A 115,343-nucleotide genomic window follows, 5' to 3' on the forward strand; every position below is an offset into this window, starting at 1 on the left:
TAGGTAGATAAAGAGAGAGGATTATCATTGTTGACGGAATCTAAAGTTCCAACGTATAACATAACCTTAATTCTCTCTTTTGTTCTTTCTGATTATATAATAAATTTAGTGATTTGTAAACTTAAGACGTATAAGCCTACTACCAAAAACTAACCATTAAACTTCGCCTTCTTACTCCCTTCATACATCACATATTTAACCAAGCGGGATTCCAGTTTGGCATTAAACAAATGGATTTTTCGGGAGGGTCGTAAACCCACATGTTTTAGGGCATCTAGATTGGAGGTAATAAACCAGGCATCGGTACCTGGGTAGCCTTGCTTGAGGGTATCGCCAATGTTGGCATAGAACTGTTCCATATCAATATTCAAGCGTTCGCCATAGGGTGGGTTAAACAGCATGTGGAGCTTCCCCTCACCTGCTTTTTGGGTTTTAAAGAAGTCTTCGTGCTGTATGGTGATAAACTCGTCTATATGCGCGTTTTTAATATTGGCCTTGGCTTTGGCAACCGCAGATGGTGATTTGTCGTAGCCAATCATTTTATGATGGAAATCGCGAGTTTTCTTTAAGAGGGATTCTTCAATGGTTTCAAACAAATCGACATCCCAATCCTGCCAACGCTCAAAGGCAAACTCCTTACGCATGAGGTTTGGTGGAATGTTACAAGCTATCATAGCGGCTTCGGCCAAAATGGTACCACTACCACACATGGGGTCCATAAAATCGCACTGGCCGTCCCAACCGGACAGCATGACCATACCTGCTGCCAGGACTTCGTTAATGGGTGCGATATTGGTGGCGGTTTTATAGCCACGCTTGTGCAGGGACTCGCCAGAGGTATCCAAGGAAATGGTACACTGTTGGCGGTCTATATGCACATTGATTTTTAAATCGGGGAACCGCAGGTCGATATTAGGACGTTCCTTGGTGGTATCGCGAAACTTATCGACAATGGCATCCTTGGTTTTTAGGGCAATGTATTTGGAGTGGGTAAACAGTTTGGAATGTACGGTTGCATCAACCGCCAAAGACCCTGTGGGTTTCAGGTATTGGGACCAGTCTATGTTATAGACTTTTTTATAAAGGTCTTCCTCGTTTTTAATCCAAAAGGATTCAATGGGTTTCAAGATTTTAATGGCGGTACGCAGGCCTAAATTGGCCTTGTACATAAAGCCCTTATCGCCTACAAAACTGACGTTACGGACACCTTTTTGGATATCCATAGCACCCAGTTGCCGTAATTCCTTTTCCAGTAATTCTTCAAAACCATATAAGGTTTTGGCCACCATTTTAAAATTATTCTCCATCACTCCTATTAAATAGATTGCAAAAATACAGTATTTTTGTGGCATGATTGGGGAATCAGAACTTAAAAGATTCCTAGTTTCATGGGAATTATTATGACAAAAGACACGACAGCTTGGTTTGCCTCTTGGTTTGACACACCATTTTACCATATTCTTTATAAGGATCGGGATTATGATGAAGCCCAGTTGTTTATGGACAACCTGACTAATTACCTGAACCTGCCCGAGCATGGCACCATTTTGGATTTAGCCTGTGGGAAAGGGCGACATTCGGTGTATTTGAATTCTTTGGGTTATGATGTGACAGGAGCCGATCTGTCGGAAAACAGTATTGCTTATGCCAAGCAGTTTGAGAATGACAGCCTGCATTTTGAGGTGCATGATATGTGTAAACCCTTTGGGAAGCATTTTGATGCGGTGTTTAATCTGTTTACCAGTTTTGGGTATTTTGAGCATGAAGCCGATAATCTGAAAACCATACAAGCCATTCAAGCCGATTTAAACGCCACTGGATTTGGGGTGATTGATTTTATGAACTCGGAATATGTGATGAATCATTTAGTGCCTGTGGAGACCAAAACGGTGGAAGGTATCACCTTTGAACTGAAACGTTACGTTGAGGACGGTTATATTGTTAAAGATATTGCATTTACCTATGAGGATGAAACCTATCATTATCAGGAACGTGTGCGTGCCTTTACCCTAGCCGATTTTGAGGCGTTGTTTGAAAAAGCGGGTGTGTATTTACTGGATGTTTTTGGTGATTATAAATTGCGTAAGTTTGATGCCAAGACTTCGGAACGTCTGATCATGATTTTTAAATAACGATGCTGAATTATATACTTCCCATCCTATCGGTTTTAGTCGGTTTTTTAATTGTGCTTATTTTAAAGCCTTCGCAAATCAAGCATTTAAAATTGCTGCTGGCCTTTAGTGGGGCTTTTTTATTATCGATTACCGTTTTTAGTTTTTTACCAGAAGTGTATGAGCAGCAGGATGCCCATGTGGGTATCTTTATTATGGTGGGGATTCTCATTCAGATTATTCTGGAGTTCTTCTCCAAAGGTGCCGAACATGGGCATATGCATCTGGACAAGAGTAAAACATTATTCCCCTGGGTGTTGTTTATCAGTTTGAGTATTCATGCCATTCTGGAAGGGGTTCCTATTGAAGCGCATGAGAATCTGGTGTATGGCATTATTGTCCATAAACTGCCTGTGGCGATTATTCTGGCGACCTTCTTTATGCAATCGCAGTTATCTAAAGTCAAGATTGCCTTGTTTTTAATCCTCTTTGCCTTAATGACACCACTGGGTGTGTATCTCTCGGATTCCATTGGGTTTATTAAAAGCTATTACAATGAGATTTCGGCGATTGTGATTGGTATCTTTTTGCATATCTCTACCACCATTCTCTTTGAAAGCAATGAAGGGCATAAATTTAATCTCACCAAGATTTTAACCATTATAACCGCTATTGTTATTGCCTATTTTATCTAGTCTATGTTCAATAAGGAAGAAAGCCGACAATTACGTGAAACATTTTGGATAAGTTTTGGGAAATCCTTCCCCAGAAAGTGGCTGCTATACAATACCAAAATAAAGGGTTTTAGTTTTAAGTTTCATTTTGATACGAAACAGGCATTGGTGTCCTTGGATGTGGAAAGTGATTTGGAAAATCGTATTAATTACTGGGAGAAGTTAGTCGCGCTTAAAAGTATTCTTCTAGATGAGTATCTGCCTGAAGCGATTTATGAAGAAACCTTTTATTTGGATAATGGTAAGGAAATATCGCGTATTTATGTGCCGTTGGATGCTAAAGTGAGTATTCATAATAAGAATAGCTGGCAGGAGGTGATGGTGTTTTTTAATGAGAAAATGGGGTTGTTTGAGGCGTTTTTTGATGAGTATGAGGATGTGATAAAGGGTTAGATTTGTTTTTGATGCATACTAATGATTGTGTAGATTTTTAATGTTCTTTTTAAGCACACAAAAGAACCAAAAGGTGCTTTTGCTATCGTGGGTATTTTTTCGGTAAACCGAAAAACCAAGCATCCATACCTAAATTTTCTCCAAGGCTTCAAAAATTATTAACGGTATGTATGCTTATATACTGACGATAGCTGGTTCCTGCTGCGCAGGAAAGGGGTTTTAACTTATTTGTCATCCTGAATGGACGTTGAGGCTCTCGAAACGTGATTCAGGATCTAAAATGTAATAGCTTTATTGCATGTCACTTTCCTAATCTGGCTTGACATGACGAAGATTTGGTAGGTCACTTTTCTTCCTGCTTCGCAGGAATGGGGTTTGATGTATTCAAATTACTTTTTGATGAGCTTCCTGGTAAGGGTTTGGCCGTTATCTGCAGAAATTTTGACTAGATACATGCCTGATGGTAAGGTAGACACATCGAGTTGGTTGTTGCCCTGACCTGAAACATTTGTGGTCATCATGCGTTTTCCTAGAATGGTGTAAATCTCAACCCGAGCATCTTCATTGACGGCCACCACCAAGTTGTCATTAACCGGGTTTGGATACAGTTCGGTGTTTTGTAAGTCGTATTCGGCAACACTTAACTCGGGGAAGGTGCCTTCTACCAAATCGATTTTTTGATTGACAGGCACATCATATAGGATATCCACAATACCACTTAACCAGGTTACTTTTATATAATCTATAGTGGTGTGGGTTCCGGTTCCAATGATTTTTGTTGCGGAGTTTTGCGATAAATAGCCTTCGCCACAATGAGTGTAAGCATATTGTTTTTCGCCATTGACGGATACTTCAATTACGGATCCAATACCATCCCGATTACTAACCGTTCCTTCCAATTCCAGCTTGACCCAGTTATTGGTTTGCGGTGTGGTATTCTTCCAGAAAAAGATATCCTGATCAAAACTATTGGTGACAATCAAATCTGGATAGCCATCATTATCCACATCGCCCACTGCCGAGCTGTAGGCTGCCCGATTATCATCCGGGAAGCACTCGTTGCTCAAGTTGAAGGTTTCATCATCATTATTGGTATAAAAAGCCGCCAGTAAAAAATTGGTTTGGTTGGCATCAAACTCACCACAAACGTAGAGGTCTTGATCCATATCATTTTCGGCATCAAAAAAGGAAGCACCCCAACTGATACTATTGAATACGGTGCCTGAAGATACCGCAATATCCGTAAAGGTTTCGTTACCATTATTTTTAAGCAACACATTTCCGATAGGTCCGTTAGTGATGTAAATATCAAACCAACCATCGCTGTTAAAATCGGCTACCGTGACTGTCATGGCATCAATGGTCACGTCCGAACCTGATGAGGCACTGATATCGGTAAAGGTACCATCACCATTATTTTTGTATAGAATATTAGGATTTACAGGTCGGTCATTGGAGATGTAAATATCCTGAAAGCCATCATTATTAATATCGATGAAAGCACTGCAAAACGAACCACTACCAGAACCCGAAAGACCTGCTGCCAGCGTGACATCGGTAAAGGTGCCATCACCATTATTTCGATACAGAATGTTGTTGTGAAGGGCTGTTCTGTTGGACACGAAAATATCCAAATAGCCGTCATTGTTATAGTCGCCCCAGGAGGTACCATAGGAGAATTCATTGGTGGTGTCTATACCACTACTAACCGAAATATCCACAAAGGTCATACTGCCCGTGTTTTCAAAGAGTCGGTTGCCTTCGTAATCGCTGGTGACAAACAAATCCTTATCACCATCATTATCAAAATCCACCCAATTGACTTGTTTGGTTTGGTAGTCAAAATACGGTATGGTTGGAAAGATTTCAGCAAAGGTCCCGTTGGTGTTCTTAAAGAATCGGATTTCCTGACCAAACTCGGTGTTGAGGGTTAGATCGTCCCAGCCATCATTATCGAAATCATAGAACGACACGCCATTTCCTAAATAGGTGGTTCCGCAGGACAGCTGAACCCCTAAATCGGATGCCTGATCTTCAAAACTGATTTGTGCCTGAAGCAAGCCCGTAAAAAAAACAAACAAAAGGAGGCCAATTTGTCTCATATGTCTTTATTTTACTACAAATTATACTTTATTACTTCAAAGATAAGGTATATTCCATAAATTTCTTTTAAAGATATGAATTATGCGTTTTCAAATCAATGATACCGTTTTTGAAAACTTTCCAGAATTGGAAAGTAACAGACTCCTATATCGCAATTTTAATGCTGGTGATGCTGCTGATCTGTTTTACCTAAAAACCGATGCGCGTGTGATGGCGCATATGGATTCCAACAAGCATGAAAGCATCAACGATTCATTGGAAGCCATAAAACGCAATCAGGATTCGTTTAAAGATAAAACCGGGATTAACTGGGCTATTGTTGACAAAGCCACCAACGAGTTTATTGGCTATTTTGGTTACTGGCGCTTTTTTAGAGAGAACTGTCGTGGTGAGATTGGTTATAGTCTAAAACCCGAGTTTTGGGGCAAAGGCTTTATGACTGAGGCCATGACCCGATTGATTGCATTTGGTTTTGAAGATCTCAATCTGCATAGTATTGAAGCCAATATCAATCCGAATAATGCCAATTCCGAAAAGCTATTGGTGAATTTTGGATTTAAAAAAGAAGCCCATTTTCGGGAGAATTACCTATTTAACGGTCAGTTTTTAGATAGTATTATTTACTGTCTGTTAGAATCAGACCTTAAATAATATACCAGAACACCATAAAAAAGTGACAGATGGCACCACCCAATACAAACAAATGCCAGATGACGTGATTGTAGGGAATGCGTTCGATGGCGTAAAATACAATACCTAATGTATACGCCAAGCCACCCGCGAATAGCCATAGTACCCCATTAGGCCCTAGAGATTCTGACAAGTAAGTAAAATCAAAAACCACCAGCCAGCCCATAGCCAGATATAACAATACCGAGAAGATCTCAAATTTACCTGTAAAGAATATTTTTAAAATCAGCCCCAAAGCCGCGATGCCCCAGACCACCCAAAACATAGGCCAGCCGTAACTGTTTTCCAAAGCAATGAGGGTTACGGGTGTGTAGGTTCCTGCAATGAGCAAGTAAATACTGATGTGGTCCAGCACCCGAAAATAGTGTTTGTGCTTTTCCCGTTTGATAGCATGATACAAGGTGGAAGCCGTAAAGAGCACAATGATGGATATGCCATAAACGATCACACTGAAGAGTCCCCATTCAGTTTGCTGGGTATTGTAAACAATCAATAAGACCAAGGCTGCAATACCCAACAAGGCCCCTATTCCATGGCTGATGGCATTGAGTTGTTCTTCTAAATCAGATTGATGCCGCATTATGGGTTGTCCTTTTCATTCAGCCACTTTTGGGTGAGTTCCAAAAAGTCAAAGTCCAAAGCCGATTGTTGTTCTTCCAGGCGTCCACTTTGAAAATTACGCTGTAGTATATCTTCAATTAAATAGTCTTCTTTATTATTCCAAGGGTCGAACTCCTCCTTGAGTGAAATATCGAATAATCTAGCCGTATTATTAAACCAAAAAGCCCGCCAGCCACTGCGGAGATCCTTGACTAAATCAAAGGTGGTTTGACCCGTTTGCCTATGAATGAGTTTCACGAGTATCTGACCTTCGGTTCTCGTGAGTTTTTTAAGCTCTTCGGAGAACTCTTCTTCAATGTATTTCTGAATGATTTTGGTATATCGTTTTTTATCACTTTTCCGTTCTATCGAGTCGATGCGGTCATTCAGGGTTTGCAAACGCTCGGCAGCCAGTTTGGCATAAGGATACACCTTTATGGTCTTTCGTCTTAAAATTAAATAGCGTCTGCGGTCTTCGTTGCTATCAAATTTTAGCTTGTGCAGTAAAACGACCTCATTGAGGTTAATGGCCGTATGCGGTATGGAATCGCCTTCAATGATAATGTATTGCACATCGGTAGAATCCTGCTCAAATTCATGGACTTGAGCCAGTAAAAAACCAGGAATTAAAAAAAATAAATACAACAATCTGTTCATGGCAATCCTATCATCTAAAATCATTCCAATTTCGACTATCAAAATTAACAATTTACAGCCTCTATAACCTTAAAATCTTATTAATATTATTATTTTAGTCCAAAATAATGAAACATGGCAAAAAAGAGTGTACTCAATAAAAAGTCGATGGACTTTTTGGAGAAATATTTAAACAATGCTGCCCCAACCGGTTATGAATGGGATGGGCAAAAAATATGGATGGATTATTTAAGACCATACGTAGATGAATTCATTACCGATACCTATGGATCGGCTGTTGGTGTTATTAACCCAAAAGCTAAATACAAGGTGGTTATTGAAGGTCATGCTGATGAGATCTCCTGGTATGTGAATTATATCTCTGACAACGGCTTGATATATGTTATTAGAAATGGTGGTAGTGACCATCAAATTGCACCGAGTAAAATTGTGAACATTCATACCAAAAAAGGGATTGTTAAAGGGGTGTTTGGCTGGCCTGCTATTCACACCAGAAACAAAGCCAAAGAAGAACCTCCAAAACTGGATAATATTACCATTGATATTGGTGCTAAAGATAAAGCGGAAGTGGAGAAAATGGGTGTTCATGTGGGTTGCGTGATTACCTATCCGGATGAATTCCATATACTGAATAAAGACAAGTTTGTTTGTCGTGCGCTAGATAACCGTATGGGTGGTTTTATGATTGCCGAAGTGGCGCGATTGCTTCATGAGAATAAAAAGAAATTGCCATTTGGTCTGTATGTTACCAACTCGGTTCAGGAAGAAATAGGCCTGCGTGGTGCTGAAATGATTACGCAAACCATAAAGCCGAATGTGGCCATTGTGACTGATGTGACCCATGACACCACTACGCCCATGATTGAGAGTAAAAAAGAAGGTCATTTGGAAATCGGTCTGGGACCTGTCGTAGCCTATGCGCCTGCCGTACAACAAAAGCTACGTGATTTAATTACCGATACCGCTGAAGCCAAGAAGATTCCATTCCAACGCTCGGCTTTATCAAGAGCTACAGGAACTGACACCGATGCCTTTGCTTACAGTAATGGTGGCGTGGCATCAGCTTTGATATCTTTACCGCTACGCTATATGCATACCACAGTGGAAATGGTTCATAAGGATGATGTTGAAAACGTGATTCGTTTGATCTATGAAACCTTGTTGAAAATTAAGGACGGCGAAACGTTTTCTTATTTTGACTAGTTAAAAATATGATGTCTGTTCGAGCGCAGTCGAGAACTTAAAAAATTGTTACGTAAAAAACATCTCGACTCCGCTCGATGTGACAACTCTTATTTTAAATGGATGAATTCATAGACATTGTTGACTCTTTTGGTAAGCCTACAGGGCAGTCCGCTTTAAAATCAGACATTCACAAACAGGGTTTCTATCATAATACCGCACACATCTGGCTATATACCCGAAAAGGTGACATTTTATTAGCACAGCGTGCCGCCAGCAAAACGATTTGTCCGCTGCTATGGGATGTTTCGGTGGCTGGTCATGTAGATGCTGGTGAAACTATTGAGAGGGCCGCTATTCGTGAAACCCAGGAGGAAATTGGTTTGCAAATCACAGCAGATGATTTAGAAAAGATTGGTGTGTTCTCTTGTTTTCAATCGTATGACAACGGGATTACAGACAATGAATTTCACCATACCTTTATTGTAGAGCTCAAACAAGGCCTGAACAATCTGATACCACAACCCCATGAAGTTGACGACTTAAAGCTGGTTAGTACAGAAGAGTTTATTACCCTTTTGGAACATAGCAGCACCAATGGTCATTTTGTAGCCATTAATAAAGCCTATTACCTATTTGTTTTAGACACCATTAAAAAACGCATGGAACAAAACTAATTTTAGCTAATTTTCAAGTATGGAACTAATTCTCTTATCAGTTGCACCTGCAGCCATCATCATTCTATATATTTATGTCAAAGATAAATATGATAAAGAGCCTTTACCCCTACTCTTATTTTGTTTTTTGTTTGGTGCTTTTGTGAGCATTTTTATTACCACGCTCTTATATGTTATTTTCGATTTTATTATTGTTCCTGAAGACTATAGCATATTCGAGCAATTTATTAAAGCTTTCTTCATCGTCGGATTTACAGAAGAATTCAGTAAGTATATCATTGTGCGCTACTATGCGCAAACCCGCACCGCATTTGATGAACCTTATGACGGTATCATTTATGCGGTTATGGTATCTATGGGGTTTGCAGCCACCGAAAATATATTCTATGTATTAGAGGGTGGTTATCAAGTCGCCTTATTACGAGCGTTTACAGCCGTTCCTGCCCATGCCACTTTTGCCATATTAATGGGCTATTACATGGGCAAGGCCAAATTTTCGGAAAACCGCGTGAAACTAAATTTGATTGGACTCTCATTGGCTATTCTATTTCACGGCGCCTATGATTTCTTTTTGTTCATCGATTTCATTCCCGGTGTATGGGTTGGGGCCTTTGTATCCTTGGCTGTAGGCATTGTACTTTCCCGAAGTGCCATCAAGCGTCATCAGGAAAATTCACATTTTAAGCTATAGTTATTTAGCAAGAATTTATAAAATTCGATTCTTGTAAACTATTTAGATTATGTACCTTTACAACTCTAAAATAGTATTTCATGACAAAATTTAAAGCGTCTGTAAACAATGCAGATCATTTTGAAATTTCTTCAGAAAATATTCAATCGCTCGATGCCGTTTCAATCCATGAAAAGGCATTTCATGTTTTAAAAGGTAACCAATCCTACAAGGCAGAAATTGTAACAACCGACTTCCATAACAAAACCTATTCGGTAAACGTGAATAACACCCTTTATACGGTGGCTATTACCAACGACTTGGATCAGCTCATTAAAGATATGGGGTTTGAAGTAGGTGCTTCCAAACACGTGAATGATATCAAGGCACCAATGCCTGGTTTGATTTTAGATATTAACGTGTCGGAAGGTCAGGAAGTCAAGGAAGATGACAGCTTACTGATTCTAGAAGCCATGAAAATGGAAAACGTGTTGACATCACCACGTGATGGCGTTATTAAATCCATTAGTGTGCAGAAAGGTGATGCTGTAGATAAAAATCAACTATTAATTGAATTTGAATAATATGAAGAAGATACTGATAGCCAACAGAGGTGAAATCGCCATTCGTGTGATGCGAACCGCCAAAAAAATGGGCATTAAAACAGTTGCTGTTTATTCGACGATAGACCGTAGTGCGCCTCATGTTAAATATGCAGATGAAGCCGTATTGATTGGTGAAGCGCCTTCCAATCAATCTTACTTATTAGGTGATAAAATTATACAGGTGGCTAAAGACCTGAATGTGGATGCCATACATCCTGGATATGGCTTTCTTTCAGAAAACGCTGACTTTGCCGAATTATGTGAAGCCAACAATATCACATTTATAGGCCCCAAAAGTAAGGCCATCAAAATTATGGGTAGTAAACTCGCAGCCAAAGAAGCTGTTAAAGCTTATAACATCCCTATGGTTCCTGGAACCGATGAAGCCATTACGGACATTCCTGAAGCCAAGAAAATTGCCAAGGACATTGGTTTTCCAATCCTGATCAAGGCCTCTGCAGGTGGTGGTGGCAAAGGTATGCGTATTGTGGACAAAGAAGCCGATTTTGAGTCTCAAATGAATCGTGCCATCAGTGAAGCCGTTAACGCATTTGGAGATGGTTCCGTATTTATTGAGAAATACGTGGCATCACCACGACATATTGAAATTCAGGTCATGGCCGATACCCATGGTAATGTTATTCATCTATTTGAACGGGAATGTAGTGTGCAACGCCGTCATCAAAAAGTTGTTGAGGAAGCACCGTCGTCTGTTCTGACTCCAGAATTGCGCGCACAAATGGGTGAAGCCGCTGTAAAAGTGGCTAAAGCCTGTGATTATATTGGTGCTGGAACCGTAGAATTCCTATTGGATGAAAAGCACAACTTCTACTTCCTCGAGATGAATACCCGATTACAGGTTGAGCATCCGGTTACAGAATTGATTACACAAACCGATTTAGTTGAACTACAGATTCGCGTCGCACGAGGTGAAGCACTCCCGATTAAACAAGAAGACTTAAGTATTCATGGTCATGCCTTAGAATTGCGGGTTTATGCAGAAGACCCATTGAATGATTTCTTACCCAGTGTTGGGCATTTAGATGTGTACCAATTACCTGTAGGTGAGAATATTCGTGTGGATAATGGTTTTGAGCAAGGCATGGACATTCCTATTTATTACGACCCCATGCTGTCAAAATTAATTACCTATGGCAGTACTCGTGATGAGGCCATCCAATTGATGATAAAGGCTATTGAAAATTACCAAATTGAGGGTATTCAAACCACCCTCCCATTTGGCACATTTGTGTGCGAACACGAAGCGTTCCGTTCCGGTAACTTCGATACACATTTTGTGAAAAAGCATTATTCACCAGAAGCCATAAAAGCCAAACAAGAAGCCGAAGCCCAGATTGCGGCACTCATTGCCGTGAAGCAGTACTTGGAAGATCAAAAAATATTACGTGTACCAAACTAATCCGTGTTGAGTATTCAGTATCAAGTATTAAGTATCAAGAATTAAGTATTCAGAATGAGTACCTAGAACAATCAAGCATAATTGATTGCAAATACAAAAAACTATGCAAGACAAAATAAAAGACTTAAACGAAAAATTAGCCCAGGCCCAATTAGGTGGTGGCGAAAAACGTATAGAAAAACAACATGCCAGTAAAAAATTAACCGCGCGTGAGCGGGTTCAATATGTATTGGATGAAGGCTCCTTTGAAGAAATCGGTGCCCTGGTAACCCATCGTACCAAAGACTTTGGTATGGACAAACAACAGTTTTATGGTGATGGTGTTGTTACTGGTTATGGTACGATTGATGGCCGATTGGTGTATATTTTTGCACAGGATTTTACAGTCTTTGGTGGTTCGTTATCAGAAACCCACGCCGAAAAGATTTGTAAGATTATGGACCTGGCAGTGAAAGTGGGTGCGCCACTTATTGGATTAAATGATTCCGGTGGTGCCCGTATTCAGGAAGGTGTACGCTCTTTGGGTGGTTATGCCGATATTTTTTATCGAAACGTACAAGCCTCTGGGGTGATTCCCCAATTATCAGCTATTATGGGTCCTTGTGCTGGTGGAGCCGTGTACTCCCCTGCTATGACCGATTTCACCTTGATGGTTGAAAATACCAGTTATATGTTTGTTACCGGACCCAACGTGGTTAAAACAGTGACTAATGAAGCAGTGACCAGTGAAGAATTGGGCGGTGCATCTACCCATGCTTCAAAATCGGGTGTGGCTCATAAAACCTCTGCCAACGATGTGGAATGTCTGGAAGACATTAAAAAACTATTGAGTTATTTACCACAGAATAATCAGGAAAAACCACAGGCCTTACCTTATGAATTGGGTGATGAATTGAGAGACCAACTGGCTAGTATAGTTCCCGATAATGCCAATAAGCCCTACGATATGCACGAAGTCATTACGGGTATTATTGATGCTGATTCTTTTTATGAAATCCATAAAGACCACGCCGAAAATATCATAGTCGGTTTTGCCCGATTAGGTGGGAAATCGATTGGTATTGTTGCCAATCAACCGATGTTTTTAGCTGGTGTATTAGACGTCAACAGTTCAAAAAAAGCGGCGCGCTTTGTCCGTTTTTGTGATGCCTTTAATATTCCGTTATTAACGCTTGAAGACGTGCCTGGATTCCTGCCTGGAACCGATCAGGAATGGAATGGCATTATTGTACATGGTGCTAAATTATTGTATGCTTTTAGTGAAGCAACCGTACCAAGAATTACTGTAATTACAAGAAAAGCCTATGGCGGTGCTTATGATGTGATGAATTCCAAACACATTGGCTCGGATATGAACTTTGCCTGGCCAAGTGCTGAAATTGCCGTAATGGGTGCCAAAGGAGCTGCAGAAATCATATTTAGAAAAGAAATCAAGGATGCCAGTGATCCTGAAGCCAAATGGAAAGAAAAGGAAGCTGAATACGCCGAGAAGTTTGCCAATCCGTATAGCGCTACGGAACGCGGATTTATTGATGAAGTCATTTTACCAAAGGATACGCGCCGTAAACTCATTAAGGCTTTTGCCATGTTGGAGGATAAAAAAGTGGATGTACCCAAGCGGAAGCACGGCAATATTCCATTGTAATTTAGTATCTTTATAAGACTAATTAATCCGTAAAACAACATGAAAAAACTAATCCTTTTAAGCATGGGCTTATTATTGAGCTTCACTGCTTTTTCTCAAACCCCAGAAGAAATGAAAGCCTGGCAGGACAATATGACCCCAGGTGAAAACCACCAATGGCTGGCCTCTATGAATGGTGATTGGAACGCTAAAGTGAGTATGTGGATAGATCCCACACAACCACCGTCAGTTTCACAAGCTACTACGAAAAACGAAATGATTTTAGGTGGCCTATACCAACGCTCACAACATAACGGTAACATGATGGGTATGCCATTTATGGGTGAAAGCATTACTGGTTATGACAATGCCAAAAAGGAATTCATTGCTACCTGGATAGACAACTTTGGTAGCAGTATTATGCTTATGAAAGGGCAATTGGATGAAGCAACCAATACGCTGACCCTTCGTGGCAGTATGATGGATCCTGCCACAGGACAAGATATGCAGGTCAAAGAGGTACTCACAAAATTATCAGAAGACTCGCATAAATTTGAAATGTTTATGGTGATGGGTGATCAGGAAATTAAAAATATGGAAATAGTTTACACAAGAAAACCTTAATTTAATTGTGAAATTACTAATACTAGAACTCCTTAATTGTTAATTAAGGAGTTTTTCTTTTTTTAAGATAGCTTTAAGACTCTACGTTCAGGGCAATACAACAATTCCAGGTACTTTTGCATCATGCTCAAACAACAATCCGAAAACGGTTCCGTAAATATTGAATTTATTGCCTTAATGGCATCACTCATGGCTATCGTAGCCTTGTCTATTGATGCCCTGTTACCTGCCCTGCCTGACATTGGTCAGACTCTGGGCGTGGTAGATGTTTCTAAAAATCAGTTATTGGTGACTATGATCTTTTTAGGTCTGGGATTCGGACAGCTTATTTTTGGACCACTATCGGATAGTTATGGTCGCAAACCCATCATATATACCGGTTTTATACTCTTTGTAATTGCCAGTATCCTTTGCGTGACCACCAAACAGTTTGAACTGATGATACTGGGTCGTGTATTGCAAGGTGTCGGTCTTTCAGCACCGCGTACCATTAGTATCGCCATGGTTCGGGATACCTACAGTGGTGATTATATGGCCAAGGTGATGTCTTTTGTGGTTATGATTTTTATTTTGGTACCTCTGGTGGCGCCTACTTTTGGACAGTTCTTGATTACGTTTTATGACTGGCAGTCCATTTTCTATTTTAATTTATTATTTGGTGTGGCTGTTATGATCTGGTTTTACAAACGCCAACCCGAAACCCTGACCAAACCATCCAGAATTTCGTTATCCCGAAAGCAGTTGGTAAACGGCACTGTGACTTTTTTTTAAACACAAAGATGCGGTAGCTTATACCTTCATTTCCGGATTGATAACCGGCTCCTTTATGGTCTATTTGAGTACCTCGCAACAAATCTTTGAACATCAGTATCACCTTGCTGATTTATTCCCCTATATCTTTGCGAGTCTGGTCATATCCATTGGGTTTTCAACCTTTATCAATAGCACCTTGGTATTGCGTTTTGGTATGAGACGTATAGCCATTACAGCCGCCCTGGCTTATTGTGTGATATCCATTTTATATGTGGTTCTCTTTCATAATGGTAACAACCCTGATTTGTTGGTACTGGTCATGTTTTTTGGACTCCAATTTACAGCCATCGGTTTTTTGTTCGGTAATTTACGTTCCTTGGCCATGGAACCCATTGGTCATATAGCCGGTATTGGCGCCGCGCTTAACGGCTTTATTTCAACCATCATGGCGGTACCTATTGCCAACTATATTGGTAGTTTTGTAACCGACAGCGTGCTACCACTGTTTATTGGATTTTCGGTATGCGGTGTCTTGTCTGTCTTACTCTTCTGGGCAGTAAAAAATAAGTCTAGACTAAAGCCTGAGTCAAAATAGCTACGACCGAACCTTTGATGTATTCCACACCAATGGCAATGACAATAAACCCAATTATTCGGGATAAGGCATTGATACCTGACGCGCCCAAAAACTTGACAATGAAGTGTGCCGATTTGAGAATGAGATAAATAGCTATCGTTACCAAAACCATGGCTCCCAAAATGGTCCCGATTTGCGCAGTTGACTGGTATTCCTGATTGTAGGTAATCAGTAATGAAATAGTTCCTGGTCCTGCTAACATAGGAATGGCCAATGGCGTCAAGGAAATTGCAGCGCGGGTTTCAATGTCCTGCTGAATCTTATCACGCTTCATACCCTTGTGTTCTCGAAACTTACCCGTCAACAAGGCAAAACCGGATGAGGCAATAATTAAACCACCAGCAATTTTAAGGGCATTGAGACTGATACCGAAAAAGGATAAAATATACTTGCCAGCAAAAAATGATAATAACAAAATGGCCAATACATCAATGGCCGTCCAAAAGGCTGTAACGGCTCGCTCTTTTTTGGAGCTTTCCAGGGTTAAACCTACAAAAACAGGCACCGTTCCCAAAGGATTCATAATGGAGAATAAAGCACCAAAACTCACTAAAAATAAGTCCATAGTTTTTGCTGCAAATTCCGTGTTTTTTTTGATGACTGAAGTTACCGGAATATTAACGAATAATCAGGAAATGGTAATTAATTGGCCCAACCATGTTACCGAATAGTATCGTGTTTGAATGTTAGGCTTGCAGCAACCTTCTATGATAATTTATCTGTCCTAAATGATAGGCCAAATGCATGGTTAAGTGTACCAAAAAGTATTCGGTAGTCATATAATCTTCAAAGGGGTTGCGTCTATATTCTTCTTGTAACTGTGCTTCGGTTAGTGATTTTAATGATTCGGTAATCATGACTTTGGTATCATCCACCATCTCCAAAAGGGTTTCTCGAGGGACATCCTTGCTTGAGAATTCCAGATCGCGTTGTCTGATATATCCTGTATTACCTAACTCGGCTCCAATAAAGTGATTGAGGTTGCCAACCAGATGCAAACACAGATTGCCTGCGGAATTGGAAATACCTTCCGTGACTTTCCACAGATCCTTTTCGTTGGAATAAGCCTGTATTTCCTCCTGCAATTTCGTGAGATCTCGAACAAACAGTTTGGTAAGTGTGTGGCTTAAAATACTACTTTTTTCTTCTTCTGGTTTGACGTTGTTTCTTGCGCACATAAATGAGTTTAAAGCGTCCGTTACCGCCTTCGCGCTTATCAATTTCAAACTCTTTAATAGACTCAATAAGCGGTGTTAGTTTTTGGAATCCATAATTACGGGAGTCAAAATTCGGTTGCTTTTTTTGTAACAGACTACCGACATCACCCAAAAATGCCCAACCGTCATCATCGGCTAAATCCTGAATGGTATGGGAAATCAGCTGAATGACCTTGGGTGTGATTTTATCGTAATTAGGTTTAGTCGTTGTTGTTTTATCCTTATCTGTAGCATCGGAGTCTGTTGCCTGCTGCTTGAGAATTTCAATGTATATAAACTTATCGCAGGCTACAATAAAGGGTTCCGGTGTTTTCTTTTCGCCAATGCCATAGACCTGCATGCCTGCTTCGCGCAAGCGCGTGGCCAAGCGTGTGAAATCGGAATCGCTGGACACCAGGCAGAACCCATTGACTTTTTGACTATATAAGATATCCATAGCATCAATGATCATGGCGCTATCCGTAGCATTTTTGCCTTGGGTGTAGCCGTATTGTTGAATGGGTGTAATGGCATTTTCCAGAAGCATGTTTTTCCATTTGGACAGATGTGGTTTGGTCCAGTCGCCATAGATGCGTTTAATGGTTGGGTTGCCATACTTGGCTATTTCCTCCATCATTTCCTTGACATAGGCTGATGGAATGTTGTCGCCATCAATGAGTACGGCTAATTTGATATCCATAAGGAAGGGGTTTTAATTGTTGGTTTTCCGTAAAGTTAATGAACTCCATTGAAACCATTTGTTTTTGGTTGCATTCATTTTAAAAAATGGTTAATACATTCTATTTTGACGGTTTACAGATTATTTGTGCGCTTTAACAAATTTTTATGGTTATGTAATTAAAGAGGATTTATATTGGCAGTACCATAACATAAGTAGGTTAAGTTTATGGTAGATTTGGGGCAAAGAGGTAAGCATTCGTGCTTACCTTTTTTTTTATGCTTGTAATATGAACCCAAAAGCATAGCGTCGGTAATTTTAATTTCTGGCGTTTTTACCGTTTTCTACTGTTTTTGCCAATTTCTGCTATTTTTACCGTTTTCTGTTGTTTTTGTTAAGTTCTGCTGTTTTTGTTCGTTTCTGTTGAAATGCCCCTTGCATACACTAGCCATACCTTAGCCATACTTAAGCCATAGAGTAAACATGGTGAAGCCTTATCTAACTTGTAGTCCCTACCCTACATACTTGACACAATTTGACACAGATTGACACAGATTGACACAGATTGACACAATTTGACACAGATTGACACAAAATCATGATTTTTAGGGGGTTTTGTTCGAGTGTTGTTCGAGGATTGTTCGAGAACAGGCTTTAAAAGTGCCGTTTTTAGGGAGGATTCTCGAAGGAATGTGGGAGAAACTGTATTAATACTATTAAAAACCCAGATGCATTGTAAGAATTTTAACTATTTTTAGCGGTATAAACATCACGGGGCTAAACGCCATTGTGTTTAGCCAATTGTTGTGTTTAATGCTAAAAAAACTATGGGGATATTTGACTTTTTAAAATCTAGAGATAATTCAAAGCCCTCGAAAAAGCATTTATCGTTTTCAAAATCAGCTTTAGAAATAATTGGAACTTTTGTAGAAGGGTATGGATTTCAATTACATAATAACAAAGTCGAAACCTATTTTACAACGATAATTTGGACAAAAAACCAACAGTATATAAAATTAACGGCATCGGATTTTCCAACAGATTATCCATATACTTACGACATCAAACTCGGAGAAGGAAACTGCGATGATTTCTTTGAATCTGAATGGGATTCCATATCAATTTCTGCTATTCAAAGGTTAACCGAACCGAATAAAAAATACAATGGCTACGATTTTCCAAAAAAAAGTGAATTTAAAGGGAGTTTAGAGAAAGCTAAAAAGGAACTTTTAGAATTTGGAAACAATTTTTTAAATGGAAATTTGGAATTGTTTTACAAAGCTAGAATTTTGACCAACGGGGAAAACAAACCAAAGAAAATTATTAAGAAAGATAAAAATGGGAATGTCCTTTTTGAAGTCTTGCCGTATAACGTCAAAAAGAAAAAAGATTAAAAAACACTACACAACACCGGCTATAGTTCCTTTAGACGTGCATAATAAAAAAGATAGTACCTTTAAATCCGTTACTGACGCCTACTTTTAGCCAGCGTTAATTAACCTAGAAAAATTGAGTCAAACAAAATGCATTCAGACAGAAAAACCCATTGGGAAACCGTTTATAAAACCAAAGGCCCTGAACAGGTGAGCTGGACTCAAGCGTACCCCAAAACATCGCTTGAATTTATTGACTCCTTCGGACTCGAAAAATCTGCTAAAATCATTGATATTGGTGGTGGCGACAGCAAACTTGTTGACTATTTGCTTGACAACGGATTTGAACATATTACCGTTTTAGATATCTCGGCGAAATCACTGGAGAAAGCACAAAAACGTCTAGGTAAAAAAGCCGAAATGGTTAATTGGATCGTTAGTGACATTCTGGAATTTGAACCTACTGAAGTCTATGATGTATGGCACGACAGGGCTGCCTTTCATTTTTTGACTAACCAGCATGACATCAAAAGATATATAGAAATTGCAAGACAATCTGTTAGAGGATATGTCAGCATTGGGACCTTTTCAGAACATGGTCCAAAAAAATGCAGCGGACTTAATATTAAGCAATATAGCGAGACCGAACTAATCTCACAATGGCAGGATGGATTTAAAAAGATTTCCTGTATGACTGAAGACCACGTGACTCCTTTTGATACCACCCAGCAATTTTTATTTTGCAGTTTTAAAAGGCAATAACATCAAAATCCAGTGGCTAAAAAAGGTTAACATTCTTTAGTCAATAGCTTTGTTTAGCTCAAGGATTCTAACAACCTTTTGAGATGGTATTACATTTCATCAAAAATATTCAACAATTCAGAGATTAAAAATTTCAATTCTGAACATATACAAGGAATTTTGCCAGTGTAATTATCTTAACTACTAAAATAACTATTACAATGACCAAAAAGAAAACCACCATAATTAGAGTCATATTACTTGTTGGAACAATAACTTCCTTGTTTTTTGTACCATGGTTATTGGTAAAGGCATGGATTCTGCCGCTACCAGATTCAATACAGGAACAAACAGATGAAGCCATTGGTCATGGATTTGATGGTATGATTGTTTATGTAGACCAAGCAGGCAAACCACCACAATATTATGCTTCTGGCTGGCATAATCGAGAGTCCAAGATACCTGCCAATCCACACGCATTATTTAAGATTGCCAGTATTAGTAAGCTATACGATGCCGTAGCTGTTACCAAATTGGTAAATGACGGGCGACTTTCTCTAGATAAAACCGTTGCTGATTATTTACCAGAACTTAAGGGAAGAATCGAAAACGCCGATAGAATTACATTGAGGTTGCTGATAAAGCATAGAAGTGGCATTCCAAATTTTACGGATGCTCCGAATTTTTGGGCAGCACCAACCAAGTCCTATGAGGAAAGCCTGGCGTTGATTATAGACAAGCCAGCCAATTTTGAACCTGACAATGACTATGAATATTGCAATACCAATTATTTATTAATCAATAAGATCATGGATCAGGCATTGGGTTATGACAACTTTCAATTTATTCAGGAAGAAATTCTAACACCGCTTACTCTTAAGCATACATTTGGTTCTTTACACGACGTCAATTTGGATGATGTTATGAGTGGCTACCATGTAGGGCATCCTTTAGATTTAAAGCCAGACGACCATGGTATGATGGCCACAGCCGAAGACGTGGGTACGTTCTTGCGAGCCTTGAACGATGGATCATTATTCGAGCCGGAAGAACAGGACATATATGCTTCCATATATGAGTATGAGCATGGCGGTTGGGTTCCAGGGTACCAAAGTTTTGCCAAATACTATAAGGACTTAGATACGGTTGTTGTTGCGTTTTATAGTACAACTGATTCCAAACTGTACAATTGGAATTTGTCAGAAATCATAAATAATAGAATTGCCAAAATTCTGAAAAGACAACATAGCTGACAACATGTACAGTCATCGATTTAATGTTTATAATGCTAACTGATGTTCCTTATTATTTCGAAACTCCCATGAATAAAATTTATATCTTTAGAGAAACGAATCTCTAATGATAGCGTTCTTTAGAAAAATTAGACAAAACTTACTTACAGAAGGTAAAACCGTCAAGTATCTCAAATATGCTTTGGGCGAAATTATCCTGGTTGTTATCGGGATTTTAATTGCGCTACAGATTAATAACTGGAATGAAGGCAAAAAGAACCAAGCCAAAGAAACCCTTTTGATTAAGAATATCGTTGAAGACCTGAAATCAGATACGGTCCATATGAATAAAGCTCTCAATGAATTAGACGAACAATTACAGGTTGTAGATTCCTTAATTGCCAAGGCCACCGATTCCCTAAAAACCTTGAATTATAACACCATGGGACTGCTGCGCTACTCTTCGGACTTTCGCCCAAAATCACAGCGCAACCATACCGAAGCTGTGAGCAATATGGAACATGAAACCGTCCGTAAATTACTCCAAAACTATTTTATTGACGAAGACCAAGTAGTGGATATTTTTCTGGAATATGAAAAGATTGTACAAAATGAGATACGGCCTTATTTAAGGAATTCGGGTATGCATAACCTGAATTCACTTTATACCACAAGTAGTAACTTCAAGATTGATAGGATGTTGCAACCTGAAGTCCTTGATACCGAATTAAAAAAAGTGGCATTTCAACAATTGCTGTTTGAAAGACGGCTGAAAACAGGTTCTTTTAAAAGATTGTTGAACGATCTAAAAAATAAAAATCAAGAACTCATTAACACGCTTACTTCAGAGGATCACTAATATCAAGATAATATAATGACCAAAAGGTTTGGTTTATTTTAGCCATTGATAAATGACATACGGCGCAATGGTAATCCAAATCAGTACCAATATCCAAACCCGACCTTCTAAAAGGTTATAATCATGTAGTAGTTTGCTCCAGGAATGTCCAGCCACATAATGCCCGAATAGAAATTCAAATATAACGGTTAGTACCAACCAAAGAATTCCTATTTGGAAGGTTTGACTGACTGTAGCAGGCATCCAGATTTTAAATAATAGCCAAACATAGCCTCCAAACAACAGTATCATACTAGCCGTGGAAAGCTGATGGGCGCGAAGTTCACTAACGTGATTTGCTATAAACTGCTCCCTAAAAAGTCCATTTATAATTGCTACTAAAACCATGGGAAACCATGCCAACAAATACTTCCGCATTGCATTTTAATTGTTACCGTGATTCTTATAAAAATAATAAATATTGTGATTCCTTGTATGTTGTATTCAGTAAGTTATAAGATTTATATTTCGTTTTAATTATTCAAAAGAGTAATTTTATGAAAACAAAACCAACTACATATGAAACGCGTCATCGTATTTTTATGGATTGCCCTATCTATATCCCATACCTATGGTCAACAACGTAAAGCCCGAGATTTGGGTGTTCCCTTTTTGGGAGAAACTGGCACCTATAATGCCATTACCGATGTACCAGGTGTTGAAGTAGGTTACAGTACCATTATATCTGGTGACAATGACCATATTTTAGGAAAGGGCCCTGTTAGAACAGGCGTGACAGCCATTTTCCCCAGAGGTAAGCAGAAAAAATTCAGTCCCGTTTTTGCTGATTGGCATAGCTTAAATGGCAATGGTGAAATGACTGGAACTACCTGGATTACGGAGTCGGGTTTTTTGGAAACACCCATCATGATTACCAACACCAACAGTGTGGGCGTTGTGAGGGATGCAGTATTGAAATGGTATGTTGATACCGATTGGTACCGTGGTGAAAATTGGTGGTACACCTACCCGGTTGTTGCCGAAACCTATGATGGCTTTCTAAACGATATTTACGGATTTCATGTAAAAGAAGAACATGTATTGGAAGCCATAAATGATGCCAAAAGTGGTCCCATTGCAGAAGGTAATGTAGGTGGTGGCGTAGGAATGACATGTTTGGGCTTTAAAGGCGGTACGGGAACTTCATCGCGTGTCATCAAACTTAAAGATACTACGTATACGCTTGGTGTACTCGTTCAATCCAACTTTGGCGGTAAAAATAATTTCAGTGTATTGGGTGTTCCTGTGGGCAGAGCCTTGAAAGACACGCTTAATTATGAGTATCATGCGCCTCCAAAATCCAGAAGACAAGAAGGTGACGGTTCCATTATAGTCGTGGTTGCTACTGATGCACCCCTGTTACCACATCAACTAAAACGTATAGCCCAACGTGTAACCATAGGAATAGGCGTGGTTGGTGGCCGAGGCAGTAATGGCTCTGGAGATATTTTTATAGCCTTTTCCACAGCCAATGAAGATGCCTTTAGTCGCGAGAAGACTACCGATTTAAAAATGTTATCAAACGATTGGATGACACCCTTTTTTGATGCCACAGCACAAGCAGTAGAAGAAGCCGTTATTAATGCCATGATTGCTGCAGAGACTATGGAGGGCATTAACAAAAACAAAGCCTATAACCTCCCTCCTGACCTATTAATCAAAACATTGAAAGACTATAACCGCATGTGATGACTAAAGCTATCCAAACTTACAATCAAACCCAGGAGGATTCAGACCAAGAAATCTGCAACACATTGGCCAAGTTCATCGACGGTGAATTACCAGAAAGTACCAGTAAGATTTGGCATGGGCATCCTGTTTGGTTTTTAAGTGACAACCCCATAGTAGGTTACAGTAAACAAAAAGCGGGTTTGCGTTTGATGTTTTGGAGTGGTGCCAGCTTTGATGAAACTGGTCTATCCGTGCGAGGCAAAAAATTTAAAGATGCCTCCGTATATTATACATCACCTGAACAAATAAACCCAGCTGACTTGAAACGTTGGCTTCAAAAAGCCCAAGATATTCAATGGGACTATAAAAATATTGTCAAACGAAAAGGCCAATTGTTACGCCTTAAATAATAGTATACTATGAAAGTTACACCAGAACATAATGAGAGAATAGCCAATATGACCTTTGCTTCAGTATATCCTCATTACGTGACCAAAATTGAAAAGAAAGGTAGAACCCAAGATGAGCTTCATAAAGTGATTGAATGGCTAACTGGTTTTGATAAAAACCAATTGCAAAAACTCATTGACGACAAGGCAACCTTTAAAACTTTCTTTGAACATGCTAACCTCAACCCCAACGCCCACTTGATAACTGGGGTTATTTGTGGCTACCGTATTGAGGACATTGACAACGAACTGACCAAACAAACCCGATATTTGGATAAACTGATTGATGAGTTGGCCAAGGGGCGTAAAATGGAAAAAATATTACGCGAACCCAAAAATTGACACTTTTTTGACAATTCAAAAGTGTGTACAACAGTCCATTCAGCTACTTTTGAAAAAAGTATTTATGAGACGCACCCAATCTTTTCTATGGTTTGTTTTGGCAATGATAACCCTATCGTGTAATGGTCAAAAAGAACCCGTTGATTCCAAAAAAGATCAACCCACCAAAACGGAATCCCATTCCGACTACTTATTTGCGCCTAATGCCAAACCTGATAGCACTAACATTCCGAATGATACCTTCGTACCACTTTTTTACGAAGGCCAATTGGCACATTGGATTCGAACCATCCACGAAGATCCTAAAGGTAACCTTTGGTTTGGCACCAATCATTATGGTGTTATACGATATGATGGTGAGGGTTTGACCTATTTCACTAAAGACAAAGGGTTTGGTGATAGCCGTGTATCGGCAGCAGTTGTGGAAGTCGATGGCAGGATTTATTTTGGTACTTCTGAAGGCATCACACAATATCACCCTGAAGACGCGAGTTTTTCTTATTTAACTACCAATGATGGATTGGTTCATAATGAAATTTGGTGTATGACCAAGACCAAAGATGGTACGATTTGGATTGGCACAACAGAAGGTGTTAGTCAATTTGATGGTCAAACATTTTCAACCTTTGCCATACCTAAACCCAATGTATCAAATCCAAAAGCCCTCATTTCCTGTAATCGTATAACCAGCATCCTAGAAGACCGCCAAGGTAACCTATGGTTTGGGACAGATGGTTATGGTGTTTGTAAATATGATGGCAATAGTTTCATCCATTATACAAAAGCCGATGGCCTATGTGACAATACTATTTCAGGACTATTTGAAGATAGTTCTGGTTCTATATGGATTGGTACTATGTTTGGCGGTATCAGTTTGTATGACAGTCAGGCTTTCAAAAACCTTACTGACGAGGGTTTAATTACAGGTACAGAAGCTTCAGGTTTTTATGAAGATACGGATGGTTCTGTTTGGTTTGCCATGGAACATCAGGGTGTTTACAACTATGATGGCAATACCTATAGGCTGTATAACCAAGATTCTGGTCTGGGCTCTACTGGTATTATTAGCATATTACGCGACAGTAAAAACCGGTTTTGGTTCGGTGGCTGGAAAGGCCTGTTTCGTTTTAAAAACCAACAATTTGATACCATTACCAAAACAGGTCCTTGGGATTAGTGCATAAAAAAACCACCCTTTCAGGTGGCTTTTTGATTTGGTTGCATGCAATTTGCTATTAATTAAAACTGTAAGTCGGCTATGATGTCAAATTCATCATAGATTACTTTGTCTTGTAGGTTGTCAAAGAAACTACTAGAACCATAACGCACATCGTATTTACTTCGGTCCACTTTTAAATTAGCTGTAGCTTTACTACCATACACAGACATGGTAAATGTTACAGGATGCGTGGTGCTCTTAATAGTTAAATCGCCGGTAACCTCATACGAATTTTTACCCGTTGCTTTCACATCTGTAAAAACCAATTGCGACGTTGGGTATTTTTCAACACCAAAGAAGTCATCTGATTTTAAGTGACCATCTAGCTTCCCTTTGTATTCTCCAGATAAATCCGTTGAACCAATAGTGGTCATATCCATTACAAAACTGCCACCTGTTAAGGTTTCACCATCAAATACCAAATTCCCTGATTGGATAGCAATAGTTCCTTCATGTGATCCTGTTACTTTATAGCCTTTCCATTGTACTTGGCTATCATCTTTCTTAATGTCTTTTTTTTGAGCATTCATAGTTGTGACTGTTGCGAATGCAACCAAAATTACTGTTAATCGTTTCATTGTATTTAAATTATTAGTGTAATTAATTTTATAATGCAAAGTTGACACATAAGCACTGCTAAAAAAATGAACTAGATTATGAAATGATGTTAAACTAGTTTAATATGATTTTCTGAAGATCTATTGGGAAGCCAACTGACTCTTTATTTTGCTTAAGAATTCTTTGGTAATACCTAAATAAGATGCCAATAAATATTGGGGAATGCGTTGCTCAATATTGGGATAGGTACTTCTAAAATACAGGTAACGTTCTTTGGCCGTCATACTAAAGTTTCGGATGATGCGCTTTTGGGAAGCCGCCAAACCACGCTCCAATAATTTTCTAAAGAACCGTTCCAAAGATGGAATTTTTTGAAAGACCTCATCAATGGTATCCACATGGAATTGTGCCAACACCGTATCTTCCAAACACTGAATATTGAACTGGGCTGGTTTTTGTTCAATAAAACTACCAATATCGGAAACCCACCAATCCTCTACACCCAGCATAATGATGTGTTCCTGACCGGTATCATCAACAAAAAACATTTTGGTACAGCCTTTCAAAATAAAGCTACTGTGTTTACAAACATCACCTTGCTGAAGAATATATTGCCCTTTTAAATACTTCCTTTCGGAAACATAGTTGGACAATACATCCAATTCTTGAGGGGTTAGCTCAATATAATTACTGATATAATTGAAGAGTCGTTGGATCGTTTTTTGCTTTAGAAATTTGAAATCAAAAATAATAAATAAAGCTGTTGTTTCGTGCCTTTAAAGACTTATTATCATTAATGAATTTTGAATAGTTTACAACAAAAAGCAGCAAACACCGTTTACATACTACTAAACCAAAAGATTATGAAAACCCTACTAAACCTTTTAGGCGTAGCCTTATTAATTATTACTTTATCATTCACGCCTTCCAAAACCAAAACAGTTGTTATTGATGTGAGTCATGGCGGTCATGACCATGGGCAGCAGGAACACAGCATTACCGAAAAGGATATTGCCTTGCAGGTTGCCCAAAAACTTCAAGAACTCTCACAGAATAGTTCTGTGGAAATCATTCTAACCAGAGATTCAGATGCCTTTGTCAGTTTAAAAGATCGTTCAGCTTTTATAAACAAGCAGAAACCACATTATATGCTATCACTTCACACCAATGGTCATACAGATAACTCTGTTTCAGGCTATGAATTGTTTTATGGCGGTGAAGATTACTACGAAGCTTCTAAAAAATTAGCTTCCAACCTTTCAGAAAGTCTGGATATTGATTTACCATCACGAGGTATTAAGCAAGCTGGTTTTTACCTATTAAAAAATACAACCTGTCCTTCAGCGTTTTTGGAAATGGGCTTTTTATCCAACTCTCAAGATCGTGACTACCTCACCAGTGAATCTGGTCAGATGGCCATTGCAACAGCTATTTTTAAATCTCTGGAACAACTTTAATTTTGATGGCTTAAATAGGAATCCAAATAGTTGCTAGTTGTCATATACTCCTTTTGAAGCATTCTTAAATGTGTTAAAACTGCTTCCCTTTCTGGATATTCTGGCTTTAGGCAATCCTGTAAATCGTCGTCATAAACCGTTAAGATGAGATACCAATGCCCTGTTCTTGTAGTATGATATCCATCCATTAAAGTAGATTTTCCTTCAGATTGTAACTTGGCATAAACTGTCAAAGGCACTAAATTGAGAAAGGTGGTGTTTTTTTCACGTTCGTGAAACGACAAGTAATAGGTTTTATTTTTTATGGATATAGGCACATTGTATTCCACATCTATATGCTCGCGATTGTATTTGGTATTGATGAAATTATAGAATTCATTAGCTTCTTTCGGGTCTTCAAAAATAAACCCATAGCTCCGAGGCAAATCTTTTTTAAACTTTTTGGACAACTTAACAGTGTCTGTCTCAATGTTTGGAGCTACCTGCAAAGGAATACAGGCATAGACCACTGTGAGCAGGACAATAACCAGTAGTTTTTTCATGGTTTGGTTTTTCAAGGAATATCAAACATTGTACCACAAACCATTATTGGTAAAAAACTTAAAACCGCTATTCAATTTTATTAGCCGGCATATCCTGACCATTTTGGTGCAAAGTCAAACTATCTATTTTACCCTTTTCATTAGCATTAAAAGTTACTTGAGCATCAACCACTTTTAAATAAAATTTGTTATGCGCCGATGCGAATAACTCAAATTGTGGCTGACCTGTAGCTTGTGCGAATAACTGATTATCTTGGCGTGTTACTGTAATGATAAAACCGGGAGCCAATTCATATTGACCACAATAGGTATCCATCACATCAATGGGCACCTCAACATCCGTGACCAATTCTGTTTTGGCAACACCTAAACTCAATAGCACCGTTTTGGCATTGTCATTAGCGGGATTTAACTCTAACGACTTCTTATAGTTGGTAATAGCCTGCGTGGTATCACCCACCTTTAAATAGCCTTCACCTAAAGAATCGTAAGGATTGGAAGCATTGGGAAAGGAAGCTACATTTAATTTAAAAAGTTCCAACGCTATAGTAGGCTTATCTTCAGAAAGGTATTTGTATGCCAAAGTATTGAGTTGGTTTTCATCAAATTTATAGGTGTCTGGTTGTTCTGTCTTTAACTGATGATACAGCTTAATAGCCGATTCCATACCATTGGCATCAATCTCCTTATTGATAACGGTTGCTATGGAAGTGGTTGGCTTTTCCAAAGGTCTCGGGTCTCCCAATAATTTCATACCCAACCGACCAATATCAGTATCTGCATTACCCAAAACCACGACACCTTTTTGCGTTCCATCTACAAACCCAGTGAATGATTTATAACCACCTGTGGCACCATTATGCCAGATTATGGTATCATCGCCATTTTGTGCGTAGTGCCAACCCAGACCAATTTTAAATTGGTCATCCTGATTTTCATACGCTACCTGTTGACTGAATGTCATGGCTTCAAAAATGGCTGGTTTTGAAACACCCATATTAACTTGTAAAAACCTGACCATATCTTCGGTTGTTGAACGAATACCTCCTGCCCCAGCCAAGCCAGTTAAATCCCAATTGGAAACTTCAACACCTTGTGCATGCGGTTTTGCCAAATGGTTTTTCATACTATCGGTTAATGTCAGTTTGGTACTCATCATGTTGCAAGGATGCGCTATTTTTTCTATTAAGAGTGTTTCATAGCTTTTGCCTGTATGCAATTCCAAAATATGTCCCAATAATCCCATAGCATAATTGGAATATTCATATTGTGAACCAATATCCCGAGTTAATTCATAAGAAGACAAAAATTCATAGATCAGTTCTGGTGTATAATCCACATAGGGATTTCTAGGATCTTTAGGGTTGAAATTGTCTGGCATTCTAGGTAAGGCTGACGTATGCGTAGCTAGATCCAACAGGGTAATTTCTTTACCATTTCTATTAGGAACCTTGACCCCTTTAGGTAAGTACATTGTAATGGGATCTGATAACTTCATAGTACCTTTCAAAACTTCATCAGCCAACATGATACAGGTAAAAACTTTGGATATGGACCCTATTTCATAAACCGTATGTTCATTTACTGGAATGTTATGTTTTAAATCGGTTGTACCATAATTATAGAAATCAACCTGATCGCCTTCAATGTAGGCTATAGATATCCCCACATTCTCACCAGACTCTACTCTGGCTTGAATATTTTCTTTAACGGCATCTGGTATTAGTACTTGAGAAATGGCCTGAAAACTTAAAAAAAGAAAGAGGCAGCTTACTAGATATTTCATCATTATTGGATTTTAGGAATAGCAAGATACCAAAAAAAGGGGCAAAATTATCCATACAACAACCTGATTTACAAAGTATATCATTTTACCAATTTTATGACCATTATCATAGTTATACCTAACAATTATGACTAACTTTCTATCATGAATACCATCGCACTGCGTATATCGGATTTCTTAAAGCAATATCCGCCATTTAACATGCTTCAGCAGGATCAATTGCTGGCTATATCTGGGGCTGTTGAAGTGATTTATGTGGAGCCCGAGAACTTTGTTTTTAAAACTACCGAGCCTGTCAAGAGTGTATTTTATGTGGTTCGAGAGGGAGCGATTGGTTTGTATCGGGAAGATACACAAAACCTCGTTGATGAATGCGATGAAGGCGACATCTTTGGTTTACGCGCCTTAATCAGACAAGGCAACTACAAGCTCACAGCCAAAGCTTTAGAGGAAAGCATTGTTTATAGTATTTCATCTGATTTATTGGAGGAATACATTACTTCAAATATGGAGGCCAATATGTTTTTAATGAAATCCTTTGCCTCCAACACCTCGTTTCGCCAGGATGATACTTGGCAAAATCCTATTTCGGCCACATTCATTAGTGACTTTAACGACGCTGAAAGTATCACTTATAGTAAAAACCCCATTACCTGTCATTCGAATACACCAATACAAGAGGCCGCCCAAACCATGACCACCAATCGTGTGGGGAGTATTATAATCACCGATAATCAAAAACCCATTGGTATTATCACGGATAAAGATTTACGGGTTAAGATTGCAACAGGGAATATCCGTATTGAGGCGCCTGTTACTGAAATTATGTCCACTCCCGTTATTACCTATCCTGAAACCATTTCAGTTGCCGAGGCACAAATTGCCATGTTGGAGCACAAAATCACCCACTTATGTATCACCAAAGATGGTACTCCTAATTCTGCTTTAACCGGTATTTTATCGGAGCACGATATTTTGGTTATTAGGGAAAACAATGCCTCTATATTGGTAAAGGAAATCAAACGCTGCCAAAGCAGTGTTGAATTACAACAAATTCGCATGCGAAGTGAAGCCTTGTTAAAACGGTATTTGGAACAAGATTTACCCATCAACCATATTTCTAAAATTATTTCGGCCATCAACGACAATATCACCAAGCAGGTCATTAGCTTGGCACTTAAAGATATGCCGACAAAACCACCTGTTGACTTTGCTTGGATGTCAATGGGCAGTCAGGGCAGACATGAGCAATTGCTTTTAACGGATCAAGATAATTTTTTGGTTTTTGAGGATGTTGAGGACGCTAACTATGAAACAACGCAACACTATTTTTTAGAATTTGCTAAAAAAATCACAGAGGGTTTGAATACCGTCGGTTTTGAGTATTGTCCTGCCAATATGATGGGTAGTAATCCCAAATGGTGTCTATCATTATCTGAATGGCGATCCCAATTTAAACGTTGGATTACCCATCCTGACCAAGACCATTTGATGCTTTGCACCATATTTTTTGATTTTGCATTTGTTTATGGTGATAAATCTTTAGCTGATAAACTATCTGAAAACATATTTGATGCTATTGATTCCCATGATATCTTTTTAAATTATCTCGGTTTGAATGCCCTTAACAATCCGCCACCTTTAAGTTTCTTTAGAAACTTTTTGGTTGAATCTTCAGGTGAACATAAGGATCAATTTGACATTAAGGCACGAGCCATGATGCCTTTGGTTGATGCCGCACGTTTGCTGATTCTCTCCAAACACATAGCGTCTATCAATAATACCACAACACGCTATCAAAAACTGATGGATTTGGAGCCTCAAAACAAGGATATTTATGAAGCATGTCTCTTGAGTTATGAAGATTTGTTACATTTTAGAACCAAGCAAGGTCTCAAACATTCCGATTCCGGTCGTTTCATTGATTTACAGCAATTGAGCAAAGCAGATCGATTAGAGCTTAAAAGCAGTTTCAAAGCCATAAAGTCGGTTCAGGAACTTATTCAAACCCGATACAAATTATCACAACTCATGTAATATGGGATGGTTTAAAAAACATAGCTATCCGCCTTTCTGGAATGAGTATCTATCGTCGTTTGACAACCATTCTCATCAAGACCTTCATGATTTCAGGTTCGTTGTTTTTGACACAGAAACCACGGGATTAAACCCTAAAAGTGATCGGATCTTATCCATTGGGACAGTAGCCATAATGAATGAAAACATCATCGTTTCTGATCAGTTGGAAGTCTATTTAAAGCAAGACACGTTTAATGCAGACACCGTTAAAATTCATGGGCTTTTAAAAACAGGCAAGCTAGAGAAAGTCTCTGAAGAAACAGCTATCATGGAATTTTTAAAACATATTAAAAATGCGGTACTCGTAGCACACCATGCAGCCTTTGATATTGCTATGGTCAATGCTTGCTTGAAACGATTGGGCTTACCTAACCTCAAAAACAAGGTTGTTGATACCGGCTTTTTGTATAGAAATACCTTGAACTCGTCAAACCCGAACCTGCATTTCAGTTTAGATGACCTATCGAAACAATTTAATATTCCACAACATGATAGGCATACGGCTTCTGGTGATGCCTATATTACAGCCATTCTGTTTTTGAAATTGATAGCCCTATTAAAGCAGAAAAAAGTTAAATTAAAATTAGACGACCTAATTTTACCAAAAAAACGCATCGGTTTGTTATAAAAAAAAGCGCTTCAACCGAAGCGCCTTCTTTGCTATTAATTTCTACTCTTATAGAGCATTATCCATAATATCCTGAACCACTTCTGGGTTTAGTAATGTACTAATATCTCCCAGGTTACTAGTGTCCTTATGGGCTATCTTTCGTAAGATGCGTCTCATAATTTTACCCGATCGTGTTTTTGGTAAGCCTTGGGTAAATTGAATTTTATCTAATTTGGCAATCGGTCCAATATGTTCGGTGATAATCTGGTTGATTTCCTTGCGCAAATTATCATGATTCCGCGTTTCACCAGTATCTTTTAAGATCACATAACCATAAAGCGCATTACCTTTTACATCATGTGGGAAACCTACAATTGCAGATTCAGAAACGGCTGGATGCTCATTGATAGCATCTTCGATTGGTGCTGTTCCTAAATTATGACCAGATACAATGATGACATCATCCACACGACCCGTTATACGGTAATAACCAACCTCATCCCTTAAAGCGCCATCACCCGTAAAGTACTTGTTTTCAAACGCTGAAAAATAAGTATCCTTATATCGTTGATGATTACCCCAAATGGTTCTTGCCATACTAGGCCATGGGAATTTAATACATAGACGCCCTTCTACCTGATTGCCTTTTAATTCTTCAGCATTTTCATCCATCAATGCTGGTTGGATACCAATAAATGGTAAGGTAGCATAAGTAGGTTTTGTTGGGGTGACATAAGGGATTGGCGTTATCATAATACCGCCTGTTTCTGTTTGCCACCAGGTATCCACAATAGGACTATTTTTCTTTCCAACATTATCGTTATACCAGTGCCATGCTTCTTCATTGATTGGCTCTCCCACAGAACCCAAAACTTTTAATGAGGATAAGTCATATTTTTCAACTAATTCAGAACCTTGCTTGGCTAAAGCACGGATAGCTGTTGGTGCTGTGTAAAACTGATTAACCTGATGTTTTTGAACAATCTCCCAAAAACGACCAAAATCCGGATAACTTGGCACACCCTCAAACATCACAGTGGTGGCACCATTACATAACGGACCATAGACTATATAACTATGACCAGTAATCCATCCAATATCTGCCGTACACCAATAAACATCACCATCACGATATTGAAACACATTTTTAAAGGTATAAGCCGTATAGACCATATAACCAGCAGTGGTGTGTACCATACCTTTGGGTTGTCCAGTTGATCCCGATGTATATAAAATGAATAGCGGATCTTCAGCCTTCATGATTTCAGCTGGGCATTCATCTGAAGCTTGCTCTAATAATGGCTCCAACCATTCATCCCGACCGTCTTTCATAGTCACCTCATTGTTAATGCGTTTGGCTACGAGAACGGTTTCAACACCAGGACATGATTCCAAAGCATCATCAACGATACCTTTTAAATCAATCGTTTTGGCTCCACGATAAGAACCATCACTTGTGATGACCATTTTGCAATCGCAGTCATTTATCCGCGTTGCCAAAGCTGTAGAAGAAAATCCAGCAAAAACCACTGAATGCACTGCACCAATTCTGGCACAAGCCAATACAGCAATAGCCAATTCTGGAATCATGGGTACATAAATACAAACCCTATCACCTTTTTGAACACCTTTGGATTTTAAAACATTAGCCATTTTATTGACCCTATGATACAGTTGTTTGTAAGTGATATGTTCCGCCTTTTCACTAGGGTCATTAGGCTCAAACAAAATAGCTGTTTGATCTGCTCGTGTTGTTAAATGCCTATCTATACAGTTTTCAGTTATATTGAGTTGGGCACCTTCAAACCATTTAATTTCAGGTTTTGAAAAGTCCCAACTTAATACATTATTCCATTTTTTCCGCCAAAGAAAATGTTCACCAGCAACTTCTTCCCAGAAGTTTTCTGGTTCCCGAACCGATTTTCTATAAACTTGATAATACTCTTCTAAATGTTTTATATGATAATTACTCATGACTCGTTAAGTTTTTATGTATTCCTATTTGATTGATTTTATAAACTGCAGTTATTTCATTTATGATTTCAGGATCATCGATAGTCGATGGAATGTTATAACTCATCTCATCGGCTATATTGCGTAACAATTTACGAAGAATTTTCCCAGATCGTGTCTTTGGCAACCTATCGACCACCAAAACATCTCGAAATGAAGCAACCGCTCCAATTTCATGTCGTACATCCTGAATAATCTGCTTTTGGATATCCTCCTCGCTATCATTGTTTTCTGCTTTTAACACCACTAATCCCAATGGTTTTTGACCCTTTAAATCACAGTGAACACCAAAAACGGCACACTCCGCAACCGCTTTATGCGACGCCACAATTTCTTCCATTTCAGCTGTTGACAAGCGATGCCCAGCAACGTTGATAATATCATCTACACGACCAGTAATAAATACATAGCCATCTTCATCTTTATAGCCACCATCTCCCGAAAAATAATAGCCCGGAAATTTTTCCAAATAACCTGATTTAAAACGTTCCGGATTTCCCCAGAGATTCATGAGCGTTCCAGGTGGCAAAGGTAGTTTTACTGCCACATAGCCCTCACTACTGGATGCGACTTCTTGGCCTTCTTCATTTAATATTTGGATATCATAACCACACACTGGAAATCCTGCTGATCCGGGTTGTACATCCTGTAATTCCAAACCAGCCATATTGGCTAACATAGGCCAACCACTTTCTGTTTGCCACCAATGGTCAATGACAGGAACTTGAAGTTTTTCTTCTGTCCATTTTAAGGTAGCCACATCGCAGCGCTCACCCGCCAAAAATTGATATTTTAAACAAGACATATCAAACTTTTTTAAAAACTTGCCATTTGGATCTTCTTTTTTAATGGCACGGATGGCTGTAGGGGCTGTAAACATCACCTTCACCCGATGCTCACTAATGACCCGCCAAAAGGTTGATGCATCTGGTGTTTTGATAGGTTTTCCCTCAAAAAGAACCGTGGTATTGCGGTTGATTAACGGTGCGTAAACAATATAACTATGACCAACTACCCAACCGACATCGCTGGCAGCCCAGTAAACATCTCCCGGTTCTACCCCATAGATATATTTCATAGAGAATTTTAAAGCTGTGGCATAACCGCCTGTATCACGAATAATGCCTTTAGGTTTTCCTGTTGTACCAGATGTATATAAAATGTATGATGGATGCGTTGAAGGAATAGAAACAGCTTCTGATGGAACAGCATTCTCAACGAGCGTTTGATAATCCACATCATAATCCTGCTTTGGGATTTCAGCATTGAGATTTCTATTAAAAACTATCACATTTTGAGGCTTGTGGTTAGCCAATTTTATAGCCTCATCCACATAAGGTTTATACGGAATAATCCGCTGAATCTCAATACCGCTAGATGCGGTGATGACAGCTTTTGGTTGACAGTCGTCAATTCGGATGGCTAATTCATTGGGTGCAAATCCCCCAAATACCACGGAATGAATCACACCAATTCGCACGCAAGCCAACATGGCATAAATCGCCTGTGGTATCATAGGCATATAAATGATGGCCGTATCGCCTTTTTGCAGACCTAATGTCTGGAGACCTCCAGCCAATTTAGCGACTTCATCATGAAATTCATTAAAGGTTATATGTTGCTTGGTTTGAGTAACAGGCGAATCATAAATAATAGCTGTTTGACTTCCAAAGCCATCTTTGATGTGTTTGTCGATACATAGGTAGCTTAAATTTAATTCACCATCATGAAACCATTGATAATAATCGTGTTGGTCTTTGGATAATATGGTTTGTGGTTTCTTAAACCATTCTAATGCATCACTTTGTTCTTTCCAAAAACCTGCTGGATCTTGGATACTGTTGTTGTAAAAATCCTGGTAGTTCATGACTTTGTTTTTTTAGAATTAAACAAGCCAAACCAGTTGGGATTCAATACTTTCAATTTAATTAAAACCCAAATAATCACAATAAAACAAACACCAATAACCATAGAGTTAACCGTACTTATGGGTGTGTCATTTTCAAATTTAAAACGAAGATATAGGGTAATTAAAACGTAAATACTAATAATAATATCTGACGTCAAGGGGTTGATACGAAATTTCATAATCAATACTACTTTTCAAATAAGCACGTACAAAAGCCGTGACTTATTCTATTAAACATTGTTTGTTTGCACACAAAACCAATGGTTAATTGAGTAGTTCAAGAATTTCTGAAACTATTTTTTTTACTGAAAACGGCTTGAGTAAATATTTGTCTGCCCCAAGTTTTAAGCCTTTTTCAATATCTGAAGCTTTATTTTTAGCCGTTAAAAACACCACTTTGGTATTCTTTAAACTGGCTTGTTCTTTTATAAATTTCAAGGTTTGATAGCCATCTACATTCGGCATCATAATGTCCAGCAAAATTACATCTGGCACATCTTTTTTTAATATCTTAAGAGCCTCACTTCCATCTCTCGCTATATACACTTCAAAGTCTTGTTTTTTAAAAGCGTATTCCAACGTCATCACAATATTGGGCTCATCATCTACAATTAAAATCTTCTTCATATTTTACAGCAGTACAATTTAGTCAAAAGGTAGCTTAAAACCAAAGGTTACACCACTTTTTTGATTGTTTTTAACCCATATTTTTCCATGGTGTTTTTTAATGATTTGCCTACTAATGGCCAGCCCTAAACCACTACCCTGTGGTTTAATGGTATTTTGGTCACTGGTTTGATAAAATTTGTCAAAAATAAAGTCTATATCCTTATCTGAAATACCTCTACCATTATCACTTACCAACACCTCAATGGAAGCATTTCCAAGCTTATAATCCACCACAATCCTACCCGTATTTGGTTCGCAAAACTTAATGGCATTGGATAGTAAATTGGTCAATACCTGAATGATCCGATCTTCATCGTAATTCAGTTTACACTTATGTGGGTTTTTAGTAACTATCTTAATATGTTTCTTGGCTGCAATCTGACTCACACCATTAATTGCTTTTTCAATAGTCACCTTAATATCATGTTGCCTCATGTCCAGCTCTTGTCTACCCGTTTCCAGCTTTTCAAAATCTAAGATATTATGTATCAATCGTGATAAACGATCTGAATCCTGAAGAATATTGCTTAAAAATTGAGCCTTTACTTCAGCTGGCATATCGGCATCTTCCATAATTAACTCGGTTGCCGCACGAATACCCGTTATCGGTGTTTTTAATTCATGGGCTACAGTATCCAAAAACTCATCCTTTTGTTGGTCCTTCAGAATCAACTCATCATTGGCGTTTTTAAGTCTGTTGGTCAAATGCTGAAGCTCATCAGACTTCTCTTTTAGCAGCTTATTACTGGCAATGGTTTCTTTAGATTCCTCTAAAATTTTCAATACTTCAACCAAACTAATCTGCTCTTCCTTCACCACACTCGAAATCAAAATTTTAGCCGAAGAACTACCGATACTACCAGTCAAAAGTTTTTCGGAAAAATTAATGAGTCGTGCATCTGCGAGTTGCGTATCCTGTGGTAATTTATATTTTGTAAAAAAGATACTCAGAGCACGTTGCGCTCGTTGTTCTCCTAAAAATCGGTTGAGAACATTTTTGATATCAGACACATAGGCTTCCCCTTTCCAAACCAAAGCACTGTCCTGAAGCGACGCATAATTTTTGCTATCTACAAACATTTCAGCATAGTTACGCTCCCTGTAATTTCCTTTAAACATGAGAGACACCGTGAGGTATAATAAGGTATTGATACTCAAACTCCAGAAAAAAGCATGAGCTGGTGGACTTAAAAAGTCAATACCAAACAAGGCGCTTGGTCGCAATGCCTCAATATGAAACAAACCATAATCCGAAAATTCAGAAGTTCCAGTAAGCACCTGCATGACAAATGGTAAAACCAAGGTATAGAGGGTTGTTAAAAAACCGGCAATAATACCGACTTTAGTTGCTCGGGAGGATCCTCTATTCCAAAATATTCCAATAAAAAACGACGGTGCCAACTGGGCAATGATTACAAAAGAAATCAAGCCTATGGAATATAAGGACAAGGCCTTTGAAAAGGACACATAAAAGAAATAGGCTAGAATGATGATGCTAAAAATGGAAACCCGTCTGATAACCTTAATGTATTTGGCATTTTTTTCTGGCTGACTTTTACTAAACTTATCTAAAAATCCATACGGAATGATCAGGTTGTTACTTACCATAGTTGATAGTGCCAAAGTGGACACTACGACCATGGATATGACTGCTGAAAAACCTCCCAAAAAAACCAATAAGGCCAATACCGTATTGTCTTGTTGCAGCGGCAGCAACAGGGTATAATATTCGGCATTAACATCATTACTGAAGGATAGCTTTCCTGCCCAAGCAATAAATATCACAAACACATTAAACAGCAATAGATATAACGGGAATAACCAAATGGCTTGTTTTAAATATTTTTCTCGATTGTTTTCCAAAACCGATACTTGAAATTGTCTGGGCAATAGAAATATGGCCAAAAAGGATAACATAATCATAAAGAACCAATTGAATCCGTTTCCGATATCCCCAAAAGTGGACAAGCTTTTAAAAGACTCCACAGTTGAAATTCTATCATAAATATCTGTCGTACCATCAAAGAGGTAAAACGTGACATAGAAACCAATCACCAAGAAGAATGCTAACTTTAAAACCGACTCAAAAGCCACTGATGCCACGATACCACGATGTTTTTCAGAAGCATCGGTAGCTTGTGTTCCAAAAAAGGTGGCAAAAACAGCCAAAAGCACCGCAATGTAAAATGTGGAATCATCCCAAATACTCTTTGATATATAACTGGTTTCATCGACCATAATTTCAAAGGTTTCTGAAACCGCTTTTAATTGCAATGAAATATAAGGCACAATACCAACCAAACACACTACCGTGACCAAAGCACCAATAAACCGATTGTTCCCATAACGCAAAGAAATAAAATCGGCAATGGACGAAATTTTATGCTGTTTGGAAATTCGTATAATCTTTCGCAAAACGATAATCCATAAAGGCGCGGCAATAACTGGTCCTAAATAAATGGGCAAAAACTGCATTCCCGAGTTAGCCGCAATACCGATACTGCCATAATAGGTCCAAGCGGAACAATACACTGCCAATGACAAGGTGTAAATGTATGGGTTGTTTACCCATTTGCTTTTGGCATTCTTTTCAGCAATAAAAGCGATGTAGAATAATATTGCCAAGTAGATGATGATAATTATGAACAAACTATAATTACTCATAATGCCGTTTTAGAATCATATAGGAGATAATTATTGCCACACACCAAATGGCGAATATGGAAAAATAGATGACAGGAATTCCAAGAACCTGTCCTTCCATATTGAAGATGAATAGAAAAGGCACATTGAACAACAGCAAAAGTGCCAACGCCAAAACTACTAATTTTTGTTCGTGTCTTTTTTTCATAATTACAAATGCAGTTAAATGTAAGAAAAAAACAGTATGGTCTAAAAAGGCCATACTGTTTTTACTAACTAAACAAACTTTCAAATTTTATATAAATCTGAAATAATTAATGACTGGAAGCTTCACCTGCTCCCGAAGGTATTCTGATATTCTCAACAATCTCTTGAACATCAGCAGGAGGTGCTGCTGTCATTCTGGAAACTACTACAGAAACAATGACATTTACAATCATAGCCACCGTACCAAAACCTTCTGGTGAAGTTCCAAACCACCATTCACTGGCAGGTCTTGGATCCATCACACCAATTAATCCGGTTTTATAGCGTATCATGTAGAACAGCATTAAGGTAATACCCACAATCATACCCGCTATGGCGCCTTGCTTGTTCATACGTTTATCAAATATTCCTAAAATAATAGCTGGGAAAAATGAGGCTGCTGCCAAGCCAAAGGCCAACGCCACAACAGCCGCTACGAAACCAGGAGGATAAATACCGAATAGTCCCGCAATGATGATAGCCACTAAAATAGCGATACGAGCTGCCATTAATTCTCCTTTTTCTGAGATGTTAGGCTTTAATTGCTTTTTAATTAAATCGTGAGAAATTGATGTTGAAATTACTAATAATAAACCAGCGGCAGTTGAAAGTGCTGCGGCTAATCCACCGGCTGCTACCAAAGCAATCACCCAATTAGGTAATTTAGCTATTTCAGGATTTGCCAATACCATGATATCTCTATCAACATATAACTCGTTAACTTCGGCATTGGCATTGGAAATCAAACGCTCGCCATGCGCACCACGTTCACTAGTATACAATGGTTTTTTACCATCAATGGCACTACCCGCTACATATTGAATTTTACCATCATTATTCTTGTCTGACCAAGCAATTAATCCTGTGTTTTCCCAGTTCTTGAACCACTCTGGAATCTCACTATATTGTTGCTCACTTACTGTTTCAATTAAGTTGGTTCTCGCAAACACCGCAATAGCTGGAGCCGTAGTATACAGAATAGCAATAAACAACAGGGCTAAACCAGCTGATTTTCGAGCATCTTTTACTTTAGGCACCGTAAAGAAACGTACGATTACATGTGGTAATCCTGCAGTTCCAACCATCAATGCCAAGGTAATGGCAAACACATCCCAAGTAGATTTGGTGCCACTAGTATATTCATTAAAGCCCAATTCAGTATGCAAGGTATCCAGTTTATCCAATAGATAGGCACCACCTTCCAATTTGCCACCCATACCTATTTGAGGAATTGGGTTTCCAGTCATCTGCATGGAAATAAAGAATGCCGGTACCATAAAGGCAAAAATCAAAACACAATATTGTGCTACTTGGGTATAGGTAATTCCTTTCATACCACCCAAAAAAGCAAATACTAACACAACTGTCATACCGATAATAACTCCAAGATTAATATCAACTTGAAGGAATTGTGAAAATACAATACCCACACCACGCATCTGTCCAGCTACATAAGTAAATGAGACAATTAACGCACAGATGACCGCTACGGTTCTAGCTGTGTTGGAATAGTAACGATCCCCTATAAAATCAGGTACTGTAAACTTTCCAAACTTCCGCAGATAAGGCGCTAACAGTAAGGCCAATAACACATAACCACCGGTCCATCCCATCAGGAATACGGACCCATCATATCCCATGAAGGAAATCAATCCTGCCATGGAAATAAAGGAAGCGGCACTCATCCAATCGGCTGCAGTAGCCATTCCATTTGCCAAAGGTGAAACGCCACCGCCAGCAACATAAAAATCTTTTGTTGAGCCTGCTCGGGCCCAAATAGCGATTCCAAAATATAGAGCGAATGTTAGCCCTACTAAAATCCATGTCCATGTTTGTACACTCATAATAATTTGTTTTAATAGTTAAGGCTTACTCGTTGAAACCGTATTTTTTATCTAATTTATTCATCAATCTGACGTATACGAAAATGAGAATAACGAATACGTAAATGGAACCTTGCTGTGCGAACCAAAATCCTAATTTGAATCCGCCCAGACGAATTTCATTTAAAGCATCTTTAAATAAAATTCCACAACCGTAGGAAACTAAAAACCATATAGATAATAGAATCACCAAATACTTGAGGTTTTCCTTCCAATAGGCTGTTGCGTGTTTTTGTTTATCTGACATAATATTTCTTTTTTATAAATAAATCATTGCTTGAAGCGTTACTGTACCCACACTATCATTATTTCCATATTTTGTGTTTTGGTACTCTAATGTTAATTTGGAATGATGTCCGCTGAAATAAGCGTTTGCCCCAATTCCAAATTGATTGGCATTATCATTAATAGCATCTATTGATCTATTGGTATAATGTAAATACGGCTGGATCTTGGTGCTCTTTTGGGTTGGAATAACATATCCCACATGTGCATGAAACATATTACCAGTTTCATAAGTTTGACCTAGCGTGTAATTATCGCCATAGTCATTGGTTTGAAACAAACCATAAGCTGTAATAGCCGAACCGTTATCGCCAATTGGTGCATCATAAAAAGCATCAACAGCAAAAATGGCGACATCTTGACCTTCTAGGATACCGAAATTGTTCGCCGTAACCGCGCCTTTTGGATGTAAAAAGAAACCAGCTCCAACGTTGAATACGCGTTTACCACCCAGGTAGGTTCCTACTTTATAGGGTAAAAAGTTGGATTCCTGATCAAAAAAGTTGAAATCAAAATAACCAGCATAGGTTCTTCCAGCTTCTTTTGAGCCTAAAAGTCGTCTTCCAGAATATATGGCATCACCCCCATTAACTGGCACTGCAGAAGCTTGTAAGTTATTGGTTATGGCATCATTGATAGCTAATCTATATTGCAACTTTCCAAATTTACCTTTAAAGTAAACTCCCATGTGTCTTGCAAATTGGTCGGATAAACCAATGGTTGCCCAGGCTTGACGGGTATTATCTAAAGTCATCATGTTTAGGGTACTTTGGTTATTGGCTCTGGAAATACCATTCCAATAGTGTAAACCACCACCAATAGAAATATAATCTTTGTAAACCGTATACTCACCCCATACATCATGGAAAAATAATTGCGCGCTATCCCCTTTTCCTGTTGGTGACAAATTATCGCCATTTAAGCTATTTAAACCAAAATGTGTCAGAATTAAAAACTTTTTGTTTAATTGTGCGTACATCAGTACTCGTGCACGACGAATACTAAAGTCTAAATCACTTTGCTCGTTTCCATTGGCATCCAATGGTCGATCGGAATTATGTTGAGCCCAGAATTGCGCCCAGGAAATGATTCGGAAGTACTTTGTACCATCCTCATTGAGTTTTACTTTCATCCCTCCAGTATAATCAGGTGCTCCTTGAGAGAATACCATTCCAGTACTGGCAAAAGTAAACATGGCTAGTAACCATAGTGTTTTCTTCATAATTTTTAGAGTTAATTAGTTAATTAATTGGTTTTGTGTGCAGGACTAATCTCTAAAAATGTATGTGTTAAATAAAAATTGTTATAGGTAATTGCTAATTTACAATATCTAATCGCGGAATCGCTCCCATTTAATGAGCATAAACTTATCCCCCAACTCGGTGACTAGGACACCAGCTCCGGATAAATTTTCGGTGTTTTGAAAGTATTTGGACAGTTCATTGGCGTTCAATATTTTATAGGTAGGATGGTAATCGGTTTTGTAGGGCCGTTTGATGTTGTATTTCTTCACCCAATTCATGATACTCACATGAGAAATACCCAATATGCGTTCAATCTCTCGGTAGGTTAACCCCTCTAAATACAATTGTAGTGCTTTATTGACGTAGTAATCATCAATGCGTTTCCCTAACTTATTTACGGTAAAGAAATAGCCGCAAGACTTGCATTTATAGCGCTGCCGATCGTTCACAATGCCACTCTTGATGTATTGGTCTGAATTGCAATTTGGACAGAGATCAATTTTCATATATACTAATTTAGCATAAATATAGTAATTTAGCAATAATTGTGAATAATTATCTTTTACGACTTCAAACGCTGTTTATAAGCTTGTATTTCTTTCACCACACGTGGAGCCAAAATAAGAGTTGACAACATGGTTGGGAAGGCCATCAAGGCAAAAAAGCCATCGATAAGGTTAATCATCAAACTTAAGGACGTGGTGGCTCCCATAATGATACTGGCAATGTACAGATAGTTGTAGTAATGTTTGTTGTGCGCACCTATTAAAAAGGACAGACACTTACTACCATAATAGGAATAGGAAAACAAAGAAGATACACTAAATACTATGATACAGAGCAATAACAGATACTTCCCAATACCCGAAAAGGTTTGCCCAAATGCTGAAGCTGTCAACGTCACGCCATTAGCATCGGTGGTTTGCCAAACACCCGTTACTAAAATAGCTAAGGCTGTTAAGGTACAGACTAACAAAGTATCAATGGCAGGACCCATCATGGCTACCAGGCCTTCACGAACGGGTTCAGAGGTTTTGGCAGCGCCATGTGCCATAGGTGCGGTTCCGATTCCAGCTTCGTTGGAAAAAGCACCACGACGAATTCCCAAGAGAATCAATCCGCCTACCATACCACCCAAGAAGGCATCGCCAGTAAAGTTTTTAGCCGCAAAGGCATCGGTAAAAATGAGTGCCAGATAACGGGGCACCTCGTGGATGTTAACAATCAGAATGATGAGCACCAACACAAAGTACAACAACACCATACTCGGTACCAAACGTGCTGCCGTTTTACTAATGCGGTTGAGTCCACCAAGGATAACGATGCTGGTCAATAACACCAGAATAATCCCAATTAAAAGGTTTGAGGTAAAATCTACTTCTACGCCATTGGGCACTAACAAAATATCATTAATGGCCTGTGTCAATTGGTTAACATTAAACACGGGCAAAGCACCTACCAATCCGCAGAAACTAAAAAAGGCCGCCAAGGGTTTCCAGGATTTACCCAAGCCTTCCACAATAAAATACATAGGACCACCTTGAATGTCGCTATTGCTATCCTTACCACGATACATGATGGCCAAGGTTGCCGTAAAGAACTTGGTTGCCATACCAATAAGCGCACTAATCCACATCCAGAATACCGCTCCGGGACCACCAATGGCAATGGCTACCGCCACTCCAGCAATATTGCCCATACCAATGGTTGAGGATAGAGCTGTTGTTAGGGCCTGAAAGTGACTAATTTCACCAGGATCGTTGGGATTATCATATTTACCGCGAAGCACCTGTATGGCATGCCCGAAATACCGAAAGGGTAAAAAACGGGATAGGATGAGTAAGTAAAGTCCGCCACCGATGAGTAAGATGAGTAAGGGTAAGCCCCAAGCTGCGGATGCGAAGCGTTCAATAAAGTGGTTAATGGTTTCCATAGGGTGATTTCGTAGGACTAAAAATAGTAAAGTTATTTGGATTGTTGTTGATTGGTTGATGTGTTCTCAATACCCTTCACAGGACTTAACTAGGGCTTATCTATAACTTAAACACGGGTGAACCTAAACTCAACTAGGCCTATACACTCCATTTTGTATAGCTTTTGTAAGAATTTTCGATAGCTGACCCGAAGGACATCCGAAGGAGACCCGAAGGAAACCCGAAGGAGACCCGAAGGAAACCCGAAGGAGACCCGAAGGAGCACCCAGAAAAACCATCATTGTTTGTTTAAAAGAAAAATATTTAGGATTTTTACAATTCATCAATCAAATTAAACATTATGAAATCATCTTACACGCTTTCTGTACTGCTTTTAGCGCTTTTTTTAAATTTTAATTTAGGCTTTTCACAAGAAAACCCTTTAAGTCAAACCTATAAACAAGAAGTCATCACCAAGCTTTCGCAACTCATGAACGATCGCTACGTGTTTCCTGATGTTGCCAAAGCCACCGAAACCCATTTAAAAAACCAATTGGCGGCTGGACACTTTGACTCCTTTACTACGTATGAAGCCTTTGCCGCTGCCCTCACCGAAAGTGTGCAAAGCATCAATAAAGACAAACACATGCGTATTCGAACGAATCCGCCGTATGTAGCGCCCGACAATTCTCCGGAGCGTGCCATTGAAGAACAACTGGACCGCATGAACCGCACTCGTTGGTACAATGCGGGTTTTGTAGATGTAAAAGTGATACCCGGCAATGTGGGCTATCTGGATTTACGAGGCTTTTCTGGTTTGGAAAATGGCCAAGCCCATGCCGATGCCGCCATGCAGTTTATCTCGCGTGCTGATGCGATTATTATAGACCTGACCCAAAATGGTGGTGGTAGCCCCCGAATGGTGCAATATCTTTGCAGTTATTTCTTTGACGACCACAGACACCTGAACAGCCTTTACTGGCGTGAAGGTGATGTGACTGAAGAATTCTGGACCCTCGATAAGGTAAACGGTATCAAGTTACCCGATGTGCCTTTGTTTGTTATGACCAGCAACCGCACGTTTTCCGGTGCCGAAGAATTCTCCTATAATATGCAAACCCAAAAGCGTGCGACCTTGGTAGGTCAAACAACTGGTGGTGGCGCCAACCCTGGCGGAACCATGCCTATTAATGAAAACCTGAATGTGTTTATTCCCAGTGGGCGTGCTATCAACCCGATAACCCAAACCAACTGGGAAGGTGTTGGTGTGGTACCCGAAGTAAAAACCACTCCAGAAGATACCTATCAAACTACATTGGATCTCGCTGTAGAAGCTGCCAAAAACTATCGTGCCAAACGGGATGCGCACTTTACCCAATTATTGCAAGACCTGAACAGGCAGTTGGAACAATACACAGCCGGTAGCTCTGAGACGGCTATTTATAACCAGCTCAAAGTTTGCCAAGAAGCGACACTATTGGATGAAGGTGGAATTAATAATTTAGGCTATACCTATTTAATGGAACACCAAAAGCCTCAAATAGCCACGTGTATTTTTAAAGCCAATACCCTATTGTATCCTGACTCGCCTAATGTGTATGATAGCTATGCCGAAAGCTTGCTGGCTCAAGGTGACAAAAAGGCTGCTTTAAGCAATTACGAAAAAGCCGTGGCACTGGCTACCTCACAGGAACATCCGAATTTGGATTTGTTTCAAGAGAATTTACAAAACGCCAAACAACGATTGCAAGACTAGAACGAACCTCACAGGGATTGTTTTAATGGGTTAAGCTTTTTAAGTATTTGGTTTCTGAATTATTTTAGAGTACCGAAAGGCACTCTGCATATTTTAGTAAATTGTTATTTTTAAACCCTTTTACAAAAACCCACCGAAGAAACCTTTTGATATGCGTAGATATTTAGGATTGCTATTCATGAGTGTACTATTTTGGAATTGTACCCAACAAAAAAAGGAATTGGTCCTACTGGGTACTGTTCATCAACCCGTAGCAAATTTTACACCGGACAGCCTGTATAATATTCTGGTTAAAATCAAGCCCGACCTCATCCTATTTGAAGTAGATTCTTCTTTTTTTACAAAAAACTTTGAATTTAAAAAAACCTGGGATAGCAATGAAAATATTGCCACGGTAACATACATGAACACTTTTGATGTGGATGTGAGACCCTACGAATTTACGGGACGCAATGCATACCGCTTAAAAATAGGGTCCAGGCCAACCGATAGTAAGGCATCCCAATTGTTAGATAGTCTTTACAAAAACAAGCAACTGAACGCTTTGGATACTAAAATCTATGAGCGCTTTCTTAATATAAATGATTCGTTAAATGCATTTGCCTATTTAGGAGCTCGGGCATTTAATAGCGCGGAAACCGACAACACAGCTTCTATGAGGCAAGCTTATCAATACAAAGATTTGTTGGGCATTATGGATAAATACCCGATTTTTCATGAAACCTATTATGTGAAACCAGATGGTGATAGCATTAGTTATTTTGAGGGGTATAAAAGAGCCTCTGAATTTTGGGATTTAAGAAACCAGACCATGGCTAAAAACATTCTACATTTTATCCAGGATGCTGATTACCAAAGAATTGTGGTGTTGAACGGTTATTTTCACCGGTATTACTTGAATGCCTTAATAAAGCCTAAGCAGGATTCTTTAAATTTCATGGTCAAAGAATTTTATGATTATTAAAGCTTCATGCTTTGTTAGGACTTTTCACGGGTTAGACTGAAGGAAATTTTAAGAAGCCAAAAACTACGTACAAGTGCGTATGGGCAAAATAGATAAAATTAAGTAGATTTGAGTATCTGTATAACATAACGATGATGTTATCCACTCGATTTGGGTGTATATATAATAAATATAACATTACTAGTGATGTTATTCATACGTTGGCAGTAAGCTAAAATGAACGAAACACATAAAAAACAAATTAGGATTCATTCAATAATTATTTTAATTGGAATTTTAATTATCATAGTATTTGGAAATGAAACTTCTTGGTTGAGATACTTTAACATTTTAGCTATCTTCATAATATTGAGAAGTTTAATTTGGTTTATTTCTAACTCAGAAGAATTACTATTTTACATTTTTCCAACAAAAACAATCCGCGAAAAAAAACCAAAACTAAAAGATAAAATTTGGAGTCATATATCAATGGTTTTATTTTTTTCTGGATTAGTGTTTTTAATATTTCAAATGAGCAATATTGAGAATATAATTGAGGAATCGAGTTTTTGGAAAAATTTTGGCATTTTAGGATTTAGTTTCAGTTTAGTTTGCCTGTTTTTCCTAAATAAATTTCAACCTTCAGTATTTAGTGAAAGTGGAAGAAGATATTCTGTTATTTTCGGTTTTGTTTTTGGCTTAACAGGTTTGACTATTTCAACATCAAGTTTTCTGAATAAAAAAAATGCCAAAAAAGAAACTATACAATCTGAATTTACTATTAGCCGAAAAAGTACTGGCGGAAAAAAGAATAAATCACATTGGATTTTTATTACAATAAAGCAATCTGAAAGAAGATTTGAAATAAAACCAAACTTATGGAATAATTTAAAAGTTGGAGATAGAGTTTTAATAAAGCTACAAAAAGGATATTATGAATACGATTTTGTGACTGAAATAAAGCCTACTGCCAACACTGGCTATAATTCAGCGTGGCTTATGCCCTATTCTGGAAAATATGTAAATTTAATCAAGCTGATTTCTTACGCGGAATGTCCTTCGGACGATTCCACGCCGAAATCATAGCCCAACCGTTGTAAAATATTATGACCAAACCCATAAGAATAGTTGATGACAACATTGAATTAGAACTTTATACTGGAATTTTTGGTGTATATGTTCTAGGAGGTTGGGATGTTGTTGTGGATGACTTCACTTTTGACCTGACAAATACTGAAACAGGCAGAATAATTAAACCAAAAGGTACGCAATGGAGATTACAATCTTATGAATTTGGAAAAAGAGCAAAAAAAATAATGACTCTTGACATACCAGAAAAGGGGAATTATTTAGTTGAATTTAAAAATCAGAACAGTTTAAAAGTTTGGAAAGCGAGTTTACCAATAATTAATAGATTGATTAATCAGCCGATAGAAAAACAATGGATTCAGATTTTAATTAAATAATAACGTTTTACAACACCGTTTATAGCTCATTGCGGCTGAATTCCTAATCGGAATTCATTGCAAAATGCTATCATTCGGTTACGGCAAAAATTATAACTAATTTTCCGCAACCAACCATACACAAAATCATAATAAACAATTATTCAAGAAATGAATAAACTCTATAAATATTACTCAATTAACAATTTATCAGTCGCTTCACTTACCAATGGATATTGCTGGTACTCAAATCCAAATTCATTTAATGACCCATTTGATACAAAAATAATTCAGTGCGAACTACTTCAGGATTTAAGCTTTTCAAAAGAGAAAATATTATGTCTCTCTGCTATCAATGACAATTTATTAATGTGGGCACATTATACCCAGTCACATAAAGGTTTTTGTATTGAATTTAGCGATCATACTGATGAAGAACTTGTGAAATTAAAGTCAAAAGGAATCTTCCCAAATGAAAGTAATGACAAATTATCAATTGTTAGAAATGCCAGAGAAGTAGAATACAAATCTACAGAAGAAATCGAAGAATATATTGCTGATATCCCTTCTACAAATGATGAATTTTTAAAATTATACCATAATCTTGATGTAGAAAAACAAGCTGCTTTAATAAAGAAGATTCAAAAAACTTCATTTATAAAACATAAAGATTGGAGCTACGAAAAAGAATACAGAATAATAAATACAAGTAGAAACTTAATAAGATTCCCAGGTAACATTTCAGGTGTGTTTTTTGGGATGAATATGTCAAGTATTGAAAAAAGAATGATTGGTATGATTTTAAGTCCAGATTTAAAAAATAGAATCAAATTTTACCAAATGTATCGTCCTCATAACAAGTACTCCCTGAAGTATCGAGATTTTGATTTAAAAAAAGATTTACCTGATTTTGGAGAATCTCTGATAGCTTGAAAAAAACACTTAACATCGACTATAGGTAATTGCTTGTTTCGCCTAGTAGGTATCAACAGCATTATATTCCTAATTTCCTGTTAAAAACAGCCTAACCTATCCCCTTTTACACCCAGCCTTTGTATCTTTAAGAAACCGCTTTCTTAAAACCCCACACGATGGCAACCCATAACCCACTCGATAGACGTTCCAGCCTCAAGCTGGGAGCTTTGGCCGTATTGGGTTTGGCCATACCCAAAGTGGGATTTACAAACAACACCTCTAACTTATTTATCCCAAAAACCCAAGATACGGTTCCCGAGCATTTTCCTAATATACCACCAGAGGTTATCAGTGAGGTAGTTGGGAAATCGCATTTTGATTTGGATGCAGTTAAAGCATTGGTAGATAAACGTCCTGAACTGGCACGCTCGGTTTGGGAATGGCGTTTTGGGGATTTTGAGTCGGCTATTGGTGCGGCTTCACATGTAGGCCGGCGTGATATTGCCCTATACCTAATTAAAAAAGGCGCACGCCCTACCCTGTTTACCTTTGCCATGCTGGGGCATTATGAGGCGGTGAAAGCTACAGTAGAAGCTTCGCCAGGTATTCAGCAAACCATGGGTCCGCATGGTATTAGTCTGTTGGACCATGCACTAAATGGCAAGCGTATGCAAAATAGTATGACCGTAATTGAAAATGAGAACCTGGAACGCACCATAGACTACTTAAGTAACTTGGGAAATGCTAGCGGTCCTGACTATATAGACGTTTCGCCTGAAGACCAACAGCAATATCTCGGCGATTACAAATACGGAAACGATGACACGGATGGGTTTACCATAGCCATTAACATGCGAAAACTATTATCGTTAGGTCCTATTGGTGGGTTTGGTGGTGCACTCTATAAACTAGGTGACAACCTATTTACCTATAATGGGGCACCATCGGTACAGATAACATTTGACATTGAAAATGGTGTGGTGCAATCACTTACCTTAACCGATCCAGATGTGCAAGTGACCGCCAAAAAGGTGTCGTGATGACATCTCTCTAAATTAATATCACTCGAATTAGTTCCTTTTTTATGAAATAAGCTATATTTTTAGCTGGATTGTATTTGTTGACCAACCAACCATGAAACATTTACTCACCCTTATAGTGCTATTACAAGTTATTCTTGTTTTTGGACAAGAACCTGCTGTCCCTAACAAACTTTATTTGACACCGGAACTGTTGTTTGGCATCACGGGCGAAGCCAATACCGGTTTCCCAGAAACCAAACTACAAAAACAATTAAGCCTTAATGTGGCTTGGAACAACAGTCAAAACGCCCAAACCTGGGCCAGATTGCTCAATGCACCAAAAACAGGCTTGAGTTTGGGATTCACCGATTTTGGTAATCCTGATGCGGTTGGTTACGCTGTTTCCGTTTTGCCATTTATGGAATTTGGTCTTTTTAAAAAACAGACATTCCATATACACGTGGGTACGGGATTTTCATACTTTAATACCCAGTACGACCCAGTGCGTAATCCCAATAACAAAGCTATTTCAACCGACTTTACATGGTCGTTTAAACTCCTGACTTATTATTCGGTATTTCGTACCCAACATATCAACTGGCGACTGGCTGCTGGGTATTTTCATCATTCTAACGGTCATATTAAACTACCTAATCAAGGGCTCAATTCCTTTTTGGTGAGTATTTCGGCCGAAATAGGTGTTGTCAAGCAGTTGCATAATACTGTATTAGATGATGTGGCTGTTGATGCCGAATCAAAAGGCACCCAACAGTATTATGCCTGGCGGTTTGGTTATGGTAAAAACGCTCTTTCCAGAACCTTTAATGATGCCAATCCTGTATACACGTTTTCCGGTGAATATGGCAAGATATTCAATGGCATTTATAAAGTGGGTATTGGCTTTTACTATCGCTTTTACCAGAATTACTACAACTATATTGTGGACAACGAATCCTTGGTTCAGGATGGACAGGAATTTGATCATTTTAAAGAACGGCCGTTTTGGAGTGCCTCTAACCTTGGGTTGAGCATTAATGGTGAGTTGTTATTAAACCATGTGGGTATTGAGGTTCAGGTTGGATTTAATGTTTATAAACCGGCTTACGCTTTGGACTGGCGCATTAATCAGGGTTGGGAAATTGTACCTAGAGAGATTCCCGAAAACAGTAATATAGAATTGGGTGAATACAATACCTATTACCATATCAAGCATTTGATTTCCTCGCGCTTGGGTCTGAAATATTATTTGATTGGCACACAAAAACAGCCGAAACACAATTTATACGTAGGCGCGTTTATTAATGCTAATTTAGGTCAAGCGGATTTTACTGAAATTGCCATGGGTTATGTGCATACTTTTAAAAAGGCTTCCCTCTAGTTTAGACCTTTAAAATAAATATCCTTTTCCCGAAACAATATACCTGAATTCCCTATCTTTAGGAAGACTATTTTATTTAGAATGAACAGCTTAACATTACGCCAATCATGAAACAATTAGTATATAGCATCACCGTTGATGCATCCGCCAAGAAAGTTTATGATACCATGCTAGGCCTAGAAAATATTAACACCTATGAGCAGTGGACGGCTGCTTTTAATCCCACCTCAACCTATGAAGGCAGCTGGGACAAGGGTTCCAAAATTTACTTTGTGGGCACCGATGGCGATGGCAATCGCGGTGGTATGGTATCCGAAATAGCCGAAAATATCCCCAATGAATACGTGTCCATCAGGCACTATGGGATTTTAAAAGGTGAAACTGAAATTACCGAAGGTCCTGAAGTAGAACCATGGGCTGGTGGTTTGGAAAACTACCGCTTTACCGAAACAGATGGTAAAACCACGATTTCTGTAGAAACCGACAGTGACAGCGAATATGAAAGCTACTTTAATGAGACCTGGCCCAAGGCCTTACAAGTCCTCAAAGAGCTTGTTGAAGGATAATTTATTATGGCTTACGATGCGTTTTTAGCCGATAGAATCCGGCAACAGTTACATGAAAAACATATTGGCTTTACCGAGCTGAAAATGATGGGTGGTTTGTGTTTTAAAGTAGATGATAAAATGCTCTGTGGCATTCATATTGATAAAAAGTATGGTGATAGCCTCCTGATGGCCCGAATTGGTGAAGAAACCTATAAAAATGAAATAGACAAACGTTATTGCTTACCCATGGATTTTACAGGCAGACCTATGAAAGGTTATATTTTTGTCACACCCGACGGGTTTGATCAAGATAGTCAATTAGCCTATTATCTTGATTTGTGTTTAGCCTATAATCCGCTTGCTAAAGCTAGTAAGCGCCAAAACCGATAACCATATTTTACGGGATAGCCGAAACCCGATATCAGTAGGCACTAAACAACCAGAATTATGAAAACACGAACCAGCAAATCCATCTTTATCACAATTGTTACTTTGGTTTTTGGTCTTCAAAGCTGTGACCAAAAACAACAGGAAACCATTCAAGAAGTTGAAGAAGTCGTTGAAGAAGTAGCAGTCGTAGAACCTGAAAAACCAGATTATTTTATGTTACGCCCCGAAGTGGAAAAGGCCTATGGTTATACCCATGCCGTAAAAATTGGGCATGATATTAAAATATCGGGTGCTGTGAGTATGGATGATGAAGGGAACCCGACAGCCATTGGCGACCTTGAACAACAAATGAAAAACTGTTATGCCGATTTGGAAAAAATTCTAAACCACTATGGCTGTACTTTTGATGATGTGATTGTGGAAAATATTTTTACCACAAACATGGCATTAATGCTGGAAAAATCAGCTTACCGTGCCGAAATTTACAAAAACCATTTCCCAACGGGTTCTTGGCTGGGCGTAAAAGAATTGGCGCTTCCGGAATTTATGGTGGAAATCGAATTGGAAGTTTATAAGCCGGAATAATTTTTTTAGGCAACTGATTCCATTAATATCCAATTTTAAATAATCAACTTTTTACATACAAACCATGAGAATACCGCAATTACTCGTTATTCTTCTTTGTTTCGGATTAGCCTTTTCGTGCAAAGACACATCCAAACCAGAGGGAAAAATTGAAAATAATGCAACCCTATATTTTGGTGGTGACATACTGACTATGGTTGGTGATAGGCCGGATTATGCTGAAGCGCTCGTTGTTCAAGATGGAAAAATTGCCTTTGTTGGCGACTTGGTCGAGGCCGAGAGTCTTGCAGGTAATGGACACATCAAAATAAATCTGCAAGGACAAACACTATTGCCTGGTCTGATTGATGGGCATGCGCATTTTGGTAGTTTTTCGGCTCAAGCTATCGGTGCTCAAATTTTACCGCCACCAGATGCGGGAGCGAGTAATATCCCTAAACTAATCGATATTTTGAAAGCATGGAATACACCTGAAAACAGAGCACTTACTGGGTGGATTTTTGGGATGGGTTTTGATGATTCGGTTTTGGAAGAACAACGCTTTCCTACGAAGTTTGATCTAGATCAAGTATCCACCGAGCATCCCATTATGATCATTCATATTTCTGGTCATTTTGCAGTGGTCAATTCCAAAGGGCTTGAACTTCTCAATATCACTGCTGAAACCAAAGATCCTGAAGGCGGTATCATCAGACGAACAGAAAATCAAGAACCCAACGGTGTGTTGGAAGAATTAGCTGCCATTCCTCATTACGCCAAAGCCTTGACACCGATTTCGGAAGCAGCAGCCAATCAGTTTTTTGAAGCTGGTCAAGACATGGCATTGTCTTATGGCTATACGACCGCACAGGATGGCCGTGCGATGGACCAAACCTTGTTTGTGAATGCCGCTGAAAATAAAACTCTAAAACTGGATGTGGTTTCCTATATTGATTACACCTTTGTTGATAGTTTGATGGCAACGCCCTGGAACCGTAAAACCTATACCAATCATTATCGTATTGGTGGCATGAAAATTACTTTAGATGGGTCTCCGCAAGGACGCACTGCATGGCGAACGGAACCCTACTTGTTAAAGCCAGAAGGTGCTCAACCTGGTTACAAGGGTTACCCAGCTATTCCCGATGACCAAAAGGTTATCGAACTATTTAAAAAAGGTTATCAAAATAACTGGCAAGTATTGGCTCATGCCAATGGAGATGCTGCCATCGATCAGTTTATTAAAGCTACACGGGCAGCTGCTAATGCTTACGGCATGACTGATAGACGTACAACACTAATACATGGACAATATATTCGGGAAGACCAATTGGATTCTTTAAAAACCCTTGATGTGATTGCCTCATTGTTTCCGCTGCACACGTTTTATTGGGGCGATTGGCATAAACAAATCATTGGAGATGAGCTCGGTAACAAAATCAGTCCGGTGCGAACCGCTCTTAATAAAGGCGTCAAGGTGACCATTCATACCGATGCTCCTGTAGCCTTACCCAATTTGATGCGCATGGTTGGTATTTCCGTTGAACGAAAATCACGTTCGGGTGTTGTTATTGGTGCCAATGAAAAACTGACACCTTATGAAGCTTTGCAAGGCATAACCATCTGGTCTGCTTACCAGCATTTTGAGGAAGATACTAAAGGAACCTTGGAAGCTGGTAAACTTGCTGATCTGGTCATAATGGACAAAAATCCGCTCAAGGTTCCGGAATCAGAAATAAAGACGATTCAGGTGATGGAAACCATTAAAGAAGGTACTACCGTATTCAAAAGGTGAAAATTGCCATGATTTCAAAAAATATACTACTTTTAATTCATTATCAATCCATTTAAAAATCCATGGCACAAATTAATCCCTACATTCATTTTAATGGCAATGCCGAAGAAGCCTTTTTATTTTATCAGTCGGTTTTTGGAGGCGAATTTTTATCGGTTGTCCGTTTTAAGGACATGCCCAGTGACCACAACCATCCCATTGATGAAACTGAAGCTAACCGTATTATGCATATCGCCTTGCCCATTGGCAAAACGGATATCTTGATGGCCAGTGATACCCCAGAATTTATGGGTAAACATAGTGAGCAAGAAACCCGCAGTAAGATTTCCATTATCGCCGAATCAAAAGCCGAAGCCGATAAATTGTTTCATGGCCTTTCAGTAGGCGGCACGGTAGAAATGCCCATTGCCGATAGCCCTTGGGATTCTTATTTCGGGATGTTTCGGGATAAATATGGTATTGAATGGATGGTTGATTACGACCCGAATTTTAAAGCTCCACAATAAACCTAATGAACTATAAGCATTTGTTCTTGTTGGGACTGTTGTTCTTTTTAATTGGACAAATTTTACTGGCCCAAGGTCAGGACTTTGTTTACAATCAGCAACCTATAGATTTTGCCCATTGGTTTTTGCTACTTGGTGCGGTTTGCTTGATGCCACAAGTTGTCCAGTTTCCCAAAAAACTGTTTAGCTATGTCGGTATTCCTTTGACAATAATTGGGATAGCTTGTATTATTGGTATGTGCGTTTTGGATTTTATTTGGTGGAGTTACCCCAATGAAGAAGCACGTATAGAATTCACTAAACATATTTCCAATGTACCTTCTATTTGGAAGCCTTTTATATCTATTGGCTCGACATCTAAAGTATTTAATCTGGGCTTAACGCTTTTGGCTTTGAATTATTTTAAGCATCACAAATGGGGTGTTGGATTGATTGTGTTAGGCACTTTAGTTTTGATGCATATCATTCCTGTTCCTTATCGCTTGGTTGTTGGTTATACGTTGACATTCATCGGGTTTAGCTTTGTGTTTTTAAAACGGGATAGTGTGCCCTTTTCTATATAATAACCATCTGGTTTCGTAATATTATGAATGAATATCTCTCATGATTATTCACTATCTTTAAATGCTACTTATTCAATTAATCAAGAATACAATACATGGATTTATTAAAGTATAACCAAGCCGCTTGGAATGGCTATGTGGATAAAAAAGATCGGTGGACTATTCCAGTGACTGAACAGGAAATACAAGATGCTAAAGACGGTAACTGGAATATTGTGTTAACACCAAAAAAACCAGTTCCACATTCATGGTTCCCCAATTTGAAAGGCTTGAAAGTTTTGGGACTTGCCTGTGGTGGTGGTCAGCAAGGTCCTATTTTGGCTGCTTTGGGTGCCAATGTCACTATTTTTGATAATTCTGACAAGCAATTACAACAAGACCAAACCTTGAGCGATTTATTTGACCTCAACATTAAAACTGTGCCAGGCGATATGCGAGACTTGTCGGTTTTTGCCGATGCTCAATTTGATTTGATTTTTAATCCTTGTTCTATTCTTTTTGTTGATAATGTGTTACCTGTTTGGAAAGAATCCCATAGGGTGCTCAAACCCGGTGGTATTTTAATGACTGGCTTGATGAATCCTTTGGCATTGCAATTAGATGAAGATGAACTGAAACTAATTTACAAACAACCTTATTCGGATATCCACTCCTTATCAAAAGCTGAATTGGAAGCTTTAAAAAAGGATCAAGAGCCATTAATATTTGGTCATAGTTTAAGCGACCAAATTGGTGGTCAGTTGGAAGTTGGTTTTCAATTAACCCATATGTTTGAAGACTATTGGGACGTTAACAACAAGCTGAATGCCTATTTCCCTGCTTTTATAGCAACCCGAGCTGTAAAACCTAGTTTATAAATAAAACATCTCAATTAAAAATACAGACATTATGGGAAAACAAGGACCCATGCCCAGTTTTGAAACCATTGACGATTACATCGCGCATCAACCTAAACCTGTACAAGCTGTTTTACAGGAATTACGAACAATTATTAAAGAAGCAGCACCTGATACTGTAGAGGTTTTAAACTATAAGGTGCCTGCTTTTACTCTCGTACCAGGAGGCAAACGTGATCAGCAAATTATGATGGCTGGTTATGCCAAATTTGTTGGGTTTTACCCCTTCCCTACGGTTATGACTGCTTTTAAAGAAGAACTGACAGGTTATAAAACCGGTAAAGGCTCTGTTCAGTTTCCATTGGATAAACCTTTACCTAAAGATTTAATCAAACGGATGGTTATTTATAGACATCAAGAAATTTTGAAGAATTGGAAAAGTGGACTCAAAACGGAATGAAAGGTATTTTAATTATTACCGTCTTATTTTTAATCAGAATTTTATAGGAAACCCTGAAATATTTAGGTTCAACTAAATTATGAATTTAAGAGATTTAGATAAAATGACTTCCCACATGAACCCTGCAGCCAAAATGCCTGTCTTGTTTTTGGGTCACGGCAGTCCCATGAATGCTATTGAAGAAAACGAATTTGTACAAGGCTTTAGAAACATCGAGAAAGACATTCAAAAACCAAATGCCATAGTGTGTATATCGGCCCATTGGGAAACACGTGGCACTTTTGTAACGGCTATGCAGCAACCCAGAACGATTCATGATTTTGGTGGTTTTCCGCAAGCCTTGTTTGATGTACAATATCCAGCTCCTGGCAGTCCGGAACTGGCCAAAGAAACAAAAGACTTGATTACCAGCACCGAAGTTGGATTGGATGATAACTGGGGACTGGATCATGGCGCCTGGAGTGTTATTAAGCACCTCTATCCAGATGCTGATATTCCTGTTATTCAAATGAGTATTGATTATACCAAACCTGCACGTTACCATTTTGAATTGGCGCAACAAATCAACAGTCTGCGTCATAAAGGGGTTCTTATTATTGGTAGTGGCAACATGGTACATAATTTACGAATGGTCGCCTGGAATAGACTTAATGAGATTTATGCTTTTGATTGGGCTACTGAAGCCAACGAAACCATGAAAAAGCATATTTTGAATGGCGATTATCAACCCCTAATAGATTTTAAATCTCAAGGAACCGCATTTGATTTGGCGATACCCACACCCGAACATTACTTGCCGCTACTTTATACTTTAGCCTTAAAAGACCCAAAAGAAAGTATTTCACTTTTTAATGATAAACCCGTAGCTGGTTCCTTAACAATGACATCGGTGGGTATTGGCTTGAATTAGTTGATAATTGCACCTTTTTACGTCTTAATTTGTTGTAAATACGTATCTTACGTGATAATTAAAATTTCATAAATGATGAAACATCTAATTTTAGTAATCTTAACTGTAAGTCTGTTTTCCTGTAATCAAACTAAAAATAATGCATCCACTGAAGAAATCATTACTGTTGAAGCTGAACCGAAACTTGATTTAGATGCCGAGCTAGCATCTATTGAAAGAACACGAGCCGCTTTTCAACTAGCGATTAAGGAAAAACGATATGGCGATTTAAAGCAATATGGTACTCCAGATGTCAAATCCCTGACCCCAAATTGTGGTCCTTGGGAACCTTTCAAAACGCTTCGTGATAATCCGAAAGGAAGCTTTAGTTATGATAGTTTAGTTATGCGACCACGAGAAACTATCATTGTTAGTGATAGTATTGCTTATGATTTTGGTGCGAGTTCTACCTATTATACTAATGAAGCAGGCGAACCTGTAGAATTGATTGCTACGTTTTTGGCTTTGCTAAAAAAGGACAAAACTGATGGTGTTTGGAAACTTCATCGTGAAGTAGCCAACACTTTAAACCTTGAATAAAACTAGGATAGATAGTTCAAAACGTTTTCTTCAATACGCTTATGAATATCTGATAAGTCGGCTCTTTTGAAGGACTCTCCCGTAATGTTTTCGTAGAGTTCTATATATCGCTCACTAACCGTTTCGATATAATCGTCCGACATTTCAGGTACCTGTTGCCCTTCTAACCCCTGAAATCCATTAGATATCAACCATTGACGGACAAATTCCTTGGACAATTGTTTCTGGGCTTCGCCTCTATCCTGACGTTCCTGATAGCCATCCGCATAAAAATAGCGGGAGGAATCTGGTGTGTGAATTTCATCAATCAACACAATTTCACCTTCCTTGGTCTTTCCGAATTCGTATTTGGTATCCACTAAAATTAATCCGCGTGAAGCTGCAATTTCGGTACCACGCTGAAAGAGTTTTCGCGTATAATCTTCCAAAACCAAATAATCTGCTTCCGATACAATGCCGCGTTTTAAAATATCTTCTCGAGAAATATCTTCATCGTGGTCACCCATTTCAGCTTTTGTTGCTGGCGTGATGATAGGCTCTGGAAACTTGTCGTTTTCCTGCATCCCTTCCGGCATGGAAACACCACATAACAAACGTTTACCCGCTTTATACTCCCGTGCCGCATGACCCGATAAATAGCCCCTAATGACCATCTCTACTTTAAAAGGCTCACATAAATGACCAACCGCCACATTGGGGTCTGGTGTGGCAACCAACCAGTTAGGTACCAAATCCTCGGTAGCTTTCATCATTTTGGTCGCTATCTGATTGAGTATTTGTCCTTTGTAGGGAATCCCTTTTGGCATGACCACGTCAAACGCACTCAAGCGGTCTGTGGCGATCATCACCAATTGATCATCATTAATATTATAAACCTCACGAACCTTGCCTTTATATACACTTTTTTGGCCTGGAAAATTAAAATTGGTATCTATTATGGTATTACTCATTATTCTCTATTCTCAATACTTTTATAGGCTTCGATAACCTTTTTAACTAATTTGTGACGAATGACATCTTTATCATCTAAAAAGACCATACCAACACCTTCCACATTCTTCAAAATCAATAAGGCTTCTTTCAATCCTGAAATGGTACGTCTTGGTAAGTCAATCTGACCCGGATCACCTGTCAATAAAAACTTGGCATTTTTACCCATACGCGTTAAGAACATTTTCATTTGGGCGTGTGTGGTATTTTGTCCCTCATCCAAGATCACAAAGGCATTATCTAGTGTACGACCACGCATAAATGCCAAAGGTGCAATCTGTATAGTACCATTTTCTATATAATGTGCCAACTTCTCTGGTGCAATCATATCCCGTAAAGCGTCGTACAAAGGTTGCATATACGGATCTAGTTTTTCTTTTAAATCACCAGGTAGGAAACCCAAGTTCTCCCCTGCTTCTACAGCCGGACGTGTTAAGATAATTCGTTTAACCTCTTTGTTCTTTAGTGCCTGAACAGCCAAAGCGACACCTGTATACGTTTTCCCTGTACCTGCAGGACCTATGGCAAATACCATATCGTTTTTACGCATACTTTCCACCAGTTTACGCTGGTTGGTGGTTTGAGCCTTAATCAATCGACCACTAACACCATGCACAATCACTTCGCCACTGGCATCATTAGTGGTATAGTCTTCTTTACTGTTACTCGTTAGAACACGCTCAATGACATTTTCATCCAGTTTATTATACTTGATGTAATGCTCCATAAGCATCGTGAAACGCTTATCAAATTCTTCTAGTTGGTCTTCATCGCCGTAGGCTTTTATTTTGGTGCCTCTGGCTACAATTTTTAGTTTAGGAAAGTGCTTTTTTAATAGTGTAATGTTGGTGTTTTGGGCTCCAAAAAAATCTTTTGGCGACACCTCTTCAAGTTCGATAATGATTTCGTTCAAAAGCTGGGTGATTTAATTAAAAATATCTATTAAGTTTTATTAGATTTGTGTCTAAACAAAGCTACACATTTTTAAAACGTGTTAGGTTAAAAAAATATCAACAATTCCTATATGGCCATTATCACTTTGACGACCGACTTTGGAGAGAAAGATCACTTTGCTGGTGCGACAAAAGGAGCTATTTATAATGAATTACCAGATGTTAGAATTGTTGATATCTCACACTCTGTATCACCTTTCAGCATTCCAGAAGCCGCATATATTATTCAAAATGCCTATGAGAGTTTCCCCAAGGGGACCATCCATATTATTGGCATTGACTCTGAAATAAATGTTGAAAACAAACATATTGCCGTGTTGTTGGATGGACATTATTTTATTTGTGCCAACAATGGAATCATGAGTATGATTACCAATGAAATTGCTCCAGAAAAAATAGTTGAAATTAACATACATGATAAAATTCAGACCAGTTTTCCGGTATTGGATGTTTTTGTAAAAGTGGCCTGCCATATTGCCCGTGGTGGTACCTTGGAGGTGATTGGAAAAGTGATTGAACACATCAAACCTATTAAGAATATCATTCCGTTTGTAAATGATGACAAGACGCAGATTATTGGCAGTATTATCTACATTGACAACTATGGCAACGTAATTACCAACATCAAAAAAGGTTTTTTTGAAACCATTCAAAAAGGGCGATCCTTTGAGATATCGGCCAGAAACCATAAGTTTAAAAAGATTTACGAAAAGTATAGTGATATTGTTGATTTCACTATTCCGCAGGACAAGCGAAACGATGAAGGCCGTGGCTTGGTCGTATTTAACGCCTCCAACTATATGGAAATTGCGGTTTACAAAAGTAATTCGGCAACGGTTGGCAGTGCATCAAGTCTTATGGGGCTTGATTTAAGGGATACGGTAACGGTTAACTTTAGCAAAAAATAAATGGTATGTTTGTACGTATTGTGAAAATGAGTTTTGAACCTGAACATATTGATACCTTTCTCAATAACTTTCATCAGAAGAAAGACCTGATTCGCCAATTTGAAGGCTGTCAGTTTTTAGAATTATACCGTGACAAAGACCTAACAAATGTTTTTTTTACGTATAGCTACTGGAATTCCGAAAGTGATTTGGAAGCTTACAGACATTCCGATTTGTTTCAGGATGTATGGTCGAAAACCAAACCGTTATTCAATGCCAAGCCAGAGGCCTGGAGTGTTGACAAACTCGTGTCACTACATTAATTTTAAATATAGAATCAACCGATAAACCCAATATTCATGCTTGCCATATTACGAAAAGAAATAACCAGTTTTTTTGCTTCACCTATTGGCTATTTGGTCATGGCTATTTTTTTGATTTTAAACGGTCTGTTTTTATGGTTGTTTAATGGGGAGTTCAATATTCTAAACAACGGGTTTGCAGATCTGTCGAGTTTTTTCACTTTGGCACCTTGGATTTTACTGTTTTTAATACCCGCTGTAACCATGCGGAGTTTTTCGGATGAGAAAAAACAGGGAACCCTGGAATTATTGCTGACCAAACCTATTAGCACCTTTCAAATTGTATTAGGTAAATATTTAGGTGCCGTACTGCTGATTATTTTGGCTTTAATTCCAACGCTTCTGTATGTGTATTCGGTTTATCAATTAGGCAATCCTATTGGAAATTTAGATTTTGGAAGCACCTTGGGCTCCTATTTGGGGCTTTTGTTTTTAGTAGCCGCCTATACCGCCATAGGCATATTTGCTTCCAGTATTACCGATAATCAAATAGTCGCTTTTATAGTAGCTGTTTTTGGCTGTTTCTTTTTCTATATGGGTTTTGAGGGCCTTGCTGATTTTATAGCCAGTAACTTTTTAGAGCAGTTGGGTATGGATGCCCATTTTAAAAGTATGAGTCGTGGTGTTTTGGATACACGGGATATTCTGTACTTTTTAAGTGTGACCCTTTTTTTCATGATGCTCACAACTGCCAATATTGGTGTTAAAAAGTTTGATAAAAAGGGCTTTACAACTATCACCCTACTATTGCTGGGTTTATTGGTTTTAAACATTTTTACACATTCCATTTACAAACGCTTTGACCTGACCAGTGACAAACGCTACACCTTGAGTGAAGCCGCTATAAATACTATTCAAACCGCAGACTCGCCTATAGAAATCGATGTGTTTTTGGATGGCACCAACTTACCTTCTGAATTCCGAAGATTGCAAACCGAAACGAAGCAGTTGTTAGATGAATTTGCTGCACAAAATAGCCGTATTATCTATAAGTTCATAAATCCGCTAGAGGATGATAATTTACGTGAAAGCAACATTCAACAGTTAAATAATCGTGGCTTGACACCCATGCAAGTTAGTGTTCAGGAAGCAGGAACCAGTAGTCAGGAAGTTATTTTTCCCTGGGCATTAGCTAGCTATAATGGAGTAACCGTTAAAATTCCTTTGGTAAAGAATAAAATAGGCGCCACTGTGCAGGAAATAGCTTCGAGTTCGATCCAGCATCTGGAATATGCCTTTGCTGATGGCTTCAGTAAATTGATAAATCCTAAACGCCGGAAAATAGCCATTCTAAAAGGCAACAATCAGCTTAAAGATCAGTACCTATTTGACTTTGTGAAGACCATCAAAGATTACTACTACATTGCACCATTTACCCTAGATAGTGTTTCCAGTAACCCGCAAAAAACTTTGACAGAGCTTCAGGATTACGACCTTATCATCTCGGCTAAACCAACAGATGCTTTTAGTGAAAACGAAAAATATGCTCTGGATCAATTCACCATGCATGGTGGTAAAAGTTTATGGCTCATTGATGCGGTAGCCATGGAACAGGATAGTTTGTACAATGCTTCTGGAAAGGCTATTGCTACCAGTCGCGATTTAAATCTAACCGATTTCTTTTTCAAATATGGTGTGCGTATTAATCCCGTATTGGTAAATGATTTGTATTCGGCAAAAATTACCTTGGCCAGTGGCGAGGGCAGTCAGTCGCAATTTCAGCAATTACCTTGGTTTTATTCCCCATTGGTAAATCCAACCATCAACCATCCTATTGTCAATAATTTAAACCTGGTTAAGTTTGATTTTGCAAACCAGATGGACACCTTAAAAAATCCAACATCTGTTAGTAAAACAATCTTGCTTCAAAGTTCCATATTGTCAAAAACAGATGGTACACCACGTGAGATTAGTCTGGCCATGACCAGTCAAGAACCCGACCCACAGGCTTACACTAAAGGCTATCAGAATCTGGCTGTTTTATTGGAGGGCACATTCACTTCCGTTTATAACAATCGGGTAAAACCCTTTGATATTACAAGTGATAAATCGACCAGTCCATTCACTAAAATGTTAATCATTGCTGACGGTGATGTGGTAAAAAATGAAGTCGGTAGGAACGGCCCCCTGGAATTAGGGTTTGATCGCTGGACCGGACAATTATATGGAAATAAAGAGTTTTTATTGAATGCCGTTAATTATTTATTGGATGATGACGGACTTATAAACATTCGCTCTAAAGAAGTCGCTATAGCCTTCTTAGATACCAAAAAAGTGGCAGCAGAAAAAACAACATGGCAGGTAGTCAATCTTGTATTACCACTGGCCTTATTGGGAATTTTTGGATTGCTTTTTAATTATTTTAGAAAGAAAAAATAGGCCCACTAAATGTTAATAAGTTTGTTTCCTATATTAGTAGCTTTGGGATATATTTGTAATATTAAACTATTGATCGTAAAACGTATATTATTTAGATGAAATTTATAGTATCAAGTACCTATTTACTCAAACAATTACAAGTTCTAGGTGGTGTTATCAATAATTCAAACACACTGCCGATTTTAGATAATTTCTTATTTGAATTAAACAATACCGAACTCATCATATCAGCCAGTGATTTAGAGACAACCATGTCGGCTAAATTAGAGGTTGAAAGCGATAATTCTGGTAGTATTGCCGTTCCGGCACGACTTCTGTTGGATACGCTTAAAACCTTTCCTGAGCAACCGCTGACTTTTGTTGTTGAAGACAACAACACGATTGAAATAAGCTCTAACCATGGTAAATATGCTTTAGCTTATGCCGACGGTAATGAATTTCCGAAGGCTGTTGCTTTAGAAGATGCCAGTACAACCACAATTACTGGAGATATATTGGCAACCGCTATCAATAAGACCATTTTTGCTGCTGGTAATGATGATTTACGCCCTGTGATGAGTGGAGTTTTCTTTCAGTTTTCAACTGAAGGATTAACCTTTGTGGCTACTGATGCCCATAAATTGGTAAAATACTCTCGTGAAGATGTTAGCGCCAATGAAGTTGCTGAATTCATTATGCCAAAAAAACCATTGAATTTGTTGAAAGGTATTTTAGCCGCCAGTGATGATGATGTGACGATTGAGTACAACGATTCCAATGCAAAATTCTCATTTGAAAACGTGGAATTAATCTGCCGTTTGATTGATGGAAAATATCCAAATTATGAAGCGGTTATCCCGAAAGAGAATCCCAATAAATTAACCATAGATCGTACGCAATTTTTGAACTCTGTACGTCGTGTCAGCATCTTTTCAAATAAGACTACCCACCAAATTCGTTTAAAAATTGCTGGAGCAGAATTGAATATTTCTGCTGAAGATATTGACTACAGTAATAAAGCTGAAGAACGTTTAACCTGTGATTACCAAGGTGATGATATGCAAATTGGTTTTAATTCACGCTTTTTAACTGAAATGTTAAACAACCTGACTTCAGATGATGTGCAATTGGAAATGAGTTTACCAAATCGTGCTGGTATTTTAACTCCTGTTGATGGATTAGATGAAGGTGAGCAAGTGACCATGTTGGTTATGCCAGTGATGCTAAACAATTAAAAAAAAACTATCTATAAATAATTAAAACGCCCACATTTAGTGGGCGTTTTTGCATCACGAGTTTTTGACCCAAACGGGTCGAGCTACTAACTAATGAATCGGGAAAACTACGATGATGCATTGCAATTACTTTCTTCTCTCTTGACTCCTAATTTGACTAAAAAGGTTTCCATGAGACACCATTTTGTAATGGCCGATTGAAACAAATTGGCCCCTACAAATACCGTGAACCACAGCCAGTTTTCATTGACATACATCCCTAAAAGGACGCTTCCTACTACAAAAACACCCGCTATTGCTCGTATATACCTGTTTAACATATTAATAATTATTTAAAGTTTACAATGATCTTTCTATAGGAAGTACAATAGCCCTAATCGGGTTATTGGTTTCCAAATTTGAATTGAATGTTCTAATTAAATCAAATAGCGCATCAATATGTATCTCTTCTGTAAATGAGAAAAACATATTGGATTCATTACCACCTTTTTCACTCGCAAACCAACTATTGGTTGCCAACAAGGTTGGTGAATTTTTATAACCATCAATTTCAGACTCGCTGAAACTCTCAATACCTGCTTTTTTAAACAGTTTAATCACATCTTTGTGAAATTCTTCAACTGCTGTTACTATTACTAACTTCATAATTATTTATGGTTTTTACGTTCTATCATATAATATACTAATGGTACTACCAATAGGGTCAATACCGTACTCACAATAGTACCTCCCATTAAAGAGATTGCCAAGCCTTGGAAAATTGGATCAAATAAGATTACAAAAGCACCAATAACTACGGTTCCAGCTGTTAACAAAATGGGGGTCGTACGAACGGCTCCTGCTTCAATAGCTGCCTGTTTTAGAGGAATACCTTCATCCAATCGGAGATTGATAAAATCTATTAATAGTACCGAATTTCGCACCATAATACCCGCTAAAGCGATCATACCAATAAAAGACGTTGCTGTAAAGAAGGCACCCATAAGCCAGTGCCCTAATATGATACCTATTAATGATAATGGAATGGCCACCATCATAACCACTGGGGCCTTAAAGTTCTGGAACCAACCAACGATTAAGATGTAAATCAAGATGATGGCTCCTAAAAAGGCAATTCCTAAATCACGAAACACCTCTAAAGTAATCTGCCACTCACCATCCCATTTTACGGTATAATCATCTTCATATTCAGGCTGTCCTAAATACATTTCATTAATCTCATAACCTTGCGGCAATTCAATGGCTTTTAATTTCTCCTCCATTCCTAAAATGGCATAAGCTGGGCTTTCTAATTCTCCTGCCATATCAGCCATAACATATACCACGCGTTTTTGATTTTTTCTATAAATACTTTTGGCACTTGTTGTTTCCTTGATTTCAACCAAATCAGCTATCGGCATCATATTGCCCTGCTTGGATTTGATTTTTAATTGGGAAATATCCTGAATGGTTGATTTTTCCTTTTCATCAAGTGTTAATACCACACCTATTTGGTTAACGGCATCTTCATCATACAAATTAGTTGTAGGTCTATTGGATAAAGCCATATTCATGGTATAGGCTATTTGCTGTGGTGCTACGCCATATAGCATAGCTTTTTCTTTATCGATAACAAATGTATATTCCTTTTGATCGTCTTCAACCATCCAATCAATATCCACCACATCTTCCGTATTATTTAAAATAGCTTGAACACCGCTGGCAATCTCCATTTGTTTCTCGTAGTCAGGTCCATATACTTCAGCTACAATAGTTGACAATACTGGTGGTCCTGGTGGTACTTCAACCAGTTTCACATTGGCATTGTATTTTGAAGCTATTTTTTGAATATCTGGTCGTAATAATTTGGCTATATCATGACTCTGTTCACTACGTTCTTCCTTATCCAACAAATTGACTTGAATATCGGCCATATTACTACCGCCGCGTAAATCGTAATGACGGACTAAACCATTAAAGGTTATAGGTGCCGAAGTTCCTACATAATTTTGATAATTAACTACTTCTGGACGTGTCGCTAAATATTGAGAAATTTCTTTAGCCACCACACCTGTGCGTTCCAATGTTGTCCCTTCTGGCATATCAATGACGACCTGAAATTCATTCTTGTTATCAAACGGCAGCATTTTAACAGCTACTGATTTTGTAAAAAACATAGCCATGGTACCCAATAACAAGACAAACGTCAACCCTAAAAACAACCATCGCTTGGTGCGGTTTTCAATAAGCGGTCGCTCGAATTTATCATAGAAGCGATAAATTATTGTTTCCTCTATAGGTTTTTCTGCTTTCTCAACCTTTTGCTTTTTATCCTTTTCACGAAGGAAAATATACCCCAAATACGGCGTTATGGTTAAAGCCACAAACAAAGACAGAATCATCGCTATAGATGCACCTATTGGCATAGGAGCCATATACGGACCCATTAATCCAGATACAAAAGCCATAGGCAATACAGACGCAATAACCGTAAAAGTTGCCAGAATGGTTGGGTTACCGACTTCATTTATAGCGTATAATGCGGCTTGTTTAAAAGGTAAGCGTTTCATTTTAAAATGCCTGTGCATATTTTCGGCTATGATAATGGAGTCATCAACTACGATACCTGTTACAAATACCAAAGCAAATAAGGTAATTCTGTTCAAGGTGTAATCCAACATATAATAGCTTAATAAGGTTAAAGCAAAGGTTATTGGTACTGATAAAAATACTACCAATCCACCGCGCCAACCCATTGCCAACATCACCACAAAGGTTACAGCAATAATAGAACCGATAAGGTGCAATAACAGCTCTGATACTTTGTGCGAAGCTGTTTCACCATAGTTTCTGGTGATTTCCACATGAACATCATCAGGTATGAGGTTTTTACGTAAGTGCTCAACTTTGTCAATAATCACGTCCGCAATTTTCATGGCATCAGCACCTTTACGTTTGGCCACTGAAAGCGTTACAGCTGGATATTCTGATTGATATTGATTGGCTTTTTCACTACCTTTTCCAAATCCTAAACTTACGTAATTTTGAGGTACTTCGGGACCGTCCACAATCGTGGCAACCTGCTTTAAGTAAATAGGTTGATTTTGTTGGACGCCAACGACCAAATTTTCAACATCGGTTACCGTTTCTAAAAACTTTCCTGTATTCACTAAAAACTCGCTGTCATTTTTATCGAAACTTCCTGAATTCAATTGGGCATTGTTCGCCTTGATCATTTCAGAAACCGACAAAAAGTCTAATCCACTTGCCGCCAGTTTATCTTTATCCAATACCACTCGTAATTGTCTATCACGGCCACCAATTTTATGAGTAATGGCTACATCATTGACTTTTTTGATTTCTGCCTCCAGTTCTTGAGCCATTTGACTCAATTGATAATCATCATAATTTTCGCTCCATAAAGTCAACCCTAACATAGGCACATCATCAATAGCTCGTGTTTTAACCAACGGAAAGGTTACACCTTGCGGCATTTGATCCATGTGCTTATTGATTTCGTTGTAGAGCTTCACAAAGGAGCGCTCGATATCTTCACCCACATAAAACTGAACAATGACCATACCTTGTTCTTTCATGGATGTAGAATACACATACTCCACACCCTTGATGTTGGATATTAATTTTTCAAGCGGTTTGATAACCCGCGATTCTACTTCTGTTGGACTTGCTCCTGGATAACCCACAAAAATATCGGCCATGGGCACATCAATTTGTGGTTCTTCCTCACGCGGAATCAAGAACGAACTGTACACCCCAATAACCATAAAGACGATCATGAGAAGCACGGTCAGTTTTGACTGTATAAATATTTTGGCAATTTTGCCAGCGATACCTTCTTTCATCTGATTTATATTTTATTATTGGATGGTTACTTTTGCGCCATTGTACAGCTTACCTTCGGCTGAAACGATATAGGATTCATCTGCTGATAACCCTGATAGCACCTCAACCTTATTACCATACTCCCTGCCCAAACGCAACCATCTTAAAATGGCTGTATTAGTTTGGCTAACCGTATAAACACCTGTCAATTGACCGTTATAAACCAATGCCTCCTTTGGTACTAAAACTATGGCATTATCGGTTTGTTTTTCTACTGGGAATTGCACCGTAACAAACATACCTGACAATAAGTTAGTATCCGTTTTGTTTAAAGCAATCTTGACTAAATACTGACCTCCAGTATGCTTTGAAGATGTACTGACTTCGGAAACTTTACCTGAAAGCGTCTTATTTATGGATTTTACCAAAACCGTAACTTCAGTATTCACTATAATTTTAGAGATTTCCGTTTCAGGTACCATAGCCATCACTTCAAAGTTACCTGGAGCCTCAACGGTTATTAAAGGCTTTCCTGGATTGGCCATATCTCCAGTTTCAATCATTTTACTGGTTACAACACCATCAAAAGGTGCTGTAATATTGCTATAAGCAAATTGGGCATTGACCTCATTTCTCATTTGCTTGGCTGCTTCTAAACGGGCTTTAGCCATTTCAAAACGCGCTGTCATATCATCTAATTCCTTTTGTGATGCACTGTTTTCGGAAAACAAATTTTGAAATCGGTTGTAATCTTTTTCCGCATTGGTAAAGGCTGCTTGAGCCTCTGTAATGCTTGCCTCTACCTGTGCTTTTTTAGCTTGTAAATCGGCGTTATTAATAGCTACCAATAATTGTCCTTTTTTTACGGTATCTCCAACATTTACGGGAACTTGGGTTACATACCCCATCATTCGGGTACTTAAATCGGCACTGTTAACCGATTGAACCTTACCACTAACTGCCAAAAAGGGATTATTGTTATTTGCTGATACATCGCTCACTGTCACATTAATGGCTGGATTATTGTCTGCAACCGCAGTCTTTTTATCACCCGAACAACCTATGAAGGTTAGAGACAATGCTACTAAAGTAATGGTATATATATATTTCATGATTTATGTTTATTTGATTCTTACTTTGTTAAAAACTGCACATAAGCCAGTGCATAATTATATTCATATATGGTTTGATAATATTCTAATTGCTTTTGGGCATATTGCGTATCTGCCATGAGCAAATCAGAGGTTTTTTCCAATCCCTCTTCAAATCGGTTTTTTCGAATACGAAGTGATTCTTTGGACTGTTCAAGAGCTAATCTTGTTAATTCCAATTTGTTTTGAGCATCTGTCAACATGCGTTTCGCCTTATTAAGCTCCAATTGACTTTGCGACACGTATTGTTGGTATTCCAATTTGGATTGTTCAAACTCCGAGCGACTTTTTTGAGCCTTCCCGAAACGTTTGGTGCCTTGTAAAATATCCCAACTTAATTGGGCTCCTATAATATAGCCATTGGCATTGCCTTGAAAAACATGATCATCATACAATTCATAACTTCCAAAGGCATTGAGTCTTGGTAAAAAAGTCATTTTATCAGCTTTGTACATGGTTTCATAAGCATTGGTTGCCAATGACATCGCTTTAATATCTGACCGTTCTTCAGAAACCTGTAACTCCTGATTATTTTTTGGAATAACAACCTGCAAGCTATCTGTTGGTTGATAAATGGCTACCTGTTCTTCATTCATTAAAAAGGATAAATAATTGGATGCATTTTCCACATTACTTTTAGCCGTTTGCAACTGATTTTTAACTTCATTAACCCGAACAGAGACAGCTAATACATCTGACTTTTGTAGATACCCTTGATTAAAGCTATTCTTGGCCAATCGCTCATTGGCTTCAGCCGTTAGCAGCGCTTGTTCTAGAACCGCTACGCCTTTATAGGCCAATTGCAATTGCATATAGGCTTGTTCCACCTCCAATTCCAGATAATCTTTGGTGCGTTCGGTCTGTAAGGCAGTTGCCTCCATTTTGGTTTTGGCAGCTTTACGTTGGTAAAAACCATCCATGTTAATCAAGGGTTGTTGAATCTCAAACTTGGTAGCAAAGTTTTGCGTCTGTTCAGGATCGTTTAATAGTGCAGGATTAAAATCAGCTGCTGTTAGACTTTCCTGATTTAATTTAGACCCAAAAGCCATTAAGGGATTAGTAGTGGTAAAACCAGTGTGTGATGCCGTAATGTTAGGCAAGAACACTGCATTGGTCTGCTTAAAATCAGCTTTTGAAGCATTAAACTGTGCTTCAGAAATCTGTAAGCTGTAATTGGATTCTAGCACCTTATCCAAAGCTTCCGTTTTTCCTAACGGAATGCGTTCTTGAGCATGGAGTAAACTCATAAATCCCAGCATTCCCAAAATGATATATGTTTGTCGTTTCATAATGTATCTTAAATTTACTTGGCAAAAATACATTGGGAAACAAGGGTAGTCAGTAACAAAAGTTACTATGTATATTGTGTTAGATTATGAGACTTCTTTCGTATGATAAAATAAAAAACGCCCAAAAAAACGCCCACATGTGTGGGCGTTTTACTTACCTCGATTAATCTAACTAACTAATAAAATTAAGAGATAAAGGATATCGTGGTGTTTCGCCATGACTGGCTTTAATGGCGTTTATAATGGGAAAGGCTATAGATATCAAACCAATAACAATCAAGCCAATAATACCTAATCCAAGAAGCAATATCGCTGGAATACAAAGAATGGCATAAACAATTAAACTCAATTGAAAGTTTACAATACGCTTACCTTGTTCATCCATAGCATACACATTGTTCTTTTGAGTAGCCCAGATAATGAGTGGTACAATAAGCCCTCCAAATCCAGTAACATACGTCAGCAATTGGCTTAAATGTGTTAATACTAATAATTGATTGTCTTGTCTCATAATGGTAATTTTAAAATGATTGATGTGTTTATGTGACGCTAGTATTTGGATTTCGTTACAAATGGAATGGGATTTATTTCCCGATGCAATATTTAACTTTTCTTTAAAATAAAGGGTTCCTCGTGTTTGGGCAACAAATAGGATACAAAAAATGCATAAAAAGAGTAAACCAAGAGCAATCATTAATAAATTCACTTACGAATATAACATAAAAAAACCGCTCGATTTGAGCGGTTTTCAAATAAAAGCACCAAGCTATTAATTGGCTATCCCAGAGCCTAAATAAGTACTGTTTGATACTTGGCTACCATCGGCAGTTATAAATGCCATAAATAGCTCTACAGTATCTCCTGCGTAGGTTGTTGGTATTGCAACAATTTGAGTTCCTACTGTTCTGTCTGCTCCATCTGTTAAAGAAATAGATTCTTTCTTTGATGGATTGTAAACCAATAACATTGCTTTATCGGTAGCGTTGGCGTTACCTTCAGCAGAGTTATCATCCCAGTTAAAAGTTACCTCACCAGCTGTTGCAAGATCTGTAGAAGGGTTCAAAGCAGCTGATAAACCTCCCCTACTTACTAATGCGGTTGCATAATCCACCTCAAAGTCTGGTTCGACCCCTGTGATGGCATTATTCAACACATAAGACATCGCAGCATTAAATGCTGTTTTTTTCACTGCTAAAAACTTATACCCTTTTTGGATAAATGGTTTAACAGCTTGAATAAATTCTAAAGTCACAGTAAACTTGTTTCTTTGGTTTACCTGACCTACAGTTCTTGGATTGGCTACACTTGAAGGTTTAATTCTGATGTAGTCAATTCCTTTCCAGCTTCCACCGATAATGTTTCCAACCTTACCGGAAAGCCCTCCTAAAATTCCTTGAGCAATTTTACCCATAACATAAATAATTTAAATGAAACTTACTTTTCTTCGGACTTGGTACGGACTTGACACGAAGTTGTACCTTCCGTTGAAATATATGGCAACTTTTATGCTATTCGTTGAATATGGATTTTGTTGCTTTAGATTGCTTCCTTTTGCATCAGAAATAAAAAAATGAATATTTTTTTTACAAAGAAAAAGAGAAAAAAGAAAGCCGTTTCTTTGATGGCGTTGACATACTGTCAAGTTTTTTGGAAAAAATATTGCTGATGGAAAGGGTCTTGAAATTTGCGCCTAAACATAGGTGCAATATTTTTTTCAAAACCCGTAGGGCTTGAACTTTATAGTATGATAAGCGTGGGATGAGGAAAGCCAGCTATCTTTGCAATCTTTTTTATTCGACATTTAAACCATGTAAGAATGTTAGATCTTCTTGATTGAACCTTAAAAAGGATTGGTAAATTAATTTGAGTAATACACCTCCGTCTTGATTATTATTTTGTTGACGCCAATTAAGAATAACTGGATTAGAATTAACCCTTCCCCTAGCAGCTGGACTAAAAGGGGTGACAACATAAATCTCTTTTGTGATTTCTTGTTCATTATTAAAGAAATTATTTTTTGCAGGTATAATTATTTTAGCTTTAAATATAATTTTAGATGAGAATGTATTTGATAATTCAGCTCTATTATTGACATTAACCTGTACCCAATTATCATTTTCGATACTAAATTTAATTATGCAATTTCTATCCTGTAAGGCTCTAAAAAATAGATCAAATGAGTTGGCTGTATTATTTACATTTATTCTTCCTATAATACCATTTAAAACATTATTAGCATGAACCTTTAAACCATTGACACTAAATACGCTTGCTGTATTAAATAAAAGCCTATTAACATTATTATTTACAAAAATGTGCTTCAACAAATCATCGTTTATAACAATATCTCTTAAACATGAATCGCTTGGTGAATATTCTATTCGTTTGGTTGAATCAATAATGTCTGAATAGTTTATACGGCTATCCTGTAGATAGTTTATCAGAAAATCCTTTGCTGTTAATCTATCAAGTTCTTCAAAGACATGATTAAACAAGTTTTGATCCAGGATATATTGCCAAAGACTTATCTTTTTTGTATTGCCATGATAAAATGGAATACCTGGTGCTGACAATAGTCTTTCATTGGGATCGTGTAATGTGTTTAGGTCTTCATTATTTAATAAGATATTATCATTTAAGTAACTAATTGGCGGAAATGTTCCTATGATATAATTATCATAATTTTCTAAAGGAAGATCATTTTTATAGGGATGTATTTCAACTGGTGTTTCATTAGGTAAAACAAAATTATTTTCAATCAGAGCATGGATAAAATTGGTATTCGAATCTTGAATATTATTTAAATATTCATTTTCGTTCATGGCAGGATTAGTTTTTCTTAAAATCATAAAATATCATTTAAATAGATTAGTAATTTCTTCTTTGTTATCTAATATGATGTTGAAACTAAAGGTTTCATTTCTACCATCATTCTCGTTAATTTCATTGTATAAGAGTAATTTTCCTGAAACCATAAATACGTTTCTGTTGGTAAACGTTGTATATTCCATCAAACAAGACAAATCATCAATAGCGTAATTATTTGCTTGTTCATCAAATTTATAGACTGACATATTCTCAAATTCTACAATATATTTAGCTCCTAACACCTCTACTTTAAAACACTTATTGATATGCCCTCCTCTTCTATCAGTCAGGTAATCAAAAATGTTTACATTTTGAAAAAACTTGTCATTATTAGAGTTTAAAAGCACAATATTATTTCCTGTATACTCAACAAAAATATGGCCTAAAAAAGCCTTTGAAGGATTATTTACTTTCATTATTAGTGAATTGATTTTTAACGGATTGAATTAAATGTATAACAAACTTTTTTAAGAAAAAACTTGATTTATATCAAAACGTTTTTTTTAAATAATGTAAAGGATTTTAAAAATAAATTCCTTATGAGGTTTTTGATTTACAGGTTTTTATAAGCAGGTAATCGCGTAGCGTATGGCGATAGCCATAATAGCGAGCCGCCAGCGAGTTGAGCAAGGGTGGTGTGGGAAAATAGCCCGATAGGGCTACCACACCTACGTTGAAAACGCAAGGGTGTCGCAGGTTTTTGATGCCGTTGGCTTTAGCTTGGGTGTAGCGTGGGAAAGCAAGTGTAACAATTGAATGAAGCTATTGAAGGATGGTTACCGTTTTTAAATTTTAGCAATTGTGAGTGCTTAACGCTATTTAATTATAAGGATTTAAGTAGATTAAGGAAATTGAGGATTATAAAATTTACTAACGAGCAATTGCCAATTTAAAAATGGGTTGTGTCGTGGCTGAAATAGCTGACTGAATGCGTTACTCTTGCTGTGCGTTTGCAATATAGAATAATCCGCTTTTGGATTTAAAAGACTATTTAATCAGTTATTAAAGCGGTTTTAAAAGTATTTGGAAATTTGAAATTTCTTGAAGCGGTTATTGTATATGCAAAATGGATGCCATCAAAAACTGTGACACCCGTGAACCCACAGGTGGCATAAGCCCATCTATTCCGAAATGAAACCACTTCAAAATAAAACGCTACGCTTCATTTTGAAGTCATCACATACGGTCTTTTTATGCTCTAACTTCAATATGATTTATTTTTTTGTGTTTTACATTTCTCATCACGACGCTCTCATACCACCTGTGGGTTTTGCCCGCAGCGAACAGCAGGCGAGCCAAATTATGAAGCAGCGGTTGTACCCTTTTTATATTACGCCTGCTTTAGCAGGCTCCATATTGGGTACCTGCTTTCGCAGGTAAGGGTGCAAGAGTAGCTGCGGGTGAGGAAGTTGTGTAGTGTGTGAAGTAAAGCAAATACATAGTGCTAACGAGGATGTGCCACCGCAGTAGTGCTATGTATGTTAAGCACCAATGCTTCGCATTTGTGATTATGCTTTATGGAACAAAATGGAACAACTGACGAACACCTTATTACCTGCCTACCTCAATTTTTATTAGTAACTTAATTAAAAATTGGTGCTGGAACATACCAACATAATACAGCTATAACTGCTATAGCTATTATTATCATTATAACGTTAAATTTCCTGTTACTCATAAATGCTATACCTTTAACTTAAAGATGAATTCAAAATTTTGTAAAATTGTACATAGCTACTCATTGATGCATAGCTAGAACCGTATTTTTTCTTAAGGTTCCCATTGTGGCAATTGCACTTGTTTTATACAACCCCATTTTTCTTAATACATCTGGTTTTTTGTCTAAAATGCACATAATATTCTCTACATGTGACTGTGCATACTCTTCTAGACGATATGATGACTCGATGTATTCAATACCGATTTGTTTATTTAACAATTGTTCTAAATACACTGCTAGTGAGTTGATATTTTTCGCTGTATTTACCGTGACTTTCTTCTTTTTCTCTAAAACAAAAATGCTTATCTCAAAATTCGTTTTTTCCAATATTTTTATGAATTTGCTGATGTCGGATGTATTTATACTTTGCTTGAAATCTGATGCAATTGTCAAGGAAACTTTTTGACCAATAGATGCATTTGGTGGTACAATTAAAATAGGGCATGATTTTATTTTCTTTACTATTGCCCTTGTATTTTTTGAAACCTTTGTATCTACACTTCCGGTTATGATCACCAAATCAATGCTAATTTTTTCAATGTTTGTTTTGATACCGTTTATTAGCTCCCTATTTTCTGAAATGGCATAAAAGCTATGTTTGTCATTATCGGAATCTAATGTGCAATGTTCAACCAAAGCACCCAATTGTCTCAATGATTCCTCTTTGGGCTCATCAAAAATGGCATCATCAGCTTGAAGCAATTCAATAGCATTTAAGCCGGAAACGTCATAAGAATACGTATTTAAAAAATAAAATTCGCAGTATTCCTCTTTAAGAAGTTCTGTAACGTAATTAATGGCTACAGTACTATTACGAGAAAAATTAGTTGGGATTAATATCTTTTTCATTTTGTTCTTATTAAAAGTGAATATCCAGTTTACTGCTGTTGAAATTCTTAAGGGTAACTGTGAAAGTAGTTACTTTCACGGTTGCTTATACACAAAAAAAAAATGAGGCGTTTTGCTATTAATCAAATTTTAAACTATGTTCCCTTTTTAAATTTTTCAGTACTTATTTTATTATTTCATATCCATTATTTGCGCTGATATCTGCTTATTATGGTATAGAATTGATTTCTAAAACTGTTACAATCCGTTACAAGTTTCAAATAGTTGGCTCTTCTTTGCTCATGTATTTTTAGCCGATTTAAATCATATTTAACTTTTCCGTACTCATATTCAGTTTTAAGCTCTTGTTCATATTTACATAAATTTGCCATAATTAGGACGTTGTTCCTTCTAATTGCTAAAATTGTATTTGAAACAGACATATTTTTAATGAGTTTTTTTTCGATTAATGACATCTGTTCTAATTCACTATTGAAGGCTTCTATAGCCGCCATCCACATGTGTAATTCATTTAAATCTTTTTTTATACAAAGACGTCTATGTTCATCCATCTTGTGTGATATAATACTGCTCACATGCTTATGTTTATTTAGTCAACACCAACGAGTTTAATTTTCCCATGAATTTTATTGAAAAAATCATCCTTGAGACGTCTGTATTTATCCAAATGGTATAGATAACTTCTTCGGTAGCTTTCATGTTCTGTGATATAAACCATATCGCAAGCTGTATCTTCGCATTCTACAATATTGGTTCTTGAATTGGAGTATTTAATTAGCGCATTTAACAAGGTTTGATTTTCATTTTGTTTCTTTTCAAAACGTTTTACAACCGTACTATCATCCAATCTTGTATTGAGGTTATGATTACAGATTGTAATAAGATTGATAAGCTCTTTTTCTATATACTTAAGATGGCTAATCCAATTTTCTAATTCCATTGTGTTGATTTTATGTGTTAGATCGACATCGGAATCATGATCAAATAATCTATTCTTAAAACCTGCCATACTCTTGTTTTTTTAAATTGTTATGTTGATATTATTAAATGACTTTTCTTGTTGGACTTCAATAATTTTTATTTCATGTTGACCCATAGGAAACTCCCAGGTTACTATATCTCCCTTTGAGTAGCCAATAAGTGCTGTTCCCATAGGGGTGAGGATAGATATTTTATTGTTCTTAACATCCTTATCCATTGGTGCAACTATTTGAATTGTCTTCTCTATGCCATTATTAAAAATTATTGTCACTTTACTGTTGAATCTAATTACATCTAGTGGCATTTCGCCATTATCAACAATGTGGGCTGTTTTCAATTCATCCAATAATTTCTGATGAGATTTTAGAGTTTGAAAATCTTCAGCATAACCTGAAATGTTAAGTAGTCTTTTTAAATAGACGTACTCTTTTTTTTCCATTATTAAACTTCCATATTTCATGTCTTCATGTTTTAAATTTTTATTTATGGGAATATCCCTCTTTGTACATAAGCTTTTTCAATACGTTCAATAGCAATACAATATGCAGCAGTTCTCATGTCTATGCTTTCACATTTTGCATACTCATAAACTTTCTCAAAAGACTCTTTAAGTTTTTTGTGTAGTTTTGCCATGACCTCATCTAATTGCCATAATTCGCCATTACGATTTTGAAGCCATTCAAAATAGCTACCTACAACACCACCTGAATTGCACAAAATATCTGGTATAATAGTAATCCCTTTTTCTAATAGGATTTTTTCTCCTTCAACATTAGTAGGGCCATTTGCCCCTTCTGCAATGAGAGTAGCCTTTATTACAGGCGCGTTATCTTTTGTGATTTGATTACCAAGTGCCGCAGGAATGCATATGTCGCATTCTGTAGCAAAAAACTTTTCATTGTCAAGGTCGAATGCTTCTGGGTAACCAACGACACTATCTTTATTTGTTTTTGAATAGCTTAATAGATTTTCGACATTAATACCTTCTGCTTTTCGTATACTACCAAAAGCATCTTGAACTGCTACCATTTTTGCACCATCTTTTTCTAAAAAATGTGCAGCCCAATAGCCTACATTACCAAACCCTTGAACAATAAATCTTTTATCTATTAAACTTTCGTTGTTTTTTTCTGCCCAAAATTTAATTGATAAATAAACTCCATATCCAGTTGCTCTATCGCGACCTTCCAACCCGCCGCTTCCTGCTGGTTTTCCAGTAACTACATGTTGGTTTGCTGTACGTTCAGCTGGTGGCCTTGTACTCATGTAGGTATCTGCCATCCACGCCATGGTTTGGCTGTTTGTATTGACATCTGGTGCAGGAATATCATGTTCTGGGCCAATATTGTCTGCCAAAGCAAAGGTGAAGCGTCTGGTAATACGCTCTAATTCTCCTTGAGAATATTTTGAAGGATCTAATTTTATACCTCCTTTTCCACCACCATAAGGCAATCCTGCCAATGAGGTTTTCCAGGTCATCCACATAGCCAATGCTCTTGCAGCATCTATATCAACAGTTGGATGGTAACGTAAACCTCCTTTGTAAGGTCCTAATGCATTATTGTGCTGTACTCTATAGCCTGTAAAAATTTCCACTTCGCCATTATCCATCTTTACTGGGAAGTTTACAATAATCTCATTATTGGTAATGCTTAAGATTTTTTTAATGTTTGGATGTAGTTTGATATGGTTTGCAGCGCTTTCAAACTGCTCCATAACATTATCCATCATACCCCTTACCGGTATTTTTTTAGATTTCTTATTTCTTTCTTTTGTTAATGTTTCCATTTCTAATATTTAATTAGCGATTAAGCTATTTTTGTGAATCTTTTTTTATTTGAAAATTTAAAAGGACTGGTTCTTATCGTATCAAATCGTAACTTATTATCGGTTGTCCTTTTTAATAATATTGTACTTAAAAGACTTTTGAAATTCATGATATTTATATATTAATGTTGTTTTTATTAATTGTTGATTTTATTGACTTTTAAAATTTATTTAAAATACCTCTCGGAAATAGACCGCTCATGATATTTATCCATTATGTATTTATGCCTTGCATAATTACGATTGGGCTTTTTGTGAATTGCTTTCTGAACATTAATTGTTGTTATTATGGCATTAAAAATCATAACTTTTTGTATTATTAGTTAAACAAACAATGGCTTGCGCTCTTGGAATGTCTCTACTTCTGTGATAACTTCATCGGGCAGCGACTGATCATATTCACTACAAGACCAAACCTTGTCTTTTTGCGCTGTTAAAACACAAGTGTTTACATGTGAACAACTTGGACAAATACTAAAGTGATTCATATTGAAAAAAATTATTATTAATTACATATACCCATTGGCAATGCGTGTGCCAAAACAAGAACCTTAAATAAACAAACCCTGAAAAACCCTTTATTTAAAAGGGTTTTGAGCATATTTGGTTGTAATTTTAAAATTGGAGAAACTGGGGTATAATTACCCAGTTGGGTAAAAAAGTATCAAACCTAATCTTATTGGTCTGCAAGTTTTTGCCGAATGGTCTTTCGGTCTATTTGAAGAATTTCTGCTGCTTTTGATTTATTGTTATCAGTAGCTTTCAGTACTTTTTGAATGTATTTTTTTTCCATTACTCGTAGTGGAACGAGTTCATCGGAAGGTAAGTTTAAGTTATACTTTAAGTGTTCGGGTAAATGCTGGACTTCAATAACTTTATCGCACATAATAACTGCACGCTGAATAATATTTTCAAGTTCTCTAACATTACCAGGCCAATCGTAACGTTCTAAAATTTCCAGAGCTTCCGGAGTGATTTTTACAAATCTATCTTTATACTCTACTCCATATTTAAATAGGAATTTGTCCACTAATAATTGGATGTCCTCTTTGCGTTCACGTAGTGGAGCAATTTCGATTTCAACGACAGTTAAACGGTAAAACAAATCTTCCCTGAAGTTTTGTTTTTTTATCATCTCCTTTAAATCGCTGTTTGTAGCTGCAATGATACGCACGTCTATTTTTTCTGCTTTTGTGGAACCAACTCGCACTACTTCTTTTTCCTGCAGGACACGAAGCAATCTTGATTGAACAGGCAATGATGCATTACCTATCTCATCCAAAAAAATAGTGCCACCATCAGCTGCTTGGAAAAACCCTTCTCTATTGGTTTCGGCTCCTGTAAAAGCACCCTTTAAATAGCCGAACAGTTCCGCTTCCAACAAATTTTCTGGAATAGCACCACAATTAACTGCGACAAATGGGGCTCTTGAGAATTTGCCCTGATAGTGAATAGCTCGGGCTACCAATTCTTTACCTGTACCACTTTCGCCTTTGATAAAAATAGTTGCCTTATTATCTTTTATACGCTCAATAACTTGGATTACGTCATTTATTTTTTCTGAATTCCCGATGATATCTCCGTAGGCTTTGGTATTTGCTTCCTTGGGTCTATCTTCTTTCGTTGGTGTTTTTTGTGAAGTGACCATAGATTTATCAATTGCAGCCTTTAACTCATCCTTTGTAAATGGTTTGGTTAAATACTCTACCACTCCGGATTTAATAGCTGCCAAGGAATCTTGAATGGACGGATAGCCTGTGACGACGAGTTTTGGTAATTTTGGATAATGTTCAGACACAAATTTTATGAGTTCGAAACCATCCACTTCGGGCATTTTTAAATCTGTAATCAATAAATCGATTTGTGTATCCCTTAAAATGGAGACTGCTTCTTTAACCGATATGGCTTTAAAAACGTGATAATGCCAAGATTGCAAGTGACGGTGCAAGAGTTCTAGAATGTTAACATCGTCATCAACAATTAAGATATTTTCTTTGCGTAGTTGCATAGCTAGCATTAGTTTTTTGGAAGTGTCACTGTAAAGATAGCACCTTTTTTTATGTTATTTTCTGCCGTTATATGTCCTTTGTGTGAAGCCACAATACCATGTACGACACTTAACCCCAGCCCTGATCCTTCTCCCATTGGTTTAGTGGTGTAAAATGGTTGAAACACTTTGTCTACATCCATTTCCCCAAACCCTATGCCTTGATCCGAGATTTTAAGAATAATGTGTTTCTCATTCTGTTTGGCCTCTATGGTAACCAAGCCATTTTTTGGAGAAAAATAAATAGCATTCATCAGTAGATTGAACATAATTTGTGTTATTTGCACAGTATCTGCACGCAGCATCAAATTTTCATCTTCAATTTTAACAATATATTTTACTTTACTTTTGCGAAATGTTGGTTCCAGTAATTTTATTGATTCCTTAATAATACTTACTAGATTAATATGCTTCATTTCCTGTGGCATTGTGCAAGTAAAGAACATCAGTTTTTTAACAACCTCTCTTGAAAATATGGCATTTGTAATGATTTTATCGAGGTCATTTAGAGCTTGTTCATCTTTTTCCAATCTTGATTGTAAAAGCTCTGCAAAACCTAGAATATTGGCCAGAGGCGTGTTGAGTTCGTGAGCAATTCCAGCCGTGAGTTCACCCAAAATGGCAAGACGGTCGGTACGTTCCATTTGACGCTTCATTGACAACTCACTATTTTTGATGTCGATACGCTCCAAAAGATTGCCAATTTTTAAGGCGACATTGTCTAGCAATAATGTTTCTTCTTCTAGAAATTTGTCTGCTTTTAAAGCTGAAGCGTTAAAGGATGCGATGATACGCCCTTTGGTATCATTAAAAATTAAAATGGAACTGACGATTGTTGGATTGGTTTTATTTAATGGTTCGGTGTTTATATTTATAGATGGTGTTTCTATGGAAATCTCTGTCTTTTCGGGATATTGAAATGCTTTTTTTAAACTGTAAGCAATTGCCTTTAAGGTTTGTTCCAGCTGGTCAAAATCGGCATTTACAATAATAGATGTCACTTCATAGAGGCAGGTTAATTCTTTGATACGCTCTTTTAATTGTTGTTCTGAAGTACTCATGTGACGAAACATTTTTATTTCACTTTAAAATAAACTTAATTTTAACATCTACCCAATATTTTACAAAAACCACAATTTATTTTTTGCTTCCTCTTTAATATCATTTTTGAAACGAGGTACTAATTGTGCTACCATTTCTGGGTATCTAATGGTTATTGGTACGTTTTGAGGTTTTAAAGATTTCCAATACAGTCTGCTAAACTGGAATACTTGGGTAAGCAATTCTGTTATAATATTATCATCCTAAAAAGCATCTTCATTTGGGCTACTCATACTTACTTTTATTGGAAATGGAAAGCCATAAATACCATTTTGTATTTCTATTTGGCGTTGTGCGCAAATGGTTTCTGCTAATTGCTTGGTTTTCTTGTTAACCTCTCTTTCTGTTTTTGTTTTAGGATTAGGCGTAAGATATAACCGTAAATACTCGGTTTTGCGTTTTCCTTTATGATAGTAATCTAAATACAGACTTATTTTATCATTTTTTTTGCGTTGTCTTAATGTTACTTTCATAGGATGCTAATTAAAAAGGTTTTCTATTTGCCATCTGGCCACAATACGCTTTCTTCCAAAAGGGACCGCTTTTAAACGTCCTTGTTGAATCATTCTTTGAATGGTCCATCTACTTACACCAATCAATTGTGAAGCTTCAGTAACACTTAAAAAATCCTTATTGTTTACTGCGTTGGTATTGGAAACTTGAACAGCTACTCTTTGCTGCTGAATATCTTCAGAAAGGGTAGCTTGAATCTTTTCTTTACGCTTACGTGCCTTATAAGCTTTTTTAGCGCAAGTATCACCACAGTATTTAGTTACTGTTGTACGTGCTGTAAAAGCATTACCGCAATGTTTACAGGTTTTTGGGATGTATAAATTACTGCTCATAAATGGTGCTTTATGTAGCGTTATGGTGCAACGTGGGGCAATATGGTGCATCATTTCGCCAATCTTTTAGCCAACAGATTTTGGCAACAAATCCGTATTTAAGGCAACAGATATACAACAAATTTAGTTAAAAAAGAGCAAAAAAGCAACAAAAAAGAGAAGATAAAAATACGTAAAGTCAATAAAATCAACACATTAACAATAAAAAGAAAGTAAGTTACTTCCCGATACAAAAATTGGCAAAAATATTACCCAATAGGTCATCATTAGTAATCTCACCGGTAATTTCACCAAAATGGTATAAAGCCTGGCGAATATCAATGGCCATCAAATCACCAGACAATCCCGACTCCAGACCATGCTTCACTTTTTGTATTTCTTCAAAGGCTTTAAGAAGTGCATCATAATGCCGTGTGTTGGTTACAATGGTTTCATTATTTCGAAGCGCTCCTGTGTTAATTAAATTTAGAAGGGAGTTAGTTAATTGCTCCACACCAAACCCTGTTTTTGCTGATAGTAATTGCACACCATCAATCTGGTTTTGCAGTTCTGCCAACTGAACATCATCCAGTTTATCTATCTTATTAGCAATGATGAGTAGCGGTTTTTGAGGATACTTATTTTTTATTTTTTCAATCTCCAATTTGATAGCCTTTAAATTGGAAATACCCTTAAAACTATCAAACAAATAAATGGTGACTTGCGATTGCTCTATTTTTTCAAAGGTTTTTTTGATACCAATACTTTCCACAACATCTTGTGTTTCTCGAATACCCGCCGTGTCTATAAATCGAAATCCGATACCACCTATGGAAATCTCATCCTCTATAGTATCTCTTGTCGTTCCAGCAATTTCCGAAACAATAGCCCGTTCTTCGTTTAACAAGGCATTCAAAAGAGTTGATTTACCAACATTGGGTTCTCCGACAATAGCAACTGGAATGCCATTTTTTATCACATTACCAACTGCAAAGGAATCTATCAACCGTTTAAGTACAAAAGTAATTCGGTCAATTAAGACTTTGAATTGGGTTCTGTCTGCAAACTCCACATCTTCTTCTGCAAAATCCAATTCCAATTCAATCAAGGAGGCAAAATTCAAGAGTTCCTCACGAAGTTTGGCAATTTCAGAAGAAAAACCACCGCGCATTTGTTGCATAGCTATTTGATGAGAGGCTTCATTATCGCTGGCAATAAGATCGGCTACCGCTTCAGCCTGGCTTAAATCCAGCTTTCCATTTAAGAAAGCCCGTAAGGTAAACTCACCGGCATCAGCCATACGACAACCTTTTCGCAAGAACAATTGAATAATTTCCTGCTGGATGTACGGCGAACCATGACAACTGATTTCAACCACATCTTCACCTGTATATGAGTGTGGGTTTTTAAAAATGGATACCAAAACCTCATCTATGGTTTTCTGCCGATCCACAATATGTCCCAGATGAATGGTATGTGTTTTTTGTTGCGACAATTGCTTCTTACTGGTAACCGATTGAAAACAATCTGAAACCATACTGATGGCCTTATTTCCAGACAATCTAATAATAGCTATAGCTCCTGCCCCAGAAGGAGTCGCCAAAGCAACTATGGTATCATTTTGTATCATGGCACAAAAATAGTAAATAGTAGGCACATAAATTCATGCCAGATATTAGGTTAATCTTAACATCGCATTTTGGCTTTAACTCTTATATTTGCACAACTAAAAAAGCATATCATGTTCAAAAAACTTTTAATTCTAGCATTGGCAATTGGTTTTATATCTTGTGAAAAAGAAAGTAAACCCGATGGTTTTGTGATTAATGGCAAAATTGATTCGTATTACAGTGGCCGTAAAATCAAATTATCTAGAATTGCGCGTTCTGGTTCCTATACCGTTGATTCTACCATTATCAACAATGGGAAGCTACAATTAAAAGGTAAAGTTGAATCGCCTGATATGTATTACATTTTTATTGATACTTACCCAGGTGCATTGCCATTAATTGTAGAAAATGATGTCATAAATATTGATTTCAATAAAGACACTTTAGACGCTTCTATTGTAACTGGAGGCAAGGAAAATGCCATATTCAATATTTATCAGGATTTTGCTAAACCGCTTAAAAAGGAAAATGCAAAATTGACAGAAAAATTTAAAGTTGCTAGAAGTAAAGGTGACATGGAAACTATGCAGGCTATCCGAAAAACTTATGACAGTTTAGTTAAGTTAAATAATAATCAATGCATGAAGTACATTAGAGAGTACAATGATGCTGTTACCAGTGCCATTTTTCTAGAAGATTTTCTTAATGCAAAAGCTGTCACTGTCAGTCTAGCCAATGAGTTATATAATAATTTCACAGATAATGTTAAGGCTAGTCGTTCAGCAAAAGAAGTAAAACGTGTTGTTGATGCCACGCTGGCAACCGAAGTTGGTAGTGTTGCACCCAAATTTAGTGCACCAGACCCTGAAGGCAATATGATTGCATTAGAAGATATCATGGGAAAAGTAACCATTGTGGACTTTTGGGCATCATGGTGCGGTCCTTGTAGAAAGGAAAATCCTAATGTGGTCAAAGTTTATAATAAATATCACGATAAAGGGTTAGAAATAATTGGTGTCTCTTTAGATGGAAGCAATAGACAAAATAATCCAAAAAATGCTTGGCTGGATGCCATTGCAAAGGATAGTTTGAACTGGCATCATGTCTCTAATTTAGAATATTTTAATGACCCTGTGGCCAAGCAATACAATATCAATTCTATTCCTGCAACTTTTATCTTGGACAGTGGAGGCAAAATAATAGCAAAAAATCTTCGTGGTGACGCGCTAGAACAAAAGATTTCAGAATTATTGGATTAAGTTGAAATAGTTTATATTTTCCCCATCTTCTTTAATAGAAATAGCAGAACGATGGGCAATGCCAATAGACCTATCATTAACAAATGGGTTTCAAATAACCAAGAAGCCAATATCAACGTTATAATATAACCACCTAGAGCCCCTCCAAAATGAGCATCATGTCCTATGTTACCAATTCGGTTTTTCATGCCATAAATTGAATACAATAAATAGCCAACACCAAATATGTAGGCTGGAATTGGTATGGGAATAAAGAACATATATAAACTCATATCTGGCTGCAACAAAATAGCCGAATATATGATGCCTGTAACTGCACCACTGGCTCCAACGGCACTGTAATGGTATTCATCCTTGTGAAAATAGAGCGACAATAAATTTCCCAATAGCAAACTGCCTATATAAATAATTAAAAATTTAAAACTACCCAGGTAATCGATAACCACATCGGCAAAAAAATACAAGGTGAACATGTTGAAAAATAAGTGCGCATTGTCCACATGCAGAAACCCTGAACTAAACATACGTATCTGCTCTCCTCGCCTGACAGCACCAACATTAAACTTATACTTTTCAAAGAAACCATAATCACCAAAAGCCTTGAATGAAATAATGACATTAGCTGCTATGATAATGATGGTAATCAAACTTAAATTGCCCATAAATAGTAAATGTTTAAATAGAATATAGTCTATATTTGTCACTGCAAATCTATAACTTATTCATGCAATTTCTTGCTTACATTCTAATTTATCCTTTTTTGTGGCTAATATCCTTATTGCCGTTTAGGTTATTATACTTGTTTTCCGATTTTGTTTACGTCCTGCTTTTTTACATCATTGGGTATCGCCGAAAAACGGTAAAGGAAAACCTAAAGCTGGTATTTCCAAAAAAGTCCGACCATGAACTTAAAACCATTTCCAAAAAGTTTTATCACCACATGTGTGATATGTTTTTAGAAATGATCAAGACATTGACCATATCACGAAAACAGTTAAACAAGCGTTTCATAATCAAGAATCCCGAACGCCTTCAACAACTTGAGGCTCTAAACAAAAGTATTGTAGTTATGTACGGTCATTATGCCAGCTATGAATGGTCTTTTGTGGTTGAGAATCATATTTCAATGAAAGGAATTGGGATTTATAAAACCATTGCCAATAAATATTTTGACAAATTGGCTCGTAAGCTTCGCTCGCGCTATAATACAGAACTCATTGATACTAAAAAAGCCATTGCTAAAATAACAGATTATGAAAGTCAAAACGTAAAATCTGTAATAGCTTTTTTAAGTGATCAATCTCCTAAAAACTTTAAAAAATATTACTGGACCAAATTTATGGGGATTAAAGTACCTTGTTTTACAGGTGCTGAAAAAATTGCCAAAGAATTAGACTTATCAGTAACATATTTAAAAATCGAAAAAGTAAAACGCGGTTATTACGAAGCTGAATTCATCACACTTGCAGAAAACGCTAGAGAATATCCAGATTACGAAATAACGGATAAGTTTACACGGGAACTAGAAAAACAAATTCGCAAGGCTCCTGAATATTATCTCTGGACACATAAACGTTGGAAACATCGAGGCAAAAAGCCGAATTAAAGTTTAAACCAGTTTTTTAAGGTCAGGTCTTCTTCGGTCGTATCTACTAAAGATCGATGATTGAATTCATTGGTACATTTGTCATAATCATATTCCTTTGCCCATTCCTGATGGTTTTGAGCCAATTCAATGATACTTTCGCATACCTTTCTAACTTCTGCATCGGTGGTTGTAGGATGTATGGATAGCCTTATCCATCCTGGCTTTCGGGTCAACTCACCCAATGAAATTTCCTGTGTCAACTCATGTGAGGTTTCATAGTCCACATGCAATAAATAATGCCCATAAGTTCCGGCACAACTACAACCTCCTCTGGTTTGAATGCCGAATCGGTCGTTCAAAAGTTTGACACCCAAATTATAATGCAAATCATCAATATAAAAAGAAATAACGCCCAAACGGTCTTGGTGTTGACCAGCCAAAATATTAATGTTTTCAATAGGTTTTAGTTTATTGAAAATATAGTCTATGATTTGGTGTTCACGATCCAACATGTTTTTGACACCCATTTGCTCTTTGAGTTTGATGGCCAGAGCTGTTCTGATAGTTTGTAAAAAACCTGGTGTGCCGCCATCCTCACGATCCTCAATATTATCAATATACTTATGCTCACCCCAAGGATTGGTCCAACTTACAGTACCACCTCCAGGACAATCAGGAATCATGTTTTTGTACAATTTCTTGTTGAAAATAAGTACACCAGATGACCCTGGACCACCTAAAAACTTATGAGGTGAAAAGAAAATGGCATCCAAAGCTTGTTTTTCATTTTTTGGGTGCATATTGATATTGACATAGGGAGCCGAACAAGCATAATCGACGAAACATACGCCACCATGATTGTGCATTAATTCAGCAACCTGATGTACGGGATTTTGAATTCCAGTTACATTGGAACCATGAACAATAGAAGCTATTTTTATAGTACGGTCCTGATATTCAATCAGCAATTTCTCCAAATTATCAAGACTGAATAAACCATCTTCACCCGGTGGAATGACCTCTACCTTTGCAATAGTTTCTAACCATGTCGTTTGGTTGGAGTGATGCTCCATATGAGATACAAAAACCACTGGGCACAATTCTGCCGGTATTTCGGTAAATTTTTTAAGGTTTTCAGGGACTTTTAAACCTAAAATTCTTTGGAATTTGTTGACGACACCAGTCATTCCGTTGCCAGAAACAATTAATACATCATCTTCATTGCAGTTGACATGGGATTTTATGATGTGTTTAGCTTCGTGATACGCTTTTGTCATCGCCGTTCCAGAAACCGTTGTTTCTGTATGTGTGTTGGCCACGAAAGGTCCAAATTCATTACACAGTTTTTCTTCAATAGGCCTATATAATCTCCCTGAAGCTGTCCAGTCTGTATAAACGATTTTTTTCTTTCCAAAAGGCGATTCAAACTCTTGGTCTATTCCAATAATATTATTTCTAAAGTCATTGAAATAGGCCTCTAAATCTATGGACTTCTTGGTATTTGGTATTGTTAAGGACATACTGACGAATTTGAACGCTACAAAAATACTAAATATTAGCCACTGCTTTAATTTCAGATATGATTTTATCTGCTAAACTATCTGCTTCAAGCTGCGAAGGTGCCTCCGTATAGACTCTGATAATCGGTTCCGTATTACTTTTTCTTAAATGCACCCAGCTATCAGAAAAATCAATTTTAACACCATCTATGGTGGTTAGGTTCTCATGAGCGTATTTGGCCTCCATGATTTTAAGCAGCGCATCTACATCCAAACTCGGTGTTAACTCAATCTTCTTTTTACTCATAAAGTAATTAGGGTATGTTGCGCGAAGTTCACTGGTAGTCATTTTCTTTTCAGCCAATAAACTTAAAAATAAAGCTACTCCAACTAAAGCATCTCGACCATAATGTAGTTCTGGATAAATAATACCACCGTTTCCTTCTCCACCAATAATGGCCTGATTCTGCTTCATTAAGGCCACTACATTCACTTCTCCAACAGCACTGGCTTGATATGAGCCTCCGTGCTTTTCGGTTACATCGCGTAAAGCTCTTGTGGAGCTCATGTTACTCACTGTATTCCCTGGTGTTTTACTCAATACATAGTCAGCACAGGCCACCAAGGTATATTCTTCACCAAACATTTCACCCTTTTCATCCATGAATGCCAGTCTATCAACATCAGGGTCTACCACAATCCCTAAATCGGCTCGCTCCTTGACAACCATTTGTGATAAATCTGACAAATGCTCCTTCAGGGGCTCTGGGTTATGAGGAAAATGACCATTAGGTTCACAATACAATTTAACGGTGTGCACTCCCAAACGGTCTAATAATAGCGGAATAGCAATTCCGCCCGTAGAATTGACGCCATCAACAACCACTTTAAAATTAGCATGCTCTATGGCTTTTTTATTAACCAAAGGCATTTTTAAAACCTCGTCAATGTGCATGTCAATATAAGCCTGATTTTTGGTAATCTTTCCTAAACTATCCACATCGGAAAAAGTCATACTTTCCTGTTCGGCAATTTCCAAAATTTTAGAACCTTCAACACCATCCAAAAATTCACCTTTACTATTCAATAGCTTTAAAGCATTCCATTGTTTAGGGTTATGACTGGCAGTCAAAATGATACCGCCATCAGCATGCTCCATGGGCACGGCCACTTCAACCGTAGGAGTGGTTGACAATCCTAAATCAATCACATGAATTCCAAGGCCAACCAAGGTGTTCATTACCAAATTTTGAATCATTTCGCCAGATATGCGAGCATCTCTGCCAACAACCACACGGTAGTTCTCCTTATTGCGTTGCTGTTTGAGCCACACCCCATAAGCAGAAGCAAACTTTACAGCATCAATAGGTGTTAAATTATCTCCTACCTGACCTCCAATGGTTCCTCTAATTCCTGAAATTGATTTTATAAGCGTCATACGATTTTTTAAATTTGAACAAATATAAGTTTTCTGTATGTTTTCTATGATACGAATTCGTAAATTCGAATAATGAATTTTCTTGCGCATATTTATCTTTCTGGCGATAATGAACTGGTTACCATTGGAAATTTCATGGCGGATGGTATTCGCGGGAAAAAGTATAAAAACTACCCTGTTGATCTGCAAATCGGTATCTTATTGCATCGGGAAATTGACACCTTTACGGATTCACATCCCATTGTGAGACAAAGCACCAAACGGTTGCACAAAAACTATAGTCATTATAGCGGTGTCATTGTCGATATCCTTTACGATCATTTTCTGGCCAAAAACTGGAAAGCGTATTCTGAAACTGCATTAGACAGCTATGTTGAGAATTTTTATTGCTCTTTGGAAAAGCACTTTGATATACTTCCTGCAAGAATACAAAAAATGATGCCTTTTATGATTTCGGAAAATTGGCTTTTGAACTATGCCAACATTGATGGTATTCAGCAAGTATTGAATGGTATGAATAGACGCACAAAAAACAAATCGAAAATGAATATGGCTACAACTGAACTCATTGCCTACTATTCAGAATTTGAAGAAGAATTCTCAACTTTCTTTGAGGAATTGATAACCTTTTCAAAAGATAAATTAGCCGAGATAACCCAAAAATTAAAGACCAATCCATGAAAAAACATTTAATTTTTTTCTTTCTTTTGGCAACGTTAATAGCCTGCAAAGATCATACACCTTCAACCCATACCAAAACTCATGGATTGATTACTCAACAAGCTATGGTTGTTTCCGCTCGCGAAGAAGCATCCCAAATTGGATCAGACATCTTAAAAAAAGGCGGTAATGCTTTTGATGCTTTGGCAGCAACAGAATTGGCTTTAGCCGTTGCATTTCCCTATGCTGGTAATATTGGTGGTGGTGGTTTCATGGTATATCGTCTAAATTCAGGTGAAATTGGAGCATTAGACTATCGAGAAAAAGCACCATTAGCCGCATCAAAAAATATGTATTTAGATGAAAATGGCAACGTTGTTCCAAATAAAAGCACTTTAGGTGCATTGGCTGTAGGTGTCCCTGGAAGTATTGCTGGAATTTTTGAAACTCATCAGCGCTTTGGAACATTACCTCTAGAAGATATTGTTCAGCCAGCTATAGATTTAGCCAAGAGAGGTGTTGTGGTTACCGAAAAACAAGAACAACGCATAAAAAAATATCAGCCTCTCTTTCGTGAAGTGAATAAGGATTCCATAATATTTGATGAAATTTGGAAGACTGGAGATACCATTTACTATTCTGCATTAGCCTCCACTCTTGAACGTATAAAAATAAATGGCCCTTCTGAATTTTATGAAGGAGAAACAGCTAAAAAACTAGTTGATTTCATTAATGAGAATGGTGGATCTTTTACTATGGAAGATCTTAAAAAATATAAACCTGTCTGGCGAAAACCAATTGTTTTTAAATACGATAGCTTAAAAATTATTTCTATGTCTCCGCCATCAAGTGGTGGGGTTTGTCTAGCTCAAATTATGAAAATGATTGAACCCTATGACATTCATGAATATGGGCACAATTCAAAAAAAACCATACAAGTTATTGTTGAAGCCGAGCGTAGAGCATTTGCAGACCGCAGTTATTATTTAGGTGATCCTGATTTTGTTGATATCCCATTAGATAAAATCACTGATAGTTTATATTTACAAAATCGCATGGATACATTTACCTTTACTAAACCAACACCTTCAACAGATATATCTCATGGTAGCATAGAATTTTCAGAAAGCAATGAAACTACTCATTTTTCAATTATAGATTCTTTTGGAAATGCTGTTTCTGTTACTACAACTATAAATGGTGCTTATGGTAGTAAGTTGTATTGCAGCGAGTTAGGTTTTTTTCTAAATAATGAAATGGACGATTTTAGTTCTAAACCTGGAGAGCCCAATATGTTTGGTCTTGTTGGAGCTGAAGCCAACAACATAGCTCCAGAAAAACGTATGTTAAGTAGCATGACACCTACGATTGTAGAAAAAAATGGCATGCTTTACATGGTACTTGGAACGAGAGGTGGTTCAACCATAATTACTTCTGTTCTGCAAACAATTTTGAATGTACATGAATTTGGCATGAGCATGCAGGACGCTGTAGATGCGCCACGATTTCACCACCAATGGTTACCAGATGTTGTTCAATTTGAAGAAAAAAAATTTTCAAATACTTTTAAACGTGAAATCGAAGATTTGGGATACCAAGTTACAGATTATGATAATCCAAGTCTCGGGAATATGGTTGGTATTTTAGTTTTAAAAAATGGCCATTTAGAAGGTGGAGCCGATAAAAGAGGGGACGACACAGCAGTCGGTTTTTAATTATGGGATTCATTAAAGATATTCAAGAATCGTTTCAAATGCATGCCAACAGAACATTTTCTGTACAAATGTCTGCTTACATGTTGAATCAGTTCAAATTCTACGGAATTAAAGCGCCGTTTAGACGAGAACTCACAAAACCTTTGTTTGACAAATACAACCTTGAAATCAGAGATACGTTTAGAAGTCTTGTATTTGACTTATACGATTTACCATATCGTGAACTTCACATGGTAGCTATAGAAATTTTTGAAAAACAATTTAAGAAGTCCTATGAAAAGAAGGATATTCATCTTATTGAAAATCTGATTACTATAAATTCATGGTGGGATTCAGTTGATTTCATAGCGAAGAACATACTTGGAAAATACCTGCAAATCTATTTGGAGGAAATACCAGAAATTATTTCACGGTTTTCTGAAGCAGAGAATCTGTGGCTAAATCGCAGTACAATTATCTTTCAACTAGGATATAAAGAAAAAACGGATGAGCAATTACTGTTTAAGCAATGTTTAATTCACAAAAACTCCAAGGAGTTTTTTATTCAAAAAGCTATTGGTTGGGCCTTACGTGAGTACGGTAAAACAAATCCCGATGCTGTATTAAATTTTGTTGAAACTAACACCTTAAAGCCATTGAGTAAACGTGAAGCAATTAGAAACCTAATATGACTTATGATATTGTAATTTTAACAGACAAGCGTTATCTGAATGATTCAAAAAGCGATAACTATAAACATAACGTGTACTTTGAAGATTTTCTGGTACAAGAAGCTTTAAATAAACTCGGATTGAATACCCTTCGATTAGCTTGGGATGATGCCACATTTGATTGGAGCAGCACGACAGCCGTACTTTTTAGAACTACTTGGGACTATTTTGATAGGTTTGCAGAATTTTCAAAATGGTTAGAAAAAATTTCAAGGGTTACGACGCTTTTTAATTCAGAAAAACTTATTAGGTGGAATATTGATAAACACTATCTATTGGATCTTAAAAAACATGGTGTTCATATCGCTGAAACTCATTTTATTGAGAAAGGAAGTCATATGTCTCTTATTGATATTCACAAAAGCCTGGGATGGCAAGAAACCGTATTAAAGCCTTGTATATCTGGAGCGGCCAGACATACTTATAAATTAAATATGGATAATTTGAATAACTATGAAAACATTTATTCGGAATTAATTTCTGAAGAGTCTATGATGCTACAACCGTTTCAGCATCACATCGTAGCACAAGGAGAGGTATCCATGATGGTTTTTAATGGTCAGTTTACCCATGCTGTCCTAAAAAAAGCAAAAGCAGGAGATTTTCGGGTTCAGGATGATTTTGGTGGATCCGTACACTGCTATGAACCAACAAATGATGAAATATTATTTGCCGAAAACACTATAAAAGCATGTCCACAATTGCCCATTTACGCCAGAGTTGATATATTTACCGATAACGATGGAAACACAGCGCTTTCAGAGTTGGAACTGATAGAACCAGAACTATGGTTTAGGCGCTATCCTGACTCAGCTAATAAACTAGCTTCAGGTATTCAACAGCAACTGAAAAACCTTTAATATGGCCTTAAAAAAAACATTTAAAATCATTATTGGTTTGTTGATTTTTCTAACATTGCCAAGTCTATTATTTTTCGGTTTTGTTTATTTCAATTATCATGAAGACTTACCTCAAGGTGAAACTGGCGAACAAGCAAATACTTTAGCCCTATCGATGCTAAATTCATTAGATTATGAAGCCTATAAAAACACCGCCTACATTGAATGGACTTTTAAAAGTAAACGGCATTATAAATGGAAAAAAGATCAAGGTACATGTTCGGTTTTTTGGAAAAATATTCAAGTGAACCTAAAATTAGATAATCCGACTGGCTCCAAGGTATATATTGACAACCAAGAAATTGATAACGAGGAATCAAAAAACCTGATAAAAAAAGCCATGGCCTATTTTAATAATGATTCCTTCTGGTTAGTAGCTCCGTACGAGGTCATGGATTTTGATGTCTCCAGAAAAGTTGTTACTCTTGAAAATAATCAAAATGCACTGCTAGTAACTTACGCACCGAATAGTAACAATCCTGATGAATCGTTTTTGTGGATATTAGATGAGAATTATAAACCCACCAAATTCAAAATGTGGGTTGATGATTTACCAATTGGTGGACTGGAAGCCTCTTGGACCGATTGGACTACCACGGAAAGTGGTGCCCAGTTACCCACATTTCATGAGTTTTTATTTTTCGGTATTCAGCTACAGGATGTCAAAGGAACTCCCTAGGTTAGGATGACTTCTGCCCTACAAATTGCTGATCCTTCAATTTAAACAACACATTAAAGGTGGTCAAACTACCGTAGCTACGGGTGATATATTGTTGTAAATCAATCTTTTCCTGCTCATCTAAACTATTACTTGAATTTATTTTCTGCTCCATGACACGTAAGCGATCACGCACCATAGTTATCTTATGAAAAAAACTATCGATAGGAACTTCTTTACTTTGCAATGCGGTATCTCCAGGTTCCAAAATCAACTTCCCGCCTTTCCATTTGTCCGCAATATGAACCACTTCACTAATATCACTGTATTTTTTTAAAATCTCTACCAAACTACTTTCTACATCAAAGAAACTAACGGTGTCCACATCGTCTTGAGCAGCTTCTATCACCTCAAACTCCGAGTCAATATCAATGGTCTCCAAGCCACCTTCAATAAAAGTCACCCAATACTGATTAGAACTTACATTGGTAACGACACCTTTACCATATTCTGGATGATTTATTCGAGAACTGATTCCTAATAATTTCATGATTTTATTTTTTGATTTAGAATACAATAATAACAAAATCTGCTTTAACGCTTCACAAAAAATTAACATCTAAAATTGTACCTTTGCAACTTTGCAATGCTATGAGTCAATTTGAAGAAAATATCGAAGTAAAAGGTGCTCGGGTACACAACCTGAAAAACATCGATGTCTCCATTCCAAGGGAAAAACTAGTTGTTATTACAGGTTTATCAGGAAGTGGTAAGTCATCGTTGGCATTCGATACGATTTATGCTGAAGGTCAAAGACGCTACATTGAGACATTTTCGGCTTACGCAAGACAATTTTTAGGTGGATTGGAACGTCCTGATGTTGACAAAATTGACGGACTCTCCCCTGTTATCGCCATCGAACAAAAGACTACTAGTAAATCACCACGTTCAACTGTTGGAACCATTACTGAAATTTATGATTTTCTGCGTTTGCTATTTGCACGTGCCAGTGATGCTTACAGTTTTAATACGGGTGAGAAAATGGTGAGCTATAATGATGAACAGATTAAGGATCTCATCAAAGAATCATTTTCTGGTAAACGAATCAATATTCTTTCCCCTGTAATACGATCCAGAAAAGGACACTATCGGGAATTGTTTGAGCAAATTGCTAAACAAGGATTTATAAAGGTTAGAACTGATGGTGAGATACGTGATCTGGTAAAAGGTATGAAATTGGATCGCTACAAAACTCATGATATAGAAATTGTTATTGACCGATTAAAAATTGACAACAATACCGATAATGATAAGCGCCTGATGGAAACCATCAATACCGCTATGTATCATGGTGAAGATGTCCTTATGGTTATCGATCAAGACACGCAAGAAGTGCGATATTTTAGCCGGAACTTGATGTGTCCCTCAACTGGTATTTCGTATCCGAATCCAGAACCCAATAATTTTTCATTTAATTCGCCCAAAGGAGCTTGTCCAAAATGCAACGGTATTGGAACCCTTTATGAAATAAATGAAGACAAAATAATACCTAATCCTAATTTATCCATAAATGCTGGTGCATTAGCGCCACATGGTCCTGAAAAGAAAAGCTGGATTTTCAAACAGTTTGAAACCATTGCACAACGTTATGGCTTTTCATTGAATGATCCTTTCAAATCCATTCCTGAAGAAGCCAAACAAACCATTTTGTACGGTGGCAATGAGAAATTTTCAGTTGAAAGTAAAACCCTTGGCGTAACTCGTGACTATAAAATCGACTTTGAAGGGGTTGCTAACTTCATTGAAAATCAATACAAATCAGCTGAATCAACCTCACTAAAGCGTTGGGCTAAAGACTATATGGATAAGGTAAATTGTTCCGAATGTCATGGTTCGCGCTTGAGAAAAGAATCGCTATATTTTAAAGTAAACGGATTGAATATAGCCGAATTAGCCCAAAAAGACATTATTGATTTATATCAATGGTTCCAAGAATTGGACAGCCATTTATCTGACATGCAATTAAAGATTTCGGAAGAAATCACTAAAGAAATCAAAGCACGCTTGCAGTTTTTATTGGATGTTGGGCTGGATTATTTATCCTTAAACAGAAGTTCCAAATCGCTTTCTGGTGGTGAGGCACAACGCATAAGACTAGCTACACAAATAGGTTCTCAATTGGTAGGTGTGTTGTATATTTTAGATGAGCCTAGTATTGGGCTACATCAAAGAGACAATGAAAAGCTAATCAAATCGTTGGTTTCCTTGCGAGATATCGGGAATTCCGTTATTGTGGTAGAACACGACAAGGACATGATCGAACATGCTGATTATGTTATTGATATTGGTCCTAAAGCTGGTAAGCATGGAGGCGAAATCATAAGCGAGGGTTCTCCTAGCGAACTTAAAACCCATCATACACTCACTGCCGACTATTTAAATGGTTCAAAAGAAATTGAAGTTCCTGAAAAACGACGTGAAGGTAATGGTAAAGTGCTATCCTTAAAAGGATGTACTGGCAACAATTTAAAAAATGTTTCCCTAGATATTCCATTAGGTAAAATGATTGGCATTACGGGTGTTTCTGGCAGTGGTAAATCCACATTGATTAATGAAACATTATATCCCATTATGAATGCACATTACTTCAATGGCGTTAAAAAACCTATGCCTTACAAAAGCATAAAGGGCTTGGAACACATTGATAAGGTGATTGATATCAACCAATCACCAATTGGGAGAACGCCTAGAAGTAATCCCGCTACCTATACAGGAACATTTAGTGAAATCCGTAGCCTTTTTGCTAAAATTCCTGAAGCTATGATTCGCGGCTATAAACCAGGACGCTTCAGTTTTAATGTTAAAGGTGGGCGTTGTGAAACCTGTCAAGGAGGTGGTTTACGCGTTATCGAAATGAATTTTTTGCCTGATGTTTATGTAGAATGTGAAACTTGTCAAGGAAAGCGTTTTAACAGAGAAACATTAGAGATTCGCTATAAAGGAAAATCGATAAGTGATATTTTAGAAATGACTATTAATGAGGCTGTTGAATTTTTTGAGCATATTCCGAAAATTCACAAGAAACTCAAAACTATTAAAGATGTTGGACTAGGATACATTACTTTAGGACAACAAAGTACGACCCTTTCAGGTGGTGAAGCGCAACGTATTAAATTGGCAACTGAATTAAGTAAACGAGATACCGGAAACACCTTTTACATTTTAGATGAACCTACTACAGGCCTACACTTTGAAGATATTAGAGTTCTCATGATTGTTCTTAATAAACTAGTCAATAAAGGTAATACTGTACTCATTATTGAACATAATTTGGACGTCATCAAAACGGTTGACTATATATTTGATATTGGTTATGAAGGCGGAAAAAATGGTGGTGAGATTGTCGCCAAAGGAACACCTGAAGACATACTTAAAAACAAGAAAAGCTACACAGCCCAATTTCTTAAAAAAGAACTAATCGCATAATTGTTCGGTTTAAATTAGTATATTTAAGATACTAATCTTAAATAATTTTAATTATGAGAAGTCTACTTTGGTTGGTAGCCGTAATCTGTATAGTCGTCTGGCTATTAGGTTTTTTGGGCGTTGTCCCAGGAATTGCTACTGGAAATTTAATTCACATTTTATTAGTAATTGCTGTAATAGCAATACTCTACAACATTATTTCTGGTAGGAATCCTTTAAAATGATTTAAATTTAAGAATGAAGAATATTTAAGGTAAACAATATGTTTACCTTTTTCTTTGGCCAATAATTAAGAATTAAGATTGCAGAAAGGCAATAATTCTTCATAAATTTGCGAACTTCGGGCTAAAAATCTGAAATAGCTCCTTTCTAATTTTTAAACAGAAAATTAATGAGAAAAGAACAGCACCACAAAAGGTGGAATGAAATAAAAACGAATGATTCTTGGGCCATATTTAAAATTATGGGCGAGTTTGTAAACGGTTATGAAAAGTTGAGTCGTATTGGACCTTGTGTATCTATTTTTGGATCGGCTCGAACCAAACCTGATCATAAATATTATCAATTAGCCGAAGATGTTGCTTGTAAAATTGTTGAACATGGCTATGGCGTCATTACTGGAGGTGGACCTGGGATTATGGAAGCTGGTAACAAGGGAGCCCATATTGCAGGTGGTACTTCTGTGGGACTCAATATTGAATTGCCTTTTGAGCAACATGATAATCCCTATATAGATTCAGACAAGAGTTTGGATTTTGATTATTTCTTTGTTAGAAAAGTTATGTTCGTAAAATACTCCCAAGGTTTTGTAGTTATGCCTGGTGGATTTGGGACATTAGATGAATTGTTTGAGGCCATCACGCTCATCCAAACCAATAAAATTGAAAAGTTTCCCATAATTTTGGTTGGAACCGATTTTTGGACAGGTTTGATGGATTGGATAAAAGAAACGCTCCTAGATAGATTTAGTAATATCAGTGCCAAAGATTTGGATCTTATTCATTTGGTTGACACTGCCGATGAAGTTATTACTATTTTAGATAGTTTCTACAAAGAATCTGGATTAAGTCCGAATTTTTAATTCGGAAACTAAAATAATAGCATGAAAAGAAAAATTCTTCTTTTATGGTTTTTTACCATAATAAACAGTTCATTGTTGCTTTCTCAAGAAAGCTTCAATGTCATGTTTTACAATTTGTTGAATTTTCCATTAGAAGATGCTGTACCTAACCGTATTCAATACCTCAATACAATCCTCAACGATTACCTTCCAGACGTATTTATGGTATGTGAATTAAACAATGACAATGGTGCCAATGATATTTTAAATAGTTTAAGAACTAGCGTCAGTAGTGATTTTGAAATGGCCACATTTGTTCAGAATACATCTGATGATAATATTGGAGACCAAAACGATTTACAAAACTTAATATACTACAATAGCTCAAAATTCATTTTAGAAAGTCAGAGTATTGTAACGACTATATTCAGGGATTTTAACCACTATGAATTAAAGATTAATACCGTTAATCAAGATACAAATCCAATTGTTATTGATTTTATAGTCTGCCACTTGAAAGCATCAGACGGATCAGAAAATGAAGCATCTCGATTGGAAATGGTTGAAGACTTAACCGCCTATCTAAATACATTTCCCTCTGACAGTAATGTGGTTCTAGGTGGTGATTTAAACTTATACACGTACTCCGAGGATGCATTTCAAGAATTAACAGATACTACCAACAACATCGTATTTGTTGACCCAGCCAATCAAATAGGAAGTTGGCATAACAACACCCTTTTTATTGATGTTTTTACGCAGTCAACGCGAACGCAATCTGGTATGGGTGGCACAACCGGAGGTTTTGATGATCGGTTTGATTTCATATTGTGTTCTGATAACCTGATTGATAATTCAAATATTTATTATGCTCCAAACTCCTATCAAGTATTTGGCAACAATGGCAATATAGATTGCTTTAATAATGCCATAATTGATCCAGAATGTAGTGGTACTGAATTTTCTTTTGAAATCCGTGATGCTTTACACAATTTTAGTGATCATCTTCCCGTTACATTACAGATTGAAACTACCGAAACCCTGTTGAATGTAGAAGAAAATACCATTCAATCAAATTTTGAAATTGTTGGCACAAACATTGTTCAAAATAGTATTACCATTAGTCTGGTAGACCAATCTAACTTCATTAAAAAACTTAAAATTTACAATGCGTTAGGGCAATGTGTGAAAACTATTGCTAGAGGCACATCGGACTATGATACGGTTGATGTATCTGGTCTTGCTGATGGCCTTTATTACATTAAGCCAGTATACGCCCAAGTTGAACCGTTAAAGTTTGTAAAGACACATTGAAAGCCCGCTACTATTTAAGTTTATTTTTCACTTGCATTGGCATACTAGCTCTAGGACAAAACCAAATTGATCTTAAAGCTCAATTAAATACGGAAAAAAACCAAATTAAAATAGCTCAAACCATAACCTATTTTAATTCAACTTCCGATACTTTACAATCTATTTACCTAAACGATTGGAGCAATAGCTATTCTACTAAAAACACACCTTTAGCCAAACGTTTTTCTGAAGAATTCAAAACAGAGTTTCATTTTGCTAAAAACGAAGACCGAGGTTACACAGTAATTACTTCTTTAAAGCAAAATGACGAAGAAATAAATTTTGAACGGTTAAAAAATCAAATTGATATAATCAGAGTCGACTTAAACAAACCGCTTTACCCGAACGATTCATATACTATCAATTTGAACTACATCATACAGATTCCTAATGATAAATTTACTAGATATGGTGTTACTTCAGATGGCGATTATAATTTGCGCTATTGGTACATCAGTCCAGCAGTTTATGATGGAAAATGGCAGTTTAGCAGTAATAAGGATTTAGACGATATGTATGTTCCAAAATCTGATATCCGACTGGAACTAACCTGCCCAATGAACTACTATGTAGTTTCCGAACTGAATCAGTTTGATTATGACCAAATTAATGGCAATCAACTATTTGTATTTACAGGAAGCGATCGAATTAATTCAAAACTATTTATTAATAAGGGCTTCAATTATAGGCAAATAGAAACAGATTTTTTTACAGTTTCTTCGAATATTGATGATGAGGAATTAAATTCATTCAATAAGGCCATTATTACTGATAATATTGCATCTTTTTTATCTAAAACACTTGGACCCTATCCGCATCAAAAATTGTTGGTAACCGATATTGATTATAAAAAGAGCCCTATTTATGGGTTAAATCTGCTGCCAGATTTCATTAGGCCTTTTCCAGATAATTTTCAATATGAACTTAAAGTCCTAAAAACAGCCTTGCACAATTATTTAGAAAATGTGCTTTTGTTAAACCCACGTGAAGACCAATGGATTCTTGATGGTATTCAAACCTATTATCTCATGAAATATGTTGAGGAGTACTATCCTGATATGAAATTAGCAGGTGCTTTCTCGCGAATTTGGGGCTTGAAATCATTTCATGCAGCACAATTGGATTTTAATGCACAATATAGTTTCCTTTATATGAATATGGCACGAGAAAATTTAGACCAGCCACTATCCATGCATAAAGACTCTTTGTTAAAATTTAATGAGAACATTGCTAACAAATATAAAGCTGGTGTAGGTCTCAAATATTTAGAAGATTATTTAAATAATAGCATTATTGATTCGGCACTTAAGGAATATATTTCCTCAAGGTCTTTAAAAGTCACAGGATCCAAAGATTTTGAAGCATTTTTAAAGTCAAAAACTTCAAAGAATTTAGAATGGTTTTTTACGGATTATCTGACAACAACCAAGGCTATTGATTATACTATTTCAAATGTTATTGTAAAAGAAGATTCACTTCGGGTTACAATAAAAAACAGAAGTGAAGCCGTTGTACCCATTTCATTATTTTCAATGCAGGATGATATTGTAAGATCTAAAATATGGATTGACCCTATTAAAGATTCCTCAACAGTTACCATTTCAAATGAAGGCTACACAAAACTGGTTTTAAACCAAGACCAAATTGTACCAGAGTTTAACATGAGGAACAATACCAAATCACTCAAAAACTCTTTGTTTAACAGACCATTGCAACTACGTCTGATTAAAGATATTGAGGATCCAAGCTACAACCAAGTTTTTTTAATGCCAATTGTTGAGTTTAATAACATTTATGATGGCATCGTTTTAGGCGTAAAGGCCTATAATAAAACCATTTTAAGAAAAGCATTCAATTATAAAATTGCTCCACAGTATGGCTTAAAGTCTAAATCTTTAACAGGTAACGTTTCGTTAGATTATAGCCAGTTTATAGACAATTCGGATAAGTTGTTTTTAATTAGGTATGGTGTTGGAGCAAGCTATGAAAGTTATGCCGATAATTTATTTGTTAGAAAATTCACACCTGGAATGAAGTTTTATTTTAGGGACAACACCAACTTACGATCTAATAAACGCAATTCATTATCCTTGCGTTATATAGACATTAATCGAGACAAAGACCCAAATGCCATATTAACATCCGAAACAGTAGAACCAAATTACAGTGTCTTTAATGCCAGATTTAATCATGTTGACAGAGATTTGGTTGATTTCTCTTCTTGGTTTGCCGATTTACAAATAGCCAAAAACTTTGGAAAAGTAGCTCTTAACTACGAATACCGAAAATTAACAAAAAGTAACAGGCGCTATTTGTTAAGATTATATGCAGGTGCATTCCTTTACAATAAGACCTATCAAGATTCCGACTATTTTAGTTTTGCACTTGATAGACCAACAGATTATTTGTTTGATTATAATTATTACGGGCGTTCTGAAAGTTCTGGTCTATTCAGTCAACAGTTAATTGTTGCTGAAGGAGGTTTTAAATCCCAATTAAATCCTGGTTTTGCTAATCAATGGATTACAACACTGAATGGCAGTACCACCATTTGGAAATATATTATGGCATACGGTGATTTAGGGCTTGTAAAAAACCATGGTTCTGATGCCGAAGTTGTCTATGATTCTGGTCTTCGATTTATTTTAGTAGAAGATTACTTTGAAATATTCTTTCCTGTTTACTCCAATTTAGGATGGGAAATATCCCAACCAAATTATGATCAAAAAATACGTTTTATTGTTACTCTAGATTTCAAAACCCTACTTGGGTTATTCTCTAGACGATGGTATTAAGGGGTATTTCATCAATACATTATTCTTAATGGAATTGCTGTAATTTAAATATTGTTGAAATATTCTTAAATAATCATATTATTTTTTAGATTATCTTCAATTTTATAACACTTTTCAGCGTTGGAAATCTTACCATTATTAGCTACCTTTGCAAAAATACCCAGCGATATATGCAAACAAATTCAACTGTAAAAAAAGACCTGTCCTTTGAAGATTTTAAAGCAGAAGTTTTAAATGACTATAAATTAGCTGTAACTTCTCGTGAGTGTAGTCTTCTTGGTCGACGTGAAGTCCTTACCGGCAAGGCCAAGTTTGGTATTTTTGGTGATGGTAAGGAAGTCCCGCAATTAGCATTGGCCAAAGCCTTTGAAAATGGTGATTTCCGTTCAGGTTATTACAGAGACCAAACCTTTATGATGGCTATAGGTGAATTATCTATCGAGCAGTTTTTTGCTGGTTTATATGCCAATACCGATTTAAAGGAAGAACCCATGTCTGCCGGAAGACAAATGGGAGGTCATTTTGCAACACATAGTTTGGATGAGAATGGTAACTGGAAAAATTTGACACAACAGAAGAACTCCAGTGCTGACATCTCACCTACTGCTGGACAAATGCCGCGTTTATTGGGTTTAGCACAGGCTTCTAAAATTTACAGACATGTTGATGGCATAAACACCACTAATTTTTCAGTAAATGGTAATGAAGTCGCTTGGGGAACCATTGGTAATGCAAGTACAAGTGAAGGTTTATTCTTTGAAACGATCAATGCAGCAGGTGTATTACAAGTTCCTATGGTTATGAGTATTTGGGATGACGAATATGGTATTTCAGTACATGCTAGACACCAAACGACCAAAGAAAACATTTCAGAAATTCTAAAAGGATTCCAAAGGGACGAGAATCATAATGGCTATGAAATACTTCGTGTTAAAGGTTGGGATTATGCGGCATTGATTGAAACCTATCAAACGGCGTCAAAGATAGCTAGAGAAGAGCATGTTCCTGTGTTAATTCATGTACAAGAACTCACACAACCTCAAGGGCACTCAACGTCTGGTTCTCATGAACGATATAAAGATGAAAACCGATTAGCTTGGGAGGCTGAATACGATTGTAATGCCAAATTACGAGAATGGATTATTGCCAATGGTATTGCCACGGACGAAGAATTATCAGTCATTGAAAAGGATATTGCTAAATCTGTTCGCGAAGGTAAGAAAGCTGCTTGGACTGCGTTTACCAAACCTTTGAAAGATGAACAAAACGAGCTGGTTGCAATTTTAAAAGAAGTAGCAAACACGAGCTCTAACAAGGTTTTTATTGAGAAACTGACCAATGATTTAGCTGAAATAAAAGAACCTATCAGAAAGGAAATACTGTCTACCGCCAGAAAGGCACTGCGCTATGTTGTTAATGAAACATCTGCTTCTAAAACTAGTCTGGTATCCTGGATTAATAATTACATGGAAACCATTCAACCTAAATACAGCTCACATTTATATTCAGAGTCTGAAAATTCGGCTTTAAATATTGCTGAAGTTAAACCAACTTACAATGACAATGCTGAAGAGGTAGATGCGCGATTGGTTATTCGTGATAATTTTGATGCCATTTTTAGCAAATATCCTGAAACATTGGTTTTCGGTGAAGATGCTGGTCACATTGGTGATGTCAACCAAGGGTTGGAAGGCATGCAGGAAAAATATGGTGAGTTGCGTGTATCGGATGTTGGCATACGTGAAGCAACCATTCTAGGTCAAGGTATTGGAATGGCCATGAGAGGACTGCGTCCCATTGCTGAAATTCAGTATTTAGATTATATTCTATATGCTCTGCAAATCATGAGTGATGACCTGGCTACTTTGCAATATAGAACCAAAGGTCGCCAAAAAGCACCGCTCATTATTAGAACGCGTGGACACAGACTCGAGGGTATTTGGCATTCTGGCTCGCAAATGGGAGGTATTATTAATTTAGTTAGAGGTATCCACGTATTGGTCCCTAGAAATATGACCAAAGCTGCAGGATTTTATAATACGCTGTTGGAAGGCGATGAACCTGGTTTAATTGTGGAATGCTTGAACGGTTACCGTTTAAAGGAAAAAATGCCAACGAATTTAGGTGAATTCAAAACACCACTAGGCGTTGTAGAAACCATTCGCGAAGGTGAAGACATCACCTTGGTATCTTATGGTTCAACGCTTCGTATCATTGAGCAAGCAGCCAAAGAATTAATGGAAGTGGGCATCGATGCTGAAATTATAGATGTACAATCCTTATTGCCTTTTGACTTGAACCACGACATTGTTAAAAGTGTTGCCAAAACTAATCGTTTAATGGTCATTGATGAAGACGTTCCAGGTGGTGCTTCTGCATTTATTTTAAATGAAATTTTAAATACTCAAAATGCCTACGAGCACTTGGATAGCAAACCAGTTACGTTAACAGCACAACAGCATAGACCGGCTTACGGAACGGATGGTGATTACTTTTCAAAACCATCTGTCGAGGACGTTTTTGAGGCTGTTTATAAGGTGTTTCATGAAGTGAATCCCGAGGATTTCCCAAAATTATTATAGTACACATTAAACCTTTAATGTTAAATTAAGTCCTACATAGCATGTGGGACTTTTTTATTTGATTCAAATAGTCCCTGCTCATAACAACCAAATAGTTACTATTTTGAAAAAATTAATCTTTTTACTCGGTGTATTCGTAGTATCCTGTTCCAGTGATAATGACAACAATACCATCAACAACCCAAATACAATTGTTGATTTTGATTTCTCTGAAATTTTAGATATTAATTTCAATGATTTACCTAATTACTCCAACCAACCAATCCCTAACTATATAACAAAAGACAATTCCAATGGAAATAACATAACTGATGAAATCGCAGTTCTTGGTCGTGTTTTATTTTATGATAAAAATCTTTCAACCAATGGGACCATATCATGTTCAAGTTGCCACAAGCAAGAATTTGCCTTTAGTGATAATATCAATGTGAGTAATGGTGTAAACGGAACAACAGGCAGACATTCTATGCGGTTGGTTAATTCACGTTTTGCCAATGAACAAAAATTCTTTTGGGATGAACGCGCTAATACTTTAGAGCAACAAACAACCATGCCTATTAAAGATCATATAGAAATGGGGTTTAGCGGTGAAAATGGCGATTTGAGTTTTGACAATTTAATTCAGAATCTAGAAAATACGGAATACTATCCTCCATTATTTGAATTTGCCTTTGGGAATTCAGAAATTTCCGAAGCTAAAATTCAAATTGCATTGGCTCAATTTGTTAGAAGCATTCAATCCTTTGATAGCAAATATGATTTAGGAAGATCACAAGCTCCAAATGATGGAGCACCATTTCTAAACTTTACACCACAGGAAAATAATGGTAAACAACTATTTTTACTACCGCCTGTTTTTAATAATCAAGGTATCAGAATTGATGGTGGATTAGGCTGTGCTGGTTGTCATCAAGCTCCAGAATTTGATATCGACCCAAATTCCCTTAACAATGGTGTTATCGGAAATGCCAATGGAACGGGAACTGATTTAATAGTTACCAGATCACCAAGTCTAAGGGACGTAATAAAATCTGATGGCACAAGTAATGGTCCATTTATGCATATTGGTGTATCGAATAATTTTATGACGGTTCTAACACACTACAATGAAATTAACGTTGCTGGTAATAACAATTTAGACCCTAGGCTCATGCCAGGTGGAAATCCGCAACAACTAAATTTAACACAACAAGAGCGGAATGATGTTTTTGAATTCATGAAAACTTTGGCTGGCAATAATATTTATACGGATCCTAAATGGAGTAATCCCTTTTTAGATTAAAAGTTAATTACTAATCAGTAAAGCCCTTATTAATAAGGGCTTTTTTTATATATTTAAGGTTCAACGCAAACTTCATGCTTACCAAAACAGATAAAGAACAACTTCGCGGCACTATTTTCAAACATTTAGATGGTATTGCAACCGCTACAACAGCCTATAGTTTATATAAAAAAGGTATTTTAAAATCCTTACTGGAACAGGAATCCGTTTCCTTAAATGAGTTGGCAAAAACTTTTAAGGCCAACGAGGGTTACTTGAATGTTGCGCTTCGTATTCTCTGTTCTCAAGGATGGCTAGTACAGGAATTAGACAACAAAAAAGACAGTGTTTCTTACAGCTTAAACGATGTTAGCAAGAAAGCTTTTGAATTAGCACCATTATATGAAGAAGCCGTTAAACTATTAAATTACTCCGTTAACTTCCCTGACGAACGAATCGGAACTGATGCATTTATAGCTTTAGAACGCATTTTTAATAACTATGTTAATCAATTTGGTCTAGAAGTACCCGATAATAACTCACTTGAAAGTCAAGTTCTCAAACATATAGAAGGTTGCATTGTTGGGCCTGTTATAGTTCTGTTAGGTGTAAATGGTCTGTTTCACAAGTATTTTATGGAGGCTTCCTTCACAGCTGAAGAATACCATAAAAACCCAGAAAGTTTCAAGAAAATACTGGATTTCTTTGCTCATTTAGGTTGGTTTAAAAAAAAGAAAAATACGTATCAGTTTACAGATGAAGGGCTGTTTTTTGCTAAGCGAGCTTCAGCCTATGGTGTTACGGTTTCTTACCTGCCCACATTTGTAAAATTAGATGAACTGATCTTTGGTAATCCACTAATTCTAAAAAATGACAATCCCGAAGACACTGAAAAGCATGTCCATCGGGAGATGAATGTCTGGGGAAGCGGTGGTGCCCATTCCACCTATTTTAAAGTCATAGATCAGGTCATTATCGAATTATTCAATAAACCTATAGATGAACAACCTAAGGGTATATTGGATATGGGTTGCGGAAATGGCGCCTTTATCCAACATATTTTTGATGTTATTGAACATCAGACGTTACGCGGAAAACATTTAGAAGAACATCCCCTATTGTTAGTTGGTGCCGATTTTAACAAGGCTGCATTAAAAGTCACAAGAGCCAATTTAATTAAAGCCGATATTTGGGCCAAGGTTATTTGGGGAGATATCGGCAGACCCGATTTATTGGCTAAAGACCTAAAGGAAGATTATAACATAGAGCTTCGCGATCTTTTAAACGTGAGGACATTTTTGGATCACAACCGTATTTGGGAAGAACCCCAAAACAAAACCAATAGAATTAGTACTTCAAGTGGTGCCTATGCTTATCGAGGAAAACGCATCAGCAATAATCTTGTTGAAGATTCTCTTTTGGAACATTTAATAAAATGGAAACCATATGTAGAGCGGTTTGGTTTATTAGTCATTGAATTACACACCTTAAATCCTAATTTAACAGCCAAAAATATTGGTGCCACCGCAGCTACGGCCTATGATGCCACACATGGTTACAGCGACCAATATATTCTTGAAGTTGATGTTTTTATTAAAATAGCCAAAGAAGCTGGTTTATTTCCTGATGAAACCTATTTTTCTAGATTTCCTGATAGCGAATTGGCCACAGTGAGTATTAACTTATTAAAAGGCTAATATGGAAGATAAAAATGATTTAATAACACGTGACTGGCTAGCTATTGAACGAACCAAACTGGCGAATGAACGTACTTTTTTAGCTTATTTCAGAACATTCATTGTGATTTTAGGAACGGGTATTACCATACTAAAAATTGAATTTTTTAGTGAGTTAAAATCGTTTGGATGGATTCTTTTACTAACCTCACCAATCATCCTACTTATTGGAGTCTTTAGATTGTTTAGGGTTAAAAGAACCATTCGGAAACACTATAAATATTAAATGAAAGCAGAATCGGTAGTCACCATAAAAAAAGAATTGCAACATCGTTCACATGATGAACTGATGCAGTTATGCCTGCGGTTGGCAAGATTTAAAAAAGAAAACAAAGAACTACTCACCTATTTGTTGTTTGAAGGCCACAATGAAGAAGATTACATAAACAGTATAAAAGCTGAAATAGATGAGCAGTTTGACAATATCAATACAGCCAGTTATTTTTATATCAAAAAAAGTGTGAGAAAGATTTTAAGAATAATTAAGAAATATGCTAGATATTCCCTTAAAAAAGAAACCGAAGCTGAATTACTAATCTATTTTTGCGAAAAATTACAAGCATTTTCTCCCTCAATAAAACACAATGTTACCCTTACCAATATTTACAATCGACAAATTACAACTATTAAAAAATTGGTATCCTCATTTCATGAAGACTTGCAGTATGATTTTAATATGAAACTAAACACTCTAGACAAACCATAAATACTCATATACTATGAAAAAAATATTTCCCTTCATCATTTTAGTTTTATTATTAATAAGTAACTGTAAAAATGATAAAGTCAAAGAAACTACGATAAGTCCTAAAATAGAGGATGAATCTGTTGAAATAGAGCACGTGGTAAAAGATGATACAGCAGAAAAAATAAAAACATTTTTGACCGATACTTACTTAAAAAATGATTTAGAAATTCTACAGGAAATCAATCGAAAATTCCAATACCATGAAGTTGATTTAAATCACGATGATCAAAATGAAATATTTGTGCGCTTTATGTCTCCATATTTTTGCGGAACAGGAGGCTGCACCTTTCTTTTATTGGATTCAAACATGAATATGATAACGCAATTCTCGGTTACAAGAGCACCAATATTTGTTGAACAAACTGATAAGAATGGATGGTCCATATTATTAGTTAAAGATTCAGGTGTTTTTAAGGAACTTGTTTACGAAAATGGATCCTATCCAAACAATCCTTCGGTACTTCCCAAAGCTCCTTACGATGCTCCCAGTGGCCATGCATTGATTTTGTTTGATGAGAATTACAGTAATGAAAAAACCATAACCTATTAAAAAGATTTGTTGGAAACTAGATATATTCTAATCTAGCTCATAACCTTAACTATCATTTCTTTTAACAAGTCTTTCTGCGGAATTGCGTTAGCGCCAACACCTTTACTTTTAACATCAAATTCTCGTAAGAGCCCTATAATACTGCTCACTTTTTTCATAGGATAATTTCTGGCTGCAACAATATACTCTTCTGTAAAATAAGGCGATATTTTTAACGCCGAAGCAACACTTCGAGGTGATTTATCATTTAAACCATGAAGATGAAGCAGTTTAGCAAAGTAGGTATGTAAGAACCCAACTGTTACAACCATTGGATTGTCCTTTGGGTTTTCACCAAAATACTTGACTATTTTATGCGCTTTTAAAACATCGCGAGCTCCTATGGCCTTATGCAATTCAAAATTATTGTAATCCTTACTGATACCGATGTTTTCCTCAATTAATTCAGGTGTAATCTGGGTCCCTTCTGGCAATACAATTTTGAGTTTATTCAGTTCATTACTGATTTTGCTTAAATCAGTACCAAGAAATTCCGTAAGCATTTGGGAGGCTTTGGGTGTAATACTATAATTCTGCCCTGCTAGAACGCGGCTAATCCAACTTGGCACTTTATCTTCATAAAGCTTTTTACTTTCAAAGACAACACATGTTTTTTTAAGCGCCTTATAAAGCGATTTACGTTTATCTAGTGTTTTATATTTATAATTAAAAACCAAAATAGTGGTTGGTTGAGGTTGCGAAACATATGTAACCAGATTTTCAATAGTCCTGGACAATTCTTGGGCTTCCTTAACAATAACCACTTGATATTCTGCCATCATAGGAAATCGCTTGGCATTAGCAATAATGTCGTCTATGGAAACATCACGACCATATAACACCATTTGATTAAATCCTTTCTCCTCTTCAGACAAAATAGTTTCTTGAATATAATCGGATATCCTATCTATGTAATAAGGTTCTTCGCCCATTAAAAAATAAATAGGCTTCAGGTTTCGGTTTTTAATGTCACTAACTAATGCTTTAACTTCATCCATTCAAAAAAAATCACCAAATTTGTGTTGTGCAAGAATTACAATTTCCTACATATGCGTTTCGTTTCAAAAGTAGCGAAAATAAAGTATCTATTTTTGATCCTATACGTAAAAAATTCGTGATTTTGCAGCCTGAAGAATGGGTCCGGCAACATTGTATTCAATATCTAACCCAAGATAAAGGCTATCCTATTTCACTGGTAAATGTAGAAAAGGAATTGCGAGTCAACGATTTAAAAAAACGTTATGATATTGTGGTTTATAATTCAGACGGCTCCATACATTTGATTGTTGAATGTAAAGCTCCCCATATCCTTATAAATCAAGAAACATTTGATCAAATTGCCCGATACAACTTATCTTTGAATGCATCATATCTTATGGTCACCAACGGATTAAATCATTATTACTGTCAGATGGATATGGAATCAGAACGGTATAATTTTTTAAAGGATATTCCTCATTATTGAAAATGAAAGTAGCTATAGTTATATTGAATTGGAATGGTAAAGCATTACTTGAGCAGTTTTTGCCTAGTGTCCTCTCCTATTCTAAAAATGCGGATATTTATGTTGCCGACAATGCCTCCAACGATACTTCAGTTGAATTTGTAAAATCCACATTCCCAAGTGTAAAGATTATTCAAAATTCAGATAATGGTGGTTACGCAAAAGGGTATAACGATGCATTGAAATTTGTCGATGCGGATGTTTTTTGCTTACTCAATAGCGATGTTGAAGTTACGCCCAATTGGTTAGACCCGGTAATTAAAGAATTTAATACTAATCCTTCGACAAGTATCATTCAGCCAAAAATTCTGGATTACAAAAATAAATCCTACTTTGAATATGCAGGTGCCGCCGGAGGATTTATTGATAAATTTGGATACCCATATTGTCGTGGTCGCATATTCAACACTATTGAAAAAGATGAAGGTCAATATGATGACAATTCTGAAATCTTTTGGGCTTCTGGTGCATGCATGTTCATAAAAAAAGAGGTATTTGATAGTTTAAATGGATTTGACGAATCGTTTTTTGCCCATATGGAAGAAATCGATTTATGCTGGAGAGCATTTAATTTAGGATACTCTTCAAAATATGTCCATGACTCTGTTGTATATCATGTTGGAGGTGCCACACTTCAAGAGAGTAATCCGCAAAAAACCTATTTAAATTTTAGAAACAGCCTTTTCATGCTAGTCAAAAATGCACCAGGACACGTTTTAATTCTGGTAATTGCTCGGCTACTGTTAGATGGCTTGGGAGGCATTAAATTTTTATTTGAATTAAAGCCCAAACACAACGCTTCAATTTTAAAGGCACATTTATATTTTTATGGTTATTTGCCAAAATTGATCAAACAAAGAAAGCAACTAAAAAAGCGTGCAAACTACTTTAAAACGACCTCTATTGTTTGGCAATATTACTTCAAAGGGAATAAGCATTTTAATTGTTTATAAATTTGTTAAAGTTTTTGTTAACACACTTCAAAGGGATAATTCTTTTATATAATTTTGGTATGTTAATTAATAACAACTAAATCACATTATTTCATTATGAAAAAATTAATTTTATTGGGTATTTCATCAATGTTTCTTTTAGGCTCGTGTGTTTCCAAGAAAGAATATGCAGCTTTGGAAGCCAAACAAAAAGAAACTCAAGATTTATTGAATTCTGCTACAGTTAAACTGAACTCATGTTTAGAAGAA

The 115,343-nt window shown here is 37.1% G+C and carries 115 protein-coding genes (1 of these 115 running past the window's edge); 66 read left to right on the plus strand and 49 right to left on the minus strand.

The window, feature by feature from the left end:
- Positions 1 to 149: 149 nt before the first annotated feature.
- A complete protein-coding gene (locus C1T31_RS10210; RefSeq protein WP_103052405.1) occupies positions 150 to 1,307 on the minus strand; it encodes a THUMP domain-containing class I SAM-dependent RNA methyltransferase in 1,158 nt (385 codons plus the stop codon).
- Between the two features lie 93 nt (positions 1,308 to 1,400).
- Between C1T31_RS10210 and C1T31_RS10215 the strand changes: the two genes are divergently transcribed.
- The 3 genes from C1T31_RS10215 to C1T31_RS10225 are packed head-to-tail and all read left to right on the plus strand — an operon-like array spanning position 1,401 to position 3,238.
- The gene (locus C1T31_RS10215; protein WP_103052605.1) at positions 1,401 to 2,132 is read left to right on the plus strand and encodes a class I SAM-dependent methyltransferase; all 732 of its coding nucleotides are present in this window, start codon (positions 1,401 to 1,403) and stop codon (positions 2,130 to 2,132) included.
- A 2-nt stretch (positions 2,133 to 2,134) separates the two neighbouring features.
- Positions 2,135 to 2,806 carry a ZIP family metal transporter gene (locus C1T31_RS10220; protein ID WP_103052406.1) on the plus strand — a complete coding sequence of 224 codons (672 nt, stop codon included), beginning with the start codon at positions 2,135 to 2,137 and terminating at the stop codon, positions 2,804 to 2,806.
- A gap of 3 nt (positions 2,807 to 2,809) precedes the next feature.
- Entirely contained in the window at positions 2,810 to 3,238 is a 429-nt protein-coding gene (locus C1T31_RS10225; protein WP_103052407.1) for a DUF4268 domain-containing protein, read from the plus strand.
- A 389-nt stretch (positions 3,239 to 3,627) separates the two neighbouring features.
- Here C1T31_RS10225 and C1T31_RS10230 read toward each other — a convergent pair whose 3' ends face one another.
- Complete coding sequence (locus tag C1T31_RS10230) at positions 3,628 to 5,340, minus strand: FG-GAP-like repeat-containing protein (RefSeq protein WP_103052408.1); 1,713 nt, start codon at positions 5,338 to 5,340, stop codon at positions 3,628 to 3,630.
- 82 nt (positions 5,341 to 5,422) lie between these two features.
- Between C1T31_RS10230 and C1T31_RS10235 the strand changes: the two genes are divergently transcribed.
- Positions 5,423 to 5,992, plus strand: coding sequence for a GNAT family N-acetyltransferase (locus C1T31_RS10235; RefSeq protein ID WP_103052409.1), 570 nt, complete (start codon positions 5,423 to 5,425; stop codon positions 5,990 to 5,992).
- Here the strand turns inward: C1T31_RS10235 and trhA are convergent.
- Positions 5,985 to 6,611 carry a PAQR family membrane homeostasis protein TrhA gene (gene trhA / locus C1T31_RS10240; RefSeq protein WP_103052410.1) on the minus strand — a complete coding sequence of 209 codons (627 nt, stop codon included), beginning with the start codon at positions 6,609 to 6,611 and terminating at the stop codon, positions 5,985 to 5,987. The genes C1T31_RS10235 and trhA overlap by 8 nt on opposite strands.
- Positions 6,611 to 7,288 (minus strand): DUF4294 domain-containing protein, encoded by a 678-nt coding sequence (locus tag C1T31_RS10245; protein WP_103052606.1) that lies wholly within the window; start codon positions 7,286 to 7,288, stop codon positions 6,611 to 6,613. The genes trhA and C1T31_RS10245 overlap by 1 nt, the downstream gene beginning before the upstream one ends.
- Positions 7,289 to 7,402: 114 nt before the next feature.
- Here C1T31_RS10245 and C1T31_RS10250 point away from each other — a divergent pair, with 114 nt between their 5' ends.
- The 9 genes from C1T31_RS10250 to C1T31_RS14225 all read left to right on the plus strand — a co-directional run bounded on the left by C1T31_RS10250 (position 7,403) and on the right by C1T31_RS14225 (position 15,438).
- Complete coding sequence (locus tag C1T31_RS10250; RefSeq protein ID WP_103052411.1) at positions 7,403 to 8,491, plus strand: M42 family metallopeptidase; 1,089 nt, start codon at positions 7,403 to 7,405, stop codon at positions 8,489 to 8,491.
- A 98-nt stretch (positions 8,492 to 8,589) separates the two neighbouring features.
- A complete protein-coding gene (locus C1T31_RS10255) occupies positions 8,590 to 9,147 on the plus strand; it encodes an NUDIX hydrolase (protein ID WP_103052412.1) in 558 nt (185 codons plus the stop codon).
- A gap of 19 nt (positions 9,148 to 9,166) precedes the next feature.
- Positions 9,167 to 9,838 carry a PrsW family intramembrane metalloprotease gene (locus C1T31_RS10260; RefSeq protein WP_103052413.1) on the plus strand — a complete coding sequence of 224 codons (672 nt, stop codon included), beginning with the start codon at positions 9,167 to 9,169 and terminating at the stop codon, positions 9,836 to 9,838.
- A gap of 80 nt (positions 9,839 to 9,918) precedes the next feature.
- A complete protein-coding gene (locus tag C1T31_RS10265; RefSeq protein ID WP_103052414.1) occupies positions 9,919 to 10,401 on the plus strand; it encodes an acetyl-CoA carboxylase biotin carboxyl carrier protein subunit in 483 nt (160 codons plus the stop codon).
- 1 nt (position 10,402) lies between these two features.
- Complete coding sequence (gene accC / locus C1T31_RS10270; RefSeq protein WP_103052415.1) at positions 10,403 to 11,842, plus strand: acetyl-CoA carboxylase biotin carboxylase subunit; 1,440 nt, start codon at positions 10,403 to 10,405, stop codon at positions 11,840 to 11,842.
- A 103-nt stretch (positions 11,843 to 11,945) separates the two neighbouring features.
- The gene (locus tag C1T31_RS10275) at positions 11,946 to 13,487 is read left to right on the plus strand and encodes an acyl-CoA carboxylase subunit beta (protein ID WP_103052416.1); all 1,542 of its coding nucleotides are present in this window, start codon (positions 11,946 to 11,948) and stop codon (positions 13,485 to 13,487) included.
- A 39-nt stretch (positions 13,488 to 13,526) separates the two neighbouring features.
- Complete coding sequence (locus C1T31_RS10280) at positions 13,527 to 14,090, plus strand: DUF1579 domain-containing protein (RefSeq protein WP_103052417.1); 564 nt, start codon at positions 13,527 to 13,529, stop codon at positions 14,088 to 14,090.
- A 123-nt stretch (positions 14,091 to 14,213) separates the two neighbouring features.
- Entirely contained in the window at positions 14,214 to 14,861 is a 648-nt protein-coding gene (locus C1T31_RS14220; RefSeq protein WP_317047291.1) for an MFS transporter, read from the plus strand.
- 55 nt (positions 14,862 to 14,916) lie between these two features.
- Positions 14,917 to 15,438, plus strand: a complete 522-nt coding sequence (locus tag C1T31_RS14225) for an MFS transporter (RefSeq protein ID WP_317047292.1) — start codon at positions 14,917 to 14,919, stop codon at positions 15,436 to 15,438.
- Here the strand turns inward: C1T31_RS14225 and C1T31_RS10290 are convergent.
- The 3 genes from C1T31_RS10290 to C1T31_RS10300 form a co-directional block, all read right to left on the minus strand.
- Positions 15,413 to 16,045 carry a MarC family protein gene (locus C1T31_RS10290; RefSeq protein ID WP_103052418.1) on the minus strand — a complete coding sequence of 211 codons (633 nt, stop codon included), beginning with the start codon at positions 16,043 to 16,045 and terminating at the stop codon, positions 15,413 to 15,415. The two genes, C1T31_RS14225 and C1T31_RS10290, sit on opposite strands and share 26 nt — an antisense overlap.
- Before the next feature lie 121 nt (positions 16,046 to 16,166).
- Positions 16,167 to 16,658, minus strand: coding sequence for a DinB family protein (locus C1T31_RS10295; RefSeq protein WP_243398931.1), 492 nt, complete (start codon positions 16,656 to 16,658; stop codon positions 16,167 to 16,169).
- A complete protein-coding gene (locus C1T31_RS10300) occupies positions 16,615 to 17,376 on the minus strand; it encodes an NYN domain-containing protein (protein WP_103052419.1) in 762 nt (253 codons plus the stop codon). The genes C1T31_RS10295 and C1T31_RS10300 overlap by 44 nt, the downstream gene beginning before the upstream one ends.
- Positions 17,377 to 18,182: 806 nt before the next feature.
- Between C1T31_RS10300 and C1T31_RS10305 the strand changes: the two genes are divergently transcribed.
- From C1T31_RS10305 to C1T31_RS10320, 4 genes are all read left to right on the plus strand, one after another.
- Positions 18,183 to 18,749, plus strand: coding sequence for a hypothetical protein (locus tag C1T31_RS10305; RefSeq protein ID WP_103052420.1), 567 nt, complete (start codon positions 18,183 to 18,185; stop codon positions 18,747 to 18,749).
- A gap of 129 nt (positions 18,750 to 18,878) precedes the next feature.
- Positions 18,879 to 19,490: a class I SAM-dependent methyltransferase gene (locus C1T31_RS10310; RefSeq protein WP_103052421.1), complete on the plus strand. Its 612-nt coding sequence runs from the start codon at positions 18,879 to 18,881 to the stop codon at positions 19,488 to 19,490.
- A 200-nt stretch (positions 19,491 to 19,690) separates the two neighbouring features.
- A complete protein-coding gene (locus tag C1T31_RS10315) occupies positions 19,691 to 20,722 on the plus strand; it encodes a serine hydrolase domain-containing protein (protein WP_103052422.1) in 1,032 nt (343 codons plus the stop codon).
- Positions 20,723 to 20,828: 106 nt separating this feature from the next.
- Complete coding sequence (locus tag C1T31_RS10320; protein WP_103052423.1) at positions 20,829 to 21,560, plus strand: DUF6090 family protein; 732 nt, start codon at positions 20,829 to 20,831, stop codon at positions 21,558 to 21,560.
- Positions 21,561 to 21,593: 33 nt separating this feature from the next.
- Here C1T31_RS10320 and C1T31_RS10325 read toward each other — a convergent pair whose 3' ends face one another.
- Positions 21,594 to 21,977 carry a hypothetical protein gene (locus C1T31_RS10325; protein ID WP_103052424.1) on the minus strand — a complete coding sequence of 128 codons (384 nt, stop codon included), beginning with the start codon at positions 21,975 to 21,977 and terminating at the stop codon, positions 21,594 to 21,596.
- Positions 21,978 to 22,118: 141 nt separating this feature from the next.
- Between C1T31_RS10325 and C1T31_RS10330 the strand changes: the two genes are divergently transcribed.
- From C1T31_RS10330 to C1T31_RS10345, 4 genes are all read left to right on the plus strand, one after another.
- On the plus strand, positions 22,119 to 23,288 hold the full coding sequence (locus C1T31_RS10330; RefSeq protein WP_103052425.1) for a DmpA family aminopeptidase: 1,170 nt from the start codon (positions 22,119 to 22,121) through the stop codon (positions 23,286 to 23,288).
- Positions 23,288 to 23,680 (plus strand): DUF1801 domain-containing protein, encoded by a 393-nt coding sequence (locus C1T31_RS10335; protein WP_103052426.1) that lies wholly within the window; start codon positions 23,288 to 23,290, stop codon positions 23,678 to 23,680. Before C1T31_RS10330 ends, C1T31_RS10335 begins: the two co-directional genes overlap by 1 nt.
- Positions 23,681 to 23,689: 9 nt before the next feature.
- Positions 23,690 to 24,061: a DUF2200 domain-containing protein gene (locus tag C1T31_RS10340; RefSeq protein WP_103052427.1), complete on the plus strand. Its 372-nt coding sequence runs from the start codon at positions 23,690 to 23,692 to the stop codon at positions 24,059 to 24,061.
- Positions 24,062 to 24,125: 64 nt separating this feature from the next.
- Positions 24,126 to 25,238 carry a ligand-binding sensor domain-containing protein gene (locus tag C1T31_RS10345; RefSeq protein ID WP_165780101.1) on the plus strand — a complete coding sequence of 371 codons (1,113 nt, stop codon included), beginning with the start codon at positions 24,126 to 24,128 and terminating at the stop codon, positions 25,236 to 25,238.
- A gap of 62 nt (positions 25,239 to 25,300) precedes the next feature.
- Here the strand turns inward: C1T31_RS10345 and C1T31_RS10350 are convergent, their stop codons facing one another.
- Together C1T31_RS10350 and C1T31_RS10355 are read right to left on the minus strand one after the other, a co-directional pair.
- Complete coding sequence (locus tag C1T31_RS10350) at positions 25,301 to 25,858, minus strand: YceI family protein (RefSeq protein WP_103052429.1); 558 nt, start codon at positions 25,856 to 25,858, stop codon at positions 25,301 to 25,303.
- A 120-nt stretch (positions 25,859 to 25,978) separates the two neighbouring features.
- On the minus strand, positions 25,979 to 26,500 hold the full coding sequence (locus C1T31_RS10355) for a Crp/Fnr family transcriptional regulator (RefSeq protein ID WP_243398932.1): 522 nt from the start codon (positions 26,498 to 26,500) through the stop codon (positions 25,979 to 25,981).
- 201 nt (positions 26,501 to 26,701) lie between these two features.
- Here C1T31_RS10355 and C1T31_RS10360 point away from each other — a divergent pair, with 201 nt between their 5' ends.
- Positions 26,702 to 27,295: an N-acetylmuramoyl-L-alanine amidase family protein gene (locus C1T31_RS10360; RefSeq protein ID WP_123912663.1), complete on the plus strand. Its 594-nt coding sequence runs from the start codon at positions 26,702 to 26,704 to the stop codon at positions 27,293 to 27,295.
- Here C1T31_RS10360 and C1T31_RS10365 read toward each other — a convergent pair.
- Together C1T31_RS10365 and C1T31_RS10370 are read right to left on the minus strand one after the other, a co-directional pair.
- Positions 27,292 to 27,837, minus strand: a complete 546-nt coding sequence (locus C1T31_RS10365; RefSeq protein WP_123912664.1) for a hypothetical protein — start codon at positions 27,835 to 27,837, stop codon at positions 27,292 to 27,294. The genes C1T31_RS10360 and C1T31_RS10365 overlap by 4 nt on opposite strands.
- 67 nt (positions 27,838 to 27,904) lie before the next feature.
- Entirely contained in the window at positions 27,905 to 29,626 is a 1,722-nt protein-coding gene (locus C1T31_RS10370) for a serine hydrolase (RefSeq protein WP_103052433.1), read from the minus strand.
- A 141-nt stretch (positions 29,627 to 29,767) separates the two neighbouring features.
- On the opposite strand from C1T31_RS10370, the gene C1T31_RS10375 reads away from it, so the two are divergent.
- Together C1T31_RS10375 and C1T31_RS10380 are read left to right on the plus strand one after the other, a co-directional pair.
- The gene (locus tag C1T31_RS10375) at positions 29,768 to 31,660 is read left to right on the plus strand and encodes a DUF294 nucleotidyltransferase-like domain-containing protein (protein WP_243398933.1); all 1,893 of its coding nucleotides are present in this window, start codon (positions 29,768 to 29,770) and stop codon (positions 31,658 to 31,660) included.
- 1 nt (position 31,661) lies between these two features.
- Positions 31,662 to 32,330, plus strand: coding sequence for a 3'-5' exonuclease (locus tag C1T31_RS10380; RefSeq protein WP_103052435.1), 669 nt, complete (start codon positions 31,662 to 31,664; stop codon positions 32,328 to 32,330).
- Positions 32,331 to 32,378: 48 nt separating this feature from the next.
- Here the strand turns inward: C1T31_RS10380 and acs are convergent, their stop codons facing one another.
- The 10 genes from acs to C1T31_RS10435 form a co-directional block, all read right to left on the minus strand.
- Complete coding sequence (acs, locus tag C1T31_RS10385; protein WP_103052436.1) at positions 32,379 to 34,286, minus strand: acetate--CoA ligase; 1,908 nt, start codon at positions 34,284 to 34,286, stop codon at positions 32,379 to 32,381.
- Entirely contained in the window at positions 34,279 to 36,192 is a 1,914-nt protein-coding gene (locus C1T31_RS10390) for an acetate--CoA ligase (RefSeq protein WP_103052437.1), read from the minus strand. Before C1T31_RS10390 ends, acs begins: the two co-directional genes overlap by 8 nt.
- 306 nt (positions 36,193 to 36,498) lie before the next feature.
- Positions 36,499 to 36,861, minus strand: coding sequence for a response regulator transcription factor (locus C1T31_RS10400; RefSeq protein ID WP_103052439.1), 363 nt, complete (start codon positions 36,859 to 36,861; stop codon positions 36,499 to 36,501).
- Positions 36,862 to 36,879: 18 nt separating this feature from the next.
- Positions 36,880 to 39,567 carry a sensor histidine kinase gene (locus C1T31_RS10405; RefSeq protein WP_103052440.1) on the minus strand — a complete coding sequence of 896 codons (2,688 nt, stop codon included), beginning with the start codon at positions 39,565 to 39,567 and terminating at the stop codon, positions 36,880 to 36,882.
- The gene (locus C1T31_RS10410) at positions 39,560 to 39,754 is read right to left on the minus strand and encodes a hypothetical protein (RefSeq protein WP_103052608.1); all 195 of its coding nucleotides are present in this window, start codon (positions 39,752 to 39,754) and stop codon (positions 39,560 to 39,562) included. Before C1T31_RS10410 ends, C1T31_RS10405 begins: the two co-directional genes overlap by 8 nt.
- A 106-nt stretch (positions 39,755 to 39,860) precedes the next feature.
- A complete protein-coding gene (locus C1T31_RS10415) occupies positions 39,861 to 41,636 on the minus strand; it encodes a sodium:solute symporter family protein (RefSeq protein WP_103052441.1) in 1,776 nt (591 codons plus the stop codon).
- 25 nt (positions 41,637 to 41,661) lie between these two features.
- On the minus strand, positions 41,662 to 41,922 hold the full coding sequence (locus C1T31_RS10420; protein WP_103052442.1) for a DUF4212 domain-containing protein: 261 nt from the start codon (positions 41,920 to 41,922) through the stop codon (positions 41,662 to 41,664).
- 12 nt (positions 41,923 to 41,934) lie between these two features.
- Positions 41,935 to 43,182, minus strand: a complete 1,248-nt coding sequence (locus C1T31_RS10425; protein WP_103052443.1) for a hypothetical protein — start codon at positions 43,180 to 43,182, stop codon at positions 41,935 to 41,937.
- Between the two features lie 108 nt (positions 43,183 to 43,290).
- On the minus strand, positions 43,291 to 43,710 hold the full coding sequence (locus C1T31_RS10430) for an IS1/IS1595 family N-terminal zinc-binding domain-containing protein (RefSeq protein WP_103052444.1): 420 nt from the start codon (positions 43,708 to 43,710) through the stop codon (positions 43,291 to 43,293).
- A 56-nt stretch (positions 43,711 to 43,766) separates the two neighbouring features.
- Positions 43,767 to 45,137: an alanine/glycine:cation symporter family protein gene (locus C1T31_RS10435; RefSeq protein ID WP_103052445.1), complete on the minus strand. Its 1,371-nt coding sequence runs from the start codon at positions 45,135 to 45,137 to the stop codon at positions 43,767 to 43,769.
- A gap of 341 nt (positions 45,138 to 45,478) precedes the next feature.
- Between C1T31_RS10435 and C1T31_RS10445 the strand changes: the two genes are divergently transcribed.
- The 17 genes from C1T31_RS10445 to C1T31_RS10525 all read left to right on the plus strand — a co-directional run bounded on the left by C1T31_RS10445 (position 45,479) and on the right by C1T31_RS10525 (position 59,727).
- Positions 45,479 to 46,873: a S41 family peptidase gene (locus tag C1T31_RS10445; protein ID WP_103052447.1), complete on the plus strand. Its 1,395-nt coding sequence runs from the start codon at positions 45,479 to 45,481 to the stop codon at positions 46,871 to 46,873.
- A gap of 151 nt (positions 46,874 to 47,024) precedes the next feature.
- Entirely contained in the window at positions 47,025 to 47,837 is an 813-nt protein-coding gene (locus tag C1T31_RS10450) for a hypothetical protein (RefSeq protein ID WP_123912665.1), read from the plus strand.
- A 216-nt stretch (positions 47,838 to 48,053) separates the two neighbouring features.
- Positions 48,054 to 48,902, plus strand: coding sequence for a hypothetical protein (locus tag C1T31_RS10455; RefSeq protein ID WP_103052449.1), 849 nt, complete (start codon positions 48,054 to 48,056; stop codon positions 48,900 to 48,902).
- Between the two features lie 20 nt (positions 48,903 to 48,922).
- Complete coding sequence (locus C1T31_RS10460; protein WP_103052450.1) at positions 48,923 to 49,282, plus strand: hypothetical protein; 360 nt, start codon at positions 48,923 to 48,925, stop codon at positions 49,280 to 49,282.
- 150 nt (positions 49,283 to 49,432) lie between these two features.
- Positions 49,433 to 50,194 carry a DUF2971 domain-containing protein gene (locus tag C1T31_RS10465; RefSeq protein WP_103052451.1) on the plus strand — a complete coding sequence of 254 codons (762 nt, stop codon included), beginning with the start codon at positions 49,433 to 49,435 and terminating at the stop codon, positions 50,192 to 50,194.
- 158 nt (positions 50,195 to 50,352) lie between these two features.
- A complete protein-coding gene (locus tag C1T31_RS14155; RefSeq protein ID WP_207764279.1) occupies positions 50,353 to 51,216 on the plus strand; it encodes a hypothetical protein in 864 nt (287 codons plus the stop codon).
- A 94-nt stretch (positions 51,217 to 51,310) separates the two neighbouring features.
- A complete protein-coding gene (locus C1T31_RS10475) occupies positions 51,311 to 52,576 on the plus strand; it encodes an acyloxyacyl hydrolase (RefSeq protein ID WP_103052452.1) in 1,266 nt (421 codons plus the stop codon).
- 107 nt (positions 52,577 to 52,683) lie between these two features.
- A complete protein-coding gene (locus tag C1T31_RS10480) occupies positions 52,684 to 53,142 on the plus strand; it encodes an SRPBCC family protein (protein WP_103052453.1) in 459 nt (152 codons plus the stop codon).
- Between the two features lie 6 nt (positions 53,143 to 53,148).
- On the plus strand, positions 53,149 to 53,514 hold the full coding sequence (locus C1T31_RS10485; RefSeq protein ID WP_103052454.1) for an RNA methyltransferase: 366 nt from the start codon (positions 53,149 to 53,151) through the stop codon (positions 53,512 to 53,514).
- Positions 53,515 to 53,571: 57 nt separating this feature from the next.
- Complete coding sequence (locus C1T31_RS10490; protein WP_103052455.1) at positions 53,572 to 54,099, plus strand: RidA family protein; 528 nt, start codon at positions 53,572 to 53,574, stop codon at positions 54,097 to 54,099.
- A gap of 64 nt (positions 54,100 to 54,163) precedes the next feature.
- On the plus strand, positions 54,164 to 55,873 hold the full coding sequence (locus C1T31_RS10495) for an amidohydrolase (RefSeq protein ID WP_103052456.1): 1,710 nt from the start codon (positions 54,164 to 54,166) through the stop codon (positions 55,871 to 55,873).
- A 62-nt stretch (positions 55,874 to 55,935) separates the two neighbouring features.
- Complete coding sequence (locus C1T31_RS10500) at positions 55,936 to 56,379, plus strand: VOC family protein (RefSeq protein ID WP_103052457.1); 444 nt, start codon at positions 55,936 to 55,938, stop codon at positions 56,377 to 56,379.
- A 5-nt stretch (positions 56,380 to 56,384) separates the two neighbouring features.
- Entirely contained in the window at positions 56,385 to 56,942 is a 558-nt protein-coding gene (locus tag C1T31_RS10505) for a hypothetical protein (protein WP_103052458.1), read from the plus strand.
- A 95-nt stretch (positions 56,943 to 57,037) separates the two neighbouring features.
- Positions 57,038 to 57,799 (plus strand): class I SAM-dependent methyltransferase, encoded by a 762-nt coding sequence (locus C1T31_RS10510; protein ID WP_103052459.1) that lies wholly within the window; start codon positions 57,038 to 57,040, stop codon positions 57,797 to 57,799.
- Positions 57,800 to 57,830: 31 nt separating this feature from the next.
- On the plus strand, positions 57,831 to 58,238 hold the full coding sequence (locus C1T31_RS10515) for an iron chaperone (RefSeq protein ID WP_103052460.1): 408 nt from the start codon (positions 57,831 to 57,833) through the stop codon (positions 58,236 to 58,238).
- 79 nt (positions 58,239 to 58,317) lie between these two features.
- Entirely contained in the window at positions 58,318 to 59,148 is an 831-nt protein-coding gene (gene ygiD, locus C1T31_RS10520; RefSeq protein ID WP_103052461.1) for a 4,5-DOPA-extradiol-dioxygenase, read from the plus strand.
- A gap of 72 nt (positions 59,149 to 59,220) precedes the next feature.
- A complete protein-coding gene (locus C1T31_RS10525) occupies positions 59,221 to 59,727 on the plus strand; it encodes a Cif family virulence factor (protein ID WP_103052462.1) in 507 nt (168 codons plus the stop codon).
- A 2-nt stretch (positions 59,728 to 59,729) separates the two neighbouring features.
- Here C1T31_RS10525 and C1T31_RS10530 read toward each other — a convergent pair whose 3' ends face one another.
- Both C1T31_RS10530 and C1T31_RS10535 read right to left on the minus strand, forming a co-directional pair.
- Positions 59,730 to 60,677 (minus strand): phosphoribosylaminoimidazolesuccinocarboxamide synthase, encoded by a 948-nt coding sequence (locus tag C1T31_RS10530; RefSeq protein ID WP_103052463.1) that lies wholly within the window; start codon positions 60,675 to 60,677, stop codon positions 59,730 to 59,732.
- A complete protein-coding gene (locus C1T31_RS10535) occupies positions 60,677 to 61,630 on the minus strand; it encodes a PhoH family protein (RefSeq protein WP_103052464.1) in 954 nt (317 codons plus the stop codon). The genes C1T31_RS10530 and C1T31_RS10535 overlap by 1 nt, the downstream gene beginning before the upstream one ends.
- A gap of 111 nt (positions 61,631 to 61,741) precedes the next feature.
- On the opposite strand from C1T31_RS10535, the gene C1T31_RS10540 reads away from it, so the two are divergent.
- The 4 genes from C1T31_RS10540 (at position 61,742) to dnaN (ending at position 66,512) form a co-directional block, all read left to right on the plus strand.
- The gene (locus C1T31_RS10540; RefSeq protein WP_103052465.1) at positions 61,742 to 62,578 is read left to right on the plus strand and encodes an SAM hydrolase/SAM-dependent halogenase family protein; all 837 of its coding nucleotides are present in this window, start codon (positions 61,742 to 61,744) and stop codon (positions 62,576 to 62,578) included.
- A 5-nt stretch (positions 62,579 to 62,583) separates the two neighbouring features.
- Positions 62,584 to 62,880 (plus strand): putative quinol monooxygenase, encoded by a 297-nt coding sequence (locus tag C1T31_RS10545; protein ID WP_103052466.1) that lies wholly within the window; start codon positions 62,584 to 62,586, stop codon positions 62,878 to 62,880.
- A gap of 36 nt (positions 62,881 to 62,916) precedes the next feature.
- On the plus strand, positions 62,917 to 65,298 hold the full coding sequence (gene gldG / locus C1T31_RS10550) for a gliding motility-associated ABC transporter substrate-binding protein GldG (RefSeq protein ID WP_103052467.1): 2,382 nt from the start codon (positions 62,917 to 62,919) through the stop codon (positions 65,296 to 65,298).
- A gap of 95 nt (positions 65,299 to 65,393) precedes the next feature.
- On the plus strand, positions 65,394 to 66,512 hold the full coding sequence (gene dnaN, locus C1T31_RS10555) for a DNA polymerase III subunit beta (protein WP_103052468.1): 1,119 nt from the start codon (positions 65,394 to 65,396) through the stop codon (positions 66,510 to 66,512).
- A 107-nt stretch (positions 66,513 to 66,619) separates the two neighbouring features.
- On the opposite strand, the gene C1T31_RS10560 is transcribed toward dnaN, so the two are convergent.
- The 20 genes from C1T31_RS10560 to mnmE all read right to left on the minus strand — a co-directional run bounded on the left by C1T31_RS10560 (position 66,620) and on the right by mnmE (position 86,621).
- The gene (locus tag C1T31_RS10560) at positions 66,620 to 66,832 is read right to left on the minus strand and encodes a YgaP family membrane protein (protein WP_103052469.1); all 213 of its coding nucleotides are present in this window, start codon (positions 66,830 to 66,832) and stop codon (positions 66,620 to 66,622) included.
- Positions 66,833 to 66,851: 19 nt separating this feature from the next.
- Complete coding sequence (locus tag C1T31_RS10565; RefSeq protein WP_103052470.1) at positions 66,852 to 67,157, minus strand: hypothetical protein; 306 nt, start codon at positions 67,155 to 67,157, stop codon at positions 66,852 to 66,854.
- A gap of 2 nt (positions 67,158 to 67,159) precedes the next feature.
- On the minus strand, positions 67,160 to 70,354 hold the full coding sequence (locus tag C1T31_RS10570; RefSeq protein WP_103052471.1) for an efflux RND transporter permease subunit: 3,195 nt from the start codon (positions 70,352 to 70,354) through the stop codon (positions 67,160 to 67,162).
- A gap of 15 nt (positions 70,355 to 70,369) precedes the next feature.
- Entirely contained in the window at positions 70,370 to 71,446 is a 1,077-nt protein-coding gene (locus C1T31_RS10575; protein ID WP_103052472.1) for an efflux RND transporter periplasmic adaptor subunit, read from the minus strand.
- A 20-nt stretch (positions 71,447 to 71,466) separates the two neighbouring features.
- Complete coding sequence (locus C1T31_RS10580; RefSeq protein ID WP_103052473.1) at positions 71,467 to 72,774, minus strand: TolC family protein; 1,308 nt, start codon at positions 72,772 to 72,774, stop codon at positions 71,467 to 71,469.
- 172 nt (positions 72,775 to 72,946) lie between these two features.
- On the minus strand, positions 72,947 to 73,285 hold the full coding sequence (locus C1T31_RS10585; protein WP_103052609.1) for a DUF4870 domain-containing protein: 339 nt from the start codon (positions 73,283 to 73,285) through the stop codon (positions 72,947 to 72,949).
- A gap of 258 nt (positions 73,286 to 73,543) precedes the next feature.
- Complete coding sequence (locus C1T31_RS10590; RefSeq protein ID WP_103052474.1) at positions 73,544 to 74,185, minus strand: DUF6266 family protein; 642 nt, start codon at positions 74,183 to 74,185, stop codon at positions 73,544 to 73,546.
- A 379-nt stretch (positions 74,186 to 74,564) separates the two neighbouring features.
- Positions 74,565 to 75,623, minus strand: a complete 1,059-nt coding sequence (locus C1T31_RS10595) for a hypothetical protein (protein WP_103052475.1) — start codon at positions 75,621 to 75,623, stop codon at positions 74,565 to 74,567.
- Positions 75,624 to 75,629: 6 nt separating this feature from the next.
- Positions 75,630 to 76,058: a hypothetical protein gene (locus tag C1T31_RS10600; RefSeq protein ID WP_103052476.1), complete on the minus strand. Its 429-nt coding sequence runs from the start codon at positions 76,056 to 76,058 to the stop codon at positions 75,630 to 75,632.
- A 1,322-nt stretch (positions 76,059 to 77,380) separates the two neighbouring features.
- The gene (locus C1T31_RS10605) at positions 77,381 to 78,211 is read right to left on the minus strand and encodes a universal stress protein (RefSeq protein WP_103052477.1); all 831 of its coding nucleotides are present in this window, start codon (positions 78,209 to 78,211) and stop codon (positions 77,381 to 77,383) included.
- 185 nt (positions 78,212 to 78,396) lie between these two features.
- Entirely contained in the window at positions 78,397 to 78,762 is a 366-nt protein-coding gene (locus tag C1T31_RS10610; protein ID WP_123912666.1) for a hypothetical protein, read from the minus strand.
- Between the two features lie 38 nt (positions 78,763 to 78,800).
- Positions 78,801 to 79,220, minus strand: a complete 420-nt coding sequence (locus C1T31_RS10615) for a hypothetical protein (RefSeq protein ID WP_103052479.1) — start codon at positions 79,218 to 79,220, stop codon at positions 78,801 to 78,803.
- A 12-nt stretch (positions 79,221 to 79,232) separates the two neighbouring features.
- Complete coding sequence (locus C1T31_RS10620; RefSeq protein ID WP_103052480.1) at positions 79,233 to 79,652, minus strand: GreA/GreB family elongation factor; 420 nt, start codon at positions 79,650 to 79,652, stop codon at positions 79,233 to 79,235.
- Between the two features lie 23 nt (positions 79,653 to 79,675).
- Positions 79,676 to 80,980 (minus strand): Glu/Leu/Phe/Val family dehydrogenase, encoded by a 1,305-nt coding sequence (locus C1T31_RS10625; protein ID WP_103052481.1) that lies wholly within the window; start codon positions 80,978 to 80,980, stop codon positions 79,676 to 79,678.
- A gap of 362 nt (positions 80,981 to 81,342) precedes the next feature.
- A complete protein-coding gene (locus tag C1T31_RS14085; protein WP_165780102.1) occupies positions 81,343 to 81,507 on the minus strand; it encodes a hypothetical protein in 165 nt (54 codons plus the stop codon).
- A gap of 188 nt (positions 81,508 to 81,695) precedes the next feature.
- Positions 81,696 to 83,027: a sigma-54-dependent transcriptional regulator gene (locus tag C1T31_RS10630; RefSeq protein ID WP_103052610.1), complete on the minus strand. Its 1,332-nt coding sequence runs from the start codon at positions 83,025 to 83,027 to the stop codon at positions 81,696 to 81,698.
- Positions 83,028 to 83,035: 8 nt separating this feature from the next.
- Positions 83,036 to 84,127: a sensor histidine kinase gene (locus C1T31_RS10635; protein ID WP_103052482.1), complete on the minus strand. Its 1,092-nt coding sequence runs from the start codon at positions 84,125 to 84,127 to the stop codon at positions 83,036 to 83,038.
- A gap of 243 nt (positions 84,128 to 84,370) precedes the next feature.
- Entirely contained in the window at positions 84,371 to 84,640 is a 270-nt protein-coding gene (locus C1T31_RS10640) for an Arm DNA-binding domain-containing protein (protein WP_243398934.1), read from the minus strand.
- 6 nt (positions 84,641 to 84,646) lie between these two features.
- Positions 84,647 to 85,066, minus strand: a complete 420-nt coding sequence (locus C1T31_RS10645; RefSeq protein ID WP_243398935.1) for a helix-turn-helix domain-containing protein — start codon at positions 85,064 to 85,066, stop codon at positions 84,647 to 84,649.
- A gap of 163 nt (positions 85,067 to 85,229) precedes the next feature.
- A complete protein-coding gene (mnmE, locus tag C1T31_RS10650; protein ID WP_103052483.1) occupies positions 85,230 to 86,621 on the minus strand; it encodes a tRNA uridine-5-carboxymethylaminomethyl(34) synthesis GTPase MnmE in 1,392 nt (463 codons plus the stop codon).
- Between the two features lie 111 nt (positions 86,622 to 86,732).
- Between mnmE and C1T31_RS10655 the strand changes: the two genes are divergently transcribed.
- The gene (locus C1T31_RS10655; RefSeq protein ID WP_103052484.1) at positions 86,733 to 87,860 is read left to right on the plus strand and encodes a TlpA disulfide reductase family protein; all 1,128 of its coding nucleotides are present in this window, start codon (positions 86,733 to 86,735) and stop codon (positions 87,858 to 87,860) included.
- An 11-nt stretch (positions 87,861 to 87,871) separates the two neighbouring features.
- On the opposite strand, the gene C1T31_RS10660 is transcribed toward C1T31_RS10655, so the two are convergent.
- Complete coding sequence (locus C1T31_RS10660) at positions 87,872 to 88,522, minus strand: rhomboid family intramembrane serine protease (RefSeq protein ID WP_103052485.1); 651 nt, start codon at positions 88,520 to 88,522, stop codon at positions 87,872 to 87,874.
- A gap of 62 nt (positions 88,523 to 88,584) precedes the next feature.
- On the opposite strand from C1T31_RS10660, the gene C1T31_RS10665 reads away from it, so the two are divergent.
- The gene (locus tag C1T31_RS10665; RefSeq protein ID WP_103052486.1) at positions 88,585 to 89,466 is read left to right on the plus strand and encodes a lysophospholipid acyltransferase family protein; all 882 of its coding nucleotides are present in this window, start codon (positions 88,585 to 88,587) and stop codon (positions 89,464 to 89,466) included.
- Here the strand turns inward: C1T31_RS10665 and C1T31_RS10670 are convergent.
- Both C1T31_RS10670 and glmM read right to left on the minus strand, forming a co-directional pair.
- On the minus strand, positions 89,463 to 90,968 hold the full coding sequence (locus C1T31_RS10670) for an aminotransferase class V-fold PLP-dependent enzyme (RefSeq protein ID WP_103052487.1): 1,506 nt from the start codon (positions 90,966 to 90,968) through the stop codon (positions 89,463 to 89,465). The genes C1T31_RS10665 and C1T31_RS10670 overlap by 4 nt on opposite strands.
- Positions 90,969 to 90,996: 28 nt before the next feature.
- Positions 90,997 to 92,385, minus strand: coding sequence for a phosphoglucosamine mutase (glmM, locus tag C1T31_RS10675; RefSeq protein WP_103052488.1), 1,389 nt, complete (start codon positions 92,383 to 92,385; stop codon positions 90,997 to 90,999).
- Positions 92,386 to 92,457: 72 nt separating this feature from the next.
- Here glmM and C1T31_RS10680 point away from each other — a divergent pair, with 72 nt between their 5' ends.
- Genes C1T31_RS10680 through C1T31_RS10700 form a run of 5 tightly spaced genes read left to right on the plus strand, consistent with a single transcriptional unit; the run spans position 92,458 to position 97,048 of the window.
- Positions 92,458 to 93,066: an acyl carrier protein phosphodiesterase gene (locus C1T31_RS10680; RefSeq protein ID WP_103052489.1), complete on the plus strand. Its 609-nt coding sequence runs from the start codon at positions 92,458 to 92,460 to the stop codon at positions 93,064 to 93,066.
- Positions 93,063 to 94,760, plus strand: a complete 1,698-nt coding sequence (ggt, locus tag C1T31_RS10685) for a gamma-glutamyltransferase (protein WP_103052490.1) — start codon at positions 93,063 to 93,065, stop codon at positions 94,758 to 94,760. The genes C1T31_RS10680 and ggt overlap by 4 nt, the downstream gene beginning before the upstream one ends.
- Positions 94,761 to 94,762: 2 nt before the next feature.
- A complete protein-coding gene (locus C1T31_RS10690; protein ID WP_103052491.1) occupies positions 94,763 to 95,431 on the plus strand; it encodes a DNA alkylation repair protein in 669 nt (222 codons plus the stop codon).
- The gene (locus tag C1T31_RS10695; RefSeq protein WP_103052492.1) at positions 95,428 to 96,330 is read left to right on the plus strand and encodes an ATP-grasp domain-containing protein; all 903 of its coding nucleotides are present in this window, start codon (positions 95,428 to 95,430) and stop codon (positions 96,328 to 96,330) included. Before C1T31_RS10690 ends, C1T31_RS10695 begins: the two co-directional genes overlap by 4 nt.
- 1 nt (position 96,331) lies before the next feature.
- Complete coding sequence (locus C1T31_RS10700) at positions 96,332 to 97,048, plus strand: hypothetical protein (protein ID WP_103052493.1); 717 nt, start codon at positions 96,332 to 96,334, stop codon at positions 97,046 to 97,048.
- A 1-nt stretch (position 97,049) separates the two neighbouring features.
- On the opposite strand, the gene C1T31_RS10705 is transcribed toward C1T31_RS10700, so the two are convergent.
- On the minus strand, positions 97,050 to 97,577 hold the full coding sequence (locus tag C1T31_RS10705; RefSeq protein ID WP_103052612.1) for a hypothetical protein: 528 nt from the start codon (positions 97,575 to 97,577) through the stop codon (positions 97,050 to 97,052).
- 101 nt (positions 97,578 to 97,678) lie between these two features.
- On the opposite strand from C1T31_RS10705, the gene uvrA reads away from it, so the two are divergent.
- From uvrA to C1T31_RS10755, 11 genes are all read left to right on the plus strand, one after another.
- Positions 97,679 to 100,513 carry an excinuclease ABC subunit UvrA gene (gene uvrA, locus C1T31_RS10710; protein WP_103052494.1) on the plus strand — a complete coding sequence of 945 codons (2,835 nt, stop codon included), beginning with the start codon at positions 97,679 to 97,681 and terminating at the stop codon, positions 100,511 to 100,513.
- A 53-nt stretch (positions 100,514 to 100,566) separates the two neighbouring features.
- Complete coding sequence (locus C1T31_RS14005) at positions 100,567 to 100,737, plus strand: lmo0937 family membrane protein (protein WP_123912667.1); 171 nt, start codon at positions 100,567 to 100,569, stop codon at positions 100,735 to 100,737.
- 167 nt (positions 100,738 to 100,904) lie between these two features.
- Complete coding sequence (locus C1T31_RS10715) at positions 100,905 to 101,594, plus strand: LOG family protein (RefSeq protein ID WP_103052495.1); 690 nt, start codon at positions 100,905 to 100,907, stop codon at positions 101,592 to 101,594.
- A 21-nt stretch (positions 101,595 to 101,615) separates the two neighbouring features.
- Positions 101,616 to 102,887, plus strand: a complete 1,272-nt coding sequence (locus C1T31_RS10720; RefSeq protein WP_103052496.1) for an endonuclease/exonuclease/phosphatase family protein — start codon at positions 101,616 to 101,618, stop codon at positions 102,885 to 102,887.
- Positions 102,884 to 105,721 carry a gluzincin family metallopeptidase gene (locus C1T31_RS10725; RefSeq protein ID WP_243398936.1) on the plus strand — a complete coding sequence of 946 codons (2,838 nt, stop codon included), beginning with the start codon at positions 102,884 to 102,886 and terminating at the stop codon, positions 105,719 to 105,721. Before C1T31_RS10720 ends, C1T31_RS10725 begins: the two co-directional genes overlap by 4 nt.
- Before the next feature lie 170 nt (positions 105,722 to 105,891).
- Complete coding sequence (locus C1T31_RS10730; RefSeq protein ID WP_103052497.1) at positions 105,892 to 108,303, plus strand: alpha-ketoacid dehydrogenase subunit alpha/beta; 2,412 nt, start codon at positions 105,892 to 105,894, stop codon at positions 108,301 to 108,303.
- A 103-nt stretch (positions 108,304 to 108,406) separates the two neighbouring features.
- Entirely contained in the window at positions 108,407 to 109,585 is a 1,179-nt protein-coding gene (locus C1T31_RS10735) for a cytochrome-c peroxidase (RefSeq protein WP_103052614.1), read from the plus strand.
- Between the two features lie 74 nt (positions 109,586 to 109,659).
- Positions 109,660 to 111,261, plus strand: coding sequence for a class I SAM-dependent methyltransferase (locus tag C1T31_RS10740; protein ID WP_103052498.1), 1,602 nt, complete (start codon positions 109,660 to 109,662; stop codon positions 111,259 to 111,261).
- Between the two features lies 1 nt (position 111,262).
- On the plus strand, positions 111,263 to 111,526 hold the full coding sequence (locus tag C1T31_RS10745) for a DUF202 domain-containing protein (protein WP_103052499.1): 264 nt from the start codon (positions 111,263 to 111,265) through the stop codon (positions 111,524 to 111,526).
- Positions 111,527 to 112,006: a hypothetical protein gene (locus C1T31_RS10750; RefSeq protein WP_103052500.1), complete on the plus strand. Its 480-nt coding sequence runs from the start codon at positions 111,527 to 111,529 to the stop codon at positions 112,004 to 112,006.
- 13 nt (positions 112,007 to 112,019) lie between these two features.
- Positions 112,020 to 112,598 (plus strand): hypothetical protein, encoded by a 579-nt coding sequence (locus tag C1T31_RS10755; RefSeq protein WP_103052501.1) that lies wholly within the window; start codon positions 112,020 to 112,022, stop codon positions 112,596 to 112,598.
- 32 nt (positions 112,599 to 112,630) lie between these two features.
- On the opposite strand, the gene holA is transcribed toward C1T31_RS10755, so the two are convergent.
- On the minus strand, positions 112,631 to 113,635 hold the full coding sequence (holA, locus tag C1T31_RS10760; protein WP_103052502.1) for a DNA polymerase III subunit delta: 1,005 nt from the start codon (positions 113,633 to 113,635) through the stop codon (positions 112,631 to 112,633).
- Positions 113,636 to 113,661: 26 nt separating this feature from the next.
- On the opposite strand from holA, the gene C1T31_RS10765 reads away from it, so the two are divergent.
- The 3 genes from C1T31_RS10765 to C1T31_RS10775 all read left to right on the plus strand — a co-directional run.
- Positions 113,662 to 114,102 (plus strand): type I restriction enzyme HsdR N-terminal domain-containing protein, encoded by a 441-nt coding sequence (locus tag C1T31_RS10765; protein WP_103052503.1) that lies wholly within the window; start codon positions 113,662 to 113,664, stop codon positions 114,100 to 114,102.
- A gap of 2 nt (positions 114,103 to 114,104) precedes the next feature.
- Positions 114,105 to 115,094: a glycosyltransferase family 2 protein gene (locus C1T31_RS10770; protein ID WP_103052504.1), complete on the plus strand. Its 990-nt coding sequence runs from the start codon at positions 114,105 to 114,107 to the stop codon at positions 115,092 to 115,094.
- A gap of 96 nt (positions 115,095 to 115,190) precedes the next feature.
- Positions 115,191 to 115,343: the start of an OmpA family protein gene (locus C1T31_RS10775; RefSeq protein ID WP_103052505.1), read on the plus strand. Its footprint extends 708 nt past the window's final position; the window shows 153 of its 861 coding nt (coding positions 1–153); it begins with the start codon at positions 115,191 to 115,193; the stop codon falls past the right edge of the window.

The sequence above is a fragment of the Hanstruepera neustonica genome (assembly GCF_002895005.1).
GTDB lineage: Bacteria > Bacteroidota > Bacteroidia > Flavobacteriales > Flavobacteriaceae > Hanstruepera > Hanstruepera neustonica.

What these genes read in the sequence shown, in the direction of transcription:
- C1T31_RS10210 (WP_103052405.1), bottom strand. Translation starts at nt 1,307, where the DNA reads ATGGAGAATAATTTTAAAATGGTGGCCAAAACCTTATATGGTTTTGAA.
- C1T31_RS10215 (WP_103052605.1), top strand. Translation starts at nt 1,401, where the DNA reads ATGACAAAAGACACGACAGCTTGGTTTGCCTCTTGGTTTGACACACCA.
- C1T31_RS10220 (WP_103052406.1), top strand. Translation starts at nt 2,135, where the DNA reads ATGCTGAATTATATACTTCCCATCCTATCGGTTTTAGTCGGTTTTTTA.
- C1T31_RS10225 (WP_103052407.1), top strand. Translation starts at nt 2,810, where the DNA reads ATGTTCAATAAGGAAGAAAGCCGACAATTACGTGAAACATTTTGGATA.
- C1T31_RS10230 (WP_103052408.1), bottom strand. Translation starts at nt 5,340, where the DNA reads ATGAGACAAATTGGCCTCCTTTTGTTTGTTTTTTTTACGGGCTTGCTT.
- C1T31_RS10235 (WP_103052409.1), top strand. Translation starts at nt 5,423, where the DNA reads ATGCGTTTTCAAATCAATGATACCGTTTTTGAAAACTTTCCAGAATTG.
- trhA (WP_103052410.1), bottom strand. Translation starts at nt 6,611, where the DNA reads ATGCGGCATCAATCTGATTTAGAAGAACAACTCAATGCCATCAGCCAT.
- C1T31_RS10245 (WP_103052606.1), bottom strand. Translation starts at nt 7,288, where the DNA reads ATGAACAGATTGTTGTATTTATTTTTTTTAATTCCTGGTTTTTTACTG.
- C1T31_RS10250 (WP_103052411.1), top strand. Translation starts at nt 7,403, where the DNA reads ATGGCAAAAAAGAGTGTACTCAATAAAAAGTCGATGGACTTTTTGGAG.
- C1T31_RS10255 (WP_103052412.1), top strand. Translation starts at nt 8,590, where the DNA reads ATGGATGAATTCATAGACATTGTTGACTCTTTTGGTAAGCCTACAGGG.
- C1T31_RS10260 (WP_103052413.1), top strand. Translation starts at nt 9,167, where the DNA reads ATGGAACTAATTCTCTTATCAGTTGCACCTGCAGCCATCATCATTCTA.
- C1T31_RS10265 (WP_103052414.1), top strand. Translation starts at nt 9,919, where the DNA reads ATGACAAAATTTAAAGCGTCTGTAAACAATGCAGATCATTTTGAAATT.
- accC (WP_103052415.1), top strand. Translation starts at nt 10,403, where the DNA reads ATGAAGAAGATACTGATAGCCAACAGAGGTGAAATCGCCATTCGTGTG.
- C1T31_RS10275 (WP_103052416.1), top strand. Translation starts at nt 11,946, where the DNA reads ATGCAAGACAAAATAAAAGACTTAAACGAAAAATTAGCCCAGGCCCAA.
- C1T31_RS10280 (WP_103052417.1), top strand. Translation starts at nt 13,527, where the DNA reads ATGAAAAAACTAATCCTTTTAAGCATGGGCTTATTATTGAGCTTCACT.
- C1T31_RS14220 (WP_317047291.1), top strand. Translation starts at nt 14,214, where the DNA reads ATGCTCAAACAACAATCCGAAAACGGTTCCGTAAATATTGAATTTATT.
- C1T31_RS14225 (WP_317047292.1), top strand. Translation starts at nt 14,917, where the DNA reads ATGGTCTATTTGAGTACCTCGCAACAAATCTTTGAACATCAGTATCAC.
- C1T31_RS10290 (WP_103052418.1), bottom strand. Translation starts at nt 16,045, where the DNA reads ATGGACTTATTTTTAGTGAGTTTTGGTGCTTTATTCTCCATTATGAAT.
- C1T31_RS10295 (WP_243398931.1), bottom strand. Translation starts at nt 16,658, where the DNA reads ATGTGCGCAAGAAACAACGTCAAACCAGAAGAAGAAAAAAGTAGTATT.
- C1T31_RS10300 (WP_103052419.1), bottom strand. Translation starts at nt 17,376, where the DNA reads ATGGATATCAAATTAGCCGTACTCATTGATGGCGACAACATTCCATCA.
- C1T31_RS10305 (WP_103052420.1), top strand. Translation starts at nt 18,183, where the DNA reads ATGGGGATATTTGACTTTTTAAAATCTAGAGATAATTCAAAGCCCTCG.
- C1T31_RS10310 (WP_103052421.1), top strand. Translation starts at nt 18,879, where the DNA reads ATGCATTCAGACAGAAAAACCCATTGGGAAACCGTTTATAAAACCAAA.
- C1T31_RS10315 (WP_103052422.1), top strand. Translation starts at nt 19,691, where the DNA reads ATGACCAAAAAGAAAACCACCATAATTAGAGTCATATTACTTGTTGGA.
- C1T31_RS10320 (WP_103052423.1), top strand. Translation starts at nt 20,829, where the DNA reads ATGATAGCGTTCTTTAGAAAAATTAGACAAAACTTACTTACAGAAGGT.
- C1T31_RS10325 (WP_103052424.1), bottom strand. Translation starts at nt 21,977, where the DNA reads ATGCGGAAGTATTTGTTGGCATGGTTTCCCATGGTTTTAGTAGCAATT.
- C1T31_RS10330 (WP_103052425.1), top strand. Translation starts at nt 22,119, where the DNA reads ATGAAACGCGTCATCGTATTTTTATGGATTGCCCTATCTATATCCCAT.
- C1T31_RS10335 (WP_103052426.1), top strand. Translation starts at nt 23,288, where the DNA reads ATGACTAAAGCTATCCAAACTTACAATCAAACCCAGGAGGATTCAGAC.
- C1T31_RS10340 (WP_103052427.1), top strand. Translation starts at nt 23,690, where the DNA reads ATGAAAGTTACACCAGAACATAATGAGAGAATAGCCAATATGACCTTT.
- C1T31_RS10345 (WP_165780101.1), top strand. Translation starts at nt 24,126, where the DNA reads ATGAGACGCACCCAATCTTTTCTATGGTTTGTTTTGGCAATGATAACC.
- C1T31_RS10350 (WP_103052429.1), bottom strand. Translation starts at nt 25,858, where the DNA reads ATGAAACGATTAACAGTAATTTTGGTTGCATTCGCAACAGTCACAACT.
- C1T31_RS10360 (WP_123912663.1), top strand. Translation starts at nt 26,702, where the DNA reads ATGAAAACCCTACTAAACCTTTTAGGCGTAGCCTTATTAATTATTACT.
- C1T31_RS10365 (WP_123912664.1), bottom strand. Translation starts at nt 27,837, where the DNA reads ATGAAAAAACTACTGGTTATTGTCCTGCTCACAGTGGTCTATGCCTGT.
- C1T31_RS10370 (WP_103052433.1), bottom strand. Translation starts at nt 29,626, where the DNA reads ATGATGAAATATCTAGTAAGCTGCCTCTTTCTTTTTTTAAGTTTTCAG.
- C1T31_RS10375 (WP_243398933.1), top strand. Translation starts at nt 29,768, where the DNA reads ATGAATACCATCGCACTGCGTATATCGGATTTCTTAAAGCAATATCCG.
- C1T31_RS10380 (WP_103052435.1), top strand. Translation starts at nt 31,662, where the DNA reads ATGGGATGGTTTAAAAAACATAGCTATCCGCCTTTCTGGAATGAGTAT.
- acs (WP_103052436.1), bottom strand. Translation starts at nt 34,286, where the DNA reads ATGAGTAATTATCATATAAAACATTTAGAAGAGTATTATCAAGTTTAT.
- C1T31_RS10390 (WP_103052437.1), bottom strand. Translation starts at nt 36,192, where the DNA reads ATGAACTACCAGGATTTTTACAACAACAGTATCCAAGATCCAGCAGGT.
- C1T31_RS10400 (WP_103052439.1), bottom strand. Translation starts at nt 36,861, where the DNA reads ATGAAGAAGATTTTAATTGTAGATGATGAGCCCAATATTGTGATGACG.
- C1T31_RS10405 (WP_103052440.1), bottom strand. Translation starts at nt 39,567, where the DNA reads ATGAGTAATTATAGTTTGTTCATAATTATCATCATCTACTTGGCAATA.
- C1T31_RS10410 (WP_103052608.1), bottom strand. Translation starts at nt 39,754, where the DNA reads ATGAAAAAAAGACACGAACAAAAATTAGTAGTTTTGGCGTTGGCACTT.
- C1T31_RS10415 (WP_103052441.1), bottom strand. Translation starts at nt 41,636, where the DNA reads ATGAGTGTACAAACATGGACATGGATTTTAGTAGGGCTAACATTCGCT.
- C1T31_RS10420 (WP_103052442.1), bottom strand. Translation starts at nt 41,922, where the DNA reads ATGTCAGATAAACAAAAACACGCAACAGCCTATTGGAAGGAAAACCTC.
- C1T31_RS10425 (WP_103052443.1), bottom strand. Translation starts at nt 43,182, where the DNA reads ATGAAGAAAACACTATGGTTACTAGCCATGTTTACTTTTGCCAGTACT.
- C1T31_RS10430 (WP_103052444.1), bottom strand. Translation starts at nt 43,710, where the DNA reads ATGAAAATTGATCTCTGTCCAAATTGCAATTCAGACCAATACATCAAG.
- C1T31_RS10435 (WP_103052445.1), bottom strand. Translation starts at nt 45,137, where the DNA reads ATGGAAACCATTAACCACTTTATTGAACGCTTCGCATCCGCAGCTTGG.
- C1T31_RS10445 (WP_103052447.1), top strand. Translation starts at nt 45,479, where the DNA reads ATGAAATCATCTTACACGCTTTCTGTACTGCTTTTAGCGCTTTTTTTA.
- C1T31_RS10450 (WP_123912665.1), top strand. Translation starts at nt 47,025, where the DNA reads ATGCGTAGATATTTAGGATTGCTATTCATGAGTGTACTATTTTGGAAT.
- C1T31_RS10455 (WP_103052449.1), top strand. Translation starts at nt 48,054, where the DNA reads ATGAACGAAACACATAAAAAACAAATTAGGATTCATTCAATAATTATT.
- C1T31_RS10460 (WP_103052450.1), top strand. Translation starts at nt 48,923, where the DNA reads ATGACCAAACCCATAAGAATAGTTGATGACAACATTGAATTAGAACTT.
- C1T31_RS10465 (WP_103052451.1), top strand. Translation starts at nt 49,433, where the DNA reads ATGAATAAACTCTATAAATATTACTCAATTAACAATTTATCAGTCGCT.
- C1T31_RS14155 (WP_207764279.1), top strand. Translation starts at nt 50,353, where the DNA reads ATGGCAACCCATAACCCACTCGATAGACGTTCCAGCCTCAAGCTGGGA.
- C1T31_RS10475 (WP_103052452.1), top strand. Translation starts at nt 51,311, where the DNA reads ATGAAACATTTACTCACCCTTATAGTGCTATTACAAGTTATTCTTGTT.
- C1T31_RS10480 (WP_103052453.1), top strand. Translation starts at nt 52,684, where the DNA reads ATGAAACAATTAGTATATAGCATCACCGTTGATGCATCCGCCAAGAAA.
- C1T31_RS10485 (WP_103052454.1), top strand. Translation starts at nt 53,149, where the DNA reads ATGGCTTACGATGCGTTTTTAGCCGATAGAATCCGGCAACAGTTACAT.
- C1T31_RS10490 (WP_103052455.1), top strand. Translation starts at nt 53,572, where the DNA reads ATGAAAACACGAACCAGCAAATCCATCTTTATCACAATTGTTACTTTG.
- C1T31_RS10495 (WP_103052456.1), top strand. Translation starts at nt 54,164, where the DNA reads ATGAGAATACCGCAATTACTCGTTATTCTTCTTTGTTTCGGATTAGCC.
- C1T31_RS10500 (WP_103052457.1), top strand. Translation starts at nt 55,936, where the DNA reads ATGGCACAAATTAATCCCTACATTCATTTTAATGGCAATGCCGAAGAA.
- C1T31_RS10505 (WP_103052458.1), top strand. Translation starts at nt 56,385, where the DNA reads ATGAACTATAAGCATTTGTTCTTGTTGGGACTGTTGTTCTTTTTAATT.
- C1T31_RS10510 (WP_103052459.1), top strand. Translation starts at nt 57,038, where the DNA reads ATGGATTTATTAAAGTATAACCAAGCCGCTTGGAATGGCTATGTGGAT.
- C1T31_RS10515 (WP_103052460.1), top strand. Translation starts at nt 57,831, where the DNA reads ATGGGAAAACAAGGACCCATGCCCAGTTTTGAAACCATTGACGATTAC.
- ygiD (WP_103052461.1), top strand. Translation starts at nt 58,318, where the DNA reads ATGAATTTAAGAGATTTAGATAAAATGACTTCCCACATGAACCCTGCA.
- C1T31_RS10525 (WP_103052462.1), top strand. Translation starts at nt 59,221, where the DNA reads ATGATGAAACATCTAATTTTAGTAATCTTAACTGTAAGTCTGTTTTCC.
- C1T31_RS10530 (WP_103052463.1), bottom strand. Translation starts at nt 60,677, where the DNA reads ATGAGTAATACCATAATAGATACCAATTTTAATTTTCCAGGCCAAAAA.
- C1T31_RS10540 (WP_103052465.1), top strand. Translation starts at nt 61,742, where the DNA reads ATGGCCATTATCACTTTGACGACCGACTTTGGAGAGAAAGATCACTTT.
- C1T31_RS10545 (WP_103052466.1), top strand. Translation starts at nt 62,584, where the DNA reads ATGTTTGTACGTATTGTGAAAATGAGTTTTGAACCTGAACATATTGAT.
- gldG (WP_103052467.1), top strand. Translation starts at nt 62,917, where the DNA reads ATGCTTGCCATATTACGAAAAGAAATAACCAGTTTTTTTGCTTCACCT.
- dnaN (WP_103052468.1), top strand. Translation starts at nt 65,394, where the DNA reads ATGAAATTTATAGTATCAAGTACCTATTTACTCAAACAATTACAAGTT.
- C1T31_RS10560 (WP_103052469.1), bottom strand. Translation starts at nt 66,832, where the DNA reads ATGTTAAACAGGTATATACGAGCAATAGCGGGTGTTTTTGTAGTAGGA.
- C1T31_RS10565 (WP_103052470.1), bottom strand. Translation starts at nt 67,157, where the DNA reads ATGAAGTTAGTAATAGTAACAGCAGTTGAAGAATTTCACAAAGATGTG.
- C1T31_RS10570 (WP_103052471.1), bottom strand. Translation starts at nt 70,354, where the DNA reads ATGAAAGAAGGTATCGCTGGCAAAATTGCCAAAATATTTATACAGTCA.
- C1T31_RS10575 (WP_103052472.1), bottom strand. Translation starts at nt 71,446, where the DNA reads ATGAAATATATATATACCATTACTTTAGTAGCATTGTCTCTAACCTTC.
- C1T31_RS10580 (WP_103052473.1), bottom strand. Translation starts at nt 72,774, where the DNA reads ATGAAACGACAAACATATATCATTTTGGGAATGCTGGGATTTATGAGT.
- C1T31_RS10585 (WP_103052609.1), bottom strand. Translation starts at nt 73,285, where the DNA reads ATGAGACAAGACAATCAATTATTAGTATTAACACATTTAAGCCAATTG.
- C1T31_RS10590 (WP_103052474.1), bottom strand. Translation starts at nt 74,185, where the DNA reads ATGGGTAAAATTGCTCAAGGAATTTTAGGAGGGCTTTCCGGTAAGGTT.
- C1T31_RS10595 (WP_103052475.1), bottom strand. Translation starts at nt 75,623, where the DNA reads ATGATTTTAAGAAAAACTAATCCTGCCATGAACGAAAATGAATATTTA.
- C1T31_RS10600 (WP_103052476.1), bottom strand. Translation starts at nt 76,058, where the DNA reads ATGAAAGTAAATAATCCTTCAAAGGCTTTTTTAGGCCATATTTTTGTT.
- C1T31_RS10605 (WP_103052477.1), bottom strand. Translation starts at nt 78,211, where the DNA reads ATGAAAAAGATATTAATCCCAACTAATTTTTCTCGTAATAGTACTGTA.
- C1T31_RS10610 (WP_123912666.1), bottom strand. Translation starts at nt 78,762, where the DNA reads ATGGATGAACATAGACGTCTTTGTATAAAAAAAGATTTAAATGAATTA.
- C1T31_RS10615 (WP_103052479.1), bottom strand. Translation starts at nt 79,220, where the DNA reads ATGGCAGGTTTTAAGAATAGATTATTTGATCATGATTCCGATGTCGAT.
- C1T31_RS10620 (WP_103052480.1), bottom strand. Translation starts at nt 79,652, where the DNA reads ATGAAATATGGAAGTTTAATAATGGAAAAAAAAGAGTACGTCTATTTA.
- C1T31_RS10625 (WP_103052481.1), bottom strand. Translation starts at nt 80,980, where the DNA reads ATGGAAACATTAACAAAAGAAAGAAATAAGAAATCTAAAAAAATACCG.
- C1T31_RS14085 (WP_165780102.1), bottom strand. Translation starts at nt 81,507, where the DNA reads ATGAATCACTTTAGTATTTGTCCAAGTTGTTCACATGTAAACACTTGT.
- C1T31_RS10630 (WP_103052610.1), bottom strand. Translation starts at nt 83,027, where the DNA reads ATGCAACTACGCAAAGAAAATATCTTAATTGTTGATGACGATGTTAAC.
- C1T31_RS10635 (WP_103052482.1), bottom strand. Translation starts at nt 84,127, where the DNA reads ATGAGTACTTCAGAACAACAATTAAAAGAGCGTATCAAAGAATTAACC.
- C1T31_RS10640 (WP_243398934.1), bottom strand. Translation starts at nt 84,640, where the DNA reads ATGAAAGTAACATTAAGACAACGCAAAAAAAATGATAAAATAAGTCTG.
- C1T31_RS10645 (WP_243398935.1), bottom strand. Translation starts at nt 85,066, where the DNA reads ATGATGCACCATATTGCCCCACGTTGCACCATAACGCTACATAAAGCA.
- mnmE (WP_103052483.1), bottom strand. Translation starts at nt 86,621, where the DNA reads ATGATACAAAATGATACCATAGTTGCTTTGGCGACTCCTTCTGGGGCA.
- C1T31_RS10655 (WP_103052484.1), top strand. Translation starts at nt 86,733, where the DNA reads ATGTTCAAAAAACTTTTAATTCTAGCATTGGCAATTGGTTTTATATCT.
- C1T31_RS10660 (WP_103052485.1), bottom strand. Translation starts at nt 88,522, where the DNA reads ATGGGCAATTTAAGTTTGATTACCATCATTATCATAGCAGCTAATGTC.
- C1T31_RS10665 (WP_103052486.1), top strand. Translation starts at nt 88,585, where the DNA reads ATGCAATTTCTTGCTTACATTCTAATTTATCCTTTTTTGTGGCTAATA.
- C1T31_RS10670 (WP_103052487.1), bottom strand. Translation starts at nt 90,968, where the DNA reads ATGTCCTTAACAATACCAAATACCAAGAAGTCCATAGATTTAGAGGCC.
- glmM (WP_103052488.1), bottom strand. Translation starts at nt 92,385, where the DNA reads ATGACGCTTATAAAATCAATTTCAGGAATTAGAGGAACCATTGGAGGT.
- C1T31_RS10680 (WP_103052489.1), top strand. Translation starts at nt 92,458, where the DNA reads ATGAATTTTCTTGCGCATATTTATCTTTCTGGCGATAATGAACTGGTT.
- ggt (WP_103052490.1), top strand. Translation starts at nt 93,063, where the DNA reads ATGAAAAAACATTTAATTTTTTTCTTTCTTTTGGCAACGTTAATAGCC.
- C1T31_RS10690 (WP_103052491.1), top strand. Translation starts at nt 94,763, where the DNA reads ATGGGATTCATTAAAGATATTCAAGAATCGTTTCAAATGCATGCCAAC.
- C1T31_RS10695 (WP_103052492.1), top strand. Translation starts at nt 95,428, where the DNA reads ATGACTTATGATATTGTAATTTTAACAGACAAGCGTTATCTGAATGAT.
- C1T31_RS10700 (WP_103052493.1), top strand. Translation starts at nt 96,332, where the DNA reads ATGGCCTTAAAAAAAACATTTAAAATCATTATTGGTTTGTTGATTTTT.
- C1T31_RS10705 (WP_103052612.1), bottom strand. Translation starts at nt 97,577, where the DNA reads ATGAAATTATTAGGAATCAGTTCTCGAATAAATCATCCAGAATATGGT.
- uvrA (WP_103052494.1), top strand. Translation starts at nt 97,679, where the DNA reads ATGAGTCAATTTGAAGAAAATATCGAAGTAAAAGGTGCTCGGGTACAC.
- C1T31_RS14005 (WP_123912667.1), top strand. Translation starts at nt 100,567, where the DNA reads ATGAGAAGTCTACTTTGGTTGGTAGCCGTAATCTGTATAGTCGTCTGG.
- C1T31_RS10715 (WP_103052495.1), top strand. Translation starts at nt 100,905, where the DNA reads ATGAGAAAAGAACAGCACCACAAAAGGTGGAATGAAATAAAAACGAAT.
- C1T31_RS10720 (WP_103052496.1), top strand. Translation starts at nt 101,616, where the DNA reads ATGAAAAGAAAAATTCTTCTTTTATGGTTTTTTACCATAATAAACAGT.
- C1T31_RS10730 (WP_103052497.1), top strand. Translation starts at nt 105,892, where the DNA reads ATGCAAACAAATTCAACTGTAAAAAAAGACCTGTCCTTTGAAGATTTT.
- C1T31_RS10740 (WP_103052498.1), top strand. Translation starts at nt 109,660, where the DNA reads ATGCTTACCAAAACAGATAAAGAACAACTTCGCGGCACTATTTTCAAA.
- C1T31_RS10745 (WP_103052499.1), top strand. Translation starts at nt 111,263, where the DNA reads ATGGAAGATAAAAATGATTTAATAACACGTGACTGGCTAGCTATTGAA.
- C1T31_RS10750 (WP_103052500.1), top strand. Translation starts at nt 111,527, where the DNA reads ATGAAAGCAGAATCGGTAGTCACCATAAAAAAAGAATTGCAACATCGT.
- C1T31_RS10755 (WP_103052501.1), top strand. Translation starts at nt 112,020, where the DNA reads ATGAAAAAAATATTTCCCTTCATCATTTTAGTTTTATTATTAATAAGT.
- holA (WP_103052502.1), bottom strand. Translation starts at nt 113,635, where the DNA reads ATGGATGAAGTTAAAGCATTAGTTAGTGACATTAAAAACCGAAACCTG.
- C1T31_RS10770 (WP_103052504.1), top strand. Translation starts at nt 114,105, where the DNA reads ATGAAAGTAGCTATAGTTATATTGAATTGGAATGGTAAAGCATTACTT.